General features: G+C 71.7%; 79 protein-coding genes, 2 pseudogenes and 1 riboswitch. Of the genes and pseudogenes, 47 read left to right on the plus strand and 34 right to left on the minus strand.

What is annotated here, in order from left to right; all coding sequences use genetic code 11:
- The coding region (locus tag E1291_RS03150) for a phosphotriesterase family protein (RefSeq protein WP_503108234.1) at positions 1 to 540 on the minus strand (540 nt) is incomplete at its 3' end.
- Between the two features lie 389 nt (positions 541 to 929).
- Between E1291_RS03150 and E1291_RS43695 the strand changes: the two are divergent.
- From E1291_RS43695 to E1291_RS03160, 3 genes and pseudogenes are all read left to right on the plus strand, one after another.
- Positions 930 to 1,004, plus strand: a pseudogene (locus E1291_RS43695) (hypothetical protein); the annotation flags it as partial.
- 32 nt (positions 1,005 to 1,036) lie between these two features.
- Entirely contained in the window at positions 1,037 to 1,471 is a 435-nt protein-coding gene (locus E1291_RS03155) for a TetR-like C-terminal domain-containing protein (protein ID WP_242613913.1), read from the plus strand.
- A 60-nt stretch (positions 1,472 to 1,531) separates the two neighbouring features.
- Positions 1,532 to 2,155 carry a hypothetical protein gene (locus E1291_RS03160; protein WP_131736004.1) on the plus strand — a complete coding sequence of 208 codons (624 nt, stop codon included), beginning with the start codon at positions 1,532 to 1,534 and terminating at the stop codon, positions 2,153 to 2,155.
- Here E1291_RS03160 and E1291_RS03165 read toward each other — a convergent pair.
- Genes E1291_RS03165 through E1291_RS03175 form a run of 3 tightly spaced genes read right to left on the minus strand, consistent with a single transcriptional unit; the run spans position 2,124 to position 3,867 of the window.
- Positions 2,124 to 2,606 carry a phosphatase domain-containing protein gene (locus E1291_RS03165; RefSeq protein WP_131736005.1) on the minus strand — a complete coding sequence of 161 codons (483 nt, stop codon included), beginning with the start codon at positions 2,604 to 2,606 and terminating at the stop codon, positions 2,124 to 2,126. The genes E1291_RS03160 and E1291_RS03165 overlap by 32 nt on opposite strands.
- Complete coding sequence (locus tag E1291_RS03170; RefSeq protein ID WP_131736006.1) at positions 2,603 to 3,178, minus strand: CGNR zinc finger domain-containing protein; 576 nt, start codon at positions 3,176 to 3,178, stop codon at positions 2,603 to 2,605. The genes E1291_RS03165 and E1291_RS03170 overlap by 4 nt, the downstream gene beginning before the upstream one ends.
- A gap of 41 nt (positions 3,179 to 3,219) precedes the next feature.
- The gene (locus E1291_RS03175) at positions 3,220 to 3,867 is read right to left on the minus strand and encodes a TetR/AcrR family transcriptional regulator C-terminal domain-containing protein (protein ID WP_131736007.1); all 648 of its coding nucleotides are present in this window, start codon (positions 3,865 to 3,867) and stop codon (positions 3,220 to 3,222) included.
- 103 nt (positions 3,868 to 3,970) lie between these two features.
- Here E1291_RS03175 and E1291_RS03180 point away from each other — a divergent pair, with 103 nt between their 5' ends.
- Positions 3,971 to 5,473: an FAD-dependent monooxygenase gene (locus tag E1291_RS03180; RefSeq protein WP_131736008.1), complete on the plus strand. Its 1,503-nt coding sequence runs from the start codon at positions 3,971 to 3,973 to the stop codon at positions 5,471 to 5,473.
- A gap of 186 nt (positions 5,474 to 5,659) precedes the next feature.
- Here the strand turns inward: E1291_RS03180 and E1291_RS03185 are convergent, their stop codons facing one another.
- Together E1291_RS03185 and E1291_RS03190 are read right to left on the minus strand one after the other, a co-directional pair.
- Positions 5,660 to 5,929, minus strand: coding sequence for a hypothetical protein (locus tag E1291_RS03185; RefSeq protein WP_131736009.1), 270 nt, complete (start codon positions 5,927 to 5,929; stop codon positions 5,660 to 5,662).
- Between the two features lie 126 nt (positions 5,930 to 6,055).
- A complete protein-coding gene (locus E1291_RS03190; protein WP_131736010.1) occupies positions 6,056 to 6,373 on the minus strand; it encodes a hypothetical protein in 318 nt (105 codons plus the stop codon).
- Between the two features lie 109 nt (positions 6,374 to 6,482).
- On the opposite strand from E1291_RS03190, the gene E1291_RS03195 reads away from it, so the two are divergent.
- Genes E1291_RS03195 through E1291_RS03205 form a run of 3 tightly spaced genes read left to right on the plus strand, consistent with a single transcriptional unit; the run spans position 6,483 to position 7,727 of the window.
- Positions 6,483 to 7,292, plus strand: coding sequence for a helix-turn-helix domain-containing protein (locus E1291_RS03195; RefSeq protein ID WP_131736011.1), 810 nt, complete (start codon positions 6,483 to 6,485; stop codon positions 7,290 to 7,292).
- Positions 7,292 to 7,483 (plus strand): DUF397 domain-containing protein, encoded by a 192-nt coding sequence (locus E1291_RS03200; RefSeq protein ID WP_131736012.1) that lies wholly within the window; start codon positions 7,292 to 7,294, stop codon positions 7,481 to 7,483. The genes E1291_RS03195 and E1291_RS03200 overlap by 1 nt, the downstream gene beginning before the upstream one ends.
- A gap of 46 nt (positions 7,484 to 7,529) precedes the next feature.
- Positions 7,530 to 7,727, plus strand: a complete 198-nt coding sequence (locus E1291_RS03205; RefSeq protein ID WP_131736013.1) for a DUF397 domain-containing protein — start codon at positions 7,530 to 7,532, stop codon at positions 7,725 to 7,727.
- Between the two features lie 183 nt (positions 7,728 to 7,910).
- Here the strand turns inward: E1291_RS03205 and E1291_RS03210 are convergent, their stop codons facing one another.
- From E1291_RS03210 to E1291_RS03235, 6 genes are all read right to left on the minus strand, one after another.
- The gene (locus E1291_RS03210) at positions 7,911 to 8,696 is read right to left on the minus strand and encodes a sulfite exporter TauE/SafE family protein (RefSeq protein ID WP_242613914.1); all 786 of its coding nucleotides are present in this window, start codon (positions 8,694 to 8,696) and stop codon (positions 7,911 to 7,913) included.
- Between the two features lie 258 nt (positions 8,697 to 8,954).
- On the minus strand, positions 8,955 to 11,015 hold the full coding sequence (locus E1291_RS03215) for an AAA family ATPase (RefSeq protein ID WP_131736015.1): 2,061 nt from the start codon (positions 11,013 to 11,015) through the stop codon (positions 8,955 to 8,957).
- Positions 11,016 to 11,166: 151 nt separating this feature from the next.
- Positions 11,167 to 11,574: a hypothetical protein gene (locus E1291_RS03220; RefSeq protein WP_131736016.1), complete on the minus strand. Its 408-nt coding sequence runs from the start codon at positions 11,572 to 11,574 to the stop codon at positions 11,167 to 11,169.
- 175 nt (positions 11,575 to 11,749) lie between these two features.
- Positions 11,750 to 12,115, minus strand: a complete 366-nt coding sequence (locus E1291_RS03225) for a zinc-binding dehydrogenase (protein WP_242613915.1) — start codon at positions 12,113 to 12,115, stop codon at positions 11,750 to 11,752.
- Between the two features lie 352 nt (positions 12,116 to 12,467).
- On the minus strand, positions 12,468 to 12,785 hold the full coding sequence (locus E1291_RS03230) for a hypothetical protein (RefSeq protein WP_131736017.1): 318 nt from the start codon (positions 12,783 to 12,785) through the stop codon (positions 12,468 to 12,470).
- Positions 12,778 to 13,107, minus strand: a complete 330-nt coding sequence (locus E1291_RS03235; protein ID WP_131736018.1) for a hypothetical protein — start codon at positions 13,105 to 13,107, stop codon at positions 12,778 to 12,780. Before E1291_RS03235 ends, E1291_RS03230 begins: the two co-directional genes overlap by 8 nt.
- A gap of 219 nt (positions 13,108 to 13,326) precedes the next feature.
- Between E1291_RS03235 and E1291_RS03240 the strand changes: the two genes are divergently transcribed.
- A complete protein-coding gene (locus tag E1291_RS03240) occupies positions 13,327 to 14,547 on the plus strand; it encodes a helix-turn-helix domain-containing protein (RefSeq protein ID WP_131736019.1) in 1,221 nt (406 codons plus the stop codon).
- Between the two features lie 22 nt (positions 14,548 to 14,569).
- Positions 14,570 to 15,040, plus strand: a complete 471-nt coding sequence (locus E1291_RS03245) for an NUDIX domain-containing protein (RefSeq protein WP_131736020.1) — start codon at positions 14,570 to 14,572, stop codon at positions 15,038 to 15,040.
- Positions 15,041 to 15,263: 223 nt separating this feature from the next.
- On the opposite strand, the gene E1291_RS03250 is transcribed toward E1291_RS03245, so the two are convergent.
- Positions 15,264 to 15,617 (minus strand): hypothetical protein, encoded by a 354-nt coding sequence (locus E1291_RS03250; protein WP_131736021.1) that lies wholly within the window; start codon positions 15,615 to 15,617, stop codon positions 15,264 to 15,266.
- Positions 15,618 to 15,720: 103 nt separating this feature from the next.
- A riboswitch (cobalamin riboswitch) is annotated at positions 15,721 to 15,938 on the plus strand.
- A gap of 121 nt (positions 15,939 to 16,059) precedes the next feature.
- Between E1291_RS03250 and metE the strand changes: the two genes are divergently transcribed.
- Positions 16,060 to 18,297 (plus strand): 5-methyltetrahydropteroyltriglutamate--homocysteine S-methyltransferase, encoded by a 2,238-nt coding sequence (gene metE, locus E1291_RS03255; RefSeq protein ID WP_131736022.1) that lies wholly within the window; start codon positions 16,060 to 16,062, stop codon positions 18,295 to 18,297.
- A gap of 332 nt (positions 18,298 to 18,629) precedes the next feature.
- On the opposite strand, the gene E1291_RS03260 is transcribed toward metE, so the two are convergent.
- The gene (locus tag E1291_RS03260) at positions 18,630 to 19,745 is read right to left on the minus strand and encodes a WD40/YVTN/BNR-like repeat-containing protein (protein ID WP_131736023.1); all 1,116 of its coding nucleotides are present in this window, start codon (positions 19,743 to 19,745) and stop codon (positions 18,630 to 18,632) included.
- 241 nt (positions 19,746 to 19,986) lie between these two features.
- Here E1291_RS03260 and E1291_RS03265 point away from each other — a divergent pair, with 241 nt between their 5' ends.
- From E1291_RS03265 to E1291_RS03290, 6 genes are all read left to right on the plus strand, one after another.
- On the plus strand, positions 19,987 to 21,465 hold the full coding sequence (locus E1291_RS03265) for an alpha/beta hydrolase (RefSeq protein WP_207400521.1): 1,479 nt from the start codon (positions 19,987 to 19,989) through the stop codon (positions 21,463 to 21,465).
- Positions 21,466 to 21,597: 132 nt separating this feature from the next.
- On the plus strand, positions 21,598 to 22,503 hold the full coding sequence (locus E1291_RS03270; protein ID WP_242613916.1) for a cucumopine synthase-related protein: 906 nt from the start codon (positions 21,598 to 21,600) through the stop codon (positions 22,501 to 22,503).
- Entirely contained in the window at positions 22,500 to 23,627 is a 1,128-nt protein-coding gene (locus E1291_RS03275) for an NAD(P)/FAD-dependent oxidoreductase (RefSeq protein ID WP_207400523.1), read from the plus strand. The genes E1291_RS03270 and E1291_RS03275 overlap by 4 nt, the downstream gene beginning before the upstream one ends.
- Before the next feature lie 5 nt (positions 23,628 to 23,632).
- Positions 23,633 to 24,853, plus strand: coding sequence for a cytochrome P450 family protein (locus E1291_RS03280; protein ID WP_131736026.1), 1,221 nt, complete (start codon positions 23,633 to 23,635; stop codon positions 24,851 to 24,853).
- Positions 24,850 to 26,334 (plus strand): class I adenylate-forming enzyme family protein, encoded by a 1,485-nt coding sequence (locus E1291_RS03285; RefSeq protein ID WP_131736027.1) that lies wholly within the window; start codon positions 24,850 to 24,852, stop codon positions 26,332 to 26,334. Before E1291_RS03280 ends, E1291_RS03285 begins: the two co-directional genes overlap by 4 nt.
- A gap of 112 nt (positions 26,335 to 26,446) precedes the next feature.
- A complete protein-coding gene (locus E1291_RS03290) occupies positions 26,447 to 27,253 on the plus strand; it encodes a carbon-nitrogen hydrolase family protein (RefSeq protein WP_165494937.1) in 807 nt (268 codons plus the stop codon).
- Positions 27,254 to 27,383: 130 nt separating this feature from the next.
- On the opposite strand, the gene E1291_RS03295 is transcribed toward E1291_RS03290, so the two are convergent.
- The 4 genes from E1291_RS03295 to E1291_RS03310 are packed head-to-tail and all read right to left on the minus strand — an operon-like array spanning position 27,384 to position 32,248.
- On the minus strand, positions 27,384 to 28,379 hold the full coding sequence (locus E1291_RS03295) for an ABC transporter permease (protein ID WP_131736029.1): 996 nt from the start codon (positions 28,377 to 28,379) through the stop codon (positions 27,384 to 27,386).
- Positions 28,376 to 29,962, minus strand: coding sequence for a sugar ABC transporter ATP-binding protein (locus E1291_RS03300; RefSeq protein ID WP_131736030.1), 1,587 nt, complete (start codon positions 29,960 to 29,962; stop codon positions 28,376 to 28,378). The genes E1291_RS03295 and E1291_RS03300 overlap by 4 nt, the downstream gene beginning before the upstream one ends.
- A 9-nt stretch (positions 29,963 to 29,971) precedes the next feature.
- Positions 29,972 to 30,973, minus strand: a complete 1,002-nt coding sequence (locus tag E1291_RS03305; protein ID WP_131736031.1) for an ABC transporter permease — start codon at positions 30,971 to 30,973, stop codon at positions 29,972 to 29,974.
- A 3-nt stretch (positions 30,974 to 30,976) separates the two neighbouring features.
- Positions 30,977 to 32,248, minus strand: coding sequence for a substrate-binding domain-containing protein (locus E1291_RS03310; RefSeq protein WP_165494938.1), 1,272 nt, complete (start codon positions 32,246 to 32,248; stop codon positions 30,977 to 30,979).
- A 174-nt stretch (positions 32,249 to 32,422) separates the two neighbouring features.
- Between E1291_RS03310 and E1291_RS03315 the strand changes: the two genes are divergently transcribed.
- The 3 genes from E1291_RS03315 to E1291_RS03325 are packed head-to-tail and all read left to right on the plus strand — an operon-like array spanning position 32,423 to position 35,057.
- Positions 32,423 to 33,292 carry an alpha/beta fold hydrolase gene (locus E1291_RS03315; protein WP_207400524.1) on the plus strand — a complete coding sequence of 290 codons (870 nt, stop codon included), beginning with the start codon at positions 32,423 to 32,425 and terminating at the stop codon, positions 33,290 to 33,292.
- Between the two features lie 32 nt (positions 33,293 to 33,324).
- Positions 33,325 to 34,338, plus strand: a complete 1,014-nt coding sequence (locus E1291_RS03320; protein WP_131736033.1) for an NAD(P)-dependent oxidoreductase — start codon at positions 33,325 to 33,327, stop codon at positions 34,336 to 34,338.
- Positions 34,335 to 35,057 carry a fumarylacetoacetate hydrolase family protein gene (locus tag E1291_RS03325; RefSeq protein WP_131736034.1) on the plus strand — a complete coding sequence of 241 codons (723 nt, stop codon included), beginning with the start codon at positions 34,335 to 34,337 and terminating at the stop codon, positions 35,055 to 35,057. The genes E1291_RS03320 and E1291_RS03325 overlap by 4 nt, the downstream gene beginning before the upstream one ends.
- A 117-nt stretch (positions 35,058 to 35,174) precedes the next feature.
- On the opposite strand, the gene E1291_RS03330 is transcribed toward E1291_RS03325, so the two are convergent.
- Positions 35,175 to 35,960, minus strand: coding sequence for a GntR family transcriptional regulator (locus E1291_RS03330; protein WP_165494939.1), 786 nt, complete (start codon positions 35,958 to 35,960; stop codon positions 35,175 to 35,177).
- A gap of 144 nt (positions 35,961 to 36,104) precedes the next feature.
- Between E1291_RS03330 and E1291_RS03335 the strand changes: the two genes are divergently transcribed.
- Genes E1291_RS03335 through E1291_RS03350 form a run of 4 tightly spaced genes read left to right on the plus strand, consistent with a single transcriptional unit; the run spans position 36,105 to position 40,514 of the window.
- Positions 36,105 to 37,079 carry a cyclase family protein gene (locus tag E1291_RS03335; protein ID WP_131736036.1) on the plus strand — a complete coding sequence of 325 codons (975 nt, stop codon included), beginning with the start codon at positions 36,105 to 36,107 and terminating at the stop codon, positions 37,077 to 37,079.
- Positions 37,080 to 37,111: 32 nt separating this feature from the next.
- Positions 37,112 to 38,848, plus strand: a complete 1,737-nt coding sequence (locus tag E1291_RS03340; RefSeq protein ID WP_131736037.1) for a dihydroxy-acid dehydratase — start codon at positions 37,112 to 37,114, stop codon at positions 38,846 to 38,848.
- Entirely contained in the window at positions 38,845 to 39,741 is an 897-nt protein-coding gene (locus E1291_RS03345; protein ID WP_131736038.1) for a dihydrodipicolinate synthase family protein, read from the plus strand. The genes E1291_RS03340 and E1291_RS03345 overlap by 4 nt, the downstream gene beginning before the upstream one ends.
- Positions 39,741 to 40,514, plus strand: a complete 774-nt coding sequence (locus E1291_RS03350; RefSeq protein ID WP_131736039.1) for an SDR family oxidoreductase — start codon at positions 39,741 to 39,743, stop codon at positions 40,512 to 40,514. The genes E1291_RS03345 and E1291_RS03350 overlap by 1 nt, the downstream gene beginning before the upstream one ends.
- Positions 40,515 to 40,579: 65 nt before the next feature.
- On the opposite strand, the gene E1291_RS03355 is transcribed toward E1291_RS03350, so the two are convergent.
- Both E1291_RS03355 and E1291_RS03360 read right to left on the minus strand, forming a co-directional pair.
- Positions 40,580 to 41,302, minus strand: a complete 723-nt coding sequence (locus E1291_RS03355) for a GntR family transcriptional regulator (RefSeq protein WP_165494940.1) — start codon at positions 41,300 to 41,302, stop codon at positions 40,580 to 40,582.
- A gap of 126 nt (positions 41,303 to 41,428) precedes the next feature.
- A complete protein-coding gene (locus E1291_RS03360; RefSeq protein ID WP_131736041.1) occupies positions 41,429 to 42,562 on the minus strand; it encodes a mandelate racemase/muconate lactonizing enzyme family protein in 1,134 nt (377 codons plus the stop codon).
- A 468-nt stretch (positions 42,563 to 43,030) separates the two neighbouring features.
- Here E1291_RS03360 and E1291_RS44485 point away from each other — a divergent pair, with 468 nt between their 5' ends.
- Both E1291_RS44485 and E1291_RS03370 read left to right on the plus strand, forming a co-directional pair.
- The gene (locus E1291_RS44485) at positions 43,031 to 43,579 is read left to right on the plus strand and encodes a DUF1877 family protein (protein ID WP_278045223.1); all 549 of its coding nucleotides are present in this window, start codon (positions 43,031 to 43,033) and stop codon (positions 43,577 to 43,579) included.
- 116 nt (positions 43,580 to 43,695) lie between these two features.
- Entirely contained in the window at positions 43,696 to 44,478 is a 783-nt protein-coding gene (locus E1291_RS03370) for a DUF899 family protein (RefSeq protein ID WP_131736043.1), read from the plus strand.
- A gap of 74 nt (positions 44,479 to 44,552) precedes the next feature.
- Here E1291_RS03370 and E1291_RS03375 read toward each other — a convergent pair whose 3' ends face one another.
- Positions 44,553 to 44,807, minus strand: a complete 255-nt coding sequence (locus tag E1291_RS03375) for a hypothetical protein (RefSeq protein ID WP_131736044.1) — start codon at positions 44,805 to 44,807, stop codon at positions 44,553 to 44,555.
- Positions 44,808 to 44,865: 58 nt separating this feature from the next.
- Complete coding sequence (locus E1291_RS03380) at positions 44,866 to 45,318, minus strand: GbsR/MarR family transcriptional regulator (RefSeq protein ID WP_131736045.1); 453 nt, start codon at positions 45,316 to 45,318, stop codon at positions 44,866 to 44,868.
- A gap of 87 nt (positions 45,319 to 45,405) precedes the next feature.
- On the opposite strand from E1291_RS03380, the gene E1291_RS03385 reads away from it, so the two are divergent.
- The 8 genes from E1291_RS03385 to E1291_RS03420 all read left to right on the plus strand — a co-directional run bounded on the left by E1291_RS03385 (position 45,406) and on the right by E1291_RS03420 (position 50,107).
- Entirely contained in the window at positions 45,406 to 46,308 is a 903-nt protein-coding gene (locus E1291_RS03385) for an ABC transporter ATP-binding protein (RefSeq protein ID WP_131736046.1), read from the plus strand.
- A gap of 40 nt (positions 46,309 to 46,348) precedes the next feature.
- Positions 46,349 to 47,173, plus strand: a complete 825-nt coding sequence (locus tag E1291_RS03390) for an efflux permease Rv1217c-related protein (protein WP_131736047.1) — start codon at positions 46,349 to 46,351, stop codon at positions 47,171 to 47,173.
- A gap of 82 nt (positions 47,174 to 47,255) precedes the next feature.
- Positions 47,256 to 47,687 carry an SRPBCC domain-containing protein gene (locus tag E1291_RS43065; protein ID WP_131736048.1) on the plus strand — a complete coding sequence of 144 codons (432 nt, stop codon included), beginning with the start codon at positions 47,256 to 47,258 and terminating at the stop codon, positions 47,685 to 47,687.
- The gene (locus E1291_RS03400; protein ID WP_242613918.1) at positions 47,674 to 48,099 is read left to right on the plus strand and encodes an ArsR/SmtB family transcription factor; all 426 of its coding nucleotides are present in this window, start codon (positions 47,674 to 47,676) and stop codon (positions 48,097 to 48,099) included. Before E1291_RS43065 ends, E1291_RS03400 begins: the two co-directional genes overlap by 14 nt.
- Positions 48,047 to 48,532 (plus strand): SRPBCC family protein, encoded by a 486-nt coding sequence (locus E1291_RS03405; protein WP_131736050.1) that lies wholly within the window; start codon positions 48,047 to 48,049, stop codon positions 48,530 to 48,532. Before E1291_RS03400 ends, E1291_RS03405 begins: the two co-directional genes overlap by 53 nt.
- Before the next feature lie 258 nt (positions 48,533 to 48,790).
- Positions 48,791 to 49,396: a twin-arginine translocation signal domain-containing protein gene (locus E1291_RS03410; protein WP_131736051.1), complete on the plus strand. Its 606-nt coding sequence runs from the start codon at positions 48,791 to 48,793 to the stop codon at positions 49,394 to 49,396.
- Positions 49,387 to 49,716 carry a PCC domain-containing protein gene (locus tag E1291_RS03415; protein WP_165494941.1) on the plus strand — a complete coding sequence of 110 codons (330 nt, stop codon included), beginning with the start codon at positions 49,387 to 49,389 and terminating at the stop codon, positions 49,714 to 49,716. Before E1291_RS03410 ends, E1291_RS03415 begins: the two co-directional genes overlap by 10 nt.
- A 142-nt stretch (positions 49,717 to 49,858) precedes the next feature.
- Positions 49,859 to 50,107 carry a hypothetical protein gene (locus E1291_RS03420; protein ID WP_131736052.1) on the plus strand — a complete coding sequence of 83 codons (249 nt, stop codon included), beginning with the start codon at positions 49,859 to 49,861 and terminating at the stop codon, positions 50,105 to 50,107.
- A 552-nt stretch (positions 50,108 to 50,659) separates the two neighbouring features.
- On the opposite strand, the gene E1291_RS03430 is transcribed toward E1291_RS03420, so the two are convergent.
- The 6 genes from E1291_RS03430 to E1291_RS03455 form a co-directional block, all read right to left on the minus strand.
- Entirely contained in the window at positions 50,660 to 51,091 is a 432-nt protein-coding gene (locus E1291_RS03430; RefSeq protein WP_131736053.1) for a hypothetical protein, read from the minus strand.
- Between the two features lie 78 nt (positions 51,092 to 51,169).
- Positions 51,170 to 52,390, minus strand: coding sequence for a S1 family peptidase (locus E1291_RS03435; protein ID WP_131736054.1), 1,221 nt, complete (start codon positions 52,388 to 52,390; stop codon positions 51,170 to 51,172).
- Between the two features lie 582 nt (positions 52,391 to 52,972).
- A complete protein-coding gene (locus E1291_RS03440) occupies positions 52,973 to 53,281 on the minus strand; it encodes a hypothetical protein (RefSeq protein ID WP_207400525.1) in 309 nt (102 codons plus the stop codon).
- A gap of 49 nt (positions 53,282 to 53,330) precedes the next feature.
- A complete protein-coding gene (locus E1291_RS03445; RefSeq protein ID WP_131736055.1) occupies positions 53,331 to 54,080 on the minus strand; it encodes a hypothetical protein in 750 nt (249 codons plus the stop codon).
- A gap of 627 nt (positions 54,081 to 54,707) precedes the next feature.
- A complete protein-coding gene (locus E1291_RS03450) occupies positions 54,708 to 55,850 on the minus strand; it encodes a hypothetical protein (RefSeq protein WP_131736056.1) in 1,143 nt (380 codons plus the stop codon).
- A gap of 594 nt (positions 55,851 to 56,444) precedes the next feature.
- Positions 56,445 to 57,587, minus strand: a complete 1,143-nt coding sequence (locus E1291_RS03455) for a hypothetical protein (RefSeq protein WP_131736057.1) — start codon at positions 57,585 to 57,587, stop codon at positions 56,445 to 56,447.
- A 406-nt stretch (positions 57,588 to 57,993) separates the two neighbouring features.
- Between E1291_RS03455 and E1291_RS41725 the strand changes: the two genes are divergently transcribed.
- The 10 genes from E1291_RS41725 (at position 57,994) to E1291_RS03500 (ending at position 65,585) form a co-directional block, all read left to right on the plus strand.
- On the plus strand, positions 57,994 to 58,137 hold the full coding sequence (locus E1291_RS41725; RefSeq protein WP_165494942.1) for a hypothetical protein: 144 nt from the start codon (positions 57,994 to 57,996) through the stop codon (positions 58,135 to 58,137).
- 513 nt (positions 58,138 to 58,650) lie between these two features.
- A complete protein-coding gene (locus E1291_RS03460; protein WP_131736058.1) occupies positions 58,651 to 59,013 on the plus strand; it encodes a hypothetical protein in 363 nt (120 codons plus the stop codon).
- A complete protein-coding gene (locus tag E1291_RS03465) occupies positions 59,006 to 59,323 on the plus strand; it encodes a hypothetical protein (protein WP_131736059.1) in 318 nt (105 codons plus the stop codon). The genes E1291_RS03460 and E1291_RS03465 overlap by 8 nt, the downstream gene beginning before the upstream one ends.
- Before the next feature lie 157 nt (positions 59,324 to 59,480).
- Entirely contained in the window at positions 59,481 to 60,236 is a 756-nt protein-coding gene (locus tag E1291_RS03470; protein WP_131736060.1) for a hypothetical protein, read from the plus strand.
- 569 nt (positions 60,237 to 60,805) lie between these two features.
- A complete protein-coding gene (locus E1291_RS03480) occupies positions 60,806 to 61,150 on the plus strand; it encodes a LysR substrate-binding domain-containing protein (protein ID WP_131736061.1) in 345 nt (114 codons plus the stop codon).
- Between the two features lie 35 nt (positions 61,151 to 61,185).
- Positions 61,186 to 61,941, plus strand: coding sequence for an aminotransferase class IV (locus E1291_RS03485; protein ID WP_131736062.1), 756 nt, complete (start codon positions 61,186 to 61,188; stop codon positions 61,939 to 61,941).
- Between the two features lie 232 nt (positions 61,942 to 62,173).
- Complete coding sequence (locus E1291_RS03490; RefSeq protein ID WP_131736063.1) at positions 62,174 to 62,881, plus strand: AraC family transcriptional regulator; 708 nt, start codon at positions 62,174 to 62,176, stop codon at positions 62,879 to 62,881.
- Between the two features lie 267 nt (positions 62,882 to 63,148).
- Positions 63,149 to 63,916 (plus strand): AraC family transcriptional regulator, encoded by a 768-nt coding sequence (locus E1291_RS03495; RefSeq protein ID WP_131736064.1) that lies wholly within the window; start codon positions 63,149 to 63,151, stop codon positions 63,914 to 63,916.
- Positions 63,917 to 64,082: 166 nt separating this feature from the next.
- Complete coding sequence (locus E1291_RS44495) at positions 64,083 to 64,211, plus strand: hypothetical protein (protein ID WP_278045222.1); 129 nt, start codon at positions 64,083 to 64,085, stop codon at positions 64,209 to 64,211.
- 228 nt (positions 64,212 to 64,439) lie between these two features.
- Entirely contained in the window at positions 64,440 to 65,585 is a 1,146-nt protein-coding gene (locus E1291_RS03500; protein WP_131736065.1) for an SGNH/GDSL hydrolase family protein, read from the plus strand.
- Between the two features lie 851 nt (positions 65,586 to 66,436).
- On the opposite strand, the gene E1291_RS03505 is transcribed toward E1291_RS03500, so the two are convergent.
- Complete coding sequence (locus E1291_RS03505) at positions 66,437 to 67,198, minus strand: enoyl-CoA hydratase/isomerase family protein (protein ID WP_370770934.1); 762 nt, start codon at positions 67,196 to 67,198, stop codon at positions 66,437 to 66,439.
- Between the two features lie 79 nt (positions 67,199 to 67,277).
- On the opposite strand from E1291_RS03505, the gene paaI reads away from it, so the two are divergent.
- Positions 67,278 to 67,703 (plus strand): hydroxyphenylacetyl-CoA thioesterase PaaI, encoded by a 426-nt coding sequence (gene paaI / locus E1291_RS03510; RefSeq protein ID WP_242613919.1) that lies wholly within the window; start codon positions 67,278 to 67,280, stop codon positions 67,701 to 67,703.
- A gap of 9 nt (positions 67,704 to 67,712) precedes the next feature.
- On the plus strand, positions 67,713 to 68,999 hold the full coding sequence (paaK, locus tag E1291_RS03515) for a phenylacetate--CoA ligase PaaK (protein ID WP_131736066.1): 1,287 nt from the start codon (positions 67,713 to 67,715) through the stop codon (positions 68,997 to 68,999).
- A gap of 54 nt (positions 69,000 to 69,053) precedes the next feature.
- On the opposite strand, the gene E1291_RS03520 is transcribed toward paaK, so the two are convergent.
- The gene (locus E1291_RS03520; RefSeq protein WP_131736067.1) at positions 69,054 to 74,537 is read right to left on the minus strand and encodes an ATP-binding protein; all 5,484 of its coding nucleotides are present in this window, start codon (positions 74,535 to 74,537) and stop codon (positions 69,054 to 69,056) included.
- Between the two features lie 303 nt (positions 74,538 to 74,840).
- On the opposite strand from E1291_RS03520, the gene E1291_RS03525 reads away from it, so the two are divergent.
- A complete protein-coding gene (locus E1291_RS03525; protein ID WP_131736068.1) occupies positions 74,841 to 75,200 on the plus strand; it encodes a trypco2 family protein in 360 nt (119 codons plus the stop codon).
- A gap of 20 nt (positions 75,201 to 75,220) precedes the next feature.
- On the opposite strand, the gene E1291_RS03530 is transcribed toward E1291_RS03525, so the two are convergent.
- Both E1291_RS03530 and rocD read right to left on the minus strand, forming a co-directional pair.
- The gene (locus E1291_RS03530; protein ID WP_131736069.1) at positions 75,221 to 79,753 is read right to left on the minus strand and encodes a tetratricopeptide repeat protein; all 4,533 of its coding nucleotides are present in this window, start codon (positions 79,751 to 79,753) and stop codon (positions 75,221 to 75,223) included.
- A gap of 149 nt (positions 79,754 to 79,902) precedes the next feature.
- Positions 79,903 to 81,096: an ornithine--oxo-acid transaminase gene (rocD, locus tag E1291_RS03535; protein WP_131736070.1), complete on the minus strand. Its 1,194-nt coding sequence runs from the start codon at positions 81,094 to 81,096 to the stop codon at positions 79,903 to 79,905.
- A gap of 183 nt (positions 81,097 to 81,279) precedes the next feature.
- On the opposite strand from rocD, the gene E1291_RS03540 reads away from it, so the two are divergent.
- The gene (locus E1291_RS03540) at positions 81,280 to 81,735 is read left to right on the plus strand and encodes an Lrp/AsnC family transcriptional regulator (protein ID WP_131736071.1); all 456 of its coding nucleotides are present in this window, start codon (positions 81,280 to 81,282) and stop codon (positions 81,733 to 81,735) included.
- Between the two features lie 34 nt (positions 81,736 to 81,769).
- Here E1291_RS03540 and E1291_RS41730 read toward each other — a convergent pair.
- Positions 81,770 to 81,957 (minus strand): annotated as a pseudogene (locus E1291_RS41730) (hypothetical protein); the annotation flags it as partial.

Consider the following 81,957-nt stretch of genomic DNA (forward strand, 5'->3'; position numbering starts at 1 on the left):
CCCGGTGCGCCGGGCGGCGTCCGCGACGCCCTCCGCCAGGGCGCGGTCGGCGGGCCGCGCCGGGTCGAGCGGCCCGATCTCCCCGATCACCCCGGCGCGGACGCCGGCCACGCCGTCCCGCAGGTCGCGGACGATCTCCTCGGCGATCTCCGCGGCCGTCCGGCCCGCGACCGCGTCCGGGGAGTACCAGCCGCAGCCCATGACCACCGTGACCCCGGTGGCGCGGGCGAGCCGGGCCAGCGCCCCCGGGTCGCGTCCGCGGTCGGCGCCGGTCACCTCGACCACGGCGCCGCCGCCGCGCGCGGCGAAGTCGGCGAGGTCGGGGCCGGTGACGTCCTCGGTGAGCCGCTCGTTGTCGCGGCTCCGCGCGCCCAGCGCGAGCGCGCCGAGCCGCTCCATGGTCACCGGCGCGCCGTCCCCGTCGGGGCCGGGCGCGCCCGCCAGGTCGCCGACGAGGTGCACGGCGGTCGCGGTGGGACCGAGGGCGTCCGGCTCGACCGGCCCGGTGACGCCGGCGACCCGTCCGCCCGAGGCGCTCATCGGAGGTACCGCGCTTCCGGCCCGAGGCTGGTCGCCATCTGAGATCCCTTCCCGTCGACGACGCGCGCAGGAACGTCCCCCCGGGAGACGGGCGGGACCTGCACCCGAGCCCGCATCGTATACGATCCACCGCATGATCCGCTGCCCCTCGGCGCGGTGGACGACCAAGGGCGGAACCTACGTCCCGGCCCGTGCGAAGAGATCGTTGAGGACGTCGACCAGTTCGTCCTCCTCGTAGCGCAGGTGCGTCTCCAGTTCGCCGGTCAGGCGGTCGATGTCGGCGCGCAGGACTTCTGGGAGATCTCCTCCAAGGCGGCCAGGCGATCCCGGACCTCATCCAGGATCCGCGCCACGACCACGTCGGACGGGGGGCCAAGGTCCGCGCGGCGGTGCACGCCGCGGCGCTCGCCGAGCTCGTCGACCGGGGGTACGCCGCCCTGACCGTCGAAGGCGTCGCCCAGCGCGCGGGCGTCCACAAGACGACCGTGTACCGCCGGTGGGGGGACCGCGAGAGCCTCGTCGTGGACGCGCTGGCCGAGCACATCGGGCCGACATCCCGATCCCCGACACCGACGCCGTCGCGACCGACCTCGCCGCGGTGGCCCGGTCGCTGGTCGAGCACGCCACCGGGCCCGTCGGCCGGGCCGTCCAGTCCGCCCTGTTCTCCGACGCCGCCCGGCTGCCGGAGCCGGCCGGGGCGCGGCGCCGGATCTTCGCCGACCGGCTGCGCCGGGCCGAGCCGCTCGTCGTCCGGGCGGTCGAGCGCGGAGAGCTGCCGCCCGGGACGAGCCCCGCCGAGGTGCTGCGGACGCTCGCCGGGCCGATCTACTTCCGGCTGCCGGTGACCGCCGAGCCCGTCGACGCGTCCACCGCCGACCAGGCCGCGCGGGTCGCCCTGGCGGCGGCGCGGGCGGGGGTGCTCACCGGATGATCAGAGCACCGGACCGACGGGGGCCGGAGGCCCGGCGGAGGCGACCGCTATTGTCCGACCATGACTGTCGGCCCGAGTGAGATCCTGGAAGAGTGCCGAGCGAGGTTCGGCCCGGCTCCCCGTTCCTTCGGCCGATGGGATCACTGGCGGCATCTGCGGCTGGCCCCGCCCCTGTGGCTCCAGCTGAACCGCGAGGATCTCCTCTGGGACGTCCTCGGCGGCCACCGCGATGCGCTGACCCGCGGCCAGGTGGTGTGGGGGCACGTCGTCCGGGCGAACACGCCGCTGTTCGAGGCGGGCCGCGGCGACAGCCCGGCGTCGGTGGTCTACAGCTTCGCGCCCGTCTTCGACGACGAGCCGGACGAGCTGGCCCTGGTCGCGCAGCGGCTCTTCCGGCTCTCGGGTTCCCCCCAGGAGGACCCCGAGCTGCGCAAACTCGCGACGAGCATCGCCGACGAGAAGGCCCGCGAACTGCGCGTGCCCGTCCCGCCGAGCCTGGCGGGCAGCGAGCCGGTGTTCCTGACCACCGTCCTGGTCTCCCGCCGCCACCTGCCGTCCGGCTACCTGAGCGCCTCGCAGTTCCCGCTGGTCGCGCACCCCGACGTCAAGGGCGCGATGATCCTTCCGAGCCGGTTCTGGCCGGAGTCCCTGATCAGGGACTGGACGAACCGTCCGTCGGGCTGAGCCGGCGCCCCGCCACCGGGAAGCGCGCCACCCAGCGGCGCTGCCAGGGGGTCTCGACGGCGCGGTGATGGTGGTGCTCGCGCGTCCAGCCGACGGCCTCGGACGGGTCCACCCCGGCGAGGACGGCGAGACAGGCGATCACGGTGCCAGTGCGGCCGACACCGCCGCCGCAGGCGACCTCGACCGCCTCCCCCGAGCGCGCGCGCCCGTACAGCGCCTGGATGTGCCCGACGGCCGCGTCCCGGTCACGGGGCAACAGGAAGTCGGGCCACTCGATCCACTCGGACGGCCAGGTGAGGCTGGCTTCGTGGCGACGGCGCAACCGTGCGGACCCGAGATACAGGCCGAACCCGGGAAGTGGGCCGTCCGGCAGAGGATGGCGGAGGCCCCGCCCCCGAACCCACGAGCCGTCCAGCAACTGGAGGGCGCCTGTAAGGGGCGGTGCGGTCATCGGGGCACCTCCATCCGCTGACGGGCGCGGTGGTTCGCAACGTTGAGGCGGTTCCCGCACACGTCGGGCCGGCAGTAGCGGCGGCGCCCGGCACGGCTGGTGTCGGCCAGGACGCCCCGGCAGCCGGGCGCGGCGCAGGACCGGAAGCGCCCGTGGCCCAGGGCGCGGACGGTCCCGAGCAGCCCGATGCCGATCACGGCGGCCAGTTCGGCGGCGAGCGGCGCGCCCGGCGCGGTCGGGACGTACCACTGCCACGGGCCGCCGCCGTCACGGCGCAGGACCGGCGCCAGCCCCGCGCGCGCGGCCAGCACGCACGCGCCCTCGACGGCCTGCGCGGCGGTCTCGGTCTCCAGGACCCCGCGCGCCTCGCGCCGCAGCAGGTGCACCTCGAACAGATCCCGATCCGTCGGCGCCCCCGCGTCCAGGACGAGCCCGTGCGCGGCGAGGAAGGCGGACAACACCCCGGTACCGGCAAGCCCGTCACCGGCCTCACCCCGAACGGTCGGCGAAGACGTGACCAGACCGGTCGCGACCGCGGCGCCCACCGCGTAGTCCGCGACGGAGATCTCCACCAGCATCCCTCCAAGTAAGACTTGAAAAGGAACTATAACCCTTACTTGGCGGCGGTGACGAGGCCGGCGATCAGGACGTCGAGACCGTGCTCGAAGTCGCGTTCGGAGTCACCGCCTCCGAAGGTCGACAGCAGGTGACGCAACGCGGGGAGCCGGTCCGGCGCGACTCCCCGGGTGAAGAACTCCACCTGCTCGTCGCTCTGCTCGGCGAAGAAGTCCTCGACCTGGAACCCGGCGGTGGACAGCACGAGCGAGCCGTAGACCAGGCCGCTGACCGCCAAGAAGGCCCGCCGGACGCCGGCGTCCGCGAAACCGGCGTCCATGAGCGCGCCGGCCAGGGCGTCGAACGGCCGCAGCGCCGCCTCCGTGACCGGGTTGGCCTGGTCGGTGACCACCGCGAGCGCGACGGCGGGGTGGCGGCGCAGCGCGCGGTACATGCTCAGCGCCACGTCGCGGACCCGCTCCGGCCAGGGCAGCGCCGAGTCGGGAACGGCGATCTCGCCGAGGACCCGTCCCGCCATCGCGTCGAGCAGGTCGCCCTTGCTCGCGACGTGGTTGTACAGCGACATCGCCTCGACGCCCAGCGAGCGGGCCAGCCGCCGCATGGACAGGCCGTCCAGCCCCCCGTCGGCGGCCAGCACGAAGGCGGCGTCCAGGATCTTCTCGCGGCTCAGCGGCGCACGTGCCATCCGGTTCAGCGTCCCCTCGTTCGATCCGGCCCGGTTAACACGGAACTTACACCGTATGTATTCTACTTACGGCGTAAGTTCTCATCGCCCGAGGAGGATGGACATGACCGATGTCATCGTGGTCGGAGCCGGACCGGTCGGCTTACTGCTGGCCGCCGAGCTGAAGCTGGCGGGCGCCGACCCGCTGGTACTGGAGGCGGCGGACGGCTCCGTCCGCCGCGCCCGCAGCCTCGGCCTGCGGGCGATCAACACCCAGAGCCTGCGGACGCTGGCGCTGCGCGGGCTCACCGGACGGCTGCGCGAGGCCCAGGAGGCGCTGCTGGACGAACTCGGACCGGCGGCGGACGCCCACCCCGACCGCGACGACATCGCCGCGACGATCCTGGACGCCGTCCGGCGGGGCCTCGGCCGCGGCCACTTCGCCGGACTCCCCCTGCGGGACGGCGCCGGAGCAAAGGACAAGCCCGCCGAGTACATCGTGGTCAGGCAGCACGTCCTGGAGCGGATCCTCGCCGACCACGCGGCGTCCCTCGGCGTCGAGGTCCGGACCGGCCACGAGGTGACCGACGTCGTCGACGAGGGCACGGCCGTGCGCGCGGCGCTCGCCGACGGCACCTCCCTCACCGCCGCGTACCTGGTCGGATGCGACGGCGGCCGCAGCACGGTCCGCAAGCGGTCGGGCATCGCGTTCCCCGGCACCGCGCCGACGATGACGGGCCGGGTCGCGATCGCCGAGCTGGCCGAACCGGTCGCCTCGTCCATGCGGCATCCGGGCGGAGTGCTCAGCACCTCACTGGTGGTGGGGGAGATCCTCATCGCCGAGTTCGACGGCGGCCCCGGCGACCGCGCCGCGCCCGTGACCGCGACGGAGATCCAGGACAGCGCCCGCCGGGTGACCGGCCAGGACGTGACCGTCACGGAGATGGAGACGGGGATCCGCTTCAGCGACAACACCCGGCAGGCCGAGACGTACCGGCGCGGCCGCATCCTCCTGGCGGGCGACGCCGCGCACGTCCACTCCCCGGTCGGCGGCCAGGGCCTCAACCTCGGCTTGCAGGACGCGGCCAACCTCGGCTGGAAACTCGCCCTGGCGGCCACCGGCCGCGCCCCGGACGACCTGCTCGACACCTACACCACCGAACGCCACCCCGTCGGCGCACGCGTCCTGAACGACACTCGCGCCCAGACGGCACTCCTGTTCCCCGGCCCACAGACAGAGGCGCTACGGGACGTGCTGGCCGAAGTCCTGGAATTCCCAGAGGTGCGCCGGCACTTCGTCGACCGGATGAACGGCCTGAACATCGACCACGCCCCGGACGCGCCCCACCCCCTGACCGGCCGTTTCATCCCCATCCTGCCCCCGGACAGCCCAATCGCGGCGGCCCTGAAAGAAGGCCGAGGCGTCCTAGCAGGCCCGGGCAACGCCCAGGGCTTCACCGACCGCGTACAAGCGATCGGAACCCCCCTCCCCGGCACGACAACAGCCCTCATCCGTCCCGACGGCTACATAGCCTGGGCCTCCAACAACGAAGACCCCCAAGCCCAAACCAAAGCCCTGTCCACCTGGTTCGGCCCAAGAACCCCAACCCCCCAGCCGACCAACTGACCCCTCCCACAAGCACGGGTGGCCTCGCCCCTCCCGAGGCCACCCGCCACAAGCAAGTCATACAGAACTGAACCTGTCTCCTGGCCTCTGGGACTCGTCGATCCTCAGCATCGGCGTGCCCACCAGGCGCCTTCGGATGGGCCAGGGGAGCATCCGGCGCGCAAGAGCTTCTGTGCAGGCGCCGGGCTAGAGGTCATGGTGCGGGGTGGGGGCGGCGACGATCAGGGGTGGAGGGTCGCGGGGGACTCTGGTCGCGAGCCACTCGGTGGCGTAGGCGGCGATCAGGCGCGTTGTCCCCGGGAGGAGGCCGTACCGGGCCATCGCGTGCGCGTAGGCCCGGTGCGCCTGCTCGGCCTTCGCGTGCTCCTCGGCGAGTTCAGCCGTGGTGGCCGCGAGGGCGCGTGCGAGTTGCTCCACGGTCGGGGTCCTGGCGCCGCGCGGGCTGCGGTCGGGCATGGCGTGCCTTCCTGAAGTGGCGACGGCGGCTTTCCAGCAGGACGCCCAGGAACCCGCCGACCGCTCCGCAGGCGGCTCCGAACACCACCATGCTCATGGCCATGCGCATAAGTTCCCCGGACGAGATCACGGCCGCACCGCGTGGCCGAGTTCGAGCGCGATCGCGTGCGCGACACCGTCACAGTCGTCCACGCTCCCGATGAGCGAGCCGTCCGACGCCCAGGCGAACCACGCCGCCCCGAACGCGTCCACGGCCGTGACCTCCACCGAACGCCTCAGCGACCCGAGCCTGATGACGTTCAGCGCCGTGTCCCCGTCCAGCCGGACGACCCCGCAGGCCAGATCCGGCCGCCGGGACACCGCCCGATCAAGCCCGGCGATGTGACCGCGCAACCGCTCGCGCTCCATCCCCGACCATTCGGGCGTTTTATCAAAGACATCCATTTTTGCCCCTCCCAGGGCATCGGCAATGGAACTCTTTCACCACCCAGGGTGACCCCCCAGAGCTAGGCTCGCTACGTTCCGGAACGCCTCGCAACACAAGGGAGGGAACATGCACGCTCGGGATTCACTTGACTCGGCAGGTTCGATCTGGCATCTCATAGCGGTTCACCTACGCCGCTACAGAGAAATGCACAATATGTCCGGCCAGGCGCTTGCCGACCTCCTCGGGTGCGACCGTTCCACTGTTTCCCGCTACGAGTCCAACCGGCTGAAGATCAGACGCGAGCACGCGGAGATCATTGATCGAACCTGGGGTACGAAGGGCATGTTCACGGACCTGATCGGCTTCGCCGAGCGTGCGGACGAGGGCGACTGGCTCATGGAGCTGTCGGAGTACGAAGCGCGCGCCACACGCATCCGGATATGGGAGGCATCTGTGGTCCCTGGACTGCTCCAGACACCGGACTACGCCCGTGCCGCACTGACCGCCGGGACCGAGGACGACCCGGCGGCTGCGCTTGAGCGGCGGCTGGCCCGGCAGACGGCCGTGTTCGAGAAGATGAAGCCTCCGCGAGTGACCGCGTTCCTGAGCTGGGTCACTCTGGCTCAACAGGTCGGCTCCGCCGAGGTGATGCGCGGGCAGATCGCCCATCTACTCAAGCTGACCGAACTTCCGCTCGTCACTCTCCGGATAGTGGAGCGTCAAGCCGGCGCGCACCCAGGCCTGAACGGCTCATTCAAGCTTCTTACGGTTGACCATCGCGATCTCGCGTATACCGAGGCAGCGACCCGGGGCCGGTTCCTGACGGACCCTTTCGACGTCCAGGAGGTCTCAGTAAGGTACGACTGGATCAGCGACATAGCCGCCCCGGTCGACGCATCTCGGTCCATCCTGGAAGCTGAACTGGAGAAGTACTGATGAGCATTTGGCGCAAGTCCAGCCACAGTGGGACCACGGGCAACTCTGACTGCGTGGAGGTGGCCGACCTCGTCGGCAACATCGGCGTCCGCGACAGCAAAGACCCTCACGGACCCACGCTCGCCCTACCCACCGCCAGCTTCCACGACCTGATCACCCGCATCAAGCACGGAGCACACGACACCCCCTGAGCAGCAGCGGTCCCGCACTCAACTCATCCCCCTAGAGCGAGGGCGCATGGAAAAGATCCAATGGCGCAAGTCGAGTCACAGCGGCTCAGGTGCGCAGTCTGACTGCGTGGAGGTTGCGAACCTCGCCGGAAACATCGGCGTTCGCGACAGCAAGGACCCTCACGGACCCACGATCGCGCTCCCCGCTGCGGGCTTTCGGGACCTGGTGGGGTGGATCAAGCGTGGGACGTACGACCTGAGCTGAACTTGGCGTCTTGACTCTGAGAATCCCAACCAGGACGTCAAGCCGCTGGTGTGGGCGTCCCGGGCCTCTTCGTCGGTGGGCCTGGCGTGCGGGCTTGGCGGCCGAGACCGGCAGGACGGCCGCCAGGACGGGGACCAGGTCAGGGACGGCGCCGAGCGGCTGGGGTGGCCTGGCTCCGGTGTCCTAGTTGACGGCTTGGAGGAGGTAGAGGGCGGCCAGCCCGGTGGCGAGGGCGCCGAGGGTGAGCCGGAGGCCGGTCTCGGGGAGGTGGGGCTGGAGCCGTGCGCCGATGTAGCCGCCGACCAGTCCGCCCAGGCCGCAGGTCAGTCCGAGGGACCAGTCGGGCGCGATGGTGCCGTGGGCGGTGAGGGAGAGCGCGGCGTAGGTGGCCGCACCGGTCAGCGAGGTGAGGAAGGTGGAGGCCAGGGCGGCGGGGGCGACTTGGGAGACGGGCATGCCCCGGCCGACGAGGATGGGCCCGATGATGGAGCCGCCGCCGATGCCGTAGATGCCTCCGACGACGCCCACGGCGAGCGAAAGCGTGCCGACGAAGCGCGTGGACGGGGCGCCGGCCGGGACGCGGGGGTCGGGCGGGCGCAGGGTGCGAGCGCACAACCACAGGCCCAGCGGCAGCAACAGCAGGCCGACCAGGACGCGGAAGACGGTGGCGCCAGGGACGGCGAAGACCCGGATGACCGCTCCGGCGACGACGCCGGGCAGAGTACCGGCGATCAGCAGCCGGGTCAGCGGGCCGCCCAGGTGTCCCTGGCGGTGGTGGCGGGCCAGCGCGCCGGGACCCGCGACGACGTTGAACAGCAGGTTCGTCGGGGTGACCGCGGGGCTGGCGACGTGCAGCAGGCTGAGCTGGACCGGCAGCAGGAACACCGCTCCCGACACGCCGACCGGTGCGGTCACCACGGCGATCAGCGCGCCGGCCGCGAACCCGAACAGCTCCGCTTGCCCGGTCACGTCCTCGACTCCGCCGCCATCCGCCATAGCCTGCCTTACCGGACATTCAGCGCGGACGGCAGACCCCCACCGGCGGCGAGCCACGGTTCGCCAACGGAGCCCTGGCCGGACAGGGCGCGGCTGGGGCGATGGGCCACCAACGCCCACCAGCGCAGGGCTTCGGCGATCGCGCCGGGCCATAGTTGCTCGTGTTCCGAACGTGCGATTGCCGCGCTCAGTGCGTTCGAGGCGTGCGGGAGGTTCGTGCCAGGGGCGTGTTCATCTAGGGCGGCGGGCGTCCAGTTCCTTTTGCCATAGGAGGTCGGTCAGGCGTTCTATGCCGGTGGCCAGGTGGCGGCGGTACGTCGTCATCGGCAGGCCCAGGAGTTCGGCCGCGAGTTGCTGGGTTCCGGCGGGGCGCAGGTAGGTGTGGTGCAGTGCGCGGAAGGCCCGCCGGTCGCGGGGGGACGCCTCCAGGCGGGCGGCGCCGTCGTGGAGGGCGTCGCGGAGGGCGGCGGTGCGCTCGGACGCGTCGCCGGGCGGGCCCGCCAGGCTCGTCCGGAGCAGGGCGGAGCCGCGCAGGCCGCCGGCTCGGCCGAGGCCGCGCAGGGCGGTCCGGACGGCCTCGGCGAACTCTTCCCGGTCCAGGAGCGGGTCGCCCGGCGGCGGGCCGGTCTCCCGGTCGGCCATGAGCGACATCCAGGCGAGGGGCGGGACGAGGCGCCAGTCGTGGCCGTACACGCCGTAGCGGTGGCCGCCGGACTCGACGGCGGCGGACGGGATCGGGTGGTAGTCGAGGTGGCGGCAGCCGTCCGCCCAGAAGCCCGGGTCGCGGAAGGTGAGGAACGTCCAGGCGAGGAAGGGCGTGGACAGGTACGACCGGGAGAACTGCAAGGTGATGAAGGTCTGGACGCGGGAGATGTCCTGGTAGGAGTCCCGGTCCATCCAGAAGCGGACGAGCCGGGCGGTCTCCGGTCCGCTCAGCCCGCCGTTGCGGTCCACGTGCGCGGCGACGGCGGCGGCGAGGGGGTCGGCGCGCCGGTCGCGGTCGTCCATCTCCTCGATCGAGAGCTGGAGCGAGAACCCGGCGGGTTCGCCCTCGGAGTCGCGGACCACCAGGAACCCTCCGGGCCGGCGTCCCGCCCAGTGGTCGAACAGCCGGGCGGACGCGGGTCCCTCGTGCGCCTCGACCCACGACCGCAAGATCGGGTGGTCGCTCTCCGTCGCCGTCGTCGCCTGGAGGGTGTCGGCGTCGGTGCCGCCCGGTCCCATCTTCCCGAGGAAGGGCTTCAGCACGGACCTGTCGCGGTGCAGGTAGGCGAAGTCCAGCAAGAGGTCCTGCCGCTCGGCGGGCGCGGCCCGCTGGAACAGCTCGCGGTAGTGGGCGGCGGCCCGGCGCTGGACGGCGGCGTGCCCGCCCGGGTCCCGCCAGCGCGCCTCGGCGGCGAGGACCTCCCGGACGAGGTCGTGCGGGTAGAGCCCGCGCGGCCCGTGCTCGATGATCGACAGGCCGCGCAGCCAGTCGAACAGCGGCGCGGCGGCGGGCCGGTCGAGCATCGCGGCCAGCAGCGGTTCGGTGAGCCCGAGGACCTGGGCGCAGGCTTCGAGCGCGGCCCGGTGATCGGACGACGGGACGGTGTCCACGAGGCTTCGCAGCAGGGCGGCGATGACGTCGGGCGCGGCCGGGGCGGCGCCCGGACGGCGGTGGACGCGGGCGTCGGCGACCAGGGCCAGGGCCAGCGGATGGCCCCGGGTGAAGTCGAGCGCGGCGTCGCTGCCCGCCTCGGGGAAGCCGCGCGCGGCCAGCATGCGGCGCCCGTCGGCCGGATCGAGGTTGCCCAGCGGCATCGGCTCCAGCAGCTCGCGCCAGCCGGGGTCGGCGCGCCACCCGAGCGACGGCCGCTCCCGCCCGGACAGGACGGCCAGCGCGCCGTCCGGCAGCCGGGGCATCAGCTCCTCGCGCAGCCAGCGGTCCAGCGGCGCGAGCGCCTCCAGCGTGTCGATGAGGAGCAGCAGGTCCGGCACCTCGCCGAGCGCGGCGAGCGGGTCGTCGCCGGGCCCGCGGCCGAGCTGGACGCGCAGCGCCGCGACCACCGCGGACGCCACCGGGGCGAGCTCGCGGCCGTCCAGCCGGACTAGGCGGCGGCCCGCCCGTTCCCCCATCCAGCCGAACTGGTGGAGCAGCGCCGTCTTGCCCACTCCCCCGGGGCCGTGGACGAACACCACGCGCGGCGCGTCCGGGTCGGCCAGGAGGGTCCTGAACCGCGCGAGTTCCCCGTGCCGGCCGACGAAGCCGCGGCGGCGGGCGGTGGCGAGACGGTCGGCGAGCCGCTGACCCATGCGTGGTGGCCCCCCTCGACCACGACAAAGCCTGGCTTTTCACCAGACACCGCCCATCCTTCCGGCATCCGGCCTTACCTGGGAGGGAGGTCAGTCTCACACGCGGGTGCGGGCCCGTCCGATTCCGGACGGGCCCGCACCCCGGGCATGCTCAGACCGTGTCGATGGTGACGTAGTTCAGGCGCACGTCGACCGTGCCGTTGTTCTTGGCGCACGCGGTGTAGTCCCCGGGGCCCTGCCAGTTGGCCCAGCCCGCCTGGGTCTGGGCGCTCCAGGACGTCACCGGGCCGGGCGACCCGCTGCCGGTGACCACGACGCCGGTCTGACCGATGATCTTGAACTTCAGGCCCGGCGTGTTGGCGCTCCCGGTGCCGGTCACCGAGGACTCGGCGTGCGCCGCCACGCACGCCTCGCCGCCCGGGTGGATCCAGATGTTGGAGATCGTGCCGCCGCCGGCGAACGCCGTGCCCGGCAGGGCCACCGCGCCGAGCGCCGCCGCGCCCGCTACCGCCAGCCCGGCCGCGGCGCGCCGTCCCGTCCGCTTCCTGGTCGTGCTCATCGCCTCAGTCCTCTCCACGGCCCCGCCGGGTCTCCCCGATGGGCCGCCGGTCCTCGGCCGTCCGCCCCGCCGGCGTCCGGCCCGTCCTGCGATGCGAGGAAGGTACGGCCGGGCCGCGTCCACATAGGAGCCCGTTCTCCCGCCACTTTCCGTCCGATCCGCGCCCACGGGACGGTCAGGGCCGGAGCACGTACCGGCCGCGCACCCCGCCCTCGGCCACGGCGCGGTGGACGTCGGCGACCCGGTCCAGCGGCACGACCGCGTGAATCCGGGCGGGCAACTCGCCGGACGCGGTACGGGCGAGCAGGCCGTCCAGCCGGGCGCCGTCGGGACGGGAGACCACGACGCGCACGGTGATCCCGCGCTCGGCGGCCGGTGGGGCGCTCGGCTGGACGCCGACGAAGACCCCGCCGTCGCGGACCAGGGCGAGGCCCCGTTCCTGCATCACCGCGGCGTCGGCGACCGCGTCCCAGCCCGGCTCGGCCCGCGCGGTGAACCCGGCGCCGAGACCGCGCACGAACTCGCCGTGCGGATACAGCAATGCGGGGGCGGGGGGCTCGCGCTGCCGCCCCTGCTTCCGTTCCTCGGGCCGTGAACGGCCCTGCGGTACGGGTCGGGGTTGCCCTCGATCTGAGGACCGTGCCGGGTGAAGTGAAGGGGCCCCCGAGTCCTCCGCCCGGGGGCCCCTCCGCCGTGTCCGCCCGCCGTTGCCTGCCGGGTCGCCCCCCGGAGTGGCCCTGTGGCGGACACGCGACCCCGACGCCAGGGTTCACCGGGGGCAGATGAACCCACCCGGCAGCGTCGGAGCCAGCCTGCGCGGGGGCGCCGTCCCCATGCAAGCCGTTCGGATGCGCCTGCCAGCGTCGCGCCGATCTCGAAGGCTCGCGCTGTGCCTACGCGCGAGGCAGGTTCAGCGCCCCGCCGATCACCTCGGCCGCCTGCTCAGCGGTCACGCCGACCTGCTCGCCGTGGTCGGGTTCGCCGTACCAGACGTAGGCCGACCGGCACCGCGACCACAGGACGTACCGGGGCCCGGCGCCGGAGCGGATCAGGTACAGCGTGCTCCCACCGCCCGGACGGCGCGCGTAGACGCCGGAGAACCGCCGCGCCAGCAGGGCCGCCAACTCGTCGAGACGCTCGGCCGATGAAGCGGACGCGGGGGGATCTGCCGCCTTACCCGTCCCCCCGCGCCCACGCTCGAACTCACTCACCCGCGCCACTCTCGGACGTGGGCGCACCCAGGGTCGTCGCCACCGTGAGAGCCGCGTCCACGATGTGGCTCGCCTCCGCGATCGGCTTGCCCCACGACGTGAAGAACCACGCCCGTCCGCCATCGTCCTCACGCGGCCCGCACGTGATCGTGTCCGCAGGCTGCGGCGCACCCTCACAGCACCCCGGAAGGTTCGGGTTGATCACGATCAGGCTGCGCCGCTGAAGAACCGTCTTCAGCCCGTAGACGTGAAGCCTCGACATCAGCGCCCCCAGCCGCGCGTAGGCGTCCGGGTAATTGGTTTGGTCGAGACGCTCGCTCATGGGCGACTCGGCGTCTTGGCTGACTTGGCTCATAACCTAACCTTTCGGGCCGTTTTCGCGTCGTTCACGTTCACAGCTCCGATCCGTCCGTTTCGGAGCAACAACCGCTGTCCGTGACGGACTGTCCAGCCGAACTCACTGGTGGCAAGCTATGGGCGTGTAGGAGCCACAACCCGGAAAGAAAATCCGGGGTCATGCTGCGAAGGGTGGACACCCACCATGGCCGATCGGCCCGACGGTCTGACGCCAGGTCAGCGCGTCGCATGGCACCGTGTTCGGCGCGGTATGTCTCAGACCGTTCTCGCCGGTCTCGTAGACCGCACCGAAGATTGGCTCAGCAAGATCGAGAATGACCGTGCGGTACTCGACCGGCTGTCAGTGATCAGGGCACTCGCCGATGCGCTGGGCGTCTCCGTCCTCGACCTGATCGGAGAGTCCTCCGCGAACGCAGTTGTGCATGAACCCGCAGGCGTCGCCGAGATCCGTGCCGCGCTCATGGACTACCGGCAACTCTCTCCGCTGCTCGCCGCGATCGAAGCCGAGGGCCAAGCGCCCAGGATCGAGCACTTGCGCCGGGACGTCGTTGAGGTCATGGACGCCTACCAGCGGTCGAAGTACGCCCACATGCTCAGACGCGTTCCTGAACTGCTCACCCAGACCCAACTCGCTGCTCGCGAGTACACCGAGGACGACCGGATCACTGCCGAACGCATGGCCGCTCTCGCCGGCCAGTCAGCCGCGATGATCCTCACGAAGCTCGGTCAATCCGATCTGGCGTGGATCGCAGCCCAACGTGGCCTCTCCGCTGCCGAACGGTCAGGGGACCCCGTCGTAATCGGGTCTCTCTTCCGTTCTGCCGTGCACGCGCTCCACACGCACAACCGGTTCAAGGACGCCACGGCCATGGCCCGTCGAGCGGCGGACTACCTACGCCGGGAACACGTTCCCACCGAGCCGAGGATCGTTTCCATCTACGGCTCGTTGCTCCTGCCCGGAGCGGTGGCCGCCGCCCGTGCGGGCGACCGGGGAACGGCAGCGGACTACCTAGACGAAGCCGAGGGCATGGCCGCGTTGATCGGCTCGGACTCCAACCGGCTTTGGACCGCGTTCGGACCGACCAACGTGCGCATTCATCGAGTGACCACGGCTATGGCCCTGGGAGATGTACAGGTCGCGCTGGATCTCATCCCCGGCATCGATACCACGGGGCTGCCGACCGAACGCCGCGTTCGCCACTCGCTCGAAGTCGTCAACGCCTATCACGCCCGGAACAAGGTCGGCCGGGCGATCGATGAGCTTCTCACCGCCGAACGTCGAGCACCCGAACAGGTCCATGAGCACGTCATGAGCCGCCAACTCGTCCTCAGTCTCCGAGCCACCACGCTGGGCAAGCGGAGCCGCAGCCTCGCGAGCCTTGCTCGCCGGATGAGGCTGATATAGCCGCATCTCATACAGTCGTCCTGTGACTACAGATCCAGCAGAGAGCTTCGCCACGCCCCGCGCTGCCGCCGGTGTCCTGTTCTTCGACCAGGCGGACAACGTCCTGTTGGTCGTCCCGTCGTACAAGAACTACCGGGACATCCCAGGCGGATACATCGAGCGTGGCGAGACGCCGAAGGAGGCTGCCGCTCGCGAGGTTGAAGAGGAACTCGGCATCACTCCGCCGATCGGACGGCTCTTGGTCACCGACTGGGCACCCAACCAGACCGAGGGAGACAAGGTGCTGTTCCTCTTCGACGGAGGAACGCTGACGCCGGAGTATCTCGACCGGATCCAGCTTGACCCCGCCGAACTCACCTCCTACGAGTTCCACGAGGTGGTCAAAGTCCACGAACTGACCATCACCCGACTCGCGCGCAGGATCGTGCACGGCCACGAAGCCCGCGCGGACGGATCAACCCGCTACCTCGAACACGGCAAGCTGACCGGCTGAACTACCACGACACCAGACCAAGGGGCGGGGCGCATCGTTGCGCGGCCCGTCCCGTCTCGGCAAGCACGAACTGTGCCGTCTTGGTCAGTCGTTACGCCAGACGGGTTCGAGGAGGTCGGGGTTGAAGGCCGCCCGCCCCTTGCCCGCCGGATGAACGATCACCGCGCGAAAAGCTTCCCGCATGTACGTCCGCTTCACGGAGATTGGAAGGCCGCCGTCCGCTTCAGCCAGATACCAACGCCCGGTTCTTCTCAGTGCGTAGACGGTTGATCTCCTCTTCCAAACCGGGGAGAAGATCGAAATAGGTCTCAGCCGTCATCTTCCGCGCCGCGAACCGCCGAGACGCCTGGTCTCGATTCTCCACCGCTTGTTTCAGTTCGTCATCCTTCGACCAAAGGGGCGCCTCATTCAGGGTAGTCACGCGCCGTTGTTCCAGCTTGGAGAACACGGCCTCTGAGAGGAACTCGTCCACCTTGTCGCCACGTCGTCCAATGCCACCACAGCCACCAGCAGCCTTGTCCGGGCAGTAGTAGATGTGCCCCCTCTTACCCTTGGTGGCGCCAACCCGCAGCGGCACGTTACACATCGCGCCAGACCGGTTCGAGGAGATCGGGTTGAAGGCCGCACGGTCCTTGGCCGCCGGTTTCGGGTCGGGGCGTTCGCGTGGGGGTCGGGTGTCGTAGGGTTTGGGGTGTGGACGGTTCGTCCGCCTCCCTTGGGGGCGGGCGTCGTAAGAGGGAACCCGGTGCGAATCCGGGACTGCCCCGCAGCGGTGAGTGGGAACGACCGCCGTCACCACGCACTGGGCCGCACGGCCTGGGAAGCGACGGCCAGTAGGACGCTTCGCGACGAAGCGGCGCCCGCGAGTCCGAAGACCTGCCGCCACCCGCGCGCCGGCCGGCGCGCGGCGGTCTGCGGCCTCGCGGGAGGGCTCGCGGCGCGCACGGCGTGCTTGGGCACGGGCGTGCGCCGTGCCGTCCGCTCGCGGGTCCGCCTGTGGCTCAGCGAGGGAAGCTGCCATGAACACGACGATCCTCGGGTATCCGCGCATCGGTCCGCGCCGCGAACTGAAGGTCGCGACGGAGGACCACTGGGCGGGACGCGCCGACGACGCGGCCCTGCTGGAGACCGGGGCCCGGCTGAGGGCCCAGGTGTGGACGACGCTCCGCGACGCCGGGCTCGACGGGATCCCGTCGAACACGTTCTCCTTCTACGACCAGGTCCTCGACACCAGCGTCCTGGTCGACGCGGTCCCCGCGCGGTACCGGCACCTGTCGGGGCTCGACCGCTACTTCGCGATGGCGCGCGGCGTCCAGGACGTCCCCGCGCTGGAGATGACCAAGTGGTTCGACACCAACTATCACTACATCGTCCCTGAAATCGGGCCGGACACTCGGTTCCGGCTGGCCGAGGGGTCGGCGTCCAAGCCGCTGGTGGAGTACCGGGAGGCGAAGGCGCTGGGGGTGGACACGCGTCCGGTCCTCGTCGGGCCGCTGACGTACCTGCTGCTCGCCAAGCCCGCGCCGGGCGCGCCCGCCGGGTTCCGGCCGCTCGACCTGCTCGACGGGCTCGTCGACGTGTACGCCGAGCTGCTCGAACGGCTCAGCGGCGCGGGCGCCAGCTGGGTACAGCTCGACGAGCCCGCGCTCGTCGCGGACCGGTCCGCGGAGGAGATCGAGGCGCTCGGCCGCGCGTACGCGCGGCTCTCGGGGCTGACGAGCCGGCCCCGCCTGCTCGTCGCCACCTACTTCGGGTCGGTCGGCGCGGACGCCCTGCGCGTCCTCGCGGGCACCGGCGTCGAGGGCATCGGCCTGGACCTCGTCGCGGGCCCCGGGAACCTGGACGTGCTCGCGTCGGTCGGCGGGGTACCGCGCAAGACCGTTGTGGCGGGCGTGGTGGACGGGCGGAACGTCTGGCGCGCCGACGCGCGCCGGGCGAAGGCCGCCTGCGCGGCGCTGCTCGGGCTGGCCGACCGGGTCGTGGTCGGCACGTCGTGCTCGCTGCAGCACGTACCGCTCGACCTGGAGGCCGAGACGTCCCTTGACCCGTCGGTGCGAGAGCGGCTCGCGTTCGCCCGGCAGAAGGTGGACGAGGTCGTCGCGCTGGGGCGGGCCCTGAACACGGACGTCCGCACCACCCCTGAAGGTCCTGCCCCCTCTGCGGGGATCGACCATCGCGTGCGCGCGCGCCTGGACATGCTCGGGGACGCGCACCGCGGCGACCGCGCGACCCGGTTCGCCGTGCAACGCGCCGCGCTGGGCCTCCCCGACCTCGCCACGACCACGATCGGGTCGTTCCCGCAGACGCGGGAGATCCGCCGCGCGCGCGCCGACCACCGGGCCGGACGCATCTCCGGCGAGGTCTACACCGGCCTGATGCAGGACGAGATCGCCAGGGTCATCGCCTTCCAGGAGAAACTCGGGCTGGACGTACTGGTGCACGGTGAGCCCGAGCGCAACGACATGGTCCAGTACTTCGCCGAGCAGCTCGACGGGTTCGCGGCGACCGAGCACGGGTGGGTGCAGTCCTACGGGTCGCGGTACGTCCGGCCCCCGATCCTGCACAGCGACGTCGCGCGGCCCCGGCCGATGACGGTGCGGTGGGCCACGTACGCGCAGTCGCTGACGGACCGTCCGGTGAAGGGCATGCTCACGGGGCCGGTGACGATGCTCGCGTGGTCGTTCGTCCGCGACGACCAGCCGCTCGCCGACACCGCCCGGCAGGTCGCCCTGGCGCTGCGCGACGAGATCGGCGACCTGGAGTCGGCGGGCATCCGGATCATCCAGGTGGACGAGCCGGCGCTGCGCGAGCTGCTGCCGCTCCGGTCGGGCGGCCACGCGGCCTACCTCGCCTGGGCGGTGGCCGCGTTCCGGCTGGCCACCTCGGGCGTCGCCGACTCCACGCAGATCCACACGCACATGTGCTACTCGGAGTTCGGTGAGATCATCGAGGCGATCGGCGCGCTGGACGCGGACGTCACCAGCGTGGAGGCGGCGCGTTCGCACATGGAACTGGTCGCCGACCTCCGCGCGGCGGGCTACGCCAACGGCATCGGCCCCGGCGTGTACGACATCCACTCCCCGCGCGTCCCGTCGGTCGAGGAGATGGAAGAGAACCTGCGCCGCGCGCTCCAGGCCGTCGAGCCCTCCAGGCTGTGGGTGAACCCCGACTGCGGCCTGAAGACCCGCGCCTACCCGGAAACGGAGGCGTCCCTACGCACCATGGTCGAAGCCGCCCACCGCGTCCGCCAAGCCTAAAGACGTGGCCCCCCGTGCCCGGCCGAACCCCCCAAGGCCGGGCACGGCAGCCTCAACAACGCCCCAACCTGTCACGCGAGCGCGCGACCTGACCGGCGGGGGCGAAGCCGGAGGCGAGCACCCGCCCAACCGCGCAATACGGTCCAGTGCCCATCTCACAACGGCCTCAGCGATCACGCGAGCGCGCGACCTGACCGGCGGGGCAATGCCGAAGGCGAGCCCCGCCGGGAAGATCGCGAAGCGATTCGCGCTCGCACAAGCCCGGTCACGAAGCGAGCGCAAGCGAGCGAAGTGGGCCGGGGTTGCAATGAACACCGGTCACGAAGCGAGCGCTAGCGAGCGAAGTGGGCCGGGGTTGCAATCAACACAGCAACGCGGCCCTTCTCGCCCGCGGCCCAGCAGCCGCCGTCGTCCGCGCAGTCGACGGTGTCGAAGCTTCCGGTGTCGAACCGGGTCCACGACCGGCCGCCGTCGAGGGTGGCGTCGCTGCCCGTCGGGCCCACCGCGAGCGCCACCGGGCCCGCGTACACCGGCCATACGACCCCGGAGCGGTACTCGGCGGGCGGACGGGGCGCGGCGCGCCACGTCCGGCCGCCGTCGCTGGTCGTCGCGGCGGCCGTCGGGGACGGCTGGCCCGGCCGGTAGTCACCGCCGACCGCGATGCCGTGCCGGGAGTCGCGGAACGCCACCCCGAACACGCCCTGGGACGAGCCGCTGGGCAGCGGCGTGTCCGCGACGGTCCAGGTGCGGCCGCGGTCGCGCGAGTGGAACACGCGTGCTCGCGACCCGCCGCCGGTCGCGAGCCACACGTCCCGCGACCCGTGGCTCACCAGGCACTGCCCGCTGGCCGCGAACGCGGACTCGCCCTCCAGCGCCGCGGGCATCCCCGCGCCGGGCAGCACCCGCCAGCTCCGCCCGCCGTCGGCGGTGGCGATGAGCCGGAAGCGCCCGTCCACCGGGTCGCTGACGGCGAGCCCGCGGCGGGAGTCGAAGAACGTCACGCAGTCGTAGAACGCCTTGGGCTCGGTGTTCTTGAAGCCGAGCGTCCAGGTGCGGCCGCCGTCGGAGGTCCGGTAGACGCGGGACGCCTCGCCCTCGCCGATGGCCAGCACCACGGCGCGCTTCGCGTCGAACGCCTCGATGTCGCGCAGTTCCAGGCCCGCCGCGTCGGGCGGCCCGACCTTCTGCCAGTTCCGCCCCGCGTCGGTCGTCCGCAGGACGGTCCCGCCGCTGCCCGCGGCCCAGGCGACCGTCCGGCCGACGGCGGCGAGCCCGCGCAGCCGCGCGTCGGACCCGGTGGGCGTGAGCCGCCACGCGGGCCGGGCCGCCGGGGCCCGTTCCGGGGCCTGCGCGCTCGCGGTGCCCGGCGCCATCAGGGACGCCGTGACCACCGCGCCGCAGATTCCGGCGAACGACACTTTCCGCACCATTGCGAGCATCGCTGTCATGCCCCGCAAGCTAACGAACGAAGATCACCACGTCCAGCCCCCAAAACCCGGACGACCGGTGGCCCTCCGTCAGCGGACCCCGGCCCGCCTCCCCCCGCCGCGCGGCGTGTACGACCCGGGTTTGACCAAGGTGGCCGTCGGTCATCCTCCGGGGCGATGCGATGCCGCCCGCGTCGTCCCATGATGCGCAGTACGCGGAACAACACTGCACGGACAACGCCGCACGGATCGAGGGAGGATCATGCACCGGATACTGGCGGTGGCCCTGGCGGGGACCATGGGAGCGGCACCGCTCGCGGTCACCGCGGGGGCAGGGGCGGAGACGGGAAGCGCGGCGAGAACGGGAGCCGCCGGGGACGATCCGGTCGCGGCCGTCCGGATCGATCCACCGGCGTGGCGGCCGTGCGGGGAGCACGGGGCCGAGTGCGGGTCGGTCCGGGTACCGCTCGACTGGAGCCGCCCGCGCGGACGGCGGATCACGCTGGCGGTGAGCCGGCTCCGGGCCGCCGCCCCGTCCCGCCGGATCGGCGCGGTGTTCTTCAACCCCGGCGGCCCCGGCGGGAAGGCGATGGCGATCGTGCGGGACGTCCCCGGTGTCTTCCCCGAGGAGTTGCGGAACCGGTTCGACGTCATCGGCCTCGATCCGCGCGGCGTCGGCGCGAGCGTCCCCGCGATCGCCTGCGAGAAGCCCACGCTCGACCCGCGGATCGGGCAGTTCCCGCGGACCGCGGCGCAGTACCGGCGGCTCGTCTCCTATAACCGCGAGGTCGGCGCGGGGTGCCGCCGCGCGACCGGCCCGCTGATCGACCACGTCGACACCGTCAGCGCGGCGCGCGACGTCGAGGCCGTCCGGGTCGCGCTCGGCGGCGGGAAGCTGAACTGGCTGGGACTGTCGTACGGCACCCTGCTCGGCGCCACCTACGCCGAGCTGTACCCGCACCGGGTGAGGGCCGCGGTCCTGGACGGCGCGGTGGACCACTCCCTCCGGCCCCGGCGCATGGTCGCCGACGAGGCCGCGGCCACCGAGGAGGCGTTCGCCCGGTTCGCCCGCTGGTGCGACGCCGACCGGGCCTGCGCGATGCACGGGCGGGACGTGCGGGCCGAGTACCGCGCGCTGCTGGCCCGCGCGCGCCGGCATCCGGTCCCGGCGAAGGGACATCCGGAGGGCGTCACCGCCGAGCAGATCGGCTACGGCGTCTACTCCCTGCTCACGGTGCCCGCCCAGACACGGGTGCGGCTGGCCGGGGCGCTGGCCGGCGCGACCGCGGCGGTCCCCGACGCGGCGGGCTTCGCCGAGCCGGTGGACAGCTCGCCCGCCTACCGGGCCATCACCTGCCACGACTTCCCGTCCGACGTCCGCGGTCCCGCCGACCTCGCCGCCCGCGAGCGGGAGGCGAACCGGGTCGCGCCGACCACCGGCGGCTACGTCGAGGGCTGGGACGTGCAGGCCGGATGCATCGGCTGGCCCGTCCGCGCCGCGAACCCGTGGGGGCCGACGCCGGTGCGCGGCGCGCCGCCGCTGCTGGTCGTCAGCGGTGAGAACGACCCGGCCACGCCGTACCCGTGGGGCGTCGGGCTGGCCCGGCAGATCCAGGGCTCGCGGCTGCTGTCCTGGCGCGGCACCGGGCACACCGCCTACCTCAACGACGAGGCCGTGCGGGGCCAGGAGATCCGGTATCTGATCGATCCGAATTCACCGTTGGGGACGGTCCGCGGGTAAGGGCGAGGTCACCGCCGCAGCCAGCATGAGCTGCCCCGCCCAAGGCCCCGCCGCCCGCATCTTTGCGCAGGTCACAGGGTATTGCTACGCACTGTGAGCAACCAGAAGCGCATTGAGATCGCCTGGCCTGGAGTGGGCGTTACCGTAACCGCCGACCTCGACGACCGTAACGCCGTCCTGGCGCAGGCGGTCTGGGACGCCCTGCCGTACCGGAGTCTCCAGGGCCACGCTCTGGTGGCAGGGCACCACCTCTACCACGTCGCCCCGATTCACGACATCCTGCACCTGCCCGCCGCGTACCGGGTCGACCGCCGGACGGTCCCGGACGGCACCGTGTTCGCCTCCCGCCTCCAGCACCTCGGGCTGAAGTACGGCCCGCTGACCGAGCCCATGACCGCGACGCCCATCGGCCAGGTCGCCGACGCGGACATCGACGCGCTCACCGACGCCGGGCGCGCGGTGTGGGAGTCGGTCTACACCTCCAAGAAGCCGCTGGTCGTCGAGGTGCGCCGCGCGGGCGAGACGAGCGGGCACCGCCTGCCGCGGCTCACCGCCGCCGACCCCGCGACCAACGCCCTCGTCGAGGACGTGTACGCCGAGACCGCGCGGATCTGGCTGGAGCCGCCGGAGGAGCTCGTCGACCTGCACGACGGGCGCATCAGGTCCGGCGCGGGCAGCTACGGCACGGTCCTGACGACGCTGCTGTTCGTCAACGGCGAGACGAGACCGCTCGGCTACAACTCCTACAGCGGCCTGGTGCGGGCCGCGCACGAGGGCATGCCGATGGAGTCCCTGCGGCACATGGCGCGGACGGTCGTCGGCGTCCCGGCGGAGTTCCTCGCCTACTGCGGCCTGGAACGGCTGGGCGCGTTCACCGAGCGGGTCCTCGACCGGCTGGAGCACCTGGACGTCCGGGACGACTTCGTCGCGCTCATGGCCCACATGGCGCTGTACCTCAACTGCCTGGGCGGATGGAACCTGCACCTGTTCCCCTGGCAGGTCGGCGACCATCTCCGCCAGCCCGAGGCGGCCCAGTGACCAGAGCGGGCACCGGACCGAAGGGGACGGCGCTGACCAGCGCCGACGCGGCCGTGATCGGCGGCGGGGTCATCGGGCTGTCGGTCGCCTGCCACCTCGCCGAGGCGGGCGTCGGCACCGTCCTGCTGGAACGGGACGAGCTGGGCTCCGGCGCGTCCCGGGCCACCGCGGACATGGTGCGGACGTTCTTCCCCGGCAACCCCGTCAGCTCGGCGATGGCCGTGCGGAGCCTCGCGGTGTACCGGTCCTTCGAGGCGCGGACCGGGGTGGCGCTGCCGCTGCGGCGGGTCGGCTACCTCGTCGTGTACACCACCCGCGAGCAGATCGCGGCGTTCGAGGCCGACCTGCCCGCCCAGCGCGCCGCCGGGGTGGACGTCGCGCTGGTCGGCGCGGCCGAGGCCCGGCGGCGCAACCCGCTGCTCGGCGGCCTGGACGTGCTGGCCGCGGCGTGGTCGCCGGACGCGTACGTGTCGGACACCGCCGCGATCGTCGGCGGCTTCGCGGCGGCGGCCCGGCGGGCGGGCGCGCGGCTGCTGACCGGGCGTCCCGTCACCGCGGTCGACACGACCGCCGGGCGGCTGGACACCCCGGCGGGCCCGGTGCGGGCGGGCGCCGTCATCTGCGCCGCCGGAGCCTGGTCGGCGCCGCTCGCCCGCTCGGCCGGGGTGGACCTGCCGTTCACCGAGCCGGTCGAGCAGGAGCTGCTGACCACCGGCGACCCGCCGCCCGGCGTCGTCGTGCCCGGCATCCCGATGACGCTCGTGGCGGCGAGCGGCCTGCTCGTCCGCAAGCGCGGGAACGGGCTGCTCGTCGGCATGGGCTATCCGGGCCCCGAGCGGGACGGCTGGCGGGCGCGGGTGCGCGAGCGGCTCGACGCCACGTACCCGGCGCTGGCGGGGGTGGAGCTGCGGACGGCCTTCACCGGCGTCCGCGACGCCAGCCCCGACCGGACGGCGTTCATCGGCCGGCTGCCCGGCGCGACGCCGTTCCTGTACGCCGCCGGGTTCTCCGGGCACGGCTTGTGCACCGCCCCCGCGGCGGGTGAGCTGGTACGCGACCTGTACTTCGGCCGGGAGCCGGAGGTCGACGCCCGGCGCCTGGCCGCCGGACCGGAAAGGGTGTGAGGTGCGTGGAACCCGCACGTTTCGTCCTGGAGCCCGCCCCCGTGGACGTGCACGCCGAGAGCGCGCGGCTGCGGGAGGCCGGGCCCATCGTGCCGGTGGAGGTGGAGGGCGTGCGCGCCTGGGCGGTCACCCGGTACGCGACGCTGGAGACCGTCCTCACCCATCCGGATCTGTCCCGTGACATCCGGCACTGGGCGCTGGAGGGCCGCCGGTGCCTGCGGCCGGACGGGTCGCTCGCCCGGATCGTCGCGGTCTCCACGATGCTCAACGCCGAGGGGGACGAGCACCGGCGGCTGCGCGGCCCGCTGACCCGGGTCTTCTCGCCCCGCCGGGTGGGCGTCCTGCGCCCGCGGGTCGAGGAGATCACCGCGCGGCTGGTCGGCCGGCTGGCCTCCATCCCCGCCGGCCCGGACGACCCGGTCGACCTGCGCGCGGAGTTCGCCCACCCGCTGCCCTTCGAGGTCATCTCCGACCTCCTGGGGATCCCGCCCGAGCGGCGGGACGAGCTGTACGAGCTGGACCGCGTCAACACCACGACCCGCGACGACGACGCCACGGTCGCCCGTGCCCGCGCCGCGCAGGACGACCTGCTCGGCGAGGTCGTCGCCGAGCGCCGTCGCGCCCCCGCCGACGACCTGATCAGCGTGCTGGTCGGCCAGGAGGGCGAGGCGCTCACGACCCGGGAGGTGCTCGACACCGTCGAGGAGGTGTTCGTCGCCGGGCACGTCACCACGGTCAACCTCATCACCAACGCCACCCGCCTGCTCCTGACCGTGCCCGGTCAGCTCGACCTGATCCGGTCCGGTGCGCGGCCGTGGAGCGCCGCCGTCGAGGAGGCCCTCCGCCTGGAGTCGCCGATCCGCCACTTCCCCATGCGCTACGCCGTCCGGGACGTGCGCATCGACGGTGTGCTGATCCGCAAAGGGGAAGCGGTCCTCGGCTGCCACGCCTCGGCCGGACGCGACCCGGGCCGGTACGGCGACCGAGCCGCCCGGTTCGACGTCGCCGCCGAGACGGAGACGCACCTGTCCTTCGGCCTGGGCCGCCATTTCTGCCTGGGCGCGCCCCTGGGCCGCCTGCAAGGGGAAGTGGCGCTGGACGCGCTGTTCACGGCGTTCCCCGACATGGCGCTCGCCGCGCCGCCGGAGGATTTACGGAACCTGAACACCGTCGTCGCCCTCAGCACCCGGACCCTCCCCGTCCGGCTCGGCCGGAGGGTCCGATGAGCGCCGGGCTCGGCGCGGCCGTCGTCGCCGGGCTCCGCGAGGCCGGGTCGCGCGAGGTGCTGGTCCGCGGAGACCGGCGGCTGACGGGCGAGGAGGTGCTGGCGATGGTGGCGACGGCGACCGCCCGGCTCACGGCGGCGGGCGTCCGGCCCGGCGACACGGTCGCCTGCCTGTACGGATCCGAGCTGGAGTCGCCCATCGGCCGGGTGGTGGCGCTCGCGCTCGGGTTACGGTACGTCCACGTGCTGCGCGGCGTGCCCGTCACGGTGGCGGGCCAGGTCATGCGGACTCTGCGGACGTCGGCGCTGCTGTACGAGCCGTCCCGGGGGGACGAGGTGGCCGCGCTGCTGGAGGCGTGCCCCGTCCCGATCGTCCGGGGTCTGGACGCGGACCTCTTCGGGCCCCCGCGGGAGGGCGTGGTGACCGCGCCGGACCTCGGCGACTCCCCCGAGATCGCCTGGGTCACCTTCAGCAGCGGTTCGACGGGCGAGCGCAAGGCCGTCGCCTACGAGCACCGCGCCGAGGCGGCGCAGTACAGGGTGGCGCGGGCGGTGTTCGGGCGCGAGCGCTGGCGGCTCCTGGTGATCCCCCTCCCCCGCTACCTCCCGGACGTCTTCGTCCTGTGGGCGCTCGCGAGCGGCGGCACCGCGATCCTCGAACCGGACGGGCGGCCGGAACGGCTGGCCGACGTCGCCGAGCGGGAGAACGTCACGCACCTGATGGCGGGCTGCCCGGCCGAGCTGTACGAGCTCGCCGACCATCTGGAGACGCGGCCCGCCGACCCGCCGGACCTGCGGCTGGTGATCTACGGTGGCGCCGGTCCCGTCCCGTCGCGCGGCGCGCGGGCGGCGCGGCGGCTGGGCGCGGTGCTGATGCAGACGTACGGGACCTCCGAGGGCGGCCTGCTGACCTCCCTCGGCCCGCGCGACCACGCGCGCCCGGACCTGCTCGCCTCCGTCGGCCGGGCCGTCCCGGGCGTCGAGCTGCGGATCCGCGGCAAGGACGGCGCGGACCTGCCGAGCGAGGCGGTCGGCGAGATCTGGGTCCGCACCGACCAGCGGATGCGCGGCTACGTGGACGCCGCGATCGGCACCGCCCCCGTCACCGGCGACGGCTGGGTGCGCACCGGCGACCTCGGTCACCTGGATTCGTCCGGATACCTGTTCCTGCTCGGCCGGACGGAGGAGGGCCTTCCGGAGGGCCTCCACTCCCGCCCGATCGAGGACGTCCTCACCGGGCATCCGGCCGTGATGGGCGCGGCGGTGTTCGCCGTCCCCGGTCCCGCCGGGCCGGTGCTGGAGGGCGCCGTCGTCGCCCGCGAGGGACAGCGGCCCGACCTGGACGAGCTGCGCGGGCTCGTCCGTGCCTCCCTCGGCCACGACCATGAGCCCCGCCGCCTCCACCTCGTCGACGAGATCCCGTGCGGCCCGTCCGGCAAACCGAACAAACCCGCCCTGACCTCGCGATTCACCCACCCTTGACCATGTAGCATGTTACATGCGATCATCCGGGTAGAGTGCGGCGCGCGCGAGAAGACGTCCGCGCGCCGCGGCATCATGGCGAGCGGGTGGAGGAACCTCGACGATGACTCGGATGGCCGTTGCCCAGATCGGCGCGCAGGCGGCGCGTCCCGCCGCGAACCTCGTGCGCGTCGAGTCCAAGATCCGGCAGGCCGCCGCCGCGGGGGCCGCGCTGGTCGTGTTCCCCGAATGCGCCCTCACCGGCTACATGCTCGGCAGCCGGGAGGAGGCCGAGGCGGCGGCGCTGCGCGCGGACGGCCCGGAGGTCGCGGCGCTCACCGCGCTGTGCGCGGAGCTCGGCGTCCACGCGGTCGCCGGGCTGCTGGAGCGCGACGGCGGGATGCTCTACAACACGGCCCTGCTCATCGGCCCGGACGGCGTCGCCGGACGGCACCGCAAGCGGCACCTGCCGCACCTCGGCGCGGACCGCTTCACCGACGAGCCCGAGCCCGGCGGCCCCTCGGTGTTCGAGACGCCGTTCGGCGCCGTCGGCATCGAGATCTGCTACGAGGTCCGCTTCCCGGAGGTGGCGCGGACCCTCGCGCTCGCCGGAGCGGACGTCATCGCCGTGCCCACCAACTGGCCCGTCCAGTCCCGCAACCTCGCCGAGCAGTTCACGGCGGTCCGGGCGGCGGAGAACCTGGTCTACCTGCTCGCCGCCAACCGTCCCGACCGCGAGGGGGACGCGGACTTCGTCGGGCTCAGCCGCATCGTCGACCCCTCGGGCAGAGTGCTCGTGACGGCGGGCGAGGACGGCGAGGACCTCCTGGTCGCCGACATCGACGTCGAGCGGGCACGCGACAAGAGCATCGTGTTCGAGGAGGACACCTTCGTCGTCCGCCCGTTCGCCGACCGCCGCCCCGAAACGTACGCGTTGTAAATCGCGGAACCGGCTGTATTCACTGCGCGCTCGCGTGACGGCCGGCCACCCTGAGAAAGGGCCTCGAACTGCACGGCAACGGCCCGGGACATCCGTCCCGGGCCGTTGCCGTTTGTGTTGTTCTTTCTGGTCAGGCGGCTTCCCGGGCGCGGCGGTGGTCCCAGGCTCCGTTCGCCACGATCGCCACCAGCAGGACGACGCCGTAGGCGATCTGGAGTACGAACGACGACACCTGCAGGAAGCTCAGCAGGTTCTGGATCAGGAACAGCGAGGCGCCTCCGGCGGCGGCACCGAGCAGGCCACCGCGTCCGCCGGAGAGGCTGACCCCGCCGAGCGCCACGCCCGCGATGGCGACCAGCGTGTAGGACGGCCCCACCGTCGCGTCGGCGCCGCCGAGAACCGCCGCGATGAGCAGCCCGGCGACACCGGTGATGGCGCCGCCGATCACGTAGGCGGTGAAGCGCGTCCACGCGACCGGGACGCCCGCGGTGTAGGCCGCCCGGTCGTTGCTGCCCGAGGCGCGCAGGTTGCGGGCGAAGGCGGTGCGCAGGACCGCCTGCCACGCCACCGCGAACAGCACGAGGACGAGGAGCACGCCGGCGGTGCCCGCCGCGGACCCGCTCGCCAGGTCGGCGAGCGCGGGCGGCACCGCGCCGCCCGGCGTCGGCATCAGCCGGGTGGCCAGGCCCGTGTACACCAGGTACGTCCCGAGCGTCGCGATGATCGGCGGCACCCGCAGGCCCGTCACCAGCGCGCCGTTGACGGCGCCCGCCAGCGCTCCCGCGCCGACCGCGATCGCGACCAGCAGCGGGACGCTCTCGACCCCGCGCGGCACGACGATGCCGCCGATCAGCACGGAGATCAGCCCGGCGGCGGGCCCGACCGACAGGTCGATCCCGCCGCCGCCGGACATGACGACGGGCGCCTCCGCCATCGCCAGCAGGACGAGCGGCAGCGCGCTCGCGGCGGCGAGCTGCCAGCCGCCCTGGGCGAGGAAGCCGGGGTTCACCACGGCCGTCAGCGCGACGAGCCCGGCCGCCAGCACGACGGCGGGCACGAAGTACGGAACGGTGCGCGCCGGGGCGCGGGTGCGCGCCGCCGCCGGTTCCACGGTCGACGCGGTCATCGCGCCGCCTCCTTTCCCTCGTGCCGTCCCGCGTGTCCGTCCGGCTGGCCGAACATCGCGTGCAGGACGGCGTCGTGGCCGAGCCGGTCGCCGCCGAGGACGGCGAACACCGACCGGTCCCGGAAGACCGCCACCCGGTCGCACACCGCCACCAGCTCATCGATCTCGGTCGAGAGCAGGACGATCGCGACCCCCTCGGCGGCGAGCCCGCGCAGCAGCGCGTACATCTCCACCTTGGTGTTCTGGTCGACGCCCCGGGTGGGGTCGTGCATGACCAGGACCTTCGGTTCCAGGGCGAGCCACCGGCCGACCAGGACCTTCTGCTGGTTGCCGCCGCTCAGCCGCTCCACCGGGCCGTCGGGGTCGGCGGCGGTGACCCGCAGCCGGCGGCCGAACTCGGCGGTGATCTCCCGTGCCCGGCGCCGGGAGTACAGCCCGAACCGCGCGATGCGGGGCAGCACCGCCAGGACGAGGTTGTCGACCACGGGCAGGGAGGCGAACAGCCCCTCCGCCTGCCGGTTGCCGGGCACGAAGACGACGCCGTCGCCGACGGCGCGCCGGTAGCCGCGCACGCGCGCCCAGCCGTCGCCGGTCCGCACGCTCACCTCGCCGGTGGGGCTGTCGCGCAGCCCGGCGAGCACCCGCAGGAACTCGCCGCCGCCGTGCCCCTCCAGCCCCGCCACACCGAAGATCTCCCCGTCCCGCACCTCCAGCGCGACGGGCTCGGACCGGGCGGTCACCCGCACGTCCCGGCAGCGCAGCCGCACGTCCCCGGTGGTCGCGCCGGTGTCCCGAGCCTTGCCCGGTGCCGGGTCGGCCGGTCCGGCCGTCCCGGTCCGCGGGCTCATCAGCCGCAGCAGCCGCGCCGTCGTCGCCTCCTTCTTGGCGAGCGTCGCGACGCTCTCGCCGAGCCGCAGGACGGTCGCGCTGTCGCAGAGCAGCTCCAGCTCCTCCATCCGGTGCGAGACGAACAGGACGCTCCGCCCGTCGGATCGCCGCCGGTCGATGAGCTGGAAGAGCCGGTCGCGCGCCTCCAGGTCGAGGGCGGAGGTGGACTCGTCCAGGATGAGCAGCTTCCAGGGGCGCACCAGGGCGCGGGCGATCGTCACGAGCTGCCGGACGGCCAGCGACTGGCCGCGGGCGGGCCGGTCGAGCAGCCGCGGGTCGAGGCCGAGCGCCTCGAACGCCTCCTCGGCGGCGTCCCGCCCGCCGCCGGCGGCGCGGCGCCGGAAGAGGCCGTCGCCGCCGAGCCGCACGTTGTCGCGCACCGACAGCTCGTCGGCGATCAGCGTCTCCTGGAAGACCGTCACGACGCCGTGGTCCTGCGCGGCGCGGGGCGAGTGGAACACGGCCGGCTCGCCCGCGACCGCGAGGTTCCCCCCGGACGGCACGACCACCCCGCTGAGCACCTTCACCAGCGTGCTCTTGCCGGAGCCGTTCTCCCCGATGAGGCCGTGGACCTGACCGGGCATGATGTCGAACGAGCAGTGCCGCAGCGCGACGGTGCTCCCGTAGGAATGCCGCACGTCACAGACCGAGACCAGTGGTTCCGGGCCGGCCGCGCGTTCCTTCGTCGATGGCATGGGCTTCCCTCAGATCCGCTGTGCGATGTGCTTGTCACGGCCGTAGAGCGCGACGAGGACGAGGATCAGCAGCCCCAGCAGCACCTGCTGCATGCTCGCGTCCAGGTCGAACCCGATCAGCAGCATCGTCATCTCGATGGTGACGAGCACGCCGGAGATGGTGCGCGGGTAGCCGCCCCGGCCGCCGAGCAGCGACGTGCCGCCCACCACGACGGCGGTGATGGTGGAGAACAGGTAGGGCGCGCCGATGTCGGCGGACGCGCCGCCGCTGAACCCGCCGAGCAGCACCCCCGCGACCGCCGCGCCGAGCGCGCTGACGGTGTACACCGCGACGCGCGTCCGCATCGGCCTGACCAGCGCGAGCGACGCGGCGGTGCGGTTGGTGCCGAGCGCGTAGACGTGCCGGCCGAGGACGCCGCGCCGCTCGACCAGCACCACGACGGCGGCCAGCACGACCCACAGCACGAGCGCCAGCGGCACCGGGAACGGTCCCGTCCGGCCGCCGGGCGACACCGCCTCGGTGACGAACCCGGGAACCTTCCCGCCGGTGTCGCCGTGCGTCGCCTGGAGCACCGCGCCGGTCGTGATCGCGCCGGTGGCCAGCGTCACGATCAGCGGGTGCAGGCCGAGGACGCTGGAGCCGATGCCGTTGGCGACGCCGATGACGACGGCCAGCACGGCGATCAGCAGGAAGGTCGCGGTGGGGCTCCACCCGGCGGCGTAGCGGGTGGTGAGCAGCACGTCCGCCATGCCCATCACGGCCGGGATCGACAGGTCGATCCCGCCGATCAGGACGGCCCAGGTCTGGCCGATCGCCGCGATGCCCAGGATCGAGGCCAGCAGCAGCAGGGACAGCAGCCCGGTGCGCGAGAACACGCTGGGCAGGGTGGCCAGCAGGACGAGCAGCAGCCCCGCCGGCGCCAGGTGCACGAGGGCGGCGGGGGCGACCAGGCGGCTGCACGCCCGCCTCGCCCACACGGGGCGCTCAGTCGTGGTCGTGAGTGAGGCCATGGGTCACCTCTGTCCGGTCATCGGGTCGAGGGCCGGGGCGGGCGAGCCCCCGGTGAACAGGGCGTCGTAGTAGGCGTCGGCGACGGGCCGCCCGTCGGTGGGCTCGGCCGTCCCGGCGCTGTTGACGGTCATGCCGGGCGCCGCGTACTTGGGGAAGTCCTTCGTGTCCGCCACGGGGATGGGGTAGAGCAGCGTGTTCACCCGCGGCTTCTGGCCCGACAGCATCCGCGTCGCCACGACGAACGCCTCGTACACGCAGCTGCGGGGACCGTGGATGAGGCTGGTCGAGGGCCGGTCACCGGCGTCGCGGGAGAAGGCCAGCCAGGAGTCGGTCAGGTCGTAGGCGGCGATCGGCGGCACGGGCCGGTGCGCCTGCTGGAACGCCTGGCCCATGGGCGTCGCGCAGTTCCCCGAGTCCCAGGCCCCGGCCACCTTGCCCGGGTGGGTCGCGAGGTAGCGCAGCGTCTGCGCCTTGACGGTGGACGGCGTCCAGTCCCCGTTGATCGTGTCGACCCGCAGGCCGGCGGCCTCGAAGGCGCGCCGGGCGGCCGACTCGCGCGTCTCCGCCGCCGTGACCCCGGGGATCCCGCGGCACAGCAGGACCGTGTCGCCGCGCCCGGCCCGCTGCGCGAGCCAGCGCGCGGTCGTCCCGGCGGCGGCGTACTCCCCGATGTCGGACTGGATGACGTTCGTGCACGTGGTCCCGGTCTGCATGACGACGACCAGGGACCCCGCGCGCTGCGCCTTCTGGAACGCCGAACACAGCCCGGTGGACGGCGGCTGCATCACCAGGATCACGTCGCAGTTCCGCTGCACCATGTTGCTGATCTGCGTGGACTGGAGCATCGTGCTGTTGTTGGCGTCCGCCGAGGTCAGCGTGCCTTTGGCCAGCCCCTTGGCCTTGAGCTGGCCGAACAGGCGCTGCGCCTGGTCGAGCCCGGCGACGCGCCACGGGTTGCCCTGGTAGGCGCTGCTGTAGCAGAAGCTCCACGGCGCTTTGCCGGGCTTCCACTTGTCGTAGGGATTGGGGCCCAGGCGGGCGAAGTTCCAGAAACCGTCGTAGTTCGGCCGGACGGAGCCCGGCAACGCGTCAAGGGCCTTCGTGTGCTCGGCCGCGGCCGGTTTGCCGGGCGCCAGCGCCGTGTAGACGGCGCCGGCCCCCGAGCCGGCCGCGTCGCAGGCGCCGAGGAAGGCCGCCATGAGGAGCGCCGACACGGCGAGCGAGAGCCACGGCCGCTTCGAGCGGTCGCCGGGGCTCGTGCTGGTTGAGGTCATGAAGCCGCACCTCCAGAGGGGCGAACGGCGGGTTTTCGGGCTGGCTGGGTCACGGGAGCCCTTCGCGTGCCGGGATCGTCCGACACGGTCGTTTGCCCAGTTCAAGCAGTATTGATATGTAGCATGCGACATGTCAATATGCTGACGGAAGCTCGAGCACGAAAGGAACGACCGATGACCGAACTGACCACCGGCATGGCGGCGGTGAACGGCATACGCATGCACTACACGCGTGCGGGGACCGACGGTCCGCTGCTTGTCCTGCTGCACGGCTGGCCGCAGACGGGGTACATGTGGCGGCACCTGATCGAACCGCTCGCGGAGAAGTACGTCGTGGTGGCGCCGGACCTGCGCGGCTACGGGCACAGCGACAAGCCGCTCTCCGGCTACGACAAGCGGACGATGGCCGAGGACGTCTCCGCGCTCATGCGGCACCTCGGCCACGAGAATGCGTCGGTGATCGGGCATGACCGCGGCGGACGGGTCGCGCACCGCTGGGGCCTCGACCGGCCGGACGAGGTCGAGCAGGTCGTGATCCTCGACATCATCCCGACCCGCGAGGTGCTGGAGCGGCTCGACCGCGACTACGCCGCCCGGCAGTGGCACTGGATGTTCCATCTCCAGGGGGACCTGCCGGAGCTGCTCGCGGGCTCGAACATCGGCGCCTACCTCGGCTACTTCTTCGAGAAGTGGACCTTCAACCGGTCCGTGTTCGACCCCGAGACCGTCGCCCGCTACGTCGCGGCGTTCTCCGCTCCGGGGGCGCTGCGGGCGTCCTTCGACGACTACCGCGAGTCCTGGGGCACCGACGCCGAGCACGACAACGCCGACCACGAGGCCGGGCGCAAGCTGACCATGCCGCTGCAGGTCCTGTGGGGCGCGACCGGCTCCAGCGCGGCGCTGCCGACGGTCGACATCTGGTCCCAGTACGCCGAGAACGTGATCGGCGCGCCGATCCCGGAGTGCGGCCACTTCCTGCCGGAGGAGCGCCCCGACGAGGTGCTCGCCGAGCTGCGGACCTTCCTGACCGCGTTCACGGCCTAGCGCCCGCCCGTCCACGAGCACCAGGAGTAAAGATGGACGACCGGTTCCGCGTCGGAGTCACCCGGGACTTCCTCAACCCGGACGGAGAGATCGGCTGGGGCGACATCGGCCTCGGCGAGCTGGAGGCCCGCCCCGGGGTCGAGTGGGAGTTCATCGCGGCGGACGGCCCGTACCTGCCGCCCGGCTCCCTCGCCGGGTACGACGCGCTGCTGTCACTGACCCCGCGAATCGACGCGGCGTCGCTGCGCGGCGCCGACCGGCTGCGCATCATCTCGCGGTTCGGCGTCGGCTACGACATGCTCGACGTCGAGGCGTGCACCGCGGCGGGCGTCGCGGTGAGCATCACGCCGGACGGCGTGCGGCGGCCGGTCGCGGTCGCCGCGCTGATGATGATGCTCGCCGTGGGCCACCGCGTCCGGCAGAAGGACGCGCTGGTGCGCACCGGCGGCTGGTTCGACCGGCTCGACCACATGGGCTCCGGCGTCACCGGCCGGACGCTCGGCCTCGTCGGCTGGGGCAACATCGGCCGCGAGATCACCCGGCTCACCGCGCCGCTGGAGATGGACCAGTTCGCCTTCGACCCGTACGCCGACAAGGCCGCGGCAGAGGCGGCGGGGGTGCGGCTCGGGGGCCTGGACGAGGTCCTCGCCGCCTCCGACTTCGTGATCGTCTCGTGCGCGCTCACGCCGGAGACGCGCCACCTGCTGAACGCCGGGCGCTTCGCGGTGATGAAGCCGACGGCGTTCCTGGTCAACGTCGCCCGCGGCGGCGTCGTGGACCAGCCGGCGCTCACCGACGCCCTGCTGGACGGGGTGATCGCCGGCGCCGCGCTCGACGTCTTCGAGGAGGAGCCGATCGCGCCGGACGACCGGCTCCTGGCGCTGGAGAACGTCCTGCTGGCACCGCACTCGATCGCGTGGACCGACGAGTTCGCGCGGCGCACCGGCACCGCGGCGATCGAGGCGATCCTCGCGGTGGCGGACGGGCGGGCACCGCGGACGCTCGTCGACCGCAAGGTCCTCGACCACCCCGCCTTCCGCCGGTGAGCGGGCCGGACGCCGCGCGGGAGACCACCGTGCCGGGTGAGGGCGGGGCCCGGCCGCGGCTGCCGCACCGGCCCGGCAAGGTGGTCGGCATCGGGCTGAACTACCGCGCGCACGCGGGCGACCTGGACGCCGCCCTGCCGGTGAACGCGCCGGTCTCGTTCTTCAAGGCCGAGCACACCTGGATCGGGGACGGCGAACCGATCGCGGTACCGGACGGCGTCGGGCGGGTGACCGCCGAGGCCGAGCTGGGCCTGGTGATCGGACGGCCGTGCCGCGAGGTCACCGAGGGGAACGCGCTCGACCATGTCTCCGGCGCGTGCGCGGTCCTCGACCAGACCGCCGAGGAGGAGCTGCTCAAGAATCCCCGGTACCTGTCGTTCACGAAGAACTACGCCACGTTCTTCGCGTTCGGCCCGCGGATCATGCCGATCTCCGACGTGCTCGCGCGCACCGGGGACCTGTCGCGGATCAGCGTCTCGACCGTGCTCAACGGAACGGTCCAGCGACAGGACACCGTCGCGGGGATGCTGATCCCCCCGGCGCGGCTGATCGCCTTCCTCAGCCACGTCATGCCGCTCGAACCGGGGGACGTCATCTCGACGGGCACGCCCGGCGCGGTGCCGATCAAGCCCGGCGACGAGGTCGCGGCCGTCCTGGACGGCATCATGACGCTCCGCAACCCGGTCGTCCGGGGCGGCCGGGGCCGGCCAGCCGAGTAGTTCACCGGGGCGTGGGTTCTCCGGGCGGGGCGGTTCGCCAGGTGGACGCGATTCGCCTGGTGAGACGCCCCGTCCTGTGGGCTCGTCCGAGTCCGGAGGGCGGGGCGGCGGCGGGTCTCAGGCCGGGTCCGCGCCGGGGGCGGGGGGCTCGTCCGAGGCCGGAGCCGTGCCGGACGCGGGGTCGATGCCCGAGGTGAACAGGTCGATCCAGGGCAGCTCGAACGTGCTCTCCGTGCCGTGCATGCCGACCTCCTGGCCGAGGAGCAGCCGGGCGGTACCGGAGATGTGGTCGGCCATGGCCCGCGCGGCGCCGTGGGCGTCCCCGCGCTCGGCGCAGCGGAACACTTTCGAGTGCTCCTCCCAGATCGTCGACAGGTCGCGGGTCGTCCCCGCCGTCCAGACGCCGCGGACCATCTGCACGTCGCGCATCGTGTCGACGATGTTGACCAGGCGGAGGTTCCCGGACGCCTCCAGCAGGACGCGGTGGAAGCGCGCGTCCCGTTCGAGGTGCTCCTTGGCGGTCGGCTCCGGCGACTCGGCGGTCTCCTTCAGGTCGTCCAGCGCGGTGCGGAGCTCGTCCAGCCGGGCCGGTGTCATGAGCCGCACGGCCCGGAAGGTCGCCGGCACCTCCAGCAGCAGCCGCAGCGAGAAGACCTCTTCGAGATCGTGGATCGTGGTGGCGAGGATCACCACGCCGCGGTTGCGCTGGAACTCGACCATGCCCTGGTCGGCCAGCTTCAGCAGCGCCTCGCGCACCGGCGTGCGCGAGACGTTGAGCTTCTCGGCGAGCTGGTACACCGAATGGCGGCTGCCCGGCACGAGCTCGCCCATCACGATGGCGTCGCGGATGGTGCTGTAGACGCGGTCCTTGAGGCTTTCACGATCCGTGGTTATCGGTTCCATCGCCGCGCTTTCCTCGTCGGGGGAGGCAGGACGTCCACACATGCCATGTCACATGTTAGCTCACAGCGCCCGGGACGATTGCATTGACATGTAGCATGCTACATGCCAGACTCCGAGGCATCGGCGCAGGTGAAGGAGATGTCCATGTGCGTTCCGACCATGATCGACGAGATCACCAAGAGCAAGATCGCCGCTTTCAGCGCCCGGTTCCGCGAGGTGACCCAGAGTCCCTTCGGCAAGGACGACGAGATCGGCATGCTCAACCTGATGGACGCCGCCTCCCGGCGCGCCGTGCTGGGCGCGGCCGACCACGGCACCGTCTTCGACCTGTCCGTCGACTACTTCATCGGCATGCCCTCGTGGACGAAGGTGGGCGACCCGGGCTACCAGATCTGGATGACCCACACGCCGCCCGGCAGCGTGATCGACGACGCCATGGGCGTCGGGCGCGAACAGGAGCGGCTCGTCGCCTACTCGGGCGACGCCATCTCCATGTACACGCACTGCGGCACGCACATCGACACGCTCACCCACTTCGGCTACAACGGGCGGATCTTCAACGGGTTCAGCGCCGAGGAGCACCTCGGGAGCCGGCACTGGACGGTGGCGGGCGCCGACAAGCACCCGCCGGTGATCGCCCGGGGGATCATGCTCGACGTGGCGGCGCTCCACGGCGTGGACATGCTGCCCGACGGCTACGGGATCGGGCGCGCCGACCTTGAGGGCTGCCTGCGCAGGCAGGGCATCGAACTGCGCCCGGGGGACGTGGTGCTGGTCCGCACGGGCCGGATGCGGGCCTGGCCCGACCACACCGCCTACGCCGAGCGGACCCCCGGCCTCGCCCTCGACGGCGCGGTCTTCCTCGCCCAGGGCGGCGCGATCCTCATCGGCACCGACTCGCTGAGCGTGGAGCAGGCGCCGTCGGCCGACCCGGAGAACTACAACAACGTCCACACCTACCTTCTCGGCGAGGCGGGCGTGACGATCATGGAGGTCGCCCAGCTGGAGGCCCTCGCGGGCGAGCGCGTGTACGAGTTCGCCTTCGTCGGCGCCTGCCTGCGGCTGCGCGGCGCCACCGGCGCGCCGATGCGCCCGGTCGTCATGCCGCTGCTGAAGTGACCCCCGTTCCCGCGACCGTTGGGTGGCAGACCTTGACAGACGACAGCCTCGCGATCGAGAACGGGTACGCCGCCTACGGCGACCCGGGCTTCAGCCGCTACCTGCGCCGGGCGATCCTCGCCAGCGCCGGATACGACGGCGACGACCTCTCCCGCCCGCTGATCGGGATCACCGACCTCACCTCGGACTTCAACCCGTGCCACGCCCGCATGCCGGAGCTGATCGAGGCGATCAAGCGCGGCGTGCTGGAGGCGGGCGGCGTCCCGTTCGTGTTCCCCACGATGAGCCTGGGCGAGAGCTTCCTCACCCCCACCTCCATGCTCTACCGCAACCTCCTGGCGATGGAGACCGAGGAGCTCGTCCGCGCGCAGCCCATGGACGGCGTCGTCCTGCTCGGCGGCTGCGACAAGACGGTCCCCGCCCAGCTCATGGCCGCCGCCGTGACGAACGTCCCCGCCATCCTGGAGGTCGTCGGCCCGACGATGACCGGCTCCTGGCGCGGGAACCGGCTCGGTGCCTGCACCGACTGCCGCCGGTTCTGGTCGGAGTACCGCGGCGGGACGATCGACGACGGCGAGATCGCGGAGGTCGAGAGCTCGCTGGTCAACACCGCCGGAACCTGCACGGTGATGGGCACCGCCTCGTCCATGGCGGTGCTCGCCGAGACGCTCGGCATGATGCTGCCCGGCGGCGCGAGCGCGCCGTCCCCGACCGGCGCCCGCCTGCGGCACGCCACCGCGACCGGACGGCGCGCGGTGGAGCTGGCCCGCGAGCGCGTCACCCCCGGCCAGATCCTGACCGGCGCGGCCTTCGACAACGCGCTGCGCGTCCTGGCCGCGATCGGCGGGTCCACCAACGCCGTCGTGCACCTGCTCGCCATCGCCCGCCGCGCGGGCGTCGACCTGCGGCTGGACGACTTCGACACCGCCGCCCGCAAGATCCCGCTGCTCGTGGACGTCAAGCCGTCCGGCGAGCTGTACATGGAGGACTTCCATCACGCCGGCGGCGTGCCCGCGCTGCTCGCCGCCCTCGCCTCGGAACTGGACCTCGACCACCTCGGGGTGAGCGGCCGGACCCTCGGTGAGCAGCTCGCCGGCACCGAGCCCGGTACCTGGCAGCGGACGATCCGCACGCTCGACGACCCGGTCGGCCCCACCGGCGCCCTCGCCGCCCTGTACGGTTCCCTCGCCCCCGACGGCGCGGTGATCAAGGCGTCGGCGGCGTCGCCGGAGCTGCTGCGGCACGAGGGCCCCGCCGTCGTGTTCGACTCCCCCGAGGACGCCGCCGCGCGGCTGGACGACCCGTCGCTCGGGCTGACGCGCGACCACGTCCTCGTCCTGCGCAACGCCGGGCCGGTCGCCGCCGGGATGCCGGAGGCGGGCTCGCTGCGCATCCCCCGGCACCTGGCCGAACAGGGCGTCCGCGACATGGTCCGCGTCTCGGACGCGCGCATGAGCGGGACGTCCTACGGCACCGTCGTGCTGCACTGCGCGCCGGAGAGCGCCGCGGGAGGGCCGCTGTCGCTGGTTCGCGACGGCGACATCGTGCGGCTGGACGTCCCCGCGCGGCGCATCGACCTGCTCGTGGACGAGGCAGAACTCGACCGGCGCCGCGCCGCGGCGGCGCCCGCCCCCGTCCGGCCGCCCGAGCGCGGCTGGCGCCGGCTGTACGCCGAGACCGTGACGTCGGCGAGCGACGGCGCGGACCTGGCGTTCCTGGCCGCCGTCCCCCGGACCGCCGCCGTCGCAGACCAAGGAGAAGGATCATGACGCACCTCGCCCCCGGAGTGTGGGGAGTCCTCCCCACCCCGTTCCACGACAGCAACCTCGCCGTGGACCACGCCTCGATCGTCCGGGCCGTGGACCTCTACCGCACGCTCGGCGCGACCGGCGTCGTCGGCCTCGGCGTCTTCGGTGAGGCGGCGCGGCTCGAACGGGACGAGCGGCTCGGCGTCCTGCGGACCGTCGTGGACGCCGCCCGGGGCGAGCTGGGCATCGTCGCGGGCATCACCTACAGCGACACCGCCGCTGCCGCCGCGGAGGCCGAAGCGCTGACCGCCGTGGCGGGCGACCGGCTCACCGCCGTCATGGTCCAGGTCAACAGCCCCGAGCCGGGCGAGCTGGAGCGGCACTTCGCGACCGTCCACGAGGCGTGCGGGCTCGGCGTCGTCGCCCAGGACTACCCGGTCGCGACCGGCGTCGTCGTGGAGCCCGCGGCGCTCGCCAAGGCCGTCGCCGGACGGCCGTGGCTGGCCGCGGTGAAGTGCGAGAGCCCCCCGACCTCCCCGGCGATCGCGCGGCTGGCCGAGCTCGTCGACGCGCCGCTGTTCGGCGGGCTCGGCGGGATCGGCCTGCTGGACGAGCTGATGGCCGGCGCGGCGGGCGCGATGACCGGGTTCTCCCACCCCGAGGTGCTGTTGGCGACGGTCGAGGCGTACCGGACGGGCGGTCACCGCGCCGCCCGGCGGGCCATCGAGCCGTGGCTTCCCCTCATCAATTTCGAAGCGCAGGTCAAGGTCGGCCTTGCGATCCGCAAGGAGAACCTCCGCCGGCGGGGCGTCCTGTCCTCCGGCGCGGTCCGGCCACCGGCGCTCCCACTGCCGTCCGGCCTCGCCTCTCTCGTCGAGGCGCACTGGACGTCCCGACCGGAGGAGGCGGCCTGATGGATCTGGCGATCAAGGGAAAGGTCGCGCTGGTGGCCGGCGCGTCCAGCGGACTCGGCCTGGCGGCGGCGCGCGCGCTCGCCGCCGAAGGCGCCCGGGTGGCGCTGGCGGGCCGGCGGACCGACGTCCTCGACACCGAGGCGTCCGCCCTGGGCGACGCCATCGCCGTCCCGATGGACCTGACCGACGAGGAGAGCATCGTGCGGGGCGCGGCGCGCGTCCGCGCGGCGCTCGGCCCCATCGGCATCCTCGTCCTCAACGGCGGCGGGCCCGCCCCCGGCACCGCCGCCGACCTGGACCCGGGCACCGCCCGCCGGGACGCCGAACTGCTGCTCCACGGGCCGATGCGGCTCGTCCGGACCTGCCTGCCCGACATGTGGGAGGCAGGCTGGGGCCGCGTCGTCGCCATCGGGTCGAGCGCGGTGCAGCAGCCGATCCCGGCGCTGGCGAGCTCCAGCGTGCTGCGCGGCGCGCTCGCGTCCTACCTCAAGCTGCTCGCCGAGGACGTGGCGCCGCGCGGCGTCACCGTGAACATGGTGCTGCCGGGCCGGATCGCCACGCCGCGCGCGGTCCAGCTCGACCAGGCGCGGGCCGAGCGCGAGAACCGCGACGTCGCCGACGTGCGCGCGGCGTCCGAGCGCACGATCCCGCTCGGCCGCTACGGCACGCCCGAGGAGTTCGCGGCGATGGTCGCGTTCCTGTGCGGCGAGCCCGCCTCGTACGTGACGGGCGAGCAGTTCCGCGTCGACGGCGGCCTCGTGCGCGTCCCGTGAGCGGCTGACCCACCGGCGGGCGCGGCACCGATCGAGGGCGGGGCCGTGCCGGGTGCGGTGCCGGGTCAGCCGGGTCGTGTGCCGGCCGCGTCCGGCCAGGGCGGGCCCGGAAGGCCCGGCACCGCGCCGATCTCCCGCTCCACCAGCAGGCTGCACGTCAGCGCGATGTGGCCGTGCATCTCCCGCGCGGCCCCGGCGGCGTCACCGGCCACGACCCGCCGGCAGATCCGCTCGTGGTCGGCGATGACCTCGGCCAGCGGCCGGACCCGGTCCGCGGTGGACGCCCCGCGGACCATCTGCAGGTCGCGCAGCCCGTCCACGTAGTCGGCCAGCCGCAGGTTGCCCGACGCCCGCAGGATCACCCGGTGGAACGCCGCGTCCCGGCGCAGCAGCTCACGCGGGTTAGGCAGCGCCGCCGGCACCGCCTGCAGCGCCTTCAGGGCGTCCCGCATGCGGCGGTGGTCGGTCTCGCGCATCAGCGTCGTCGCCCGGTAGACGGCGCGCGGCTCCAGCAGCAGCCGAAGCTCGTAGATCTCCATCAGGTCGTGCGTGGAGGTCTCCAGGATCCGCATCCCGCGCCGGTGCTCGACCCGCACCATCCCCTGGTCGACGAGCCGCGTCACGGCCTGCGCGACCGGCGTGCGCGACACCTTGAGCTGCGTGGAGAGCTCGTTCATCGAGTACAGCTCGCCGGGGACCAGGTCCCCGGCGACGATGAGGCCGCGCAGCCTCCGGTAGACCTCCTCCTCGAGGGTCGGCGCCGGCGGCGGCAACGGATTGATCTTCACGGCGTCATTCTCCCCCACGTGTCCGCCTCCCGCCGCCGGTCCATACCCGCCGGTTCGTGTTCGCCTGCTGGTTTCTGTCGCTTTTGCGCCCGCCGCTTCTGGGCCTGTCGCTCCTGTGCGGGCTGGTCAGTCCACGACGAACGAGGCGACGGCCGCCTCGTCGAACTCGATGCCGAGCCCCGGCCCGTCCCCGAGGTGGACGGCGCCGTCCGCCGCCCGCAGCCGGGTCTCCGGGGTGAGCAGCCGCTCGAAGTTGTAGATGTCCTTGTCCGCCGCGAAATGCTCGACGGCCAGCGTGTTGGGCGTCGCCGCGGCCAGATGGGCGTGCAGGTTCGCGTGCCAGTGCGGCGCCACCTGAAGCCCGAACGTGCTCGCGGCGTTCGCCACCCGCAGGTACTCGGTCACCCCGCCCAGCACCCCGGCGTCGGGTTGCAGCAGGTCGGCGGCCCGGTGCTCGATCAGCGCGCGGAACTCGTGCCGCGTCTGGTGGATCTCACCCGTCGCCACCGGCGTCTCCAGCACCCGCGCCAGTTCCGCGTGCCCGGCGATGTCGTCCGGCGACAGCGGCTCCTCGAACCACCACAGGCCGGCCTCCCCCGCGGCGCGCTCGAACGCGCGGGCCGCCCGCAGCGCCTCCGCGGCGTCGCGGTAGGCGTTGTTGGCGTCCAGCGCCAGCCGCCCCTCCGCGCCGATCACCTCGGCCGCCGCCCGCACCCGCGCCGCGTCCTCGGCCACCGGCAGCCGGCCGACCTTGATCTTGTGATCGGTGAAGCCCGCCGCGCGGTTCGCCTCGATCTCGCGCGCCACCGCCTGCGCGTACGGGCCGTCGTCGGGCCGGTAGTACCCGCCCGAGGCGTACGCCGGGACGGGCCGCCGCACCGACCCGCCGAGCAGCACCGCCAGCGGAACCCCGCACTCCTTCGCCCGCAGGTCCCACAGCGCGATGTCCACCGCGCTGATCGCCCGCAGCACCGCGCCCCGCCGTCCCGCCAGCAGGGACTCCTGGTACATGAGCTCCCACAGCCCCTGGACGTCCTCCGCCTCCGCGCCCTCCAGCACCGGCCCGGCCAGATCCTTGACGGCCTCGACCAGCAGCGGCCCGCCGCTCGTCCCGGCGTAGGCGTACCCGACCCCGCTCCCGCCGCCCGCCTCCACCTCGACGAGCACGTAGTGCCGCTCCCGCATCGTCCGCGTGGCCATCTGCGTGAGCCGCCCGACCGGCACCGCCACCGCTCTAGCCCGGACCCGCGTGATCTTCATCCGCATCTCCTCACCTCGGTTCCCCATGAGCCTTGCATGTAAGATGCAAGACAGTCAACACCCGTCCCGGCGAACTGACCGGGACGAGACGCGGCCGGCGCGGCACGTCACCGGCGCGAATCGCACTCGCCAAAACGGCGATACACCACAATTAACGGAAAGCGGGCACCGAAGCCGGAAAGAACGAGATCCCGTTCCAAAAAACGATCAATACCCGTCCCGCTAGGCTGAGAAGTCCACGCACACCCCCATTCCGACCCGCTCCATGGGCAAACACGAGAAGCCCACGAGCACGAGGACGGAAAAGGTCGCGACCACCCTTGTCCATGACAGCAGGCCCCAACCGGACGACTACACGCATACGGTCTCCGATTGATGGGCGCACACACCATCCTCATGCTCGCCGAACAGTCAGACGGAGAGGCCGATTCCGTCTCCGATGCCCTATCGCGGAATGGCGCCCGACTCATGTGGCTCGACACGGCTTGGTTTCCGACACGAGCCGACGTCAGCGCCCGCCTGGGGCAGGACGGCTGGCGCGGTGAGGTCCCTTTCGGCTCGCTGGGTGTCGCACCCGGCACGCCTGGCGGATGCCGAGTACCGGCCCCTTCAGATGGCCACGGCCGCACGCTGCGGATTCGCGGTTCCCAAGAGCCTCATCACCAACCACCCCGGCAACGCTCGCTGTGGGCGGCGATCGGGTTCCTGCTGCGACGGGCGGCCTTTCCGGTCGACGCCGTGTTCGGAGAACGGGAGATCCTCGCGCCCGGCCGCGAGCCGCTGGGATATCTGGACCCCGAGCAGGTCGCGGCGGCGGCGCGGACGTTGAACGGCACCTCCTTCGCGGCTCTGACGGACGGTCTCGACGCGGCCGACCTCACCGCCGCCGACATCTATCCGCTGATCTGGGACGAGCCCGACAGCCTGGTCTGGGTGCAGGCGTCCTACGAGCCGCTCCGCCGGTTCTTCCGCGCGGCCGCCCGCGAGCGTGAGGGAATGCTGACCTGGGTGAACTGACCGGCGCCGACGTGGTCCGGTTCGGACGAGGGTCCCCGATGAGTTCCGGTCGCGTCGTGAGTCTGTTTCTGGTGACCGTACGACGGTCTCCGACACGAGACACCACGGAGGACACCATGGCCACCAAGCCGGACGACCCGACCACCGCGCTGCCCGGCCGCCCGCCCGTGGTCGACATGGCCACCTGGGAGGCCGCCCGCGACGAGCTTCTGATCCGCGAGAAGGCCCACACCCGTGAGGGCGACGCCCTCGCCGCCGCCCGCCGCCAACTGCCGATGGTGGAGTTCGACGGGACGGTCGAGGTCGTCGGCCCCGACGGCGCGGTCCCGTTCCTGGACCTGTTCCAAGGCCGCGACGAACTCGTGGTCTACAAGCACATGTGGTACGACGGCGCGCCGCACCAGGGGCAGTGCGAAGGCTGCACCACCGTCGCCTGGCATCTGAAGGACGCGGTCTACCTCAACGCCCGGGGCGTCTCGTTCGCCTTCCTGACCACGGGCCGGTGGGACGAGGTGGCCGCCTACGTCGAGTTCATGGGCTACACCCAGCCCTGGTACTCGGTGCGCGATGTGGCGGCGCCGGTCGGCGAACCCATGGGGCACCTCACCAGCTTCCTGCGCGACGGCGACCGCACGTTCCTCACCTACTCCTCGACGGCCCGCGGCATCGAGGCGGTCAGCGGGTCCTTCGCCGTGCTCGACAGGACGCCCTACGGCCGCGGCGAGGTGTGGGAGGAGAAGCCCGCGGGCTGGCCCGAGGGGGAACGCGCGTGCTGGTCCTGGCGGTCGGACGCGAACGGGCACGCCACCTGGGGCCCGACCAGCCGTCCCGTCCCGCAGTGGACCCGCCCCGGCGCGACCCCCGTGGAGACCCTCGGCCGGAACGGCGACCACCACTGACGCACGAAGACCCCAGGCGGAGCCCGCCCGAAAGGCCAGGCCCGCCTAGAGTTCCGGGTGCGCGTACCGTCCGATTACCGCAACACCGCCAGGTCCGCGGCGCCCTCCAGCACGTCCAGCGCCCGTGCCGCCGGCCCCCGGCGCTGTGCCGCCGCGCGTTCGGCGGCGCCGCCGCCCGCCGCCGCCACCGGCAGCACCGCCCAGCACACCGCCACGCCCGCGGCGCCGCACACCACCGCCGCCACCGCGGGCAGCAGGCAGCGCAGCAGCAGATCCTGGACGGCGTCCGCTCTGCGGCGGCGCGTCTCCCCCGGTTGGACGAGGGGCATGGGCGCCGGTGCTCCTCGTCGGGGAACACCGGCCGTCGTCGCCGTGCTCGCCCGGGGCTCAAGTGCCGCGTTCGGCGCGCCAGCGGTCGATCAGGGCGGGCATCTCGCGGAACATGAAGCCGTAGAAGTCGCGCATCTCCTCCAGCCGGCGGGCGGCCGGGCTGTCCGGTCCCGCGGCGGCGATGCCCTGGTCCGCGGCCTCGAACATGGACTGGACCATGCCGTTCTGCGTCGACATCAAGATGGCCCAGGCGCCCTCGCGGACGCGGTAGTGCTCGCGGCGGCTGCCCGGCGCGGGGGCCCGTTCGATCAGCCCGACGGTGGACAGCATCTTGATCGCGCCCGACACGCTGCCGGAGCTGATGCCCAGCCGGTCGGCCAGATCGGGCGCGGTGACGCTGTCCTCGTCGGCGAACATGAACGCCGCCAGCACCCGAGAGGTCGCCTTCTGCAGCCCGCCCTGGACCAGGACCAGGGCCAGTCGCTCGGCCGCCTCGGTGGTGTCCGCCACCGTCGTCCCCCCATCTCACGACCTTGACAGGATCCTAACAGCTCCAACTCTTCAGAAATCTCTGAAAGTTCCAATATTGTCTTGGGCATGACGACCACGGCGATCGAACTCGATCACCTCACCAAGACCTACGGCGCCCGCCGCGGCCTGGCGGGGCTGTCCATGCAGGTGCGCGCGGGCGAGGTGTTCGGCTACCTGGGGCCCAACGGCGCCGGCAAGTCCACCACCATCCGGCTGCTGCTGGACCTGATCCGTCCCACGTCCGGAACGGCCCGCGTGCTGGGCCTGGACCCGCGCACCGACGCGGTCGCGCTGCACCGCCGCCTCGGCTACCTGGCCGGCGACTTCGTCGTCGACGGCCGCCAGCGCGCCGGGGAGTGCCTGACGTTCCTGGGCAACCTGCGCGGCGGCGTCCCCGCCGCGCGGATCACCGAGCTGGCCGACCGGCTGGAGCTGGACCTGAACGCCCGGATCAAGAGCCTGTCCAAGGGCAACCGGCAGAAGGTCGGCCTGGTCCAGGCGTTCATGCACCGTCCCGAACTGCTGATCCTGGACGAGCCCACCTCCGGCCTGGACCCCCTGGTGCAGCAGACCTTCCTCGACATGGTGACCGAGGCCAAGGACGACGGCAGGACGGTGTTCATGTCCAGCCACATCATGAGCGAGGTCGAGGCGGTCGCCGACCGCGTCGCCATCATCCGCGAGGGCGAGCTGGTCGCCCTGGACACCGTCGCCGACCTGCGCGCCCGCTCGTTCCTGACGGTGCGGATCACCTTCGCCGCCCCGGTGGCCGCCACCGAGTTCGCCGACCTGGACGGCGTCACCGTCCAGGAGACCGAGGGGTCCACGCTGACCTTCCGCGTCGACGGCTCCCCGGACGCGCTGGTCAAGGCCGCGGCCCGGCACACCGTCACCGGCCTGCGCGCCGACACCCAGGACCTCGAAGAGCTCTTCTACGCCTACTACACCGGCGCCGCGGCGACCGCCTGACCTCCGTCATCCGAACCCCGACCTGCGAAACGGCGGACCCATGACCACCACGACGGTTCCCGGCGTCTCCGGCGCCGCCCGCGCCTGCACCGGCTCGATCTTCGCCAAGACCCTGTACGACAACCGGCGCGTCTTCACCGCCTGGGCCCTCGCCACGGGCGTCCTGGCGATGATGTACGGCGCGTTCTACCCGCAGACCTCGAAGGATTCCCTGTCCTCGGTGCCGAAGGCCATGGAGGGCTTCGGGCTCAACGACTCCTCCAGCGCCGCCGGATACCTTCAGGGCCCGGTGTTCGGCCTGCTCATCCCGCTCCTGGCGACCTTCTACGGCGCCGCCACCGGAGCCCGCATGATCTCCGCCGACGAGGAGTCCGGCTACCTGGACCTGCTGCTGGCCCATCCCCTCGGCCGCACCCGCCTGCTGCTGCACCGCTTCGCCGCCCTGGCCACCGGCGCGGTCGTCATCGCCGCCGCCGTGCTGGCCGGGATGCTGCTCATCCGCTCCAGCGCCAAGCTCGACACCATCAGCATCGGCCACTTCACCGCCCAGGCGACCCACCTGGCGTTGCTGACCATCCTGTTCGGCGCGCTGGCCACCGGCCTCGGCGCCGCGACCGGCAAGGGCCGTCCAGCCGTCTTCGGCGTCACCGCCGGTATCGGCGTCGCGGGCTACGCCCTGTACGGCTTCGCCCCCCAGATCGGCGCCGACTGGCTCGGCCACCTGACCCCGTACCACTACTACATCGCCGGTGAACCGCTCAAGAACGGCTTCCGGCTCGCCGACATCGCCGTCCTGATCGCCATCACGGCCGCCCTGATCACCGCCGGAGCCTGGCGTCTCAACCACCGCGACCTGGCCCGCTGACCCAACCCGGGGCCCGTCTTGATGCAACCAACCGGTTGCCATACTATGGCAACCGATTGGTTGCCATGAATTGGAGGCTGCGATGACGTTCCCCGACCGGATCGAGCGGAGCGTGAAGCTCACGAGCCCGCCTGAGCGGGTGTGGGCCGCGCTCACCACGTCCGAGGGCCTGTCGTCCTGGCTCGGGGAAGGGGCGACGATCGACCTGCGACCCGGCGGAGCCGCCCGGCTGACGGTCAGGAGCGGGCTCACCGTCGACATGCGGGTCGAACGGGTCGAGGAACCGTCGGTGTTCGGGTTCACCTGGCGGCTCCCCGATCTCGCCGACGATGATCCGCGCCGTACCTACGTCGAGTTCACCCTCGAAGCGGCCGGCTCCGGCACACGCCTGCGGGTCGTCGAGACCGGCTTCGCGCAACTGCCCGACGGCTTCCGGCACAAGATCTACGAAAGCCACGTCGAGGGATGGACGAGCAAACTCGACGCACTGGCCGGCCACTGTGCCACCGCCTGACATCGAGGCGATCGCGGAGCAGGTCTTTCAAGCCCTGGCCGACCCCACCCGGCGAGCGATCCTGGCGAGGCTGGCGGCACAGGGCCCGGCCACCGCCACCGATCTGGCCGATGGCCTCCCGATCACGCGCCAGGCGATCGCCAAACACCTCGTCCTGCTGGCCGACGCGGGTCTGGTCACCCCCGAACCCGGCGAGCGGCGGCGCGTGCGTTACCGGCTCCATTCCGCGCCCGTGCGGCTCGCGCAGCAATTCCTGGCGGCGCTGGCCCACGACTGGGACGACCGTCTCCAGGCGCTGAGCGACCACCTCGACAAGCCTGCCCCTGTGCAGCGCCACGACAACCTGAAAGGACCCGGCCATGACGAGCACCGCGGACTACCAGACGACCCTGCGGGTGAAAGCCACTCCTGACGCCCTCTTCGAGGCGCTCACCACCACCACGGGGCTCGCGGCCTGGTGGAACCCGGCGACCGGGTCCGGCGCGACCGGCGGCGAGCTCCAGTTCCTCATGAACACCCCCGAACCACTCGTGATCCACGTCGAGGAGGCGGCCCGGCCCACGTCGGTGCGCTGGACCGTCGTCGACTGCCCCTTCCTGCCCGACTGGATCGGCACCAGGCCCACGTTCACCATCACCCGGGTCGACGGCGACACATCCGAGCTCGTCTTCCGCCACCAGGGCCTGAGCGAGGGCCTGGAGTGCTTCGGCATGTGCACCCGCAGCTGGCAGCACTACATGACGAGTCTGCGCGACTACCTGGAGGCCGGCGAAGGCAGCCCGTTCGGCAGCCCCGGGGACAATGCCCGCCGACAAGCCCAGGCAGCCAGCACGCCCAACCATTAGGAGCCCCTCGCCGGTCAGGCCGCGCAACTCCCGCCCCACCGAAAGCCTCCGCGCGCGCTCCGGGACTCAGGAGGGTGCAGGGCCTATGCCTGACGATAACGGTGAGCTTGGTGGCCTGATCGCGGATGGTCACAAAATCGACTAGCCGAGCGACTTTGCCTCTCGGCCGAGCGCGCCACGATCACGCGTCATGACGTCTCTCGGTGGGAACGCGGCATCCGCACCCCCGGTACGTTCTGGCTCACACACCTCGCGGACGTGCTCGACACACCGGTAGAAGTTTTGGAGGCCGCACGAGTGAAGCGACGCCGATTCCTTACCGCGAGCGCCATTGCAGGCGGGGCGACCCTCATGGGCGGGCAATCCGATGCCCCCGAGGAGGAGCTGTTCAGCTCCATCGCGGGTGGAGACATGATGCCCTTAAGCCGTGTGCAGACCTCGCACCGGATCGACCTGACGATCTCTGCCCTGACCGAAAAAGACCGGCCGAGCCTGCTACGCCTCGCCCGATGGGCCCAGGATGCCGACACGGCGGTAGCTCGCGTGAACGCGACCGGGATCATCGCCAAGACTCACACCGATCTCGTCGAGCGAGTGCCCGTCATCCTCGCTCATGACCGGGAGGCGCGAGAGTTGTACGTCTCGGCAGTGCTCGCGCGAGTCGGGGATGACACCGATGCCCTCGCTTCGGAAGTCTGCAACCCGCGCGACGCCGGCGCCCGCTGGTGCGCAGCGCGCATGCTAGCCCAGCGCGGTGGACGCCGGGCCGACGCTGCGATGCTGCGTGCCCTGCGCGTCGAGCCGGTACGAGAGAACGTGCGCGCCTATGCCCTGCTGCTGAATGGAGATGATCCATGCACATGATCGAGATCGCGGGCGGGCCGCTCGTGGAAGCTCTTACGGCGAAGGTGGCCGAGTTGGGCATCACGTCTGGGGCGATCGTGTCACTGATCGGTGCCGTCGACGAGTTCACGATCTCGACCATGCCAGAGGATGACGCGTCCAAAGACATCGTCAGCACCTACGCTATTCCCGCCGAAATGCACGGAACAGGCGAAATTGTGAACGGCGTGCCGCACATTCACGCCACGTTCGCGGTAGCGGGAGATCGCGGACTGGCGGGTCATCTCCACGAGGTGATAGTGGGACACTGGTTCGCCCGGATTTATGTGATTCCTTCCTAATTTCCTGGCCTCGCGCGGGTCTTGGCTCACAGTTTGGCCCCTCCGATAAGAGGTGCCGGCTGCGCATCATGTGACGCATGACGCACACGCAGCCATTGGACGCCAAGAGGTGCCAGGGCGTGCCCTCGAAGGGCGGGCGGTCATGACGACGACGGCCCAGAGCACCGGCGCCCAGCCGGAGCCCGAGCACCCGGACGCCTACGCGCGGCTTGGGGCGTTGATGTCCCGGCTCCACGCCTACGGGCTGGAGACCGTCCTCCAGCGGCGCAAGCTGATCGTGTTCAACCCGAAGGCGCCGGGATGCTGCCCGGACGTGCCGCGTCCGGCGGACACGATCACGTGCAAGGCGCGTCAGGACGACGACGGGCGGGCCTGGTTCTTCACGTCCTGAGGCAAGCCCATCGCCCAGGCGAACCACATCGTGGACGCGGCCTTGATCGTGGCCACCACCCTCGGCGCGCCGACGGAACGGACCCGACCACGGGACACAAACCGGCACGACCGCCGACAAGGCCGCCGAGAACATCGGACGAATGCTCCGCCTACCGCCCACCTGAACACCACACGAACCGCCCAGACCGGCGCGGTGGTGCGGGTTGACGCCGCCCCCGAGGTCCCCGCACCGCCGCGCCTTCCGAGCAGGGGATGAGAGGACGCGCGCGACCTGTCCGCCCCGGCCCGCTCGCCGTGGAGCGGGCGACGCCGGGAATAGTGACGTGGCTGCCTCACTGCGCAGGTGGGTGCGGATGGCGCGGGAACTGTAGGCCGTGTCGGCGATGATGTGGCCGGGCCGGGTGCGGGGGCGTCCCGGTCCCCGGCCCGGGCACGTGGAGTGTGCTGGTCAGCCCGCAGCGGAACCGCGGCCGAGCGGTTGCCGGTTTGTCCCCGCACTAAAACCGACAAATTCAACCTCAGCAAGGGTAATGCAGACCTTCTCCGGGGGCTACTTCTGGCGGTCAGTGTCGGTGTTGAAGACGATGGTGCCGCCCTTAGGGATGCACGAGACGGGGATTTTCTTCGGGATTTTCTCGGCGGCCCCGGCTCCTCCGGTGCTGAACTTCTCGCCTTCGAACAGGTCACCGAAGCCGTGGATGTTCACACCGCGCTTGTCGCCCTTGAGGACGGGCTTGGTGCCCTTGGGCCACACGGGTGCCTTGCGCTCTCCGGATTCGAACTCGAAGTGCAGGCAGCGGCTGGCGGGATCGTAGACGAGTTTCCCCACGTACATGACCCTGGGCCAGTTGTCTCCGTAACCATGGTGAACCAGGATACGCGGATCGTGCCCGGTGAAGTCGATGCCCTTTCCGCTTCCTCCGCATGCGGCGGCCGCCAGGACCAGTGTGACGGCGACGGCCGTCGCCCACGGGGTCTTCATATCGGACTCCTGCACGGTAAGTCCCGAGGGCCGTCACATGGCGTGACGGCCCTGCGAGGCGTTCTTTACTTGGAAATCTCAGGACAGGTATACGGAGACGCCCATCGCCTCGTACATTCCCGCCACGGGGGTGAACAAGTCCCGACTCTTGAGGTTGATGCGCTTTTCGCCCGAGAGGATGCCATAGGCGTCATTTCCCCAGTACCAGGGGCCGCCGCTGTCACCCTTCCTCGTCGGCGCGTTGGTCACAGCGGTCAGGCCGCAGTACTTGGGGAGCCCCGGGTACTTGATGCACTGTCCGTTCTTGTAGACCTTGGTGCATTTGGCGTTGGTGGTGCGGCCGTAGTTACAGATCTTTTGACCGGACTTGGGCCACTTATACAGGTTGACCTTACGGGTCTTATTCGGGGCGTAGTAGAACCAGGGAACGGCCTTGTATCTACCCGGGGAGTACCATGCCATGTCGCCGTAACGACCCCCGTGGGAGCCGCGGAGGCTGATGGTCGTGGATCGCCCTTGGTGATTGTGGTTGTAGAACTGGAACCGCGAGTTTCCCGACGCGCAATGATGGGCGGTGGCGATGCCCAGTGTCCTGCCTTTCCGGACGGTGAAGGCTGCGGTGCATGCTCCATTGCCGTTAAGAAAGCCGCCGCCGTACATGTTAATCTTCGGACCAGCTTCCACCTTGTCGGTGAGGGTGACGTTGACGGTGATCGGAGAACCGATCCGGCTTCTCACCGGCTGGAGGCGGGAGAGCAACCGTCGGCGTCCGGGCTTGTCAAGCGGCGTGCGTGGGGCCGCGGAGATATTGATCGCTCCGCTGGTGATCTCGTATCCGCCCTCGGCCGTGCCGACGTCGGCGTGGTCGGCGACGCGGGAGAAGTTGTTGACGGTGGCGTCGTTCAGTTCCTTCTCGGAGAAGCCCTTGTTTCCGATGAGCCTGACCGGCACCGGCAGCGTGCGCGCCAGTGTGATCGCTTCAGGCGGGATCGGGCCTTTGAAGCCGATCCACGCCCCGCTACCCTCGCCGGTGATCTCGGATCCCGAATAGGATCCCGGATGCTTGGCCTGGAGCTTGTCGGCGACGTTCACGAAGGAGTTCTGCCAGCCCCAACGCCGAACCGCCTCCTTAAAGCTGATTCCGTCGCTCTGCGCGACGAGCTTCAGGTCCTCCAGTTCGGCTGGCGCCGGCTTCGCCGGACGAGTCCTCGCAGGTTGCACCGTGACGATAACGGGCTTCGTCCCTGGCGTTCCTGGCGCGGCTAACGTGACCGGTCCTGTGGCCGAAACCAGTGACACAGTCATAACGAGCGAGGTCAATGCAGCCCGGATCCGCATAAGCTCCCTGAACCCCCGATGTACTGGCGTTTGGGATGAAGTGAACCAGAGGGGCCGAGCGGAGATCAACCGCATTGTTCACCGGATCAAGTGACCGTCCGTGTCAGCAGATGTTCACTTTGAGAAAGTCTCCAAGTCAGAAGACGGTTGTGATCGCGGTTTCTCGGTGGAGCGGCCTGATGATGGCCTCATCAGGCCACGAAATCTCTGACTCTTCGTTTCTCGCCCTCCCTTGACCGGTGTCGAACCGCTCCGGGATCGGGGGAGTGATGTTCTGCACGTAGATGGAGTCGGGTTTCTGGACTCGGCATGCGCCATCATTAGCCGCTACGACAAACTTGACCGCCGCTACCAAGCAGCCATCACCCTGATCAGCGCCCTAGTCCGGATCACCACGGCATCTGCCGGACCGGCCCTGGCAATGCGCATCGCGACAGGCGCCGGGCAGGTGTCCGGGCCCGGGGCGGCTCGACTCCGGGCCGGGCCTTGCCCGATGCGCGCCAGTTCTGCAGGGCGGGGATCCTTCCAGAATGCCCCGCGAGGTCAGGCACCGGCCAGTGACCGAGCATCGTCTGTCTCTCTGAGGGAGGCCGACAGGGCGCGGGCCTCGTGTTCGGTCATCCGGGACGTGTCGTACGGCACGGCGTTGACCCAACGCTGGGTCAGCCGGGCGATCCGCTCGCCGGGCCGCTGCGCGGTGATCAGGTCGCCGCGCGATCCGGCCTGCTCCGGCCCTTGGTCCGCGTCACTCTGGCTCATCAAGCCCAGCCATGAGCCCAGCCGGTTCACATCGTCGCGGGAGCCACCGTTCCAGTTGTTGCCCGGCGTGTCGCGCACGCCGATCCACTGCATGCCTCGTTCACGCTCGGCCCTCCATTCATCCGCCGAAGCGTCCGCAAGATTATGGAAGTCGGACTACGGCGGACCAGGACTGGGCCTCACCGAACTGCCACGCCGCGATCACCGAGCGGGGAGGTTCGAAACCCGGATCCCGAGCGCCGAGGTAGAGCGCGCCGTTGCTGCGGGCACTGTCCATGGTCCGGCACAGATGGCGGAAGTGGTCCCTTACTCCGGGGTGGGCGACGGCCGCGAGCCGCTGGTCCCATTCGGGGTCGGCCCCCCAGTCGGGCGAGAACGGGAACATGTGGTCGGGGCCGCGCGTCGTTCCCGTGGCCGTCCGCATGGCGTCGGTCAACGTCCCGTCGGTGTGCGCCCGGAACTCGATTTCGGGATACGCCTTGCAAAGGTCCGGTGGGGTGAGGCCGCGCTCGGTGAGGATCCGCCCGAGGTCCGCACCGAGCAGCCCAGTGTCCAGCTCGGCCACGCCGAGCTCGGCGCCGCTGCCCGGTTCACCGGCGTAGAAGACCGACCGGCCGAGGTCGATACTCCAGTGCGGGGCGATCATGTCCCAGCCTTCGAGGAGCGTGCCCAGGATCGGGATCGTCGCGAACGGCGGGTGAACAATCTCGCCGGCGGCCAGCGGCCCGACGTCGAAGCCGTCCGCGAACAGCTCGCCGGCCAGGTCGCCGCAACTGTAATAGACGGCGTACGACGCGTCCGGGTCGAACTCGTCCAACGGGCGTCCGAGCAGGATGGAGAACGCCTTGGCCAATGCGTCCTGCCAGTCGTCGGACTGCGGCGAGACGGTCATCTGTACCTCCACGTGACGCGCAACGGCCAGGGCACCAACTCTGCCGCACGCCGAGGGGTGGATCGGACCGGGCGAGCATAGCCAGGAGCGCGCAGTCCAAAAGCGACGCGCGACGGACATGAGAGAAAGCCGCGTAGAGCGCACCCCGCTGGCACCGATCCCCGCGACTCTCCTCACAGTCGATCTCCGGCGGGCTTGAGCCGCGTTGTCCGGCACCGGCATGCCCATTCGACCTGCTCTAACAGGTGAAGCGGAAGAACCGCTGTCGGCCGACCGAGCACGCCGAGCCGCTCGCCGAGCGACCGATCTAGCAGGTCTTGACTCTGACTTATGCGAGACCGGCACATCGAATGCGGCGACTTCACGCGCCGGGCTGGACTTCACCGGAAGAGAGGCCCGGCTAGGCCCGCTCGCCAAACTCTGGTAGCGCGGACCGCCCACAGCCCGCAGCCCCGGCACGACCACAACAAGGTCGCCAAGCGCATCGGTCGTGCCCTCGGCTCGGCCCTCGCCCAGACACCGCGTGAGTCACCAAGACCGGCGCGGCAGTGCGCGAGGTCCCCGAAACCGTCGCGCCGCGCCCAGGACACGACCAGGCGCGGCGCGAACGGTACGTCGTACCCCTGATCAGGTGACGGCGGTCAAGGCTCGCAGCTCCCGCGCCGCCGAAAGCTTCCGCGCGCGCTCCGGGACCACGTTGAGGACGATCCGCCCAAGCGTCATGTGTTTTGTGCGGCGTCGTTCGGCGGGAATGCCCTGGATGATCCGCGAGGCTTCTTCCATGCCGGCCGCAGGATCACTTCGCGCCTCCAGCACCGCGCGGTGAAGGCTGATCGAGATCGCTCCCCCCACATCGGATTTGGGGTACCGATCTTGAGCTTCGGTGGCGCGCCTGACGTCTCCCGCCAAGGTGTAGACCACGCTCTTGTCGAACCACAACCCTTGTTCACGTCGCGCCCAGTCGTCCTCGACGATCATGGGTGTGGTCATGTGGTCGAAGCTGAACTCGGCCTTCCTCAGTGCGGCGATCGCGTCGTCGTACCTCCCCATGTGGGCGAGAATCTGAGCCTGGGACGCCAATGCCGAGACGAGCGGCACGCTGTGCCGGTCCCCCGCCAAGCGTTCCGCGTCCTGAGCGACGGCAAGCACGTTGGCCAGATCCTCGCCCGGGAAGCCATGACGGTAGAGAGCCTCTCTGCCGCGTAACCACGACGCGAGCAGCGGGTCGCCGGATTCATTCCCGAGCGCGCGGGTCTTGTTCCACCAGCGTCGAGACTGCCGATGGTCGCCCAGGTCAACGAGCTTGCCCGCGATCAACATCGCGTACTGCGCGGCGGCATGGGTCAGGTCACGTCGAACACCCTCGGGTTGTGGACGGGCGAGGTGGGGGGCCATCGCCATGAAGTCGGCCGCCAGCGCCGCGAGGGCGACCGTGGGCGCCTCCACCCGGGCACGCTGCGTGTGTACGCCGACCGCGTCTTCCCAATCGTCGATCATGTCTTGAGAGAGGCTCGCCCCGGCGAGGACCGGTTCGCTGTCCTGCCACCCCTGGGTCAGGGCGGCGAAGACCGGCGCGGCGGCCGCGCCTGCGGTCAGGGCTGTGACGTTCTGGAGGAGATCCCTGCGATTCACGTCGCCGTCCCCATGGTCGGGAGTTGGACTCGGTTCTACGGTACCCCCCGGTATGCCGGGTGACTCTTCGACCGGGAGCCCCGACGCGGATTGCGCGCGCCTTTCCAGCTCGTCACCGAAAAGATCTTCCTTCGTCATCTCGAAGACGGTCGCGTAAACGTCCGCCCAGATGTCGGGAAAGTGGATGCCCTTTTCCCACCTGTAGATCTGGGCACCGGTACCTCTGACCCCCGCAGGGGTCAGAGGCAAGCTCAGAGCGCCCCGCAAGCGGCGGGCCAGGTCATACTTACCCCAGCCTCGATCCAGACGTTCCGTTTCCAGGCGAATCGCCCATTGGGGGCGCGGTCTCTGGGACATGGCTTCTACACCCTTCCGCAGACGCTTGGCATTGCCATTGTCAACGGTGCGCGACCGATTGCGCAGGGCTTTAACCCTGACGAGAGCGGCGCTCAGGCATCGAGTTGACGTCAAGCCGGTACAGATCCCCGCACGGCAGACAAAGCGACCCCGGCCCCAGTGATCTCAAGCACCGAGCGCGACATCATCGAAAAAAAGAGGCCCGCTACAGGAAAGGCCAAGTGAAGCCGTCCTACACAGCCCCGGGCAAGCCAGAAGCCGCGAGTCGCCTAGACCGGCGCGGTGATACGGGGTCACCTCCGCCCCGTGTCCGCCGCATCACCGAGAACGAGGGGCGACCAAGCGGGGCGCGTGATCGGCACGTCGTGATCGCGATTAGGCGGTGACGGTCAGGGCACGGAGTTCCCGTGCCGCCGGAAGCGCCCGCGCTTGTGGATCGGGTAGCGCCCTGATGATCTCGCCGGCCACTCTGCGCCGTGCGGTGCTCCCAGGGACTCCTTGAACCGCAGCCACCGCCCTCTCCAACCCCTCGGCGATCTCCCCTTCCCGGACGAGCACTATTGGCCGCATCAGCTGGAGGTTCGTTCGCGTCCCTTCCCGTTCAAGGGGAGAGAGCTCCAAGGCGCGATCAATCGCGGTGTTGGCCTGCCGAGTCTTGCCGAGCATCGCATACGAGAGAGATTCGGTGAATCTGAGATACTCCTCCGGCCAGCCCCACGGAGTTATGTGATCGCCAGTGGTGGGGCTCGAAAGTTTCTCGAAGACTCCTCGCAGCCTCGCCAGCGATTCTTCAGCCCCCGCCGAATCTCCCTGTGCGGCACGGGATTCGGCTTGTGTCTGCAGAGCCGTCGCCAGGCCCACGCTCGGGGCCGGCCCGGCACGCCCGATTGCCTCGCCGAGCAGGGAATCGACGAGAGCAGCGGGACGTCCTTCACAGGCGGCTCGGGCGGCGTTGTAGGCGTGCACCCAGATGATCAGTTCTTGATCACCAGACGCCTCGGCCGCTCCGATCGCCGACTGAAATGCTCGACGAGCCGCGCGCAGGTTTCCCAAGTCGCTCAACTCTTGCGCCAAGTAGGCCGAAAGCTGGGCACCGACCCTGAGGAGATTTTTCCTGTGCGCTTCGGGTAGGTTCTTGCCGAGAGTCGCGCCAATCGACGCCAGATCCCAGGTGAGATCCTGCGCAAGCGCACCCGTAGGCTTCACCCAAATCGTTTGGGAGTACTCCCACGCGGCCTCTTCCCAGTGAGGCCGGAGTGGAGTCGCGGATTCGCTCACGGAACCATCGATGCCCGACAGTACGGATTCGAAGGCTCCCGGGGGGATCGCCGTCCCCGCGCCGAGTGCGGCGATGACCTGTAGTGCGGCGCGTCGGTTCATGTCGTCGTCCCCGTGGTCGGGAGTTGGACCGTCTTCCACGGTACCGCCCGGTATGCCGCGCGCGTCGTCAGGTGGAGGCCCCGATGCGGAGGGTGAGCGCCTTTCCAACTCGTCGCCGAAAAGATCTTCCTTCGTCATCTCGAACACGGTCGCGTAAACGTCCGCCCAGATCTCGGGGAAGTGGATGCCCTTTTCCCACCTGTAGATCTGGGCACCGGTACCTCTGACCCCCGCAGGAGTCAGAGGCAAGCTCAGAGCGCCCCGCAAGCGGCGGGCCAGGTCATACTTACCCCACCCCCGATCCAGACGCTCCGTTTCCAGACGAATCGCCCACCGAGGGCGTGATTGCTGAGACATGGCTTCTACACCCTTCCGCGGACGCATTGCGTTGCCATTGTCAACGGAACGCGACCGATCGCGCAGGGCTTTAACCCTGAGGAGTACGAAGCCCGCGCATCGAGTTGGCGGCAACCCGATACAGATCCCCGCACGGCAGACAAAGCGACCCCAGACACAGCGATCTCACGCGCCGGGGCGGGACCTGATGACGGGTCGTTCTCGACGGGTACGCCCTGTCGGCGCGCGCCCGGGCGGGTACTGCGGGCTCGACCAGGGGGCACAGATCAGCACGACCGCCGAGCAGGCCGCCGAGAACATCGGACGGACGTTCGGGCCGCCGCCCGCCTGACCACCTCACGAACCGCCCAGACCGGCGCGGCCAAGGGCTACGCGATCGGTACATCGTGACCGCGATCAGGCAGTGGCGATCATCGCTCGCGACTCCCGCGCCGCCGGATGCGCCCCCGCTTGTGGGATCGGGCAGCGACCGGAGGATTTCCCGGGCCGCTCTGCGTGGAACCATCGATCCCCCCAGAGTGCGGATTTGAAGGCTCCTGGGGGATCGCCGTTCCTGCGTCCTGTGCGGCGATGACCTGTAGTGCGGCGCGTCGATTCACTTCGTCGTCCCCGTGGTCGGGAGCTGGACTTCCTTTCGCTTGATGGCACCCTCCCGCAGACGCATTGCGTTGCCCTTGCCCACGGTGCGCGACCGATCGCGCAGGGCTTTGACTCTGACGAGTGCGGGGCCCGCGCATCGAGTTGATGGCAACTCGGCGCAGATCCCCGCATGGCAGACAAGCGACCCCCGGATTCGGCGAGCTCCAACCGCCGGCCGGGAACTGACCGGAGGAGAAATCCGGCTATGAGCGAGGACGGCCAGGCAGGCGAGTCGGGCGTGAGTGAACGCCCGGACGATGCCGAGCACCCCGACGCCTACGCGCGGCTTGGGGCGTTGATGTCCCGGCTCCACGTCTACGGGCTGGAGACCGTGCTGCAGCGGCGCAAGCTGATCGTGATCAACCCGAAGGCGCCGGGGTGCTGCCCGGACGTGCCGCGTCCGGCGGACACCATCACGTGCAAGGCGCGTGAGGACGACGGCGGGCGGGCCTGGTTCTTCACGTCCTGGGGCAAGCCCATCGCCCAGGCGAACCACATCGTGGACGCGGCCTTGATCGTGGCCACCACCCTCGGCGCGCCGACGGAACACGGCTGCGCCGGTGAGTGAATCCGAGCGTGGACGCGGGGGGACGGGTGACGCGGCAGAGCCCCCCGCGTCCACTTCACCCGGCGAGCGGCTGACCGAACTGGCGACTCTGCTGCGCAGGCGCTTCTCCGGCATCGCGCCGATCCTGCCGCACGGGACGGAGATTCTGCATCTCATCCGCTCCGGAAAAGGACCCCACTACGTCGTCTGGGCCCGCCACCGCTGCGCCTACCTCTGGTACTGCGGACCCGACCACGGCGCACAGATCGGCACGACCGCCGACCAGGCCGCCGCGACCATCGGCCGGACGCTCGGGCTGCCACCCGCCTGAAACACCTACGAACCACCCAGACCGGCGCGGTGGTGCGGGTCGACGCCGCCCCCGAGGTCCCCGCACCACCGCGCCCTTCCACGGCCCGGACCGAGTCGAGCACCTGGCCGAGAGATCGGCCGGGTCGGCTGCTTGCGGCGTAGTAGCGTGCGCCAGCGTGATGATCTTTTCCGAGCGGGTGGACGCGCTTCGGGTGGCGGCGCAGGCCGGCGACGGCGAGGCCGCCCGGGAGTACGGACGGTTGCTGACCCTGCTTCCGGAGGCGGCGGAGAACGAACCGGTCTGGGCCGGTGAACCGTGGTTGCGCGCTGCGGTCGCCGCCCTGCCCGACGACGCGCTTGCCCGCACGCTGCTGGGGAGCCTGCTGGTCACGCAGGTCGCGGCCTGGCAGAACATCATCGACCTCGACCACAATGCCGACGGGGAGGAGATCGAGGCCGCGAACACGCGGCGGCGGGAGGAGGCGGAGGAGCTGCTCGGCGGCGTCCTGCGCGCGGACCCCGAAGCGCCCACGCCCAAGGCGTGCCTGGCGGCGCTGGCCGAAGTGTTCGACGAAGGCGCCTACCCGGAGAGCGAAGACGGAGCCTTCCCTTACGACTACCACCACGTCCAGACGGACCTGTGGAGCGGCTCGGTATGCACCACGCTTCAACTGGTCGTCACCGATCCCGAAGAATTGCGCTGGGCCTGCGACCAATGGTTGGCGAACTACGAAGACTGGACGGACGGGCTCACCCTTACCTCGTACTCCCGGGGTAAGGAGATCGGCAATGTGACCCTTTCAGAAGGCTCGGCAAAGGCCATCGACTGGGACGCGGTGACCATTCCGCCCTTGGCGGGCACCCCGCTGCCTCCGGGGCACCCTGCACCACACTGGCGTACCTACTACGGGTTCAGCGCCGAGGTCGGCTGAACAGTGGAAACAGTGAGCTTCTGAGAATCGCGTCCCACCTTACGGTGCCCGGGTCGAGTTCAGGCTGCCAGGGGCACTGGACGGTGAACCCGTGCGGCCGGCACGCGGCCCGTCCGGGCGAACAGGGTCCGCTCGTCGCGTAGAGCCGGGGTGGCGCCGCCTTCCGATCGCTGCGGCCCGGCGGCGCCACCCCTACTAGCGACAATCGCAGGTCTTACGGGCTGGAGCCCCGACCGGCACGCCCCCCTTTCGACCCGCCGCCCCTCCTCGTCGAGTGCCCGCCGGTCCTTCGATCACCCCCGGCGAGGAACAGACGCCGGTCAGCGTGACGACCGCAAATCCCACGGGCTGGAGCCCAGACCGGCGCGGCCTCCTGTTTCGGGTCGCTGCCGTCCTTGCCGGGTGCAGTCCGGTCGTTCGGATCGTCCCGCGAGGTCAGACGCCGGTCAGCGCCGCCGGGGCGTCGCCGGGCTCCCGGAGGGAGGCCAACAGGGCGTGGGCCTCGTGTTCGGTCATCCGGGACGTGTCGTACGGGACGCCGTTGACCCAGCGCTGGGTCCGCGTCCGAACTGTCCACCGCCGATCTGCTCACCTGGCCGCATCAGATCAACAGCGGTCTCTGTGACCGGCTCCTGTCCGCCTTCCACATCGGCGGAGCCGATCTGCGCATCGTCCGGACCGCCGACAGCGTGCACGCCATCGCCGCGCATGTCGCCGCGGGCACGGGCATCGGCATCGCGGTCGAATCCGCGCTCGACCACCGGCCGCCCGGCCTGCGCGTCATCCCCCTCAGCGGCCCTTCGACCACCGCCGACCAGGTCGTCCTCACGCCCGCCGAGCCGTCGGACACCGCCACGGCACTGCGCGACCTGCTGCTGGACGCCTCGGCGGAGTCGCCTTCCGTCGGCCGCTGACGGGCGGTGCGGGCGCGCTGGCTACGATGATGATCATGTTGCCTCGGACGGAGATCGACGGGCATCCCCCGCGCGCTGACGACCTGCTGGCCCCGGCCCTGGTGAACTACGGCCACGTCACCGTCATGCAGGTGCGTGACCGGGCCGTCCGTGGGCTCGACCCGCATTTGGCGCGCCTGGACGCGGCCAACCGCGAGCTGTTCGGCGCCGGGCTCGACGGCGAACGGGTCCGCGAGCACGTCCGGCACGCGCTCGGCGAAGTGGCCGATGCCACCGTGCGCGTCACCGTGTTCCAGAACGGTGAACAGGTATCAGTGATGGTCACGGTCAGGCAGCCCTCGGAGGCGCCGACCGTCCCCCAGGGCCTTCGGTCCGTCGACTACCAGCGGCCGGTCCCGCACATCAAGCACACCGGGACCTTCGGCCAGATCCACTACGGCACGCTCGCCGAACGCGAGGGCTACGACGACGCCCTGCTCGTCGACCACGACGACGCCGTGATCGAGGCCGGGATCGCGAACGTCCTCTGCCACGACGGCGACGCCTTCGTGTGGCCCGACGCACCGGCCCTGCCCGGGATCACGATGCTCCTGCTGGACCGGGCCGGGCTCGGAGCCCGCCGCCGCAGGATCCGCCGCACCGACCTGACGTCCTGCGCGGCGGTCTTCGTCACGAACTCCAGGGGAGTCTCCCCCGTCGGCCGCGTCGACGACATGGAGATCCCGCAGGACCAGGACATCGCCGCGCGGCTGACCGGCCTCTACGCCTCGATCCCATGGGACGTCATCTAGGCCGTACCGGGAAGCACATGCCGCCTCGGCGGCCATAACCGGCCGTCCTGGCATTTTCTCGGGGTGGGATGATCGTCTGGTGAACCACACCGGAATGCATACGCTTTTATGGGGGGACGTAATAGCGGACGGCTTGTTCAGCCTGCACGTCGGCGCCGTTGATCCGGCGTGCAAGAGAGCGGGCCTCAGTTGGACGGGCGTGCGTCGAGATGACGTGTGGGTCGATGTGCCCATGGGCACGGTCTCCCTCTTTTTCAACCTCACCGGTGCGGCACTCAAAGTGCCCGACCCCGAACGGCCCGGTCACACCGTGGTCGCCGCCGACGCGTGGGTGGCCGGGCCGCTCGACCACCACACCGTGACCGAAGGCCCCGCCGATATCGACCTGCTCCGGGTCGAGATGAACCCATGGGACGCCCACCGGCTGTTCGGCGGGCGGCCGATACGCGAGATCGCCAACGCGGACATCCCTATGGAGGACCTCCTCGGCCGGTGGTCGACCGGGATGCTGCACCGGCTCCAGGACACCGAGGACCCTCGCGACCGGGTCCACTGCCTCCGCACCGCCTTGGCCGCGCGGCTGAGCGACGGCCCCGGCCCCGATCCGGCCGTGCTCCACATCTGGCGGCGGATCCGCGCGTCCGGCGGACGGGTCCCGATCGGCGAACTGGCCGCGGAGATGGGCTGGACACGGCGGCACCTGACCCGCAAGTTCACCCAGCACGCCGGCCTGCCGCCCAAGAGCATGGCACGGATCCGGCGCCTGCACCTCGCCCTCGGCCTGCTGGCGACCGGCCCGGAGATCGCCATGAGCGACCTCGCCGTCCGATCCGGCTACAGCGACCAACCCCACCTGACACGCGAGATAAGGGCCCTGACCGGAAGGACGCCGTCACGCCTGTTCACCGACCTCGTCGACCTGTGCGGAGACCCCGACTAGCTCCGCGTCTCCACTTCGTCCAAAACCCACCCGTCCCGAGAACGGCCCGGATCGGAACATCCCGCGGCCATAAGCGGCCGCTCTGACATCGCGTCAGGGTGGGATGATCAGTCGGTGACTCGCATCGGAATACAAGCGCTTTGGTGGGGTGACGTAAGAGCGAACGGCCTGTTCAACTTGGGCGATGGCACGGCGGGGTCATCGCGTAACAAGGTGGGCCCCAATTTGACCGGCGTGCGGCGAGATAATGTGTGGGTCGATGTGCCCATGGGCACGGTCTCCCTCTTTTTCAACCTCTCCTGTGCGGGGCTCAAAGTGCCCGACCCGCAACGGCCCGGTCGCGTCCTGATCGCCCCCGACGCGTGGGTGGCCGGGCCGCTCGACCACCACATCGTGACCGAAGGCCCCGCCGAGGTCGACCTGCTCCGGATCGAGATGAGCCCCTGGGAGGCCTACCGCCTGCTCGGCGGGACGCCGATTCGGGAGATCGCCAACACGGACCTTCCCATGGAGGAGTTCCTCGGCCGGTGGGCGACCGAAATGCTGTACCGGCTCCACGACATCAAAGATCACCGCGACCGGGCCCGCTGCCTCCGCGCGGCCCTCGCCGCGCGGCTGAGTGACGCCCCCGGCCCCGACCCGGCCGTGCTCCACATCTGGCAGCGGATCCGCGCCTCCGGTGGACGGGTCCAGATCGGCGAACTGGCCGCGGAGATGGGCTGGACGCGCCGGCACCTGACCCGCAAGTTCACCCAGCACGCCGGCCTGCCCCCCAAGTCCATGGCACGGATCCGGCGCCTGCACCTCGCCCTCGACCTGCTGGCCACCGGCTCGGGAATGGCCATGAGCGACCTCGCCGTCCAATGCGGCTACAGCGACCAACCCCACCTGACACGCGAGATGAGGGCCCTGACCGGAAGGACACCATCGCACCTGCTCCCCGACCTCATCGACCGGCGTGAGGACGAGGACGAACTCGGCACGTCCCATTCATTCAAGACCTCACCCGCTCCCGGGAACTACATTCGGCCCTAGTTCCTCCCGGGCTCGCCGCACAGGGGCCCGGAGGGCTCGTCAGACCACGTGAACGGCCCGCACCCGGTCTCCTGGTTCCGCCGACGCCGCTCCCGCAGCTCGACGGCCGACGCCCATGCCCCCTCGTCCGGGGTGGGCCGTCACCCGATCACGGGAGGATTCTGCTTTGCACATGCCATTGGGCCGCAAGGGCCGCCTGGCCCTCACCATCGCCGCCGCCGTGACGATGCCGTGCACGACGATGACCGGTCCCGCCCACGCGTGGGTGTCGATCCCGAAGGCGTCTAGGTCCTGAGGCGACCTCGCGGCCCCCGGGGTGAGCCCCCGGGGCACCTCGACGTGCGGTGATTTCCGGTCAGGGCCGGTTTCGGACAGTGGACGGCGCCGCGAATCCCGACGTCAGGGGGCCGCGTACCGCCATCATTAGCGCACTTCCCGATTACTGGAGTCATCTGTGCGCAGGCTGTTGTGCGTGGTCGTCCTACTTTTGGTCACGGCGGTTTCGGTTGGCGTGGCCCAGGCCATGAACGGTCAGCCGAAGGGCGGCAGTGTCACGATCCAACCCGCGGCAGCTCAGGCCGCCGCCCGGACGGCGGCAGCGGGGCCCGGCAGCACGCCGTGCTTCCAAGGGCATCCCGTCCCCAACCCCTGCTCCAGTTCCGACCCGCAGGTGAGGCTGCGCTTCTACACGTCCTCCGGTGACACGTCGAGCTGCTCCTTCACGGCCAACATCACGTGGGGCGACGGGGCGAAGACCGCCCAGTCGTTCCGTGGCGGGCCGCTCAACGCCACCGTCGTGCTGATCCGCCACCTCTACGCCCGGCGGGGCACCTACTCGATCAACGGCCAGGTGTCGTCACCGTCCGGCTGCAACGGCTTCAGCTTCTCCCTCAAGTTCGTTCTCCAGCGCCTCCGCGCTCCCGCGACGCTCGCGGCACTCGGAGACTCCTACTCCGCCGGCGAGGGGACCGAGGCATACGACCCCAAGTCGCGGACCTGTCACCGTTCGCCCAACTGGGCCTGGCCGAGGCTGCTGCCCAAGCACAACCCCGCCATCACCACGGTGAACCTGCTGGCCTGCTCGGGGGCCAAGTCCACGAGCCTCGACAAGAACGACAAGTTCGAACGGGCACAGCTGGTGACCCTGAAGAACCTCAAGCCGCAGCCCAACCTCGTCACGATCACGATCGGCGGCAACGACATCGGCTTCTCCGGCGTGCTCAAGGACTGTTTCCTTCATGACTGCCTGCGCACCGGCGTCCTGGAGGAGACGGAAAAGAAGATCGCCCACCAGCGCGGCACGCTCATGCAGGACTACCAGCGCATCCAGTGGGCCGCGCCCAACGCGACGGTGCTCGTGGTCGGCTACCCGCAGATCTTCAACGACCACCGCAACTGCGGCCGCTACACCTGGGCGGAGGCGCACCGGCTGAACCGGCTTGGCGCGATGCTGAACGACCAGATCAAGGCCGCGGCGGGCAACGTCAGACTCAACTACGTCGACGTGACCGACGTGTTCCGCGGACACGAGGAATGCGCTAAGGATTCCTGGGTCTACCCGATCACGTGGACGACCGGCGCCTTCCAGCAGGAACCCGCACACCCGACCAAGCGGGGCCAGCAGGCCATCGCCGCCGCCGTGGCCAGGTACATGTCCGAACACCTCTGACCAACACCTGCCGACCGGCGGTGCCTTCGCTACGGCCTACGACCAGGCAGTTCTTTTCAGGACTTATCGCTGTTCACCATCGTCAACATGGCGTGCTTCGGCGCGGTCATGCTCGTGCTGTGGCGGTGGGGCTGGCTCGGTGAGTCCGGTGTAGCCACCTGGGGCAGGGCTCGCCGCTGGTGGCTCGCCATACCCGCATCAAGCCCGGCACAGGGGAATGACCGGGAACGTCGCGGATGGGCACGCGCGCCGAGGCTCGCGCTTGGCCCGCGAGCTCGCTGCTCAGAGAATGTACGTTCGACCCAAATCCTCAAGGCGTAGATCCGGAATCGCCTCGACAGGGCGGATCGTCATTGATCGGAATCTGACTTCAGGTCTTGCGACAAAAAGAGCAGCCCATTGCCCCGAGAGGTGCTCACTGCCCTCCGGACCAGAGAACTCACCCACCAGGGTGATGAGATATATTGGTCTTGGCAGGGCGTCGATAGCACCGCCCCATATGGCCTTCACCGCAGCACGATGAGTGGTTGCAACTACGCGGATTTCTCTTGGAGAAGTATCGCCATGTTCATTCGCCCACGCGTGGCAAAATTCTCGAATCCGATCGAGGGTTTAGGCTGTGATCTCTTCCATGGGCATTCTGTGAACCTCACGGGGCGCGGCTGTCGACATCGCAGTGTGCTGGGTCGAGGGCGAACACCAAGAACGCGGCCGAGGGCAGCGCGGCTGTGGCGGTGATGCTGTAGATCGGTGAACCGGTCGGTTGGGTGGGCACCTGAGCGGCCGACGTCCACTGGCAGGGCGTCTCCCTGGGGATCGCCTGGGCGGACGTGTGTTGGCTGGTCGTGGGGTTAGGACGGGGTTTTGCGGGTTAGGAAGGCTCGCATTCGGGTTTGTTTTTCTTCGCTTTCGAAGAGGATCGCCTGGGCCAGGTCGTCGGCCAGGGGGTGGGGGCCATCGGCGTCCAGGACGAGTTTGGTCAGGCGCAGAGCGGACGGGGCGGAGCGGGCCATGCGGTCGAGGAGGCGGTGGGCGTGGTCCAGGAGGTCGGCGGGCGGGACGATCTCGGCGATCAGGCCGAAGCGTTCGGCGGCGGCGGCGTCCAGGGTGCGGCCGCCGAGGAGGACCTGTTTCGCCACGGAACGGCCGACCAGGTCGCCGAGCCGCCAGCAGGCGCCCGCGGCGGCGAGGATGCCGAGGCCCGGTTCGGGGTTGCCGAACACCGCCGACGGGGTCGCCAGCCGGATGTCGCAGGCGTAGGCCAGCTCCGCGCCGCCGCCGAGGGCGTACCCGTCGACGGCGGCGCAGGTGGGCAGGGGGAGGCGGGCGATCCGGTCGAAGAGGCGGCTGTTGATGCCGGCGAGGGCCTCGTCCCGGCCGCGCTCCAGCAGCTCACCGATGTCGGCGCCCGCGGCGAACACGCCGCCCCGGCCGGTGAGCAGCAGCAGCCGGGGGCGTCTTTCCAGGTCGGCGCACACGGCGTGCAGTTCCTCGACCATCGTCGCGTTGATCGCGTTGCGGGCCTCGGGGCGGTGCAGCTCGACGACCGTGCGGTCGTCCCGCTCGGTGACCGCCAGGGTCTCGAACGCGCCGGTCATGGTCGCCTCCCGCATGCTTGACACCGCCGCCCGACCACGGCTTTCATGGCCTTTCTAACCGTCCATTCGGTCAGTTTCAAGCCGGGGGTGCGCGATGGAGGCGGAGCCGCCGAACGGCGACGGCGCGGCGGCGGCGATGTTCGGTGCCGACCGGGCGTCGCGGGCCCTCGGGATCGAGCTGGTGTCGGCGGGCGGCGGACGGGCCGTGGCGCGGATGCGGGTGACGGACGACATGGTGAACGGGCACGCCATCACGCACGGCGGGTACGTCTTCCTGCTCGCCGACACGGCGTTCGCGTGCGCGTGCAACAGCCACGGGCCGGTGACGGTGGCCGCGGGCGCCGACATCACGTTCGTCGCGGCGACGCGCGCGGGTGACCTGCTGGTCGCCGAGGCCGGGGAGCGCACCCGGTTCGGACGCAGCGGGATCTACGACGTCACCGTCCACCGGGAGGACCCGGACGGATCGCGCGAGGTGGTCGCCGAGTTCCGGGGTCGCAGCCGCGTCCTCGGCAGATAGGGGACGATCATGACGGATGACCTCGACCCGGCCGAGCGGCTGTCCCACGTGGCGCTCCAAAAATTGCAGCTGGACCGGCTGCGGTGGACGTTGCGGCACGCCTACCAGAACGTCGCGTCCTACCGGCGGCGATGGGACGCCGCGGGCGTGCACCCGGACGACCTCCGCTCACTGGACGACCTCCCCCGCTTCCCCTTCACCACCAAGGACGACCTGCGGGCCGGATACCCGTACGGGTCGTTCGCCGTGCCGATGGAGCAGGTGCGCCGCGTCCACGCGTCCAGTGGCACCACCGGCAAGCCGACCGTGGTCGGCTACACCGAGCGCGACCTGGACGACTGGGCGGGGCTGGTAGCGCGTTCGATCCGCGCGGCGGGCGGACGGCCGGGCGACACGGTCCACGTCGCCTACGGGTACGGGCTGTTCACCGGCGGGCTCGGCGCGCACTACGGCGCCGAGCGGCTCGGCTGCACGGTCGTCCCGGCGTCGGGCGGCATGACGGCGCGGCAGGTGACGCTGATCCAGGACCTGCGCCCCGACGTCATCATGGTCACCCCGTCGTACATGCTGACGCTGCTGGACGAGTTCGAGCGGCAGGGCGCCGACCCGCGGGCCACGTCGCTGCGCGTCGGGATCTTCGGGGCGGAGCCGTGGACGGAGGCGATGCGCGTGGAGATCGAGGAGCGGTTCGGGTTGGACGCGGTCGACGTCTACGGGCTGTCAGAGGTGATGGGGCCGGGCGTCGCGCAGGAGTTCGCGGAGACCAAGGACGGCCTGCACCTGTGGGAGGACCACTTCTATCCGGAGATCGTCGACCCGGTGACCGGGGAGCTCCTGCCCGACGGGGTGCGGGGCGAACTGGTGCTCACGCCGCTGACCAAGCAGGCGATGCCGGTCGTCCGATACCGGACCGGCGACCTCACCCGGCTGCTGCCGGGGACGGCGCGGCCGGCGTTCCGGCGCATGGAGCGGGTCACCGGCCGCACCGACGACATGATCATCCTGCGGGGCGTGAACGTGTTCCCGACGCAGATCGAGGAGGTCGTGCTGGGCGTCGCGGGGCTGTCGCCGCACTTCCAGCTCGTCCTGGACCGGCTGGAGCGGCTCGACCGGATGACGGTCCGGGTCGAGGCGCGGCCCGGCTGCCCGGACGGGCGCCGCGACCCGGCCGCGCGGGAGCTGGCCGCCGCCGTCAAGGACGGCGCCGGGGTCAGCGTCGAGGTCGAGGTCGTCGCCCCGGAGACGCTGGAGCGCTCGGTCGGCAAGCTCCGCCGCGTGGTGGACCGCCGCGGCTGACGCCGCCAAGCCCGGGGCCGCCCGGGGCGCGCGTCCCCGGGCGGCGGGACGGTCTCAGCGCTTCAGGCCGTGCTCGATCGCCTCGATGATCCGCGGCCGCAGCTCGGCGGCGCTGATGATCGCGTCGACCGAGCCGACCTCGACGGCGCGCTGGACGCTGTGCACCCGGTCGAACTCGGCGGCGACCTCACCGAGCTTCTCGGCCCGGACCGACGCCTGCGTCTCGGCGAGCAGGGCGGTCAGCCCGGCCCGCTCGGCGCCGCTCGTCTCCGACACCCGCGTCTTCAGCTCCGTCACGCGCGGGTCGGTCGCGGTGCGGTTGTTCACCTCGCCGGAGAACACCACGGCCGCCGCCGGGGCGCCGCCGAGCACCGAGGCGAACGAGCCCTCCAGCGCCAGGACGGTCATGTTCGGGTTGAGCGTCTTGGAGAACACCACGAACGCGCCGCCGTGGTAGCGGGAGACGACGCAGAACACGATCGGGCCCTCGAAGTTGACGACCGCCCGGCCGATCTCCGCGCCGTACTCCAGTTGGAGCCTGCGCATCGACTCCGGTGAGCCGTCGAACCCCGACAGGTTCGCCAGCACGACCACCGGCCGGTTGCCGGACGCCGCGTTGATCGCCCGCGCGGTCTTCTTCGACGACAGCGGGAACAGCGTGCCCGCGGTGTAGGTGTCGGGGCCGTCGGTGGGCGGGAAGCCGCGCCGCGGCACCGCCCGCGACTCGATGCCGATCAGGCAGACCGGCCGGCCGCCGATGTGCACGTCCTGCACCGCCGACGTCTCCGCGTCGGCCATGCCCGCCCAGCGTTCCAGCACCGGGTGGTCCTGGTCGGACAGGGCGCGCATCACCGTGCGGATGTCGAACGGCTTCTTGCGGTCGGGGTTGTGCTCGGCGGAGAAGATCTCGCCGACGGTCGCGAAGTCGCTGCCCGCGACCTCGTGCGGGAAGCCGGAGACGTCGCGGTCGGACGGGTCGTCCGTGCCGGCCGGACGCGGCGCCGCCTCGCCGGGCGCGATGTAGGTGTGGTCGTAGTGCGCCATCAGGACGTCGCGGGCGGCGGGCAGGTCGGGCGCCCAGTACTGCGCCTGGCCGTTGGGGCCCATGACGCGGTCGTAGCCGCCGATGCCGAAGTTGTCCTCGGCCGACACGCCGCCGGAGAAGTCCAGCGCCTGCTTGCCGGTGAGGACCATCGCCGAGTCCGGCGTCATGACGAGGATGCCCTTGGTGTGCATGAGCATCGTCGCCTCGGCGTTCCAGTACGGCTGGGCGCCGACGTTGATCCCGGCGACCACGACGTTGATCTCGCCGCCGTCCTGGGTGAAGGTGACGATCCGCTTGAGGACGGCCCCGACCCAGTCCATGTTCTCGGTGCCCGAGGACATCGACACCCGCGCGCCCGCCGACAGCGCGATCCACTCCAGCGGCACCCGCATCCGCTCGGCGAGGTCGAGCGCGGCGATGACCCGCGTGCACTCCGGTTCCGACAGCGCGCCGAGCGCCTTGGTCGGGTCGCCGAGCAGGACGACCCGGGTGACGCCCTCGGGGTAGCGCTCGGTCGGGGTGGTGACGACGCCGGCGATGATCGCGGCGGTGTTGCCGCCCTTCGGCCGGTCCACCGGGACGAGCGCGCCCCGCTCGTCCAGGTCGTGTTCGACGAACCCGCCGTCCGGCCCGGCCAGCACGCCGGTCAGCTCGTAGGGGTAGACGTTCCCGCGGCGGGCCGCGCGCAGCACCTTCTGGCGGTAGTCGTCCAGTGGCAGCACCGGGTCGGTGGACGGCTCGCCGACGTGCAGCCGCGCGCCGTGCCCCGGGTCGAGGATGATCCGGACGGCGACCTCGGTCAGCTCGCCCGCGGCGGTGCGCCGCCGGGCGACGAGCTGGACCTCCTCCAGCCCGGCGCCGGTCGTCATCGGCAGGATGCGCTTGACCAGGACGTCGAGGTCGGCCTCGGACAGCTCGATCGGCGGCCACACGTAGAGCATGATCCGGTTGGTGTCGAACCGCTTGTTCTGCGGGCGCCGCGCCTGGATGTTGCGGATGGCGTCGAGGCCGCCGTGCAGCTGGTCCTCCACCGCGGGCAGGGCGACGAGCGTGCCGTCGGCCTCGCGCAGCGGCGTCAGGTCGCGGACCTGGCTGAGCGCGACGAGCCGCTCGTCGGCCGGGTTGCTGCGCGCGACGGCCTTGAACAGGTAGATCTCCTCGTCCGCGGACGGCAGCCGGGTGAGGTCGAACTCGCGGAGCCGCTGGAGTTGCAGGCGCCGCGACATCTGCGGGTGCAGGCCGCGGATGAGGCGGTCCTCGGTGAAGCCCGCGCCGTCCGGCCGGAACGTGAAGTGGTGGTGCATCGCGGTGCCGCTGGTGCCGACGACGGTCGCGCTGACCCGGCGGACGGCCTCGGGCCGGGGCCGGCCGGCGAGCAGCTCCCCGATCCGCTCCGCCATCACGTCGGGTTCCGGGCGGTCCTCCCACCGGACGTACAGGTCGACGGCCAGGCCCCGCGCCGAGATGCCGTCGGTGAACGCGCCGAGGGCGCCGATGGCGTGCGGCAGCGCGTCGATGTCGACGGCGGTGGCGGCCACGCGCTCGACGGCGCCCGGCCCGGTGTGCTCGGCGGTGACGAACCGGCAGCCGTCGACGTCCCGCGCGGCGACGCCCGACAGGGGCCGGTTGCCGTAGTAGCGGCGGGTCAGCACCTCCAGCAGCGGCGCGTGGTCGCGGCCCTCCCGGCCGATCCGCTGCCCGATCAGCCGGACGAGCGGCTCGGACCCGGCGACCATCCCCTGGATCCGCTCGGCGCGGTCCGGCGCGTCGGGGTGGCCGTCCAGGTGGCGGAGCTCGTCGCGCACCTGCGCGTAGACCTTGGCGCGGTTGCGGCGCAGCAGCGGCTGGGTGAACCAGCGGAACACCACGCCGCGGGCCAGGTCCGACACGGCCGGGAAGCGCAGCTGCGTCGCCTCGACCACGTGCTCCAGGGTGAGCCCGGCGCGCTCGGCGAGCGACTCCAGCGGCGGCGGTCCGGCCAGCCACTGGCGCAGCAGCTCCGACACGATCGCGACGGCGGTGCCCGTCCGCTGCTGCGCCAGGAAGATCCGGAAGACCGCGTCCTCCAGCTCCGGCGTGCGGTCGGGGCCGTCGACGCCGTAGTGGGCGAGGACGCGGGTGAGCTTGGCCTGGAAGCTCTCGGTCACGCCCGCCCGCTCGACGTCCAGGCTCCGCAGGTAGGCGTGGAAGTACTCGCGCGGGCTGTGCACCGGGCTGCCGGGCTCGATGTCCAGCACGTCGCCGGGCTTGTTGCGGCTCAGCTCCGACAGGTCGGCGAACACGGTGAGGAGGTCCAGCTCGCCTTCCAGCGGCCGTCCCCCGGCCTCGGCGCGCGCCGTCAGGTAGGACTTCAGGGCGCGGTCGCCGTCGTGCGGGTCGGCGTCGAAGCCGAGCAGCAGGCCGCGCAGGTCGCGCACGCCGTGTTCGACGCGCTCGGACACCGACGCCGCGGCGGGCTCGGCGGGCAGCTCGACCTCGACGACCTCGGTGGTGGCCTCGGCCTCCGCGGCGTCGCCGTCGGGCAGCGGCTCCAGCCGCATGAGCGGCGCGCCGGTCTCCACCTGGCCGCCCGGCGACACGGGGCACTCGCGGACGCGGGCCCGGAACGGCGCGCGCAGCACCGTCTCCATCTTCATGCTCTCCAGCACGATGATCGGCGCACCGGCCTCCACCTCGTCGCCGACGGCCAGCGGCGTCGCGACGACCAGCGCGGGCGCGGGCGAGCGGACGACGCCGCCCTCGTCGCGGCTGACACGGTGCGTGACGCCGTCGACCTCGACCAGGTGGATCGGGCCGTGGGTGGCCGACACCAGCCGGAACCGGCGGCCGTTGACCACGATCTGGCCGCTGTGCTCGTCGTAGCGTTCCACCTCGACGTCCGCGGGGTGGACGTCGCCGCCGCCGGAGACGCCGACGCGGTACCGCTCCGGCCCGACGCGGGCGACGCTCACCCGGTAGCCGACGCCGCGGAGCTTGAGGTCCAGCGGGCGGCCGGGGTCGTGCCGCACCTGCGGGCGCCCGCCGTGCGCGGTGGCCAGCAGCTGCCGGCGGCTGACGTCCTCCTCGTCGCGGTAGGCCTCGATCGCCGCGGCGGCCAGCGCGACCGCGGAGTGCCGGTGGCCGACCAGGCGGCCCTCGGCGCGGACCCGGTCGATCCAGCCGGTGTCGGCGCTCGCGTCGATCACCTCGGGTTGGTCGAGCAGGTCGAGCACGAAGCTCTTGTTGGTGGCGCCGCCCTCGATGATGACGGTGGTGTCGGACATCGCCCGGCGCAGCCGGCCGAGCGCCTGCTCCCGGTCGCGGCCATAGGCGATGATCTTGGCGATCATCGAGTCGAAGTCGGCGGGGATGGTGTCGCCCTCGCGGACGCCGGTGTCCACCCGGATGCCGGGCCCGGCGGGCAGCACCAGGCGCGCGATGCGGCCCGGGGCGGGCGCGAAGTCGCGGTCGGGGTCCTCGGCGTTCAGCCGGGCCTCGATGGCGTGCCCGGCCTCGCCCGGCTGGGCGCCCTCCAGCCGTCCGCCGCTCGCCACGTGCAGCTGCAGCCGGACGAGGTCGGTGCCGGTGGTCAGCTCGGTGATCGGGTGCTCGACCTGGAGCCGGGTGTTGACCTCCAGGAACGCGAAGAGGTCGTCGCCGGGGTGGTAGAGGAACTCGACGGTGCAGGCGCCGCGGTAGCCGACGGCCACGGCGAGCCGCTCGGCCGACGCCTTCAGCTCGGCGGTCTGCGCGGGCGCCAGCACCGGCGAGGCGGACTCCTCGATGATCTTCTGGTTGCGGCGCTGGACGGAGCAGTCCCGCACGCCGAGCGCCCACGCGGTGCCGTACCCGTCGGCGATGACCTGCACCTCGACGTGCCGGGCGCCGGTGACCAGCCGCTCCAGGAACACGACGCCGGAGCCGAACGCGCGCAGCGCCTCCTGGCTGGTGCGCTCGTAGGCGTCGGCGAGGTCGTCGGCCGAGGTGACCTTGCGGATGCCGCGGCCGCCGCCGCCCGCGGTCGCCTTGAGCATCAGCGGATAGCCGATCTCGCCGCCCGCGCGCAGCGCGTCCTCCAGGGTGGCGACCTCGCCGCGGCTCCACGGCGCGACGGGCACGCCGACCTCCTCGGCGATCAGCTTCGCGCCGATCTTGTCGCCGAGCCGGCGCATCGCCTCGGCGCTCGGGCCGACGAAGGTGACGCCGATCTTCTCGCACAGCTCGGCGAACGCCGGGTCCTCGGCGACGAACCCCCAGCCGACCCACGCGGCGTCCGCGCCGGTCTCCACCAGGGCCCGCTCCAGGACGGCGTGGTCGAGGTACGGGCGGGCCGAGGCCGGGCCCAGGGAGTAGGCGATGTCCGCCTCGCGGACGAACGACGCGGTGCGGTCGGCGTCGGTGTAGAGGGCGATCGTCTCGATCCGCGCCCCCGTTTCCGCGGCGAGGTCCCTGACGGCGTGGATGAGCCGCATCGCGGCCTCACCACGATTGACGATGGCGACACGACTGAACACCGGCTGAGCCTCCCGACTACCCCGCACAGAAGGCGGCACCCGGATCCGGAGCGCCGCCCGCCCCTGTGTCTACCCTGCTCGATTACCGCCTTGTACACCAATGTCCTGCATCGCGCATGGCGGAGCCCCTGTCTTGTGGGGACCCTACAAAACGGGACGTGGCCGCGTTCGCCGAAGTGGGACGACCCACCGCAGTCATCCCCACCCCTATCAGGCAGGACGTGGCCACAGGCGGACACCTGTTCCGGAAATAGCCCGTCCCAAGGTCCGGGCGGGACGGCACGGGAACCGTAGGCTCGCGCTATGAGCGGATCTGAGCGGCCGGAGCGGGTGACGGGCCTCGCGGACGGGCCACCGGCGGGGGCGTTCGAGCTGGCCGACGTGGTCGAGGCCGTACGCGGGCAGCTCGCCCGCGCCGCCACGGCGGACGGCAAGGGCCTGAAGTTCGAGGTCGGCGACGTCGAGCTGGAGTTCACGGTCGTGCTCACCAGCGAGGCCAAGGCCAACGCCGGGGTCAAGGTGTGGGTCCTCAGCGCCGGGGCCTCGGCCGGATACGGCGAGGCCGTCACCCAGCGCATCAAGGTCGCCCTCAAGCCGGTGGACGAGCGGACCGGCCGCCCTCCCCGCATCTCCGACAAGGTCCAAGAACTGCCGCCGGACTGAACCCGGCCAGGCGACCCGAATTAGGGGTCGAGAACAGGGGTCACCCCACCGGGATCGGGGTGCAACACGACACGAGCCCGCTCGGGAAGCCCCTCCATGGTGCGCAGCCCTGCGGCGCGGATCTCGTCCCAAAGGGGAAGAGCCTCCTCGGCCGCCTTCCGCGCCGGTTCCGTCCGTCCTTGCCGCGCGAGCACCTCGGCTTGCGTGGTCAGCGCGAAGGCCAGCGCCGCCGTCCCAATATGGCCGTTGGCGACCTGGCAGGTACGGCAGAGGGGAACGGCGTCCTCAAGGGTGGCCAGCGCATCGTCATCCCGCTCCAGGAGGAACTCCGAGCGGGCCTTCGCCACCAGCACGAAGGCACGGGATCCTTCGGCCGGGTCGTCCTCGATCCACAGATCGGGCAGCCGGTCCAGCGCCCGCGAGGCCGCCGCCGCGCCCGCCTCGCCGTCACCGAGGAGGCAATGGCACAGGGCCGCGATCTGCCACGCCCTCATGATCCATTCGGCTCGTCCCGGAATGTCCATGGAGATCTCCGCGATGGCCTCCGCGATGCCGAGCACGGGCCCGATCGCGCGCTCGGGGTCGCCCAGCCAGGTGAGGCAGGCCGTCTCCGACAGCACCGACACCGCCTGGACCAGGGACGGCGCGGCGGGCGGTGCCGGGGATCCGGCCACCCGGCGTCCCTCGGCGATCAACGCCGCGCACTCGTCCGCGCTGCCGAGCACCAGGCTCATCCACGCGTGGAGGCAAAGCGCGTCGGCCAGCAGGTCCGCCTGGCGGCGATCCGACACCGCGCCCGGACGCAGGAGCGCGATGGTGCGGGCGCTCACGGCGAGAACAAGGTCGGGTGGCCGGAAGGCCAGGTAGTGCTGGACGAAGACCAGCAGTCCCAGAGCGAGGTCCGCCGTTCCGGGGTGCGGGACGGTGAGCGCCAGTGCCGCCTCGGCCGCACCCGGTGCCGGGCACTCCGCCCGCGCCGCCGCCCCGACCGCGAGGGCCCTGGCGGTCAGGATCATCCCGTCGGCCGCGTCCCCGGCCGAGAGCAGCCGGACGGCCTCCTCCGCCGTTTCCGCCGCGGCGGCGCGGTCGCCCAGCCGCAGCCGGAGACCGGCGAGCGCGACCAGGCATCCCGCCAGGTTCCGCCGCGCGCCGTCGCCGTCCCCGCCGGCCCGCGCCGCCATGACGGCCTCCGCCAGGACGTCCGCGGCCTCGCGGGACCGCCCGAGCATGAGCAGCGCGACGTGCAGCGCGTCCAGGGCGAGGACCCTGAGTGATTCGGGACCGTCGCCCCGCAGGAGTTCCGCCGCTTCCCGGGCGGCCTCCTCCGCCTCGTCGTAGCGGCCCAGCCGGTTGGCGCCGTTCGCGTAACCGATCAGGGAGCGTTCAAGCCCCTGGCGCAGCGCGGGACTCGTCCTGCGGAGTGAGATCACGGCCGCCTCGTGGTCGAGCGCCTCTTCGAACCGGCCGAGTCGCCGGCAGGCGGCGGCCAGCCGCACGTGCGCCTGGAGAACACGGCGATCCCGATCGTCCTCCGGCAATCGGGACGCCAGATCGAGTGCCGTGTGGGCGAGCCGCTCGGCCTCCTCCGGCTCCTCTCCCAGGTCGTCGAGCATCTCGGCCCGTGCCAGCCGGACGTACACCCGGCCGTCGAGGGAGAGTTCGGACGGATGGGCCCGCTCGAAGTCGAGCAGTTCTCGCGTCCAACGCTCGGCCTCCCGGTGACGGCCCAGCATGGCCGAGCTCCGGACGCACTCGACGAGCGCGCCGGCGAAGGTCATGTACCACGTCCCGACGTCCCGGGTCATGGCCACCACCTCACCGGCCGCGCCGCGCGCCTCCTCCCAGCGTCCGAGCGCGGCGTAGCGCCTGGCCATCGTGAGAAGGGGCAGAACGACGTGCAGGGCGGGCGTTTCCCTGCGGCGGAAGAGCGCGACCGCCGCCGCCGCATCCGTCAACCCCTCCTCAGACGGCCGCCCTAGCTTCGCCAGCGTGTAGGAGCGGTAGGTGTACAGCAGCCCTCTGAAGTCGTCGCTTCCGCTCGGGGCGGGCGGATGGGCTCCGATGGCCTCCTTCACCGCTTCCAGGGCCGCCTCGTGTTCCCCTAACGCGTCGAGTGCGATCCAGTGCGCCCGCAGGGCGACCGCGAGGTCTCCTTCTTCTCCGGGCACGCCCCGGTGACGGTCCACGACCTCCGCGCACAGGTCGCGGACGACGGCCCAGCGATCCACGCCCGGTCCTGCGGTTTCCTGGAGCTGGGCCAGCTCGTCAACGAGAGTCGCGGACCCTCCGGACGCGCGGTACTGGCGCAGGCATCCGTTAAGGACGCGACCCACTTCCCTGGTCTCGCCGACGGACCGCAGGGCGAGTAGAAGCGACCTGACCGTCCGGAAGAGGTCCAGCAGCCTTTCCGCGGGGACGTTGCCGTCTCTGTCGAGCCGGTACCGCACCGCCTCCTTGGCGAACGTGACCGCGAGTCTCCCGATCCCCGCGACCCGCAGTGCGTCGGCGCCCCCCGCGAAGACCATCGCGTAGTAGCCGCCGTTGCTCACGAAGGGGTCGCCGCGCGCCGTGCGGAGCGCCTCGTCCGCGGTGGTCTCCGCCTCGTCCGCCCGTCCGCGCAGCGCCAGCAGCCGGGTCCGCTGGATCAGCGCGGCGGTCAGCGGCCGGTGGTGCGGGCCGGGCGCCAGCTCGCTGAGGCCGCGCAGCATGGTGATCGCCCGCGCGAACCAGGCGAGCGCCTCGGGGATCCGGCCGAGCGCCTCCAGCGCCGCAGCACCGTTGAACAGCGGCACGGCGAGGCCGATGCCGAAGATGTCCGGGCGCTCGGCGGCCGGCGCCTCGATGATCCGAAGCGCCTCGTCGTGCGCGGCCAGCGCGCCCTCGACGTCGCCCAGCCGCTGCCGCGCGCCGCCGAGCACCGCCAGCGCCTCGACGAGAAGGAGCGTGGGGAGCGATTTCTCGTCGGGCGGACCGTCCGCCACGAGGTCGCGGAGCAGGGTCGCCGCCTCGGTCGCCAGGAACGCGGCGTCCTCGCTCTCGCCGAGCAGCCACAGGGCGAAGGCGTGCCCCCGCAGCGCGTACGCGACGATCGTCCAGTCGTCCACGTCGTCCTCGTCGAAGCACTCCCACAGCAGCGGCCAGGTCGCCTCGAACACCAGCTTGGCCCGCGCCGGATGAAAGGCCCTGACCAGCAGGTCCGCCTCGTCGATCCGGCTGATCACGAACGCCCAGTCCCGTGCGGTGGAGGCTTCCAGGCCGTTCACCAGGCGCCGCAGGTCGGTGATGTCGGCGAACGCGGCGCCGAGGTCGCCGGTGCGCGCCCGGTGACCGGGCATGCCCATCATCAGCTGGGCGAGGTCGCGCGGATCCCCCTCCGGGTCGGCGCGCCGCGCGTCGACCATGCGGGTCGTCCAGTCGAGCCGCACTCCGCTCAGGACCTGGCTGAACGGGTGCAGGTCCTCGCCGAGCCCGGCGAGGTCGGCGTCCGGGACCGAGGGGTCGCCGATGACGCGCCGCAGCGCCGCGACCAGCGGCCCCGGGCGCTCCACCTCCGTCGCGAGCCGCGCGGCGGCCCCGGCCAGTTCCACCGGACGCGCGGCGACGAGGTCGGTGAGACGGCCCGCCGTCCCCCCGTCGTTGACCGCGGCGCGGGCGAGCACCCGCAGCGCGTGCACGACCTGCGGGACGCCGCCCCCGGCGAGCAGCCCGTCCACGACGGGCTCCACGAACGGGGCGGGACGCGCCGCCTCGACGGCGACGAGGTGCTCGCCGAGCCGGTCCGGTTGCAGCGCGCCCCAGTAGGACGAGTCGGCCGGGTACAGGCCGCGCAGCCAGCCCGCGACGGCGTCGCGTTCCTCCGTGCGCAGGTCCGTGGTCTCCCGCAGCGCGCCGATCACCCGCTCGGCGTCGGCGAAGTCGTCCGCGCCGCACAGCGCCGCCACCGCGACCAGCCGGGCGAGCGTCGCGGACCGCAGCGTGAGGCCCGCCTCCGCCGCGGCGCGCTCCCAGTAGCGGCGCTCGTGCCGCAGCAGCACCGTCTCCAGCCGCTCCCCCTCCAGCTCGGGCAACGCGGCCGCGCCGCTCTGCAGGACGGACGCCAGCGCCGCGACGTGCACGGTCAGCACCGTCGCCCCGCCCGGCAGAGACGGCGCGGGACCCGCCGGCGACGGCACCGACAGCGCCGCCGCGAACTCCGCCCGCGCCAGCGCGAACTCCGCGTCCCGCCGCTCCCCGTCAGGGGCCAGCGGCTCCAGCTCGTGCACCGGACAGTCCGCGAGCAGCCCCTCCGTCTCGGCCGACGCGCCGCGGAACCGGTCCCACCACTCGCCGGCCGTCCGGGCGAGCAGGAGAAGCCGGACGCGCGGGCCGTCGCCCCGGCCGACCACGACGACCTCGTCGGGGGGCAGGGTCTGGCCGGCCAGGGAGAGAAGCAGGCGGTCCAGCAGCCGGGGACGGCCGGTCGAGACGATGACGACCGCGACCCGCGGCCCGGTGCCGCCGCTCGCGAGGGATTCGGGCGCGATGCTGCCGGGCGCGGTGGTTTCGGGCGACATGCGGAACATTCTGGGAGCCGGTCGGGCCGGAGGGGGTGAGTCCAGAACGAGTGTGTCGCGGTGATTGGGGGGGATATGTGAGGCGCCGCCGGGCGCCGTTGACCGGCGGCGGCCCCGTTCCTCGGCCGGACCCGCGCGGGCGGGTCCGGTCAGCCCACCAGCGCGATCTCCAGCTGGTCGAGCGCCCAGTCCAGGTCCTCGCGGCTGATCACCAGCGGCGGCGCCAGCCGGATCGTGGTCTCGTGCGTCTCCTTCGCCAGCACGCCCAGCTCCATGAGCCGCTCGCTGACGGGACGGGCCTTGCCGTGCAGCTCCACGCCCGCCCACAGGCCGCGCCCGCGCACCTCGCGGACGAGGTCGCCCGACAGCGCGCCGAGCCGCTCGTGCAGGTGCGCGCCGAGCGTCCTGGAGCGTTCCTGGTACTCCCCGGTGCGCAGCATGGCGATCACCTCGCGGCCGACCGCGCAGGCCAGCGGGTTGCCGCCGAAGGTCGAACCGTGCTGGCCCGGCTTGAACACGCCGAGCACCCCGGCGTCGGCGACGACCGCCGACACCGGCATGATGCCGCCGCCGAGGGCCTTGCCCAGGATGTAGACGTCCGGGACGACGCCCTCGTGTTCAACGGCGAACGTCGTGCCGGTCCGGCCGAGCCCCGACTGGATCTCGTCGGCGATCATCAGCGTGCCGTTCGCCGTGCACAGCTCCCGCACCGCGCGCAGGAACCCGCTCGGCGGGACGTTGACGCCGGCCTCGCCCTGGATCGGCTCGATGAGCACGCCGACGGTCGCCTCGTCCATGGCGGCCTTCAGCGCGTCGACGTCGCCGTAGGGGACCGTCCGGAACCCCGGGGTGTAGGGGCCGTAGGACTCCCTGGCGTCCGGGTCGGTGGAGAAGCTGATGATCGTGGTCGTGCGGCCGTGGAAGTTGCCCTCGAACGTGATGATGTTCGCCTGGTCGGCGGGCACGCCCTTGACCTCGTACCCCCACTTGCGGGCGGTCTTGAGCGCAGTCTCGACGGCCTCGGCGCCGCTGTTCATCGGCAGGACCATGTCCTTGCCGCACAGCTCGGCGAGCTCGCCGACGAACGGCCCGAACTGGTCGTGGTCGAACGCGCGGCTCACCAGCGTGACCCGGGCGAGCTGGCGCCGCACCGCCTCGGTGAGGCGCGGGTTGCGGTGCCCGAAGTTGACCGCCGAGTAGGCGGCCAGCATGTCCAGGTAGCGGCGCCCCTCGACGTCGGTCAGCCAGGCGCCCTCGGCCTCGGCGACCACGATCGGCAGGGGGTGGTAGTTGTGCGCGCTGTGCTCCTCGGACATCGCCCGCAGCTGGTCGGTCGGCGTCACGACGCTCCTTCGGCGGCTCGGCCCGGCCGGCCCGGCCGGGGACTCGCGGGGACACCGGACGGGGGCCCGGTGCCGAGGGGGAGGGAGAACCGGGCAGGTGGGTGGCCGCCGGTCCACTTCACAGCGTATGTTCGGGATCGACCGGCGACCAATGACGAAAACCGACTTTGGGGGTGTTATTTGTTGCGTCTTGACGATCTGGACCGTCGAATCGTTGCGCGGCTCCTCGAAGACGGCCGGGCCTCCTACGCGCAGATCGGCGACAAGGTCGGGCTGTCGGCCCCGGCGGTGAAGCGGCGCGTCGACCGGCTCCGCTCGGACGGCGTGATCAACGGCTTCGCCGCCGTCGTCGATCCGGCCGCGCTCGGCTGGACGACCGAGGCGTTCATCGAGATCTTCTGTACCGGGGCGACGTCCCCGGAGGAGATCTACTCCAGCGTCCGCGGCCACCCGGAGGTCGTCGCGGCGTACACCATCAGCGGGGACGCCAGCGCCCTGGTGCACGTGCGCGCCCGCGACATCCAGCACCTCGAGCAGGCCCTCGAACGGCTGCGCCGCGAGGACAACATCACCGCGACCAAGACCGCGATCGTGCTGTCGCGGCTGATCGGCCGGCCGATCGACGCCCCGTCCGGCTGACCCCGGCGGCCGCCCGGCCGCCGGGGCCGTCCGATCAGAATAGGACGAACAGGACGGCGAACAGCAGGAACAGGGCGGCCGAGCCCCCGCAGAGCAGGGCCAGCAGGGCGGCGTCGGTCCCCGGCGGCCTGCCGGGCAGCGCCCCCGGCGCCGCGCCGCCGGCCATCTGGAACGGCCCCGGCGGTGGCGGCGGCGCCGGGGGCGGCAGCAGGACGGGCCGCT

This window comes from Actinomadura roseirufa (assembly GCF_900659635.1).
Lineage (GTDB): Bacteria > Actinomycetota > Actinomycetes > Streptosporangiales > Streptosporangiaceae > Spirillospora > Spirillospora roseirufa.

What these genes read in the sequence shown, in the direction of transcription:
- E1291_RS03195 (WP_131736011.1), top strand. Translation starts at nt 6,483, where the DNA reads ATGCACGCTCGGGATTCACTTGACTCGGCAGGTTCGATCTGGCATCTC.
- E1291_RS03360 (WP_131736041.1), bottom strand. Translation starts at nt 42,562, where the DNA reads ATGAAGATCACGCGGGTCCGGGCTAGAGCGGTGGCGGTGCCGGTCGGG.
- E1291_RS03175 (WP_131736007.1), bottom strand. Translation starts at nt 3,867, where the DNA reads ATGGCACGTGCGCCGCTGAGCCGCGAGAAGATCCTGGACGCCGCCTTC.
- E1291_RS03310 (WP_165494938.1), bottom strand. Translation starts at nt 32,248, where the DNA reads ATGACCTCAACCAGCACGAGCCCCGGCGACCGCTCGAAGCGGCCGTGG.
- E1291_RS03460 (WP_131736058.1), top strand. Translation starts at nt 58,651, where the DNA reads ATGAGCGAGGACGGCCAGGCAGGCGAGTCGGGCGTGAGTGAACGCCCG.
- E1291_RS03300 (WP_131736030.1), bottom strand. Translation starts at nt 29,962, where the DNA reads ATGCCATCGACGAAGGAACGCGCGGCCGGCCCGGAACCACTGGTCTCG.
- E1291_RS03190 (WP_131736010.1), bottom strand. Translation starts at nt 6,373, where the DNA reads ATGGATGTCTTTGATAAAACGCCCGAATGGTCGGGGATGGAGCGCGAG.
- E1291_RS03440 (WP_207400525.1), bottom strand. Translation starts at nt 53,281, where the DNA reads ATGCAGTGGATCGGCGTGCGCGACACGCCGGGCAACAACTGGAACGGT.
- E1291_RS03345 (WP_131736038.1), top strand. Translation starts at nt 38,845, where the DNA reads ATGACGCACCTCGCCCCCGGAGTGTGGGGAGTCCTCCCCACCCCGTTC.
- E1291_RS03530 (WP_131736069.1), bottom strand. Translation starts at nt 79,753, where the DNA reads ATGTCGCCCGAAACCACCGCGCCCGGCAGCATCGCGCCCGAATCCCTC.
- E1291_RS03385 (WP_131736046.1), top strand. Translation starts at nt 45,406, where the DNA reads ATGACGACCACGGCGATCGAACTCGATCACCTCACCAAGACCTACGGC.
- E1291_RS03455 (WP_131736057.1), bottom strand. Translation starts at nt 57,587, where the DNA reads ATGACGAAGGAAGATCTTTTCGGCGACGAGTTGGAAAGGCGCTCACCC.
- E1291_RS03415 (WP_165494941.1), top strand. Translation starts at nt 49,387, where the DNA reads ATGCACATGATCGAGATCGCGGGCGGGCCGCTCGTGGAAGCTCTTACG.
- E1291_RS03240 (WP_131736019.1), top strand. Translation starts at nt 13,327, where the DNA reads ATGGCCGATCGGCCCGACGGTCTGACGCCAGGTCAGCGCGTCGCATGG.
- E1291_RS03505 (WP_370770934.1), bottom strand. Translation starts at nt 67,198, where the DNA reads ATGCGGGAGGCGACCATGACCGGCGCGTTCGAGACCCTGGCGGTCACC.
- E1291_RS03235 (WP_131736018.1), bottom strand. Translation starts at nt 13,107, where the DNA reads ATGAGCGAGCGTCTCGACCAAACCAATTACCCGGACGCCTACGCGCGG.
- E1291_RS03165 (WP_131736005.1), bottom strand. Translation starts at nt 2,606, where the DNA reads ATGACCGCACCGCCCCTTACAGGCGCCCTCCAGTTGCTGGACGGCTCG.
- E1291_RS03215 (WP_131736015.1), bottom strand. Translation starts at nt 11,015, where the DNA reads ATGGGTCAGCGGCTCGCCGACCGTCTCGCCACCGCCCGCCGCCGCGGC.
- E1291_RS03265 (WP_207400521.1), top strand. Translation starts at nt 19,987, where the DNA reads ATGCACCGGATACTGGCGGTGGCCCTGGCGGGGACCATGGGAGCGGCA.
- E1291_RS03490 (WP_131736063.1), top strand. Translation starts at nt 62,174, where the DNA reads ATGGGCACGGTCTCCCTCTTTTTCAACCTCACCGGTGCGGCACTCAAA.
- E1291_RS03335 (WP_131736036.1), top strand. Translation starts at nt 36,105, where the DNA reads ATGTGCGTTCCGACCATGATCGACGAGATCACCAAGAGCAAGATCGCC.
- E1291_RS03285 (WP_131736027.1), top strand. Translation starts at nt 24,850, where the DNA reads ATGAGCGCCGGGCTCGGCGCGGCCGTCGTCGCCGGGCTCCGCGAGGCC.
- E1291_RS03350 (WP_131736039.1), top strand. Translation starts at nt 39,741, where the DNA reads ATGGATCTGGCGATCAAGGGAAAGGTCGCGCTGGTGGCCGGCGCGTCC.
- E1291_RS03375 (WP_131736044.1), bottom strand. Translation starts at nt 44,807, where the DNA reads ATGCCCCTCGTCCAACCGGGGGAGACGCGCCGCCGCAGAGCGGACGCC.
- E1291_RS41725 (WP_165494942.1), top strand. Translation starts at nt 57,994, where the DNA reads ATGACGGGTCGTTCTCGACGGGTACGCCCTGTCGGCGCGCGCCCGGGC.
- E1291_RS03295 (WP_131736029.1), bottom strand. Translation starts at nt 28,379, where the DNA reads ATGACCGCGTCGACCGTGGAACCGGCGGCGGCGCGCACCCGCGCCCCG.
- paaI (WP_242613919.1), top strand. Translation starts at nt 67,278, where the DNA reads ATGGAGGCGGAGCCGCCGAACGGCGACGGCGCGGCGGCGGCGATGTTC.
- E1291_RS03405 (WP_131736050.1), top strand. Translation starts at nt 48,047, where the DNA reads ATGACGAGCACCGCGGACTACCAGACGACCCTGCGGGTGAAAGCCACT.
- E1291_RS03180 (WP_131736008.1), top strand. Translation starts at nt 3,971, where the DNA reads ATGACCGATGTCATCGTGGTCGGAGCCGGACCGGTCGGCTTACTGCTG.
- E1291_RS03200 (WP_131736012.1), top strand. Translation starts at nt 7,292, where the DNA reads ATGAGCATTTGGCGCAAGTCCAGCCACAGTGGGACCACGGGCAACTCT.
- E1291_RS03485 (WP_131736062.1), top strand. Translation starts at nt 61,186, where the DNA reads ATGTTGCCTCGGACGGAGATCGACGGGCATCCCCCGCGCGCTGACGAC.
- paaK (WP_131736066.1), top strand. Translation starts at nt 67,713, where the DNA reads ATGACGGATGACCTCGACCCGGCCGAGCGGCTGTCCCACGTGGCGCTC.
- E1291_RS03445 (WP_131736055.1), bottom strand. Translation starts at nt 54,080, where the DNA reads ATGACCGTCTCGCCGCAGTCCGACGACTGGCAGGACGCATTGGCCAAG.
- E1291_RS44485 (WP_278045223.1), top strand. Translation starts at nt 43,031, where the DNA reads ATGTGGCTCGACACGGCTTGGTTTCCGACACGAGCCGACGTCAGCGCC.
- E1291_RS03330 (WP_165494939.1), bottom strand. Translation starts at nt 35,960, where the DNA reads ATGGAACCGATAACCACGGATCGTGAAAGCCTCAAGGACCGCGTCTAC.
- E1291_RS03305 (WP_131736031.1), bottom strand. Translation starts at nt 30,973, where the DNA reads ATGGCCTCACTCACGACCACGACTGAGCGCCCCGTGTGGGCGAGGCGG.
- E1291_RS03320 (WP_131736033.1), top strand. Translation starts at nt 33,325, where the DNA reads ATGGACGACCGGTTCCGCGTCGGAGTCACCCGGGACTTCCTCAACCCG.
- metE (WP_131736022.1), top strand. Translation starts at nt 16,060, where the DNA reads ATGAACACGACGATCCTCGGGTATCCGCGCATCGGTCCGCGCCGCGAA.
- E1291_RS03525 (WP_131736068.1), top strand. Translation starts at nt 74,841, where the DNA reads ATGAGCGGATCTGAGCGGCCGGAGCGGGTGACGGGCCTCGCGGACGGG.
- E1291_RS03160 (WP_131736004.1), top strand. Translation starts at nt 1,532, where the DNA reads ATGACTGTCGGCCCGAGTGAGATCCTGGAAGAGTGCCGAGCGAGGTTC.
- E1291_RS03370 (WP_131736043.1), top strand. Translation starts at nt 43,696, where the DNA reads ATGGCCACCAAGCCGGACGACCCGACCACCGCGCTGCCCGGCCGCCCG.
- E1291_RS03260 (WP_131736023.1), bottom strand. Translation starts at nt 19,745, where the DNA reads ATGACAGCGATGCTCGCAATGGTGCGGAAAGTGTCGTTCGCCGGAATC.
- E1291_RS43065 (WP_131736048.1), top strand. Translation starts at nt 47,256, where the DNA reads ATGACGTTCCCCGACCGGATCGAGCGGAGCGTGAAGCTCACGAGCCCG.
- E1291_RS03430 (WP_131736053.1), bottom strand. Translation starts at nt 51,091, where the DNA reads ATGAAGACCCCGTGGGCGACGGCCGTCGCCGTCACACTGGTCCTGGCG.
- E1291_RS03205 (WP_131736013.1), top strand. Translation starts at nt 7,530, where the DNA reads ATGGAAAAGATCCAATGGCGCAAGTCGAGTCACAGCGGCTCAGGTGCG.
- E1291_RS03315 (WP_207400524.1), top strand. Translation starts at nt 32,423, where the DNA reads ATGACCGAACTGACCACCGGCATGGCGGCGGTGAACGGCATACGCATG.
- E1291_RS03290 (WP_165494937.1), top strand. Translation starts at nt 26,447, where the DNA reads ATGGCCGTTGCCCAGATCGGCGCGCAGGCGGCGCGTCCCGCCGCGAAC.
- E1291_RS03450 (WP_131736056.1), bottom strand. Translation starts at nt 55,850, where the DNA reads ATGACGAAGGAAGATCTTTTCGGTGACGAGCTGGAAAGGCGCGCGCAA.
- E1291_RS03185 (WP_131736009.1), bottom strand. Translation starts at nt 5,929, where the DNA reads ATGCCCGACCGCAGCCCGCGCGGCGCCAGGACCCCGACCGTGGAGCAA.
- E1291_RS03220 (WP_131736016.1), bottom strand. Translation starts at nt 11,574, where the DNA reads ATGAGCACGACCAGGAAGCGGACGGGACGGCGCGCCGCGGCCGGGCTG.
- E1291_RS03500 (WP_131736065.1), top strand. Translation starts at nt 64,440, where the DNA reads ATGAACGGTCAGCCGAAGGGCGGCAGTGTCACGATCCAACCCGCGGCA.
- E1291_RS03495 (WP_131736064.1), top strand. Translation starts at nt 63,149, where the DNA reads ATGGGCACGGTCTCCCTCTTTTTCAACCTCTCCTGTGCGGGGCTCAAA.
- E1291_RS03420 (WP_131736052.1), top strand. Translation starts at nt 49,859, where the DNA reads ATGACGACGACGGCCCAGAGCACCGGCGCCCAGCCGGAGCCCGAGCAC.
- E1291_RS03390 (WP_131736047.1), top strand. Translation starts at nt 46,349, where the DNA reads ATGACCACCACGACGGTTCCCGGCGTCTCCGGCGCCGCCCGCGCCTGC.